General features: G+C 62.7%; 119 protein-coding genes and 2 pseudogenes (2 of these 121 only partly in view). 59 read left to right on the top strand and 62 right to left on the bottom strand.

Annotated features, from left to right (window positions below; translation table 11 throughout):
• The 5 genes from LB577_RS11280 to LB577_RS11260 all read left to right on the top strand — a co-directional run.
• Positions 1–4 carry the end of a universal stress protein gene (locus tag LB577_RS11280; RefSeq protein ID WP_023764228.1) on the top strand. It extends 830 nt beyond the left edge of the window, so 4 of the gene's 834 nt are visible here — the last part of the coding sequence; the start codon falls outside the window, past its left edge; the stop codon is at positions 2–4.
• Between the two features lie 116 nt (positions 5–120).
• Positions 121–621 (top strand): xanthine phosphoribosyltransferase, encoded by a 501-nt coding sequence (gpt, locus tag LB577_RS11275; protein ID WP_013895807.1) that lies wholly within the window; start codon positions 121–123, stop codon positions 619–621.
• Between the two features lie 213 nt (positions 622–834).
• A complete protein-coding gene (locus LB577_RS11270; RefSeq protein WP_224686761.1) occupies positions 835–1,323 on the top strand; it encodes an NUDIX hydrolase in 489 nt (162 codons plus the stop codon).
• Positions 1,324–1,431: 108 nt separating this feature from the next.
• Complete coding sequence (locus tag LB577_RS11265) at positions 1,432–1,743, top strand: PilZ domain-containing protein (protein ID WP_023764226.1); 312 nt, start codon at positions 1,432–1,434, stop codon at positions 1,741–1,743.
• Positions 1,744–2,407: 664 nt separating this feature from the next.
• Positions 2,408–6,196: a vitamin B12-dependent ribonucleotide reductase gene (locus LB577_RS11260; protein WP_224686760.1), complete on the top strand. Its 3,789-nt coding sequence runs from the start codon at positions 2,408–2,410 to the stop codon at positions 6,194–6,196.
• A 63-nt stretch (positions 6,197–6,259) separates the two neighbouring features.
• Here LB577_RS11260 and LB577_RS11255 read toward each other — a convergent pair whose 3' ends face one another.
• The 5 genes from LB577_RS11255 to LB577_RS11235 form a co-directional block, all read right to left on the bottom strand.
• The gene (locus tag LB577_RS11255; protein WP_224686759.1) at positions 6,260–7,045 is read right to left on the bottom strand and encodes a hypothetical protein; all 786 of its coding nucleotides are present in this window, start codon (positions 7,043–7,045) and stop codon (positions 6,260–6,262) included.
• Positions 7,046–7,510, bottom strand: a complete 465-nt coding sequence (locus LB577_RS11250) for a DUF488 family protein (protein ID WP_224686758.1) — start codon at positions 7,508–7,510, stop codon at positions 7,046–7,048.
• Positions 7,511–7,634: 124 nt separating this feature from the next.
• On the bottom strand, positions 7,635–8,249 hold the full coding sequence (locus LB577_RS11245; protein WP_224686757.1) for a hypothetical protein: 615 nt from the start codon (positions 8,247–8,249) through the stop codon (positions 7,635–7,637).
• Positions 8,242–8,763 (bottom strand): hypothetical protein, encoded by a 522-nt coding sequence (locus LB577_RS11240; RefSeq protein ID WP_224686756.1) that lies wholly within the window; start codon positions 8,761–8,763, stop codon positions 8,242–8,244. The genes LB577_RS11245 and LB577_RS11240 overlap by 8 nt, the downstream gene beginning before the upstream one ends.
• Positions 8,764–8,858: 95 nt before the next feature.
• On the bottom strand, positions 8,859–9,137 hold the full coding sequence (locus tag LB577_RS11235; protein ID WP_224686755.1) for a TfoX/Sxy family DNA transformation protein: 279 nt from the start codon (positions 9,135–9,137) through the stop codon (positions 8,859–8,861).
• A gap of 197 nt (positions 9,138–9,334) precedes the next feature.
• Here LB577_RS11235 and LB577_RS11230 point away from each other — a divergent pair, with 197 nt between their 5' ends.
• Positions 9,335–9,694 carry a hypothetical protein gene (locus LB577_RS11230; protein ID WP_224686754.1) on the top strand — a complete coding sequence of 120 codons (360 nt, stop codon included), beginning with the start codon at positions 9,335–9,337 and terminating at the stop codon, positions 9,692–9,694.
• A 13-nt stretch (positions 9,695–9,707) separates the two neighbouring features.
• Here the strand turns inward: LB577_RS11230 and LB577_RS11225 are convergent, their stop codons facing one another.
• The gene (locus LB577_RS11225; protein ID WP_224686753.1) at positions 9,708–10,673 is read right to left on the bottom strand and encodes a DUF3592 domain-containing protein; all 966 of its coding nucleotides are present in this window, start codon (positions 10,671–10,673) and stop codon (positions 9,708–9,710) included.
• Positions 10,674–10,784: 111 nt separating this feature from the next.
• Here LB577_RS11225 and LB577_RS11220 point away from each other — a divergent pair, with 111 nt between their 5' ends.
• Both LB577_RS11220 and LB577_RS11215 read left to right on the top strand, forming a co-directional pair.
• Positions 10,785–11,174: a VOC family protein gene (locus LB577_RS11220; protein WP_224686752.1), complete on the top strand. Its 390-nt coding sequence runs from the start codon at positions 10,785–10,787 to the stop codon at positions 11,172–11,174.
• Between the two features lie 399 nt (positions 11,175–11,573).
• Positions 11,574–11,762: a hypothetical protein gene (locus LB577_RS11215; protein WP_224686751.1), complete on the top strand. Its 189-nt coding sequence runs from the start codon at positions 11,574–11,576 to the stop codon at positions 11,760–11,762.
• Between the two features lie 33 nt (positions 11,763–11,795).
• Here LB577_RS11215 and LB577_RS11210 read toward each other — a convergent pair whose 3' ends face one another.
• Positions 11,796–12,863 (bottom strand): GH25 family lysozyme, encoded by a 1,068-nt coding sequence (locus tag LB577_RS11210; RefSeq protein ID WP_224686750.1) that lies wholly within the window; start codon positions 12,861–12,863, stop codon positions 11,796–11,798.
• Positions 12,864–13,164: 301 nt separating this feature from the next.
• On the opposite strand from LB577_RS11210, the pseudogene LB577_RS11205 reads away from it, so the two are divergent.
• Positions 13,165–14,272: pseudogene (locus LB577_RS11205) on the top strand (IS5 family transposase).
• Positions 14,269–14,595 carry a hypothetical protein gene (locus tag LB577_RS11200; protein ID WP_224686749.1) on the top strand — a complete coding sequence of 109 codons (327 nt, stop codon included), beginning with the start codon at positions 14,269–14,271 and terminating at the stop codon, positions 14,593–14,595. Before LB577_RS11205 ends, LB577_RS11200 begins: the two are co-directional and overlap by 4 nt.
• A 122-nt stretch (positions 14,596–14,717) precedes the next feature.
• On the opposite strand, the gene LB577_RS11195 is transcribed toward LB577_RS11200, so the two are convergent.
• The 5 genes from LB577_RS11195 to LB577_RS11175 all read right to left on the bottom strand — a co-directional run bounded on the left by LB577_RS11195 (position 14,718) and on the right by LB577_RS11175 (position 18,286).
• Positions 14,718–15,509 carry a phosphodiester glycosidase family protein gene (locus LB577_RS11195; protein WP_224686748.1) on the bottom strand — a complete coding sequence of 264 codons (792 nt, stop codon included), beginning with the start codon at positions 15,507–15,509 and terminating at the stop codon, positions 14,718–14,720.
• 159 nt (positions 15,510–15,668) lie between these two features.
• Complete coding sequence (locus tag LB577_RS11190) at positions 15,669–16,295, bottom strand: transglutaminase-like cysteine peptidase (RefSeq protein WP_023776243.1); 627 nt, start codon at positions 16,293–16,295, stop codon at positions 15,669–15,671.
• Between the two features lie 143 nt (positions 16,296–16,438).
• The gene (locus tag LB577_RS11185; protein WP_224686747.1) at positions 16,439–17,311 is read right to left on the bottom strand and encodes an undecaprenyl-diphosphate phosphatase; all 873 of its coding nucleotides are present in this window, start codon (positions 17,309–17,311) and stop codon (positions 16,439–16,441) included.
• Between the two features lie 228 nt (positions 17,312–17,539).
• A complete protein-coding gene (locus LB577_RS11180) occupies positions 17,540–17,737 on the bottom strand; it encodes a hypothetical protein (RefSeq protein ID WP_013895824.1) in 198 nt (65 codons plus the stop codon).
• A gap of 150 nt (positions 17,738–17,887) precedes the next feature.
• Positions 17,888–18,286 (bottom strand): GFA family protein, encoded by a 399-nt coding sequence (locus tag LB577_RS11175; RefSeq protein ID WP_224686746.1) that lies wholly within the window; start codon positions 18,284–18,286, stop codon positions 17,888–17,890.
• Positions 18,287–18,400: 114 nt separating this feature from the next.
• On the opposite strand from LB577_RS11175, the gene LB577_RS11170 reads away from it, so the two are divergent.
• On the top strand, positions 18,401–19,459 hold the full coding sequence (locus LB577_RS11170) for an isopenicillin N synthase family dioxygenase (RefSeq protein ID WP_224686745.1): 1,059 nt from the start codon (positions 18,401–18,403) through the stop codon (positions 19,457–19,459).
• 48 nt (positions 19,460–19,507) lie between these two features.
• Here the strand turns inward: LB577_RS11170 and LB577_RS11165 are convergent, their stop codons facing one another.
• From LB577_RS11165 to LB577_RS11155, 3 genes are all read right to left on the bottom strand, one after another.
• Positions 19,508–20,458: an alpha/beta fold hydrolase gene (locus LB577_RS11165; RefSeq protein WP_224686744.1), complete on the bottom strand. Its 951-nt coding sequence runs from the start codon at positions 20,456–20,458 to the stop codon at positions 19,508–19,510.
• A gap of 81 nt (positions 20,459–20,539) precedes the next feature.
• Positions 20,540–21,025: an SRPBCC family protein gene (locus tag LB577_RS11160; RefSeq protein WP_023776247.1), complete on the bottom strand. Its 486-nt coding sequence runs from the start codon at positions 21,023–21,025 to the stop codon at positions 20,540–20,542.
• A gap of 168 nt (positions 21,026–21,193) precedes the next feature.
• Positions 21,194–21,442 carry a ParB N-terminal domain-containing protein gene (locus LB577_RS11155; RefSeq protein ID WP_008875526.1) on the bottom strand — a complete coding sequence of 83 codons (249 nt, stop codon included), beginning with the start codon at positions 21,440–21,442 and terminating at the stop codon, positions 21,194–21,196.
• 157 nt (positions 21,443–21,599) lie between these two features.
• On the opposite strand from LB577_RS11155, the gene LB577_RS11150 reads away from it, so the two are divergent.
• The 5 genes from LB577_RS11150 (at position 21,600) to LB577_RS11130 (ending at position 27,309) form a co-directional block, all read left to right on the top strand.
• Positions 21,600–23,240 (top strand): N,N-dimethylformamidase beta subunit family domain-containing protein, encoded by a 1,641-nt coding sequence (locus LB577_RS11150; RefSeq protein ID WP_224686743.1) that lies wholly within the window; start codon positions 21,600–21,602, stop codon positions 23,238–23,240.
• A 1-nt stretch (position 23,241) separates the two neighbouring features.
• The gene (locus LB577_RS11145) at positions 23,242–24,627 is read left to right on the top strand and encodes an aspartate aminotransferase family protein (protein WP_224686742.1); all 1,386 of its coding nucleotides are present in this window, start codon (positions 23,242–23,244) and stop codon (positions 24,625–24,627) included.
• A gap of 4 nt (positions 24,628–24,631) precedes the next feature.
• Entirely contained in the window at positions 24,632–25,561 is a 930-nt protein-coding gene (locus LB577_RS11140) for a 3-keto-5-aminohexanoate cleavage protein (RefSeq protein WP_224686741.1), read from the top strand.
• A gap of 210 nt (positions 25,562–25,771) precedes the next feature.
• Positions 25,772–26,284 carry a GNAT family N-acetyltransferase gene (locus LB577_RS11135; RefSeq protein WP_224686740.1) on the top strand — a complete coding sequence of 171 codons (513 nt, stop codon included), beginning with the start codon at positions 25,772–25,774 and terminating at the stop codon, positions 26,282–26,284.
• The gene (locus LB577_RS11130; protein WP_224686739.1) at positions 26,281–27,309 is read left to right on the top strand and encodes a histone deacetylase family protein; all 1,029 of its coding nucleotides are present in this window, start codon (positions 26,281–26,283) and stop codon (positions 27,307–27,309) included. Before LB577_RS11135 ends, LB577_RS11130 begins: the two co-directional genes overlap by 4 nt.
• Positions 27,310–27,324: 15 nt before the next feature.
• On the opposite strand, the gene LB577_RS11125 is transcribed toward LB577_RS11130, so the two are convergent.
• From LB577_RS11125 to LB577_RS11115, 3 genes are all read right to left on the bottom strand, one after another.
• Positions 27,325–28,593, bottom strand: coding sequence for a cysteine desulfurase-like protein (locus LB577_RS11125; protein WP_224686738.1), 1,269 nt, complete (start codon positions 28,591–28,593; stop codon positions 27,325–27,327).
• A gap of 48 nt (positions 28,594–28,641) precedes the next feature.
• On the bottom strand, positions 28,642–29,709 hold the full coding sequence (locus LB577_RS11120; protein WP_224686737.1) for an aldo/keto reductase: 1,068 nt from the start codon (positions 29,707–29,709) through the stop codon (positions 28,642–28,644).
• A 120-nt stretch (positions 29,710–29,829) separates the two neighbouring features.
• Positions 29,830–30,249: a hypothetical protein gene (locus LB577_RS11115; protein ID WP_023764199.1), complete on the bottom strand. Its 420-nt coding sequence runs from the start codon at positions 30,247–30,249 to the stop codon at positions 29,830–29,832.
• A gap of 494 nt (positions 30,250–30,743) precedes the next feature.
• On the opposite strand from LB577_RS11115, the gene LB577_RS11110 reads away from it, so the two are divergent.
• Entirely contained in the window at positions 30,744–30,908 is a 165-nt protein-coding gene (locus LB577_RS11110; protein ID WP_013895844.1) for a hypothetical protein, read from the top strand.
• Positions 30,909–30,962: 54 nt separating this feature from the next.
• Here LB577_RS11110 and LB577_RS11105 read toward each other — a convergent pair whose 3' ends face one another.
• Positions 30,963–31,469 (bottom strand): DUF1993 family protein, encoded by a 507-nt coding sequence (locus LB577_RS11105; RefSeq protein WP_023764198.1) that lies wholly within the window; start codon positions 31,467–31,469, stop codon positions 30,963–30,965.
• A gap of 140 nt (positions 31,470–31,609) precedes the next feature.
• Between LB577_RS11105 and LB577_RS11100 the strand changes: the two genes are divergently transcribed.
• Positions 31,610–32,662 (top strand): DUF1176 domain-containing protein, encoded by a 1,053-nt coding sequence (locus LB577_RS11100; protein WP_224686736.1) that lies wholly within the window; start codon positions 31,610–31,612, stop codon positions 32,660–32,662.
• Positions 32,663–32,691: 29 nt separating this feature from the next.
• Here the strand turns inward: LB577_RS11100 and LB577_RS11095 are convergent, their stop codons facing one another.
• The 7 genes from LB577_RS11095 to LB577_RS11065 all read right to left on the bottom strand — a co-directional run bounded on the left by LB577_RS11095 (position 32,692) and on the right by LB577_RS11065 (position 39,185).
• A complete protein-coding gene (locus LB577_RS11095; protein ID WP_224686735.1) occupies positions 32,692–33,603 on the bottom strand; it encodes an alpha/beta hydrolase family protein in 912 nt (303 codons plus the stop codon).
• 173 nt (positions 33,604–33,776) lie between these two features.
• Positions 33,777–35,387, bottom strand: a complete 1,611-nt coding sequence (locus LB577_RS11090; RefSeq protein ID WP_224686734.1) for an NTP transferase domain-containing protein — start codon at positions 35,385–35,387, stop codon at positions 33,777–33,779.
• The gene (locus tag LB577_RS11085; RefSeq protein WP_224686733.1) at positions 35,384–36,088 is read right to left on the bottom strand and encodes an XdhC family protein; all 705 of its coding nucleotides are present in this window, start codon (positions 36,086–36,088) and stop codon (positions 35,384–35,386) included. Before LB577_RS11085 ends, LB577_RS11090 begins: the two co-directional genes overlap by 4 nt.
• 6 nt (positions 36,089–36,094) lie before the next feature.
• Positions 36,095–36,433 carry an XdhC family protein gene (locus LB577_RS11080; RefSeq protein WP_023764193.1) on the bottom strand — a complete coding sequence of 113 codons (339 nt, stop codon included), beginning with the start codon at positions 36,431–36,433 and terminating at the stop codon, positions 36,095–36,097.
• Positions 36,434–36,483: 50 nt separating this feature from the next.
• Entirely contained in the window at positions 36,484–37,728 is a 1,245-nt protein-coding gene (locus tag LB577_RS11075) for a vWA domain-containing protein (RefSeq protein ID WP_224686732.1), read from the bottom strand.
• A 3-nt stretch (positions 37,729–37,731) separates the two neighbouring features.
• Positions 37,732–38,661: an AAA family ATPase gene (locus tag LB577_RS11070; protein WP_224686731.1), complete on the bottom strand. Its 930-nt coding sequence runs from the start codon at positions 38,659–38,661 to the stop codon at positions 37,732–37,734.
• Entirely contained in the window at positions 38,658–39,185 is a 528-nt protein-coding gene (locus LB577_RS11065) for a flavin reductase (protein ID WP_013532115.1), read from the bottom strand. The genes LB577_RS11070 and LB577_RS11065 overlap by 4 nt, the downstream gene beginning before the upstream one ends.
• A 180-nt stretch (positions 39,186–39,365) precedes the next feature.
• Between LB577_RS11065 and LB577_RS11060 the strand changes: the two genes are divergently transcribed.
• Together LB577_RS11060 and LB577_RS11055 are read left to right on the top strand one after the other, a co-directional pair.
• Positions 39,366–40,433 (top strand): branched-chain amino acid ABC transporter substrate-binding protein, encoded by a 1,068-nt coding sequence (locus tag LB577_RS11060; RefSeq protein WP_224686730.1) that lies wholly within the window; start codon positions 39,366–39,368, stop codon positions 40,431–40,433.
• 16 nt (positions 40,434–40,449) lie between these two features.
• A complete protein-coding gene (locus tag LB577_RS11055) occupies positions 40,450–41,475 on the top strand; it encodes a P1 family peptidase (RefSeq protein ID WP_224686729.1) in 1,026 nt (341 codons plus the stop codon).
• Between the two features lie 9 nt (positions 41,476–41,484).
• On the opposite strand, the gene LB577_RS11050 is transcribed toward LB577_RS11055, so the two are convergent.
• The gene (locus LB577_RS11050; RefSeq protein ID WP_013895855.1) at positions 41,485–41,739 is read right to left on the bottom strand and encodes a DUF2171 domain-containing protein; all 255 of its coding nucleotides are present in this window, start codon (positions 41,737–41,739) and stop codon (positions 41,485–41,487) included.
• Positions 41,740–41,872: 133 nt separating this feature from the next.
• On the opposite strand from LB577_RS11050, the gene LB577_RS11045 reads away from it, so the two are divergent.
• From LB577_RS11045 to purB, 3 genes are read left to right on the top strand one after another with little or no spacing between them, the layout of a single operon-like run.
• Complete coding sequence (locus tag LB577_RS11045; protein WP_224686728.1) at positions 41,873–42,598, top strand: DUF2259 domain-containing protein; 726 nt, start codon at positions 41,873–41,875, stop codon at positions 42,596–42,598.
• Positions 42,595–43,107 (top strand): hypothetical protein, encoded by a 513-nt coding sequence (locus LB577_RS11040; protein ID WP_224686727.1) that lies wholly within the window; start codon positions 42,595–42,597, stop codon positions 43,105–43,107. The genes LB577_RS11045 and LB577_RS11040 overlap by 4 nt, the downstream gene beginning before the upstream one ends.
• A gap of 59 nt (positions 43,108–43,166) precedes the next feature.
• On the top strand, positions 43,167–44,474 hold the full coding sequence (gene purB / locus LB577_RS11035) for an adenylosuccinate lyase (protein WP_224686726.1): 1,308 nt from the start codon (positions 43,167–43,169) through the stop codon (positions 44,472–44,474).
• Positions 44,475–44,673: 199 nt separating this feature from the next.
• Here the strand turns inward: purB and LB577_RS11030 are convergent, their stop codons facing one another.
• Complete coding sequence (locus LB577_RS11030) at positions 44,674–45,486, bottom strand: VOC family protein (protein ID WP_224686725.1); 813 nt, start codon at positions 45,484–45,486, stop codon at positions 44,674–44,676.
• Positions 45,487–45,725: 239 nt separating this feature from the next.
• Here LB577_RS11030 and LB577_RS11025 point away from each other — a divergent pair, with 239 nt between their 5' ends.
• Positions 45,726–46,274: an RBBP9/YdeN family alpha/beta hydrolase gene (locus tag LB577_RS11025; RefSeq protein ID WP_224686724.1), complete on the top strand. Its 549-nt coding sequence runs from the start codon at positions 45,726–45,728 to the stop codon at positions 46,272–46,274.
• Positions 46,275–46,419: 145 nt separating this feature from the next.
• Positions 46,420–46,596 (top strand): hypothetical protein, encoded by a 177-nt coding sequence (locus LB577_RS11020; protein WP_224686723.1) that lies wholly within the window; start codon positions 46,420–46,422, stop codon positions 46,594–46,596.
• A gap of 31 nt (positions 46,597–46,627) precedes the next feature.
• Here LB577_RS11020 and LB577_RS11015 read toward each other — a convergent pair whose 3' ends face one another.
• A complete protein-coding gene (locus tag LB577_RS11015; protein ID WP_224686722.1) occupies positions 46,628–47,401 on the bottom strand; it encodes an HpcH/HpaI aldolase family protein in 774 nt (257 codons plus the stop codon).
• A 165-nt stretch (positions 47,402–47,566) separates the two neighbouring features.
• The gene (locus LB577_RS11010) at positions 47,567–47,887 is read right to left on the bottom strand and encodes a DUF1476 domain-containing protein (protein WP_013895863.1); all 321 of its coding nucleotides are present in this window, start codon (positions 47,885–47,887) and stop codon (positions 47,567–47,569) included.
• 276 nt (positions 47,888–48,163) lie between these two features.
• Here LB577_RS11010 and purC point away from each other — a divergent pair, with 276 nt between their 5' ends.
• The 7 genes from purC to LB577_RS10975 all read left to right on the top strand — a co-directional run bounded on the left by purC (position 48,164) and on the right by LB577_RS10975 (position 51,954).
• Entirely contained in the window at positions 48,164–48,958 is a 795-nt protein-coding gene (gene purC / locus LB577_RS11005) for a phosphoribosylaminoimidazolesuccinocarboxamide synthase (protein WP_013532127.1), read from the top strand.
• 30 nt (positions 48,959–48,988) lie between these two features.
• Positions 48,989–49,231, top strand: a complete 243-nt coding sequence (gene purS / locus LB577_RS11000; protein WP_013895864.1) for a phosphoribosylformylglycinamidine synthase subunit PurS — start codon at positions 48,989–48,991, stop codon at positions 49,229–49,231.
• 19 nt (positions 49,232–49,250) lie between these two features.
• Positions 49,251–49,505 carry a hypothetical protein gene (locus tag LB577_RS10995; protein ID WP_224686721.1) on the top strand — a complete coding sequence of 85 codons (255 nt, stop codon included), beginning with the start codon at positions 49,251–49,253 and terminating at the stop codon, positions 49,503–49,505.
• Positions 49,502–50,170 carry a phosphoribosylformylglycinamidine synthase subunit PurQ gene (gene purQ / locus LB577_RS10990; protein WP_224686720.1) on the top strand — a complete coding sequence of 223 codons (669 nt, stop codon included), beginning with the start codon at positions 49,502–49,504 and terminating at the stop codon, positions 50,168–50,170. Before LB577_RS10995 ends, purQ begins: the two co-directional genes overlap by 4 nt.
• Positions 50,171–50,240: 70 nt before the next feature.
• Positions 50,241–50,906 carry a glutathione S-transferase family protein gene (locus LB577_RS10985; protein ID WP_023764178.1) on the top strand — a complete coding sequence of 222 codons (666 nt, stop codon included), beginning with the start codon at positions 50,241–50,243 and terminating at the stop codon, positions 50,904–50,906.
• Positions 50,903–51,310, top strand: coding sequence for a hypothetical protein (locus tag LB577_RS10980; protein WP_224686719.1), 408 nt, complete (start codon positions 50,903–50,905; stop codon positions 51,308–51,310). The genes LB577_RS10985 and LB577_RS10980 overlap by 4 nt, the downstream gene beginning before the upstream one ends.
• Positions 51,311–51,312: 2 nt before the next feature.
• A complete protein-coding gene (locus LB577_RS10975; protein WP_224686718.1) occupies positions 51,313–51,954 on the top strand; it encodes a Pr6Pr family membrane protein in 642 nt (213 codons plus the stop codon).
• A 9-nt stretch (positions 51,955–51,963) separates the two neighbouring features.
• Here LB577_RS10975 and LB577_RS10970 read toward each other — a convergent pair.
• Positions 51,964–52,206 (bottom strand): annotated as a pseudogene (locus LB577_RS10970) (DUF1127 domain-containing protein); the annotation flags it as partial.
• A 93-nt stretch (positions 52,207–52,299) separates the two neighbouring features.
• Between LB577_RS10970 and LB577_RS10965 the strand changes: the two are divergent.
• On the top strand, positions 52,300–53,718 hold the full coding sequence (locus LB577_RS10965) for a PLP-dependent aminotransferase family protein (protein WP_224686717.1): 1,419 nt from the start codon (positions 52,300–52,302) through the stop codon (positions 53,716–53,718).
• A 60-nt stretch (positions 53,719–53,778) separates the two neighbouring features.
• Here LB577_RS10965 and LB577_RS10960 read toward each other — a convergent pair whose 3' ends face one another.
• Complete coding sequence (locus LB577_RS10960; RefSeq protein ID WP_023764173.1) at positions 53,779–53,943, bottom strand: hypothetical protein; 165 nt, start codon at positions 53,941–53,943, stop codon at positions 53,779–53,781.
• Between the two features lie 163 nt (positions 53,944–54,106).
• On the opposite strand from LB577_RS10960, the gene purL reads away from it, so the two are divergent.
• The 5 genes from purL to LB577_RS10935 all read left to right on the top strand — a co-directional run bounded on the left by purL (position 54,107) and on the right by LB577_RS10935 (position 59,147).
• Positions 54,107–56,338: a phosphoribosylformylglycinamidine synthase subunit PurL gene (gene purL, locus LB577_RS10955; RefSeq protein WP_224686716.1), complete on the top strand. Its 2,232-nt coding sequence runs from the start codon at positions 54,107–54,109 to the stop codon at positions 56,336–56,338.
• The gene (locus tag LB577_RS10950) at positions 56,335–56,859 is read left to right on the top strand and encodes a hypothetical protein (RefSeq protein WP_224686715.1); all 525 of its coding nucleotides are present in this window, start codon (positions 56,335–56,337) and stop codon (positions 56,857–56,859) included. Before purL ends, LB577_RS10950 begins: the two co-directional genes overlap by 4 nt.
• A gap of 124 nt (positions 56,860–56,983) precedes the next feature.
• On the top strand, positions 56,984–57,217 hold the full coding sequence (locus tag LB577_RS10945) for a BolA/IbaG family iron-sulfur metabolism protein (RefSeq protein WP_010909092.1): 234 nt from the start codon (positions 56,984–56,986) through the stop codon (positions 57,215–57,217).
• Between the two features lie 152 nt (positions 57,218–57,369).
• Positions 57,370–57,705: a Grx4 family monothiol glutaredoxin gene (gene grxD / locus LB577_RS10940; protein WP_013895877.1), complete on the top strand. Its 336-nt coding sequence runs from the start codon at positions 57,370–57,372 to the stop codon at positions 57,703–57,705.
• A 173-nt stretch (positions 57,706–57,878) separates the two neighbouring features.
• Positions 57,879–59,147, top strand: coding sequence for a multidrug effflux MFS transporter (locus LB577_RS10935; protein ID WP_411969238.1), 1,269 nt, complete (start codon positions 57,879–57,881; stop codon positions 59,145–59,147).
• 64 nt (positions 59,148–59,211) lie between these two features.
• Here LB577_RS10935 and LB577_RS10930 read toward each other — a convergent pair whose 3' ends face one another.
• The 6 genes from LB577_RS10930 to LB577_RS10905 all read right to left on the bottom strand — a co-directional run bounded on the left by LB577_RS10930 (position 59,212) and on the right by LB577_RS10905 (position 63,478).
• A complete protein-coding gene (locus LB577_RS10930) occupies positions 59,212–59,649 on the bottom strand; it encodes a VOC family protein (RefSeq protein WP_224686714.1) in 438 nt (145 codons plus the stop codon).
• A 63-nt stretch (positions 59,650–59,712) separates the two neighbouring features.
• Positions 59,713–59,946 (bottom strand): hypothetical protein, encoded by a 234-nt coding sequence (locus LB577_RS10925; RefSeq protein ID WP_224686713.1) that lies wholly within the window; start codon positions 59,944–59,946, stop codon positions 59,713–59,715.
• Between the two features lie 246 nt (positions 59,947–60,192).
• Entirely contained in the window at positions 60,193–61,020 is an 828-nt protein-coding gene (locus tag LB577_RS10920; RefSeq protein WP_224686712.1) for an inositol monophosphatase family protein, read from the bottom strand.
• Entirely contained in the window at positions 61,010–61,891 is an 882-nt protein-coding gene (gene ttcA / locus LB577_RS10915) for a tRNA 2-thiocytidine(32) synthetase TtcA (RefSeq protein WP_224686711.1), read from the bottom strand. Before ttcA ends, LB577_RS10920 begins: the two co-directional genes overlap by 11 nt.
• Positions 61,892–62,024: 133 nt before the next feature.
• On the bottom strand, positions 62,025–62,642 hold the full coding sequence (gene rpsD, locus LB577_RS10910) for a 30S ribosomal protein S4 (protein ID WP_023759539.1): 618 nt from the start codon (positions 62,640–62,642) through the stop codon (positions 62,025–62,027).
• 647 nt (positions 62,643–63,289) lie between these two features.
• On the bottom strand, positions 63,290–63,478 hold the full coding sequence (locus LB577_RS10905; protein ID WP_013895885.1) for a DUF3008 family protein: 189 nt from the start codon (positions 63,476–63,478) through the stop codon (positions 63,290–63,292).
• A 112-nt stretch (positions 63,479–63,590) separates the two neighbouring features.
• Here LB577_RS10905 and LB577_RS10900 point away from each other — a divergent pair, with 112 nt between their 5' ends.
• Positions 63,591–64,970, top strand: a complete 1,380-nt coding sequence (locus LB577_RS10900; RefSeq protein WP_224686710.1) for an RNB domain-containing ribonuclease — start codon at positions 63,591–63,593, stop codon at positions 64,968–64,970.
• On the opposite strand, the gene murI is transcribed toward LB577_RS10900, so the two are convergent.
• Both murI and LB577_RS10890 read right to left on the bottom strand, forming a co-directional pair.
• Complete coding sequence (murI, locus tag LB577_RS10895) at positions 64,940–65,767, bottom strand: glutamate racemase (RefSeq protein ID WP_224686709.1); 828 nt, start codon at positions 65,765–65,767, stop codon at positions 64,940–64,942. The two genes, LB577_RS10900 and murI, sit on opposite strands and share 31 nt — an antisense overlap.
• Complete coding sequence (locus LB577_RS10890; protein WP_224686708.1) at positions 65,760–66,677, bottom strand: RNA methyltransferase; 918 nt, start codon at positions 66,675–66,677, stop codon at positions 65,760–65,762. Before LB577_RS10890 ends, murI begins: the two co-directional genes overlap by 8 nt.
• Positions 66,678–66,891: 214 nt before the next feature.
• Here LB577_RS10890 and LB577_RS10885 point away from each other — a divergent pair, with 214 nt between their 5' ends.
• Together LB577_RS10885 and LB577_RS10880 are read left to right on the top strand one after the other, a co-directional pair.
• Positions 66,892–68,103 carry an NADP-dependent isocitrate dehydrogenase gene (locus tag LB577_RS10885; RefSeq protein WP_013895889.1) on the top strand — a complete coding sequence of 404 codons (1,212 nt, stop codon included), beginning with the start codon at positions 66,892–66,894 and terminating at the stop codon, positions 68,101–68,103.
• A 70-nt stretch (positions 68,104–68,173) separates the two neighbouring features.
• Positions 68,174–68,800 carry a glutathione S-transferase family protein gene (locus tag LB577_RS10880; RefSeq protein ID WP_224686707.1) on the top strand — a complete coding sequence of 209 codons (627 nt, stop codon included), beginning with the start codon at positions 68,174–68,176 and terminating at the stop codon, positions 68,798–68,800.
• Positions 68,801–69,031: 231 nt separating this feature from the next.
• Here the strand turns inward: LB577_RS10880 and alaS are convergent, their stop codons facing one another.
• Together alaS and recA are read right to left on the bottom strand one after the other, a co-directional pair.
• On the bottom strand, positions 69,032–71,698 hold the full coding sequence (gene alaS / locus LB577_RS10875; RefSeq protein WP_224686706.1) for an alanine--tRNA ligase: 2,667 nt from the start codon (positions 71,696–71,698) through the stop codon (positions 69,032–69,034).
• Positions 71,699–71,973: 275 nt separating this feature from the next.
• Entirely contained in the window at positions 71,974–73,074 is a 1,101-nt protein-coding gene (recA, locus tag LB577_RS10870) for a recombinase RecA (protein ID WP_013895892.1), read from the bottom strand.
• A 280-nt stretch (positions 73,075–73,354) separates the two neighbouring features.
• Between recA and LB577_RS10865 the strand changes: the two genes are divergently transcribed.
• On the top strand, positions 73,355–74,299 hold the full coding sequence (locus tag LB577_RS10865) for a carbohydrate kinase family protein (protein WP_224686705.1): 945 nt from the start codon (positions 73,355–73,357) through the stop codon (positions 74,297–74,299).
• 73 nt (positions 74,300–74,372) lie between these two features.
• Positions 74,373–75,290 carry a pseudouridine-5'-phosphate glycosidase gene (locus LB577_RS10860; protein WP_224686704.1) on the top strand — a complete coding sequence of 306 codons (918 nt, stop codon included), beginning with the start codon at positions 74,373–74,375 and terminating at the stop codon, positions 75,288–75,290.
• Between the two features lie 25 nt (positions 75,291–75,315).
• On the opposite strand, the gene LB577_RS10855 is transcribed toward LB577_RS10860, so the two are convergent.
• The gene (locus tag LB577_RS10855; protein WP_224686703.1) at positions 75,316–75,639 is read right to left on the bottom strand and encodes a TfoX/Sxy family protein; all 324 of its coding nucleotides are present in this window, start codon (positions 75,637–75,639) and stop codon (positions 75,316–75,318) included.
• A gap of 92 nt (positions 75,640–75,731) precedes the next feature.
• On the opposite strand from LB577_RS10855, the gene LB577_RS10850 reads away from it, so the two are divergent.
• The gene (locus LB577_RS10850) at positions 75,732–76,229 is read left to right on the top strand and encodes a GFA family protein (RefSeq protein ID WP_023764154.1); all 498 of its coding nucleotides are present in this window, start codon (positions 75,732–75,734) and stop codon (positions 76,227–76,229) included.
• 134 nt (positions 76,230–76,363) lie between these two features.
• On the opposite strand, the gene sufA is transcribed toward LB577_RS10850, so the two are convergent.
• From sufA to LB577_RS10815, 7 genes are all read right to left on the bottom strand, one after another.
• Positions 76,364–76,744, bottom strand: a complete 381-nt coding sequence (gene sufA / locus LB577_RS10845) for a Fe-S cluster assembly scaffold SufA (RefSeq protein WP_013895897.1) — start codon at positions 76,742–76,744, stop codon at positions 76,364–76,366.
• 104 nt (positions 76,745–76,848) lie between these two features.
• On the bottom strand, positions 76,849–77,241 hold the full coding sequence (locus LB577_RS10840; protein ID WP_224686702.1) for an SUF system Fe-S cluster assembly protein: 393 nt from the start codon (positions 77,239–77,241) through the stop codon (positions 76,849–76,851).
• A gap of 5 nt (positions 77,242–77,246) precedes the next feature.
• Entirely contained in the window at positions 77,247–78,488 is a 1,242-nt protein-coding gene (locus LB577_RS10835; protein ID WP_224686701.1) for a cysteine desulfurase, read from the bottom strand.
• Between the two features lie 188 nt (positions 78,489–78,676).
• On the bottom strand, positions 78,677–79,945 hold the full coding sequence (gene sufD, locus LB577_RS10830; protein ID WP_224686700.1) for a Fe-S cluster assembly protein SufD: 1,269 nt from the start codon (positions 79,943–79,945) through the stop codon (positions 78,677–78,679).
• A 25-nt stretch (positions 79,946–79,970) separates the two neighbouring features.
• On the bottom strand, positions 79,971–80,726 hold the full coding sequence (gene sufC / locus LB577_RS10825; RefSeq protein WP_224686699.1) for a Fe-S cluster assembly ATPase SufC: 756 nt from the start codon (positions 80,724–80,726) through the stop codon (positions 79,971–79,973).
• Between the two features lie 26 nt (positions 80,727–80,752).
• Complete coding sequence (sufB, locus tag LB577_RS10820; RefSeq protein ID WP_023776296.1) at positions 80,753–82,270, bottom strand: Fe-S cluster assembly protein SufB; 1,518 nt, start codon at positions 82,268–82,270, stop codon at positions 80,753–80,755.
• 244 nt (positions 82,271–82,514) lie between these two features.
• Positions 82,515–83,693 (bottom strand): cysteine desulfurase family protein, encoded by a 1,179-nt coding sequence (locus LB577_RS10815; protein WP_224686783.1) that lies wholly within the window; start codon positions 83,691–83,693, stop codon positions 82,515–82,517.
• A gap of 236 nt (positions 83,694–83,929) precedes the next feature.
• On the opposite strand from LB577_RS10815, the gene LB577_RS10810 reads away from it, so the two are divergent.
• A complete protein-coding gene (locus tag LB577_RS10810) occupies positions 83,930–84,604 on the top strand; it encodes an alpha/beta hydrolase (RefSeq protein ID WP_013895905.1) in 675 nt (224 codons plus the stop codon).
• Positions 84,605–84,627: 23 nt separating this feature from the next.
• Complete coding sequence (locus tag LB577_RS10805; RefSeq protein WP_224686698.1) at positions 84,628–85,296, top strand: FMN-binding negative transcriptional regulator; 669 nt, start codon at positions 84,628–84,630, stop codon at positions 85,294–85,296.
• A 12-nt stretch (positions 85,297–85,308) separates the two neighbouring features.
• On the opposite strand, the gene LB577_RS10800 is transcribed toward LB577_RS10805, so the two are convergent.
• From LB577_RS10800 to LB577_RS10785, 4 genes are all read right to left on the bottom strand, one after another.
• A complete protein-coding gene (locus tag LB577_RS10800; RefSeq protein ID WP_224686782.1) occupies positions 85,309–85,962 on the bottom strand; it encodes a phosphatase PAP2 family protein in 654 nt (217 codons plus the stop codon).
• Positions 85,963–86,154: 192 nt separating this feature from the next.
• The gene (locus LB577_RS10795) at positions 86,155–87,804 is read right to left on the bottom strand and encodes an ArnT family glycosyltransferase (RefSeq protein ID WP_224686697.1); all 1,650 of its coding nucleotides are present in this window, start codon (positions 87,802–87,804) and stop codon (positions 86,155–86,157) included.
• A gap of 42 nt (positions 87,805–87,846) precedes the next feature.
• Positions 87,847–88,179 carry a lipid-A-disaccharide synthase N-terminal domain-containing protein gene (locus LB577_RS10790; RefSeq protein ID WP_010909058.1) on the bottom strand — a complete coding sequence of 111 codons (333 nt, stop codon included), beginning with the start codon at positions 88,177–88,179 and terminating at the stop codon, positions 87,847–87,849.
• Positions 88,172–88,906, bottom strand: coding sequence for a glycosyltransferase family 2 protein (locus LB577_RS10785; protein WP_224686696.1), 735 nt, complete (start codon positions 88,904–88,906; stop codon positions 88,172–88,174). The genes LB577_RS10790 and LB577_RS10785 overlap by 8 nt, the downstream gene beginning before the upstream one ends.
• A 308-nt stretch (positions 88,907–89,214) precedes the next feature.
• On the opposite strand from LB577_RS10785, the gene tyrS reads away from it, so the two are divergent.
• On the top strand, positions 89,215–90,468 hold the full coding sequence (tyrS, locus tag LB577_RS10780) for a tyrosine--tRNA ligase (protein ID WP_224686695.1): 1,254 nt from the start codon (positions 89,215–89,217) through the stop codon (positions 90,466–90,468).
• Between the two features lie 7 nt (positions 90,469–90,475).
• On the opposite strand, the gene LB577_RS10775 is transcribed toward tyrS, so the two are convergent.
• Positions 90,476–93,856 carry a DUF3971 domain-containing protein gene (locus LB577_RS10775; RefSeq protein WP_224686694.1) on the bottom strand — a complete coding sequence of 1,127 codons (3,381 nt, stop codon included), beginning with the start codon at positions 93,854–93,856 and terminating at the stop codon, positions 90,476–90,478.
• Positions 93,857–93,951: 95 nt separating this feature from the next.
• On the opposite strand from LB577_RS10775, the gene LB577_RS10770 reads away from it, so the two are divergent.
• Positions 93,952–94,419 (top strand): peroxiredoxin, encoded by a 468-nt coding sequence (locus LB577_RS10770; RefSeq protein WP_224686693.1) that lies wholly within the window; start codon positions 93,952–93,954, stop codon positions 94,417–94,419.
• 76 nt (positions 94,420–94,495) lie between these two features.
• Here the strand turns inward: LB577_RS10770 and LB577_RS10765 are convergent, their stop codons facing one another.
• Together LB577_RS10765 and LB577_RS10760 are read right to left on the bottom strand one after the other, a co-directional pair.
• Positions 94,496–95,638, bottom strand: a complete 1,143-nt coding sequence (locus LB577_RS10765) for a GNAT family N-acetyltransferase (RefSeq protein WP_411969235.1) — start codon at positions 95,636–95,638, stop codon at positions 94,496–94,498.
• Entirely contained in the window at positions 95,635–96,630 is a 996-nt protein-coding gene (locus tag LB577_RS10760; protein WP_224686781.1) for a sterol desaturase family protein, read from the bottom strand. Before LB577_RS10760 ends, LB577_RS10765 begins: the two co-directional genes overlap by 4 nt.
• 300 nt (positions 96,631–96,930) lie before the next feature.
• Here LB577_RS10760 and LB577_RS10755 point away from each other — a divergent pair, with 300 nt between their 5' ends.
• Positions 96,931–98,235 carry a M23 family metallopeptidase gene (locus LB577_RS10755; RefSeq protein ID WP_023776306.1) on the top strand — a complete coding sequence of 435 codons (1,305 nt, stop codon included), beginning with the start codon at positions 96,931–96,933 and terminating at the stop codon, positions 98,233–98,235.
• 30 nt (positions 98,236–98,265) lie between these two features.
• Here LB577_RS10755 and LB577_RS10750 read toward each other — a convergent pair whose 3' ends face one another.
• Both LB577_RS10750 and LB577_RS10745 read right to left on the bottom strand, forming a co-directional pair.
• Positions 98,266–99,153 (bottom strand): class I SAM-dependent methyltransferase, encoded by an 888-nt coding sequence (locus LB577_RS10750; protein WP_224686691.1) that lies wholly within the window; start codon positions 99,151–99,153, stop codon positions 98,266–98,268.
• Positions 99,154–99,225: 72 nt separating this feature from the next.
• On the bottom strand, positions 99,226–99,393 hold the full coding sequence (locus tag LB577_RS10745; protein WP_224686690.1) for a hypothetical protein: 168 nt from the start codon (positions 99,391–99,393) through the stop codon (positions 99,226–99,228).
• A gap of 149 nt (positions 99,394–99,542) precedes the next feature.
• Here LB577_RS10745 and LB577_RS10740 point away from each other — a divergent pair, with 149 nt between their 5' ends.
• The 6 genes from LB577_RS10740 to LB577_RS10715 all read left to right on the top strand — a co-directional run bounded on the left by LB577_RS10740 (position 99,543) and on the right by LB577_RS10715 (position 104,807).
• On the top strand, positions 99,543–100,982 hold the full coding sequence (locus LB577_RS10740) for an FAD-binding oxidoreductase (protein WP_224686689.1): 1,440 nt from the start codon (positions 99,543–99,545) through the stop codon (positions 100,980–100,982).
• Positions 100,979–101,722 (top strand): FadR/GntR family transcriptional regulator, encoded by a 744-nt coding sequence (locus tag LB577_RS10735; protein WP_224686688.1) that lies wholly within the window; start codon positions 100,979–100,981, stop codon positions 101,720–101,722. Before LB577_RS10740 ends, LB577_RS10735 begins: the two co-directional genes overlap by 4 nt.
• On the top strand, positions 101,719–102,162 hold the full coding sequence (locus LB577_RS10730) for a VOC family protein (RefSeq protein ID WP_224686687.1): 444 nt from the start codon (positions 101,719–101,721) through the stop codon (positions 102,160–102,162). The genes LB577_RS10735 and LB577_RS10730 overlap by 4 nt, the downstream gene beginning before the upstream one ends.
• Positions 102,163–102,253: 91 nt before the next feature.
• Positions 102,254–103,282 (top strand): ABC transporter substrate-binding protein, encoded by a 1,029-nt coding sequence (locus tag LB577_RS10725; RefSeq protein ID WP_224686780.1) that lies wholly within the window; start codon positions 102,254–102,256, stop codon positions 103,280–103,282.
• Positions 103,282–104,055 (top strand): ABC transporter ATP-binding protein, encoded by a 774-nt coding sequence (locus tag LB577_RS10720; RefSeq protein ID WP_023776312.1) that lies wholly within the window; start codon positions 103,282–103,284, stop codon positions 104,053–104,055. The genes LB577_RS10725 and LB577_RS10720 overlap by 1 nt, the downstream gene beginning before the upstream one ends.
• Positions 104,052–104,807: an ABC transporter permease gene (locus LB577_RS10715; RefSeq protein ID WP_224686686.1), complete on the top strand. Its 756-nt coding sequence runs from the start codon at positions 104,052–104,054 to the stop codon at positions 104,805–104,807. The genes LB577_RS10720 and LB577_RS10715 overlap by 4 nt, the downstream gene beginning before the upstream one ends.
• Before the next feature lie 234 nt (positions 104,808–105,041).
• On the opposite strand, the gene LB577_RS10710 is transcribed toward LB577_RS10715, so the two are convergent.
• Genes LB577_RS10710 through LB577_RS10700 form a run of 3 tightly spaced genes read right to left on the bottom strand, consistent with a single transcriptional unit; the run spans position 105,042 to position 107,105 of the window.
• Positions 105,042–105,749 carry a M20 family metallopeptidase gene (locus tag LB577_RS10710; protein ID WP_224686685.1) on the bottom strand — a complete coding sequence of 236 codons (708 nt, stop codon included), beginning with the start codon at positions 105,747–105,749 and terminating at the stop codon, positions 105,042–105,044.
• Positions 105,750–105,759: 10 nt separating this feature from the next.
• The gene (locus LB577_RS10705; RefSeq protein WP_224686684.1) at positions 105,760–106,938 is read right to left on the bottom strand and encodes a M24 family metallopeptidase; all 1,179 of its coding nucleotides are present in this window, start codon (positions 106,936–106,938) and stop codon (positions 105,760–105,762) included.
• Positions 106,935–107,105 carry a hypothetical protein gene (locus LB577_RS10700; RefSeq protein ID WP_224686683.1) on the bottom strand — a complete coding sequence of 57 codons (171 nt, stop codon included), beginning with the start codon at positions 107,103–107,105 and terminating at the stop codon, positions 106,935–106,937. Before LB577_RS10700 ends, LB577_RS10705 begins: the two co-directional genes overlap by 4 nt.
• 51 nt (positions 107,106–107,156) lie before the next feature.
• Here LB577_RS10700 and LB577_RS10695 point away from each other — a divergent pair, with 51 nt between their 5' ends.
• From LB577_RS10695 to LB577_RS10680, 4 genes are all read left to right on the top strand, one after another.
• The gene (locus LB577_RS10695) at positions 107,157–108,323 is read left to right on the top strand and encodes an ROK family transcriptional regulator (protein ID WP_224686682.1); all 1,167 of its coding nucleotides are present in this window, start codon (positions 107,157–107,159) and stop codon (positions 108,321–108,323) included.
• Positions 108,320–109,084 (top strand): ATP-binding cassette domain-containing protein, encoded by a 765-nt coding sequence (locus LB577_RS10690; protein ID WP_013895920.1) that lies wholly within the window; start codon positions 108,320–108,322, stop codon positions 109,082–109,084. Before LB577_RS10695 ends, LB577_RS10690 begins: the two co-directional genes overlap by 4 nt.
• Before the next feature lie 39 nt (positions 109,085–109,123).
• Positions 109,124–110,164, top strand: coding sequence for a sugar ABC transporter substrate-binding protein (locus LB577_RS10685; RefSeq protein WP_224686681.1), 1,041 nt, complete (start codon positions 109,124–109,126; stop codon positions 110,162–110,164).
• A 121-nt stretch (positions 110,165–110,285) separates the two neighbouring features.
• Positions 110,286–110,741, top strand: partial view of an ABC transporter permease gene (locus tag LB577_RS10680; protein ID WP_013895922.1) — the 5' end (the start) only. The gene runs 540 nt beyond the window's last position; only the first 456 of its 996 coding nucleotides appear in the window; it begins with the start codon at positions 110,286–110,288; its stop codon lies off the right edge, out of view.

Raw genomic sequence — 110,741 nt, 5'->3', positions numbered from 1 at the left:
ATAAGTCCACAGCGATCACTGCCGACCGCCCTTGCCAAGCCCAAGGTTTTCCAGTTAATTCCGCGCGCATTCCCCTGTTTTCTCGCACGCGGTCCTCGCGTGCTGCGGAGTGCGCGAGACATGTCCCTTCCCGAAAAAGCTTTCCCGGTCTCCTGGGACCAGTTCCACCGCGACGCCCGCGCGCTTGCCTGGCGGCTTGCCGGCACCAACAAGGGTCAATGGAAGGCCATCGTCTGCATCACGCGCGGCGGACTGGTGCCCGCGGCGATCATCTCGCGCGAACTCGGCATCCGCGTCATCGAAACGGTCTGCGTCGCCTCCTATCACGACTACACCAGCCAGGGGCAGTTGCAGGTGCTCAAGGAAGTCACGCCGGCTCTGCTGGCCGACGATGGCGTCGGCGTGCTGATCATCGACGACCTGACCGATACCGGCAAGACCGCCGGCATCGTGCGGGCAATGATGCCGAAGGCCCACTTCGCCACTGTCTACGCCAAGCCCAAGGGCCGGCCGCTGGTGGATACTTTCGTCACCGAGGTCAGCCAGGACACCTGGATCTATTTCCCCTGGGATATGGGCTTCACCTATCAGAAGCCGATCGCCGACGATCACGCAGGCTGATTCGCAGAACAAACTCTCATTCTACTCGGCACGAGTTCGGCAAGTGCCTTTTGCTGCCAAATAGGCAGCTGAAGGTACAATATTTTGTGGGATCAGGGGGCGATGGCGCAATTTTTACCGGTCCATATGAAGTTTTTTACTTTTATAGATTACGATTCGCCGTAAGATTCGTGAGACGGCAAACGATTCTGGAGGCTGGGGCTAGCTTCTCCGATGTTGACGAGGCCAACGACGCACAACCATCTGGCCGAAAGGGTCCGGCGACTCTTCGGCACTGCGCCGTGCCGTCTGCAGGTTGCCGCCCTGCCCTGGCGCGATACCGGGAACGGTGTCGAGATCATGCTGATCACCAGCCGCGACACCGGCCGCTGGGTGCTGCCCAAGGGCTGGCCGGAGGCCAGGGAGCCGCTTTGCGAGGCGGCAGCGCGCGAGGCCGGCGAGGAAGCCGGATTGCGCGGAACCGTCTCCCATCTCGAAGCCGGCCGCTACTTTTATGCCAAGGTGCTGGCTTCGGGTGAAGAAGTGCCCTGCGAGGTGCTGGTGTTTCCGCTGCACGTCGAAAAGATCGCCGACCGCTGGAAGGAAAAGCGCGCCCGCACCCGCAAATGGGTCAGTTCCGGCGAAGCGGTGCGCATGGTCAACGAACCGGACCTCTGCCAGATCATCGCCTATTTCTGCGCCGACCCGCACAGGTTCTCCTAACCCACCCCTTGCGCGTGCATCATGGCCGATTCACAACCTTGTGGTTGTGCCAATGAATGGTTTGCTAATTTTTCTCCGCTACAAATCGATCAATCTGGCGTTTGATTGATGATGAAGCCCGTAGACAACCTTCAGCAAGGTCCCGGCGAGCCGCAGCGCGAGCATCGTCCGCGCGTGCTCAAGGGCGGAACTATCATCACCGGCATTCAAAACTCGGAAGTCGGCGTTACCGTGCGCAATCAGCATGCGGGCGGCGCCGAGTTGAAGGTACCGCTCGAGTCCCGGGTTCCGGATCGTTTCCTTCTCTATGTGCCGCTCGACGGCGTCGCCTATCGCTGCGAGGTCCGCTGGCGCCGCAACGACCGGATTGGCGTGAAGTTCACCGGCATCGAGCCAAAGCCGAAGTTGCACTACGGCTGATTTTTCGGGGCTGGCGCTTTTGCTGTGAGCTGAAGCGTTTTCGAGTGCCGTCGCGCCGACCATCGGCGGCGCGCATCCCGTCGCCGGAAAGATAGTGATCGCGGCGGGTCAATCTGTCCCCGTTATCCACATATGTGACACACAAGATGTTGGGGTCACAAAAGCTACGCAAACGAATCCTTGACGGCGCAAAACGAGTCGCCTTTTATAGGCCATGTGCTCCTGTTGAGAGCGCGACCGGAAAGTTCTGAGCCCGGTCTTTTTCCCGGATTATGTGAGTTTTGCCCGCATTTCCGCCTGTTTACGAGGCCGGCGGAAGCGTTGGGATTGTGGGTGGCGGGGCGACAAAAAGGGAGAATTGTCGGACTGGAATAAATTGTCTGTTAACACTATATTTAGTGTTTGCAGGTAGGTTCGACGCTAGATAGTGTGAATTTCCCTCAAGTGAGGGAATCGAAAAAATCAGATTTGAGGGACCCGCGAGGGTCCGTCGGACGCTGGACATACGCTTCGCAAGGAGCCTGACCAGCAAGGACCGACGGAGACCGCGAAATGGAGAGCCGGCCGTTTTCGAACGCCGGCAGACGGCGGACATGCGTGTTTCGCATCGGGGGCAGAAATCCCCTGACGAAAGCGCTATATATAGACAAAAGGGACAGGACCAATGCGCATCGAGCGTCGTTTCACCAAGCCGGGACAATCTGCTTACGCGGAGATCGAATTCCGCAAGGCGCTTTCCGAGATCAAGAATCCGGATGGCTCGGTGGTGTTTCGCCTCGACAACATCGATGTGCCGGCGCAGTTCTCCCAGGTCGCCGCCGACATCCTGGCACAGAAGTATTTTCGCAAGGCCGGTGTCCCCGCGCGGCTGAAGAAGGTCGAAGAGAACGACGTCCCCTCCTTCCTGTGGCGCTCGGTCGCCGACGAGGCCGAGCTTGCCAAGCTGCCGGAAGCCGAGCGCTACGGTTCCGAGATCGACGCTCGCCAGGTCTTCGACCGGCTGGCCGGCACCTGGACCTATTGGGGCTACAAGGGTGGCTACTTCAGGTCGGAGGACGACGCGCTCGCCTTCCGCGACGAGCTTGCCTACATGCTGGCCACGCAGCGCGTGGCGCCGAATTCGCCGCAATGGTTCAACACCGGCCTGCACTGGGCCTACGGCATCGACGGCCCGAGCCAGGGCCACTTCTATGTCGACCCCTTCACCGGCAAGCTGACCAAGTCGAAGTCCTCCTACGAGCATCCGCAGCCGCATGCCTGCTTCATCCAGGGCGTGCAGGACGATCTCGTCAACGAGGGCGGCATCATGGATTTGTGGGTGCGTGAAGCGCGCCTGTTCAAATACGGCTCCGGCACCGGCTCGAACTTCTCATTTCTGCGCGGCGAAGGCGAAAAGCTGTCCGGCGGCGGCCGATCGTCCGGCCTGATGAGCTTCCTCAAGATCGGCGACCGCGCGGCGGGCGCCATCAAGTCGGGCGGCACGACGCGGCGCGCGGCGAAAATGGTCATCGTCGACGCCGACCACCCCGATATCGAGGAATTCATCGACTGGAAGGTCAATGAAGAGCAGAAGGTGGCCTCGCTGGTCACCGGCTCCAAGATCGTCAAGAAGCATCTCGAAGCGATCATGAAGGCTTGCGTCAACTGCGAAGGCCATGACGACGACTGCTTCGATCCTGCCATCAACACCGCGCTGAAGCGCGAGATCAAGGCGGCCAAGAAGTCGGCCGTACCGGAGAACTACATCTACCGCGTCATCCAGTTCGCCAAACAGGGCTACACCTCGATGTCGTTCAAGACCTACGACACCGACTGGGATTCGGATGCCTACCTGACGGTCTCGGGCCAGAACTCCAACAATTCGGTGTCGCTGAAGGACGATTTCCTGCGCGCCGTCGAGCAGGATGGCGACTGGCACCTGACCGCCCGCAAGGATGGCAAGGTCTTGAAGACGCTGAAGGCCAGGGACCTCTGGGAAAAGATCGGCTACGCCGCCTGGGCTTCGGCCGATCCGGGCCTGCATTTCAACACGACGATGAACGACTGGCACACCTGCGCGTCGGCCGGTGCGATCCGGGCCTCCAACCCGTGCTCGGAATACATGTTCCTCGACGACACGGCCTGCAACCTCGCCTCGATCAACCTTTTGCCCTACCGCAATGCCGACGGCACGATCGATATCGCCGCCTATGAGCATACGGTCCGGCTGTGGACCATCGTGCTCGAAATCTCGGTGATGATGGCGCAGTTCCCGTCGAAGGAGATCGCCAAGCTCTCCTACGAATACCGTACGCTCGGTCTCGGCTACGCCAATATCGGCGGCCTGCTGATGACCTCGGGCATTCCCTATGATTCCGACGAGGGCCGCGCCATCTGCGCCGCACTCACCGCGATCATGACCGGTACCGCCTATGCCACTTCGGCCGAAATGGCCTCCGAGCTCGGCGCCTTCGCGGACTACGACCGCAATGCCCAGAACATGCTGCGCGTCATGCGCAACCATCGCCGCGCCGCCTATGGCGACAAGGACGGCTATGAGAAGCTGGCCGTCAATCCGGTGCCTCTGGTCGCCTCCGACCTCAAGCAGCAGGCGCTGGCCGATCATGCGAAAGCCGCCTGGGACCGCGCCATCGAGCTTGGCGAGGAGCATGGCTACCGCAACGCACAGGCAACCGTGATCGCGCCGACCGGCACGATCGGCCTGGTCATGGATTGCGACACCACCGGCATCGAGCCCGATTTCGCGCTGGTGAAATTCAAGAAGCTCGCCGGCGGCGGCTATTTCAAGATCATCAACCGCGCCGTGCCGGAAGCGCTGCGCACGCTCGGCTATTCCGAAGCCCAGCTCGCCGAGATCGAGGCCTATGCGGTCGGCCACGGCAACCTCAACCAGGCGCCCGGCATCAATCCCGGTTCGCTCAAGGCCAAGGGTTTCACCGACGAGAAGATTGCGGCGCTCAATGCCGCGCTGAAGTCGGCCTTCGACATCAAGTTCGTCTTCAACCAGTGGACGCTCGGCGCCGACTGGGTGAAGGAGACCTTTGGCTTCACCGACGAGCAGCTCAACGACTTCTCGTTCGAGATGCTGCCGGCGCTGGGCTTCGGGCGAAAGGAAATCGAGGCCGCCAACATCCATGTCTGCGGTGCCATGACGCTGGAAGGCGCGCCCTTCCTCAAGGCGGAACACCTGGCGGTGTTCGACTGCGCCAGCCCCTGCGGCAAGATCGGCAAGCGTTCGCTTTCGATCAACAGCCACATCCAGATGATGGCGGCGGCACAGCCCTTCATCTCGGGCGCCATCTCCAAGACCATCAACATGCCGAACGACGCGACGGTGGAAGACGCCAAGGGCGCCTACATGCTGTCGTGGAAGCTGGCGCTGAAGGCCAACGCGCTCTACCGCGACGGCTCGAAGCTGTCGCAGCCGCTGAACTCCTCGCTGCTCGCCGATGTCGAGGACGACGAGGACGAAGCCCTCGATCAGCTGATCCAGGCACCGGCCGCCGCGCGCGCCGCGCAGATCACCGAGCGGATCGTCGAACGCATCATCGAGCGCGTGTCGCGCGAGCAGGAAAAGCTGCCCGGCCGCCGCAAGGGCTACACGCAGAAGGCCAAGATCGGTGGCAACACCATCTTCCTGCGCACCGGCGAATATGATGACGGCCGCCTCGGCGAGATCTTCATCGACATGAACAAGGAGGGTGCCACGCTGCGTGGCCTTCTCAACAACTTCGCCATCGCCATCTCGCTCGGCCTGCAGTACGGCGTGCCGCTCGACGAATATGTGCACGCCTTCACCTTCACCAAGTTCGAGCCGGCCGGCATGGTGCAGGGCAATGACGCGATCAAGAGCGCGACGTCGATCCTCGACTACGTGTTCCGCGAGCTTGCGATCTCCTATCTCGGCCGCAATGACCTCGCCCATGTCGACCAGTCGGACTTCTCCAACACCGCACTTGGCCGCAACATCAGCGAAGGCAAGACCGACGCCGTCTCCAAGGGCCTGACCCGCGGTTCGCCGGTGAAGCTGGTTTCCAGGGCAAGCGGCAACGATCCCAAGGGCTTTGCCGGCGGTTCCACCGGCACCCCTGCCCGCTCGGCGCCGACAGCCTTCTCCGGCTCCAACGTGCTGGCGCTGAAGCCGGCCAGCGACGAGGCGGTCGCCTACAAGCGCGACTATGAGGACCGGGCCAAGGAGTTGGCGGAAGACATCGCCTTCGAGGAAGCGGCCGACGCAGCCAGCGTTTCCGCGGACGTCACAGCGGCCCTGTTCACCGACGCGGCAGCGAACGAAGCGGCCGAAGCGAAGAAACTCGCTGCCGACCGCCGCGCCAAGTCACTGCTCCAGGGCTACACCGGAAATTCCTGCTCCGAGTGCCAGAATTTCACCATGGTGCGCAACGGGACTTGCGAGAAGTGCGATACGTGCGGCGCCACGAGCGGGTGCAGCTGAGAGAAAACCTAGCTGCTAATGCGTAACATCAACGGCCCGGTCGCAAGATCGGGCCGAGTTTATTTAAAAAAGTGATTCTTGGATTTCGCTCTCAACCCCGTGGTCGAGCCGGATCACACCATTAATTAGCCATTGCGGATAGGCTTTGTGTGTCCCCATCGCGAGAACAAAACCTTTTCTCGAGTACTCGACCCCAAATCTTTCGGTCATCTTTCGGAGCGTATCTGTCTCGCCATAGATCCGTTGCCACTTGAGAAAAGTTGCCTCTATCTCCCAATCCTGACAAGTTCCTTCTCGTGCCCCATCCGCCGTTTCGTATTTATATTTGAAAAGAAATGGAGCCGGCTCATAAGGAACTAAGCTCTTGCCTAAAAATCCAAACAGGCTGTTAGCCTCTTGGTCATGCCACAACCGAAATCGCGCTTTCTCGTTCTCAAATGTAGCAACGTCTTTTCTTTCAATCACAAACTCAGGATTCTTCGGCCGAATAAGCGCTAAACTTCGACCTTCCTCCAGTTCGGTATTAAGACTAGGAACAACATGCCGAGCTAGGAATTGAGCACGTGATTTTTCAGACAAACTGCCTGTTATTACGAGAGACTTATGCTCTAGCCTTCGGCTCTCACTTCGTTGGTCGCCTTTAGGAAGGCTCCAGCCATACTCAATGGTATCCCATCGACCGAACTTCTGGGCATCCTCCAGGGTTCGGAAAGCTACTGGGTATAGCCGAATCCAGTTACCGTTGAAATCTAACCCTGCACAACAGACTAGCTCGCCGTGAGTTTCTCCAACCCGCGGCGCAGCCTTTACCAAAATCACTGCAGAGTCGCGCGGTGAGAGAGATGCCAATCACGCAGCCTTTAGACGAAAACCTTTCGGCACACCAATATTTTTAATTGAACTCTTCTTAATTTTCAATATCTCTTCGCAAATAATAGAGCGATGGCAGTCTTTGTGATCTCTTTCAAAACACATTAGGCAGATGTTTTTTGTTTCTGCCTGCAAGGCCAATTCGCGGATTATTTTTCCAGCTGCCTCATTCGCGATATGGCTTCTGAAGATACGTTCAAACCGTGGACGATCACCGCTCCGAGCAGCCAACCGCCCTTCTCGGGGGTCACCCAGGATTTTTGTGTGTCTGTAGTCGATCGAAGAGTTTTGTAGATGGCTCCTGAGTGAATTTTTGGAGAAGCCTGGTTTTCTCGACAGAGGTAGATCCCTCACGTCGACAAGCAATTCGACCTTCGCTGCCTTCAATACGGATACGAAGTCGTCAATTTCGGAACCTTCATAGCCAATCGTCAGTAGCGCCATGGGACATCTCATTGTCTGTTGTGATGGTCATAGGCGACCAAACTTGTCCGAAGCGTGACGCGCGATCAACCACTAGCTCACACGTAAGGGCTCACGATGCAGCCATGGCCGGTTTCGACGGGCATTAAGGCAACACCCGCAGCGTCTGCTCATCAAACAGCGGCTCGTCCTGGCCCGCACGCACGAACAGCACTTTGCGCCCCGCCGGCACCTCAAAATACTGGATGCCGTCAGGCATTTCGCCCCACTCGCCGCAGGGCGGTTCGGGTACCTCGTTGGGATCGACAAGCGCTTTCAGCTCTTTCGCATAGGCGGCGTTGGGGCTGAATGTGTAGCGCTTGAGGCCGGCGGGCACGGCGACCTCAGTGTAGGGCATCAGCACACAGCGATCGCTGACGGCCTTGTCGGTCTTTTCCAGGAACAGGCGCTGCAAGGCAGCCTCGGCGGTTTCGCCCGGTTTGATGTCGAACACCTCGACCAGCGGATCGGCCGCGCCGCCGTCGCTGTATTTGATGGCGAGAGCGTTGCCGGCGAACTCGAAATGGATCTGGCGGAAGCCGAAGTCGCAGCGCTGTGCCCAAGCGGCCAGTCCGATCGTCTTGTCGGCCAGCCTTTCCCAGACGCATTTATCGATCGGCGGTCGCGACGGCGACGGCTCGTCGGCACGCGCCACGTCGGCCATCGTCGCGGACGCAGACAGGGCACAGGCCCAGGCGATCGATCTCACGGCGCTATTCATCGCTGCATCCTGTCAGGGCGAAGGCATCCCATGCGGAGCCTTCCGGATTGGCGTTGGCGAAATCGGCCCATTCGGTGAAAGCCACGCCGAAATCGGGCAGAAGCAGCCCTTTCGGCGCGGGCGTGGCTTCGCGCGCGTTCAACTGCTCGGCGCCGCCGCCGGTCAAGGCATAGATCTGGCCGTCCCATATCCTGCACAGCCCGCTGCCATCCTGCAGGCCCGCCTCGCGGTCCTCATCGGTGCAGGCGTGGCGGATGGTGCCGAGCGGAAAGGAATTCTTGCCATTGGTCCAGGTGATGTCGGCCGGCAAGCTTGTGCCGGTGTTGGGAACGGTCAGCGAAAACACCTCGGCCGTCAGTGCCGCCGGTTCGTTGTCGATCGGCCGGAATTGCATCACCGCGCCCGAGCGCGGCTCGCGATAGGTGGCATGGCTCAGCAGGCATTCCTTGGCGGTCGCTGCCTGCATCGGGCCGAGCAGGCCGAGGAAGACGAAGACCAGTTTGCGGGTGATCATCAAATGTCTCTGGGAAAGCGTTGCCCGGCCGTGTGCCGGCCCGCACAGTCGCATCATCCGCGCAAAAGCATAAGCGAAATCCGGCGCGGCTGCGTTTATCCGCTCCCTGCCGGTTGGCTGTCCTGGTGCGCCTGCTCACGCAGATGCTCCTTGGGTTCGGTATCAAGCACTCGCCAATCGCAACCGCGAAGTGCGGCCTCCATCGCATAGAGTGCGAGGATCGACACATGCAGTCCAAAACGGAACTTCAGCCGGTGGTAAGCTTCAACCACGCCGAAACCGCGCAAATCCTCCTCACAGAGAATATCGATTTCCGCCAGCATCCGCGCCATGGCCGGTCCGAGGTTCCTCATGTCTTCGATGCGAGTGCTCATCGCCGGGCCTCAGAGCGTTGAGGGCGCATACGACAGTTCCTCCAGGATTTGGCGATTTGTTTGGACCGCGGTCGCACACAGTCGCATCATCCGGCCAAAAGCGGAATCCGGAATGGCCGCATTCTCTGCTGGACGAATACTCCGCACAAATCCAACACTGCTATACGATCGAGCATGGCGGATCGAGGAGACAGGTGATGCGGCGCTTGGCAATGGCGATGGCAATGTCCGCATGCGCGAGCGGCACCGCGCTGGCCGCGCCGCCCTATGTCGGGACCTGGTCCCACGACCGGCTGAACTGTAGTGCGGCCGCCGACGTTCAACGCCAGACGGTCTTCACGGTAGACAAAGCGGCCCTTTCGCTTCCCGAATTCGGTTGCGAGCATGCGGCCTTTCGCAAAACAGCCACGGGCTGGGTGGTGCATGCGAGCCAGTGCTACGGCTCCGATCCGACACTCGAGGAGCCGTTCGCTCGTGTTATCCATATCGAGAGGCATGGCGCCATGTTGCGGTTCACCTGGCCTGGCTTCGACAGCGGACCGCTCGTGCGCTGCTGATGCAATCAGCGTCTCAAACCAGCCCGACCAGCAATGCCGCGCCGCCGAGAAAGCCCGCCGAACAGACCCACAGCAGCCAGAGCCCGCGCACCCGGCATTCCAGCACCGCCGAGGCGGGGTTGGCGGGGTCGTAGTGCACTTCGACCGGGCTGCCCTCGGCATAACTCCGTGCCTGGCCACTGACGAGGCCGGGCAGTGAAGCGGTGACCGTGGCGCCGAAGGTGATGCGGTCGGAGGTGTAGCGCTGGCCGGCGACGCCATAGCTGTAGACGATGCGGGATTTGAAGACGGTGTGCCAGCGTCGATAGTCGCTATGGTTTCGGAGCGCCTGCAGGCCCGAGGCGTCAATGCGGCCGGCGGCGACCGGCCATTTCGCGGCCTGCTCGGCAAGCGACTTCTGGGCGAAACCCATGCGCAGCGCAAACAGGCCCATGAACAGCAGCAATGCCGCGGCGCCGAGGTTCTGCGGCTTGGGCAGATGCGGCCGGATCGCCTCCAGCAGACCACCGACGGAAAACACCAGAACCAGCGCGCCGATCACCAGCCCGGCCGAAAGCTGGAACATGAACTTGAAGGCGCCGTCCGGCATGGTGCGCTCGATGACGGCTTTGCTCGGATCGGCCGGGTTGTAGAACACGGTCACCTCGGCGCCGCGCGGAAACTGCGCAAGGGTCTCGGTGACCTCGAAATTCCCCAGATTTTCCTTCACGCTGTAGCGCGAGCCTTGAAATTTCTTGCCGCCCACCTTGTATTCGAAGGTGATCGCCGGAAAATTGCGCATCTCGGTGGTATCGCTGCTGTCCGAGCCAGCGCCCGAGCTTCTGACTTCACGCGCCTCGACGCGCGACGAGATGATCTTTCCCGGCGTCGGCAACCAGTGGCTGAGCGCCTGCACCTCCCGCCATTTCACGACGGTGATGAACGACAACATGGCGGCGACCGCGCAGACAAAGCCGACAAGCAGAATCTTGAGTTCCACCCTGATCCCCCCGGAGTGCAGGAACCGGCACTAGACAGCACCGCGACGGCAATGTCTCGCTTATTCGCAAAATCGCGAGGCAATCCCATCACATCCCAGACGGAGCACCAAATGATCGATCACATAACCATCGAAGTGGGTGATCTGGAGAAGAGCAAGCTCTTCTATGAACGCGCTTTCGCGCCCCTGAATTATCGCCTGTCCTTCGGCAAGGAAGGCGTATTCTGGGCTTTCGATGTCGGCGATGGCTGCCTGTTCGAGATTCAGCGAACCGGCGAGGCGCCACCGCTCACCCATCTGCACGTCGCTTTCCGCGTCGGCAGCAAGGCAGAGGTCGATGCGTTCCATGGGGCAGCACTGGCGGCCGGAGCCAAAGACAATGGGGCGCCCGGCCGGCGTCCGGACTATGCCGAGAATTACTACGCCTGCTTCGTGCTCGACCCCGACGGCTACAACATCGAGGCGATGATCAACGAACCGTCGGTGCAGCAGCCTCGATAGGCGGCGAGAATGACGAAAGGGCGACATGTACCTCGCTCCTGCCACCCTCGGGCTCGGCCACAGTCACCCAGTGTCGCGCATGGCGCCCTGCGAGTTGATCCAAATCAACGCAGGCTCGTCGTCAGTGCTGTCTCCTCGGCTATCGTCCCAGGGAGAACGAACATGTCGACTTACGACTTCATGGTTGTCGCCGCAGTCCTGCTCAGCTTCGCATCATTTTCCGGTGTCCTGGCCTTTGCCACCTTCGACGAATCGCGTCGCCGCTACCCAAGATAAGGCGAAAGGACTGGTTGGATGGGCGGTCGCGCGGCCATGCACACGACGAAGTGATATAGGTGCAATTTGACGACGGATCGGGTGGGATGAGAACGTCTGGAAGATAACAACCGGAACGCGGCCATGAGCGACGAAACCGAGGACGACACCGACATCGTCAACCAGCTCGCCTATGTCAGGGCCGATCCCACTCAGCACGATACGACCACGCTTCTCACCATGATCGATGCCGCGATTGCCGAGATCATGGCCTTGAGGAGGAGCCTGCGGCTGAGCGAGGAGCGGAACGAGCGGGGCAACCAGCTCCAATAGGCAGCCGGAACGAGCAGCAACGCGCGAAAAGCGCTAGTCCGCGTCGGCCACCATCTGCCGGCCGCCGGCCCAGGCGCGCCATTGCCGCTCGTCGCCATTGAAGACGTTGAGGTCGATGCGGCCGGTGACACCATGCGACAGGCCGGAGCCGGAATATTGCCAGAACAGCCATTTGCGGTCGGGATAGACCTTTGAGGGATGCCTGGCCACCGCGCGCAGCCAGAACGGGTAGTCGAGGAATTGGCCCCTGAGATTGTCCCGGTAGAAATCGGGCGCTGTGTAGATGATCGGCCGCTGGCCGTAATGGCGCTCGAGCTTGTCCATGAACACCTGCATCTTCTCCAGCACCTTTTCACGCGACGGGCGCCGCTTGCAGCTGGACTCGCCGTTCCACTCGACATCGATCACCGGCGGCAAGGCGCCGTCGACCCTCGGCACGTTGCGGATGAACCAGTCGGCCTGTTCGCCGGCGGTGCGGCACCAGTAGAAGAAGTGGTAGGCGCCGCGCTTCAGCCCGGCGGCGTCGGCGTTGCGCCAGTTTTTCATGAACATCGGATCGAGATGGTCGCCACCGTCGGTCGCCTTGATGTAGGCGAAATTGGCGCCCTGGGCGCGCAGCTTCTCCCAGTTCACGTTGCCCTGCCAGCGCGACACGTCGACGCCATGCACGGCAAGGTGCCGTGGCGAGGAGCGGCCGAAATTGATCGGCTTGGCGTCGCGAAAGCCGTAGCGCGTGACCGGACCGGCGAGCATGGCAGGGGCTGCCCGCGACAACAGTTTCGGCGGCGAGACCAAGGCTGCCGGCTCGACCGGAGCATCGGCGCTGTCAGGCAATTCGGGCGCTGGAAAGGCTACCGTCTCCTCCTCCGCCAGGCCGAAAGGCTGAACATTGTCGTCCACTGGCGCGGCCTCGGCCAGCCTGCGCACATTGCTGGCCTTCGCCACCGGGACGGATGTGATCGGCGCGCTTGGCCGCACCACCGAACTGGTTGTCTCGTTCGATGGCCTCTGCACGTCGAGCGCGTCCATCCCCGATGTCGACGAGCAGCCCGCAAGGAACAGCGATGCGATCATGAAACTGACGACGCCTGGTAACCGCATCTGGACCTGTACTCGAAACGCAACAGACCGAGGGCAATGGCCGACGGACAACCGGACCAGTTATGAATGAGAAATTACCAATAAAGATTGAATCAAGTTTTTTACCATGCCTGTGACCGGTTTCGGACATTCGCCGCCGGCGCCATCGCAACGATCAAGGTCGCGACGATCGTCATCATACTGCGTGGCTGGCGGGCCGCGCGAACCCAGCCATATCGTGCCCTAGCAGGCTGTTGAAGAAGTAGTGGCGCGGGTGTTTGGAGCGTGATTCACTGTTCCCCGAATGATTGGGGGATTTGTGGTGCGCGGCTCAGACGAACGGACAGGCTCGCTGTTTTCGTATGTCGACCTTGAGGCTCGCGTTCGGCGAGACCATCCGCTGCGGGTGATACGGGAGATCGTGAACGCGGCTCTTGAGGTGATGGACGGGGATTTTGCGGTGGTTAATCGCCTAGGCTCGGCCGCCCGTCGATCACACCGGAACGGTTGCTGCGTGCGATGCTTTTGCAGGCCTTCTATGGCATCCGCTCGGAGCGTCAATTGATGGAGCGGATGGAGTTCGATCTTCTGTTCCGCTGGTTCGTGGGGCTTGGTGTTGACGAACCGGCCTGGGATCATTCGAGCTTCACCAAGAACCGGGATCGGCTGTTGGAGGGCGAGATCGCGGCAAAGTTTCTGCGCGCGGTGCTTGCTCAGCCAAGGGTAAAGCGGCTTTTGTCGTCGGATCACTTCTCGGTGGACGGGACGCTGATCGAGGCCTGGGCTTCAATCAAGAGCTTCCGCCGCAAGGACGGGAGCGACAATGATACCCGGATGGAGCGGGGCGTAACGCCGAGCGCGGCTTTCATAAGGAGAAGCGCTCCAACGACACACACCAGAGCACGAGCGATCCGCAAGCGCGGCTCTACAAGAAGGGCGACGGGCAGCCGGCGAAGCTCTGCTATATGGGCCATGCGCTGATGGAGAACCGTCATGGGCTTGCAGTGGATGGCGGCATTACCCAGGCCACGGGCACGGGCGAGCGTGATGCCGCGCTCGCCATGTTGGACCGCAGACCGTCGCGGCGGCGCATCACGCTGGGCGCCGACAAGGCCTATGACGTGCGCCAGTTCATCAAGGATCTGCGCGAGCGCAAGGTCACGCCGCATATCGCCGTCGACGGCCATCTGAGCAAAACCGGCAAGCCTCGCGTGACGGCGATCGATGACCGCACGAAGCGCCATCCGGGCTATGATGTCAGCCAACGCTGCCGCAAGCGGATCGAGGAGGTGTTCGGATGGATCAAGGCTTCGGCCGGCATGGCCAAGGTCAAGCTGAGAGGATGCGCCCGTGTGGGCGCGGCCTTCACCTTGAACCTGGCGGCTTACAATCTGATCCGCTTGCCCAAGCTGCTGGCGACGCCGATATGAGCGTCACCGGTCGCTGGCGGATCGTCGAGATGCCCGACTATGTCGGGGACTATCGCGACATGATGGAGCCTGCCTACATTGAGTTCGCGGCCGATGGCTCCGGCGAATTCGCCTTCGGCTGCGTCACCGGGCAGATCTTCGGCGCGGGCGACGGCAACAATGTCGCCTTCTCCTGGCAAGGCAATGACGAAATGGACGAAGCCCAAGGCAATGGTTGGGCTGAAATCCAACCCGACGGCTCTATCAGCGGACAAATCTGCTTTCATGGCGGCGATGAAGCAGACTTCATCGCCCGCAAGTGGACTTCTTCAACAGCCTGCTAGAGCATTTCGCCGTTTCACGGAAACGGTGAAATGCTCTATCTCTTTGTTTTTACGCAATTCCCAAGGGAAAGCGCTACGCGCTTTTCCCGGGAAAACCGTGTCGCACTTTTCCTGGAATTGCTCTAGCCACCTTTCCTGAAGACGCCGATCATCGGCCCCAGATTCCAGTAGTCGTCGTTGCGGCCAATGGCCGGGGCGAGCAGGCTCGATATCGTACCGTCGAGAAACAGCGCGTTGTCGCAGCCGAGCGCATCGCGGAACAGCCGGGCGAACGCATGGAACGTCACCGTGCCGTTCGAAATGGCAAAGACTGTGACACCGTCCTTGCGCACCCCGACCCCGTCGCGGGTCTTGCGCGATGTGCCGTCGGCCTGAAATTTCGGATGAAGCTGACCGTCGATCACCAGCATCGGCCCCGATTGCGTCGCATAGTCGGTTGCCGGCCGCTTGCTAACGAAATCCCTGGTCGCCCGGACTGCTGCCTTGCCGTCGCTGACATAGAAGATGCCATTTGGCTGCAGCGAGAAATTGCCGCTGCCCGATCCCGTCTTGACCGTCGCCATTTCCCGGCCACGCTCGACATAGAGGCCGACCGGCCTGAGGTCGGGATGATACATGCCGGCATTGATGGCAAACAGCATCGTGCGGCCAGCCATGCGCTGGGCGGCGTCGAGATTGCGCAGCGACTGAAATGGCTTGCCTGTCTGGTCCTTCCAGAACAGCTCGACCGAATATTGCTTGGGGTCGACCTCGCAGACCAGATAGCTGGTCGCCTCGAAGGTAAAGTCGCGGCACGGCGGCACCGTCGCGAACCATTGGCCGAATGCCACCGTCGTGGCGACCGCCTGCGGCAACGCGGCCTTGAGCAACGCCAGCAGCAGCGGCGCGGAATTGAAAAGCGTCAGAAAATCCATGCACCTACCCAGCTCCAACGAGCCACTGTGGATAGCATCGCCGGCCGGCATTGTGGAAGCTCGGCCTGGAACGGCGCGGTTCAGAACCGGCGATGGGATGTCGCGGAGCCGACGGGACTAGCCGCGGAGCCGACGGGACTGGCCGCGGAGCCGACGAGACTATTTGACGGCACTGACCAGCTGTTCGTCGCCACCAAGAATGGAGACCCAGTGTCCGGTGTCGTCGCTCGCCTGCCGTTTCAGGTAGCGGTAGCTGGTCTCGTTCCAGAGCCGGACCTTGTCGGTCAGATTGTCGAGGATGAAGTCGCCCTTGTCCGTCCGCACCGTCAACACGGCATGACCTTCGCCATCAGGCTTGCGAACCACCGTCATCAGCAGATTGGCTATGGCAATGCCCAGCCTGTTCAGTTCACGCCGCTTTTCCAGCGCGTAATCCTCACAGTCGCCGAAGCCGTTGTCCGGATAGGCCCACCACTCGTCCTTGCCGTAATTGTCCACGTCGCTCATCGGCTTGACGCGCGTGTTGACCGAGAGATTTACGGCTGAGATCTCGTGCAGCAGCTTGCCGGTCATCTGTTCCGGCACGCTGTCGTGCGAGCGGATCGAACATTCGGCGGCATGTATCTTGCAGAAATCATAGTGGCCAATCGGCTGGGACGTCGAGCCGCCGACAACCATGGAAACAGGAGCCGCGTAGGCGAAATTCGCTGCTGAACACAACGCGGTCAGAGCAACCGCCAGCCCCAGCCCCTTCGCCTTGCGGCGCCAACCCTTCGAGGATGCCATCCGGCCCCGCCCATCTGTTTTGTTAACAGAACGTTAAAGGCTGTTACCTACCGAAGTCAATCAAGCCGGCTGATCACATCTTTGCGGGCCGAAGCGTGGAGGTTTCAGGGTTGCTCCCGCGCAACACAGAGCCGACCGCGAGCCTAGGCAAGCCACCCCATCGCAACGCCCAGCAGCAAGACGATGCCGAGCAGGCCACGATAGATGACGAAAGGCCAGGCGGAAAAGCGCTCCAGCACGCGCATCAGGCCCCAGATGGCGAAGAAGGCGGAAATCGAGGCGACGACCAGTCCGGTGGCGAGAACCGACCATCCGTGGGCATCGAGATGGACCTTGTGCAGTTCCCAAAGCTCCTTGAGGCCGGCCAGAGCGATGGCCGGCAGCCCGAGCAGGAACGAGAAGCGCGCTGCCTCGGCCCGCTTGAAGCCGAGCCCAAGTGCTGCCGTCAGGGTCGAGCCCGAGCGCGAGACGCCGGGTATCAGCGCGCCGATCTGGGCGACGCCGACAAGCAGCGCATCGGCGAGCGAGGCTTCGCCCATGGTGCGCCGGTGGCGGGCGAAAATCTCGGCCAGCGCCAGCAGGACCGCCATGGCGATGCAGGACCAGCCGATCACGCTCAGGCTGCGCAGCGGCGAACCGCAGGCATTGAGGATGCCCGACAGCGCCACGCCGGCAATGACGATCGGGATCGTCGCCAACACGATCCAGTAAGCCAGCCGGAAATGCCGGTCGGCAAAATCGCGGCGTGTGAGGGCGTCGATGGAACCGAACAGCAGGTCCCTGACATCGCCCCAAAAATAGCTGACCACGGCGGCAAGGGCCGCAAGCTGCATGGCGGCGGAAAAGGCCGACCCGGGATCCTGCCAGCCGAGCACCGCCGGCACGATACGCATATGGGCGGTCGAGGAGATCGGCAGCAGTTCGGTAATGCCCTGCACAAGGCCGAGAAAGGCGACCTTGGCATATCCCAAGCCGACAAAGCCCGTGTCCAGGCCTTGGGTACAGATGTCAGCCATGTCGGGTTCCGTGTGCCTGAGAGATCGAACTTGCGCGGGAGCGACCAGCCTTGGCCCGTCGCGCTTGGCCTGTCGCGGGCAAGCCTTACCGTCATGGACGAGATAATCAATTTACGGATTTGTAAGCTGGTGAGACAGCACCGAACGCGCGTCGGTCAGGACCGGTCCGAAAGGGCCGGCCTGAGTTCTCACAGGGAGTGTTCTCACAGGAGAAAAAAGACAAGGCGATTACGGACACAGCCAGAGTTTCTGGCAGGTCCTGGCGATCACATGCGCCGGCGGAACGACGGGTTCGTCGACGGAAGGCCGGCGAGCCCGTTCGAGCAGCATGCGCACCTGTTCAGGGCGCACACGATCGCGCTCCATCACAAGCAGGACCATCGGATCGCTCAAAAGCTCGTCCAGGGTGCTGATGCTGTCGTTCATCCGTCGTCTCCTCGAATGCCGGCCCGCGCAGCATAGATAGGAAGACAATCATGGCCCGCCAATGACGTTTTGCCGGCTATCGCGTGATGTTTTGGATTAAATTTTGGTCATCGCCTTACTGTCCTGGCGCCGCCGCGTGGCGAGGGAAGTCTAGGCTGGTGGCGGAGCGCCTTCATATTGCGGCAAGCCATCATCGAGCACCACCCAAGGCTGTTTCGAGGCGGTGAAAATGTGCATCTGCGGCCTGAAGGCCGAAGGGTCGTCGAGCGAACCGGTGGTGATGCCGATGATGCCGGCGGACTCGCGCCGCGAAAACATCGTGGTGCCGCAGCTCGGGCAAAACCCGCGCTTGAGATCAGGCGAGCTGTTCACCGTCGCCAGCGGTCCCTCGATCGTCACATCGTCGATGCGAAACAGCACGCGCGCGTTGAAGGCAGCGCCGATCGCCTTCTGGCAAAGCCTGCAGTGGCAGATGCGTTCGTTGATCGGAGCCGCGTCGGTGCTGTAGCGCACCGCTCCGCACAGGCAGCCGCCCTGATGTTTAGCCATCGTCTTGTTCCGCAAATCGAGAAAATAAGCGGCAAGGTAGTCGCACGGCCGACAGGGTCAATTGAAAAGCCTTGATACGATGCCATCGATAATCGGAATGCGATGGAGTTTGTCGTGGCGCAAGAGATCGAGACCATCGGAATTGCCGACCTGTTCGAGCCGCCCTCGCCGGCTCGCGACCATGTTGATACCAGGATCATGGCCGCCGCCTCGGGGATCGGTTTCATGGCTGTCCGCGACTTTCCCGGCGATCACTGGCTGACGCCGGACAGGCGAGCACAATTGCTGCGCATCTTCGCGCTGTCCGAAGCCGAGAAGCAGAAGTTGCTGCGCTGGAATTTCGACCCGACCAGGAAGAACGTCTACCGCGGCTGGTTCCCGCTGCAGCCGACAGCCGTTTCCTACAAGGAAGGCATCGACATCGGGCCGGATATCATCGGACCGGATATCATGGGACCGGATATCGCCGATGCCGGAGGTTTTTCGGCCTCCGACGATCCGCTGCGCGAGCCGACGCCGCTGCCGGCCGAAGGTGCCCTGCCCGGCTGGCGCGCCGCGGCGGCGGACTACTACCGGTCGATGGAGGGCGTCGGCAACGCGCTGATGCGGTCGATCGCGCGCGGGCTTGGCCTGCCGGAAACGATCTTCGATGCCTGTTTCGATGACGGCATCTCGACGCTGCGCCTGATCCGCTATCCCCTGCGCGATGCCAATGCCGGCGTCGACACCAGCGGGCCGGAGTTTTCGGTGATCCACAAGGGCGAGACGCGCACCATCATCGGGCGCGAACATGCCGATTCCGGTTTCGTCACCTTGCTGGCGCAGGACGGCGTCGAAGGCCTGCAGGCCAAAAACCTCGCCGGCGAATGGATCGACGTGCCGCCGGCCAACGGCACGCTGGCGGTCAATTTCGGTCAGTTGCTGGAGCGCTGGACCGGCGGGCGCGTCCGTGCGACGCGGCACCGGGTGATCGCGCCGAAGACGGTGCGGCTGTCGATCCCGTTCTTCTACGAACCGCGCGTCGATGCCGAAATTGCGCCGCTGCCATTGGCAGGCACCGCGCCCTTCGAGCCGTTTCTCTACGGCGACTATCTCTGGGAAGCGGCGACGAATTTCGTCGAGATGAGCGGCATCAAGCATCTCAGGCAGCCGCGCCGCGCCAAGGCTTCATAGACCCGCCGGTCATCTCGTTGCAGAGACGACCGGCGGGGACATGACAGGCTATTCGGTTTCGCTGACCACTTCGTCCCAGCTCTTTACCTTGGTCTCGCCGTTGAGGAACGGCAGCGCGGCGGCCGTCAGTTCCGGGGCGAAGAAGACATCGTAATGGGTGCGGTTGGGCAGGATCGCCAGGCGGTTCTGCGACAGGTTTTCGCGCATCCAGCCGGCGTCCTTCAGTCCGCCGCCGAGCATCTGGTAGAACTTGATCTCATGCTCGGGCTTGTACATGTCGCTGTCCCCATAGGCCAGCATGACCGGCATCTTCAGCTTGGGAACATCGGCCGAGAAGTCCCGGTTCTGGCGCATGAAATTGCCGAGCGCGTCGAGCAGTTTGGGGAAGTCTTCCGGATGCGGCGCGACGGCGACGTAGGACTTGTACATCGGCGTGTCCTTCATGAACGGCGCGGCGGCGGCGCTCACCTGCGCCTGCTGCTGGCGCATCTCGTCATAGAAGCCGTCCGTGGCATAGCCGGTCGAGACTAGCACAAGGCGGCGCACCATCTCGGGATGCCGGACTGCCATGCGGAAAGCGACACCGCCGCCGAGCGAATAGCCCATGACGTCGACCTTGTCGTAGCCGAGTGCCTTGACGATATCGGCCATGTCGTCACCAATCGCCTCCACGCTGAATGGCCGGTCGCCGAGCGCCGTGCGGCCATGGCCCTGGAGGTCGACACCGATGACGGTGCGATTTTCGGCGAACTTGGGCAGGATCGGCGCGAACATGTCCGTCGAGCCAAGACCGCCATGCAACAGAAGCAGCGGCTCGCCGGTGCCGTAGATGGCGTAGTAATAGTTCAGGCCGTTGATCGGCAGCAGGCCGGACTTTTCCGGCTTCAACGGTGTTCTCGTTTCGGTCGTCATGGCAGGTTCCTTTGCATTGGTGGTGCCCGGGCAGGCGAGAAGCGCCGCGGCCGAAGCAAGAATGGCGAAAAACAGGGTTCTGGACATATCGGTCTCCTCGAGTCCTTCCGGTGTCAAAGCGATCCTGTCGGTTCAAAGCGTCTTGTGGTGTCAAAGCGTCTTGTGGTGTCAAAGCGTCATGGCGAGGTCTTCAAGCTGGTCGGCGCACTGGCCCCAACCCTGATGAAAACCCATCGCTTCGTGCTGCTCGCGGTCGGCGACGCTCCAGTGCCGAACGCGCGCGATGTAGCGGGTCTTGCCATCGCCTTCATCCTCGAAGGTCAGCACGACGGTCATGAATGGCTTTTCCGACGGCTTCCAAGCCTGTGTGTAGGCATCGGTGAAGACGATCTTCTTGCCGGGAATGACTTCCAGGAAGACACCGGGGTTAGGAAACTCATTGCCGTCCGGGCTAGCCATGACAACCAGAGTCGAGCCGCCGGTGCGCACATCCATCTCGGCGCGCGGCGTCGTCCACGGCTTTGGCGAGAACCATTGCGTGACCAATTTCGGCTCGGTCCAGCAGCGATAGACGCTGTCGCGCGATGCATCGATGATGCGGGCAAGAACCAGTTCGCGGTCGTTGTCGGGGGCAATGTCGAGCTTGGTGGCCACGGTGGTCTCCTCGGGTTTGATCTGTTTGATCTGGGGGTTGATCCGGCTTCCGTCCCAAGGACGAGCCGATGCAACGCAACCCGACACCGCCAGTGAAAAAATCTGGCGACTGGAGAAAATCTGGCCACTGCTTGTATGATTGGAGGGTGGGGGGGAAAGCGGCCCGTGTCAGTGGCGCTTGGCTTGCACCAGATAGGCGTCGATCTCGGTTTCGCCGAGCCACTTCGCGGCCTCGAGCCGATGCAGGCCTTCGACCAGTATATGGCGCTTGCCGTCGTGGCGGACCTGGATCGGCGTCTTCATGCCGTTCTCCAGTATGTCCTCGGCGAGATGCCGGACGGTCTCGGGGTGCAATGTCTTCTTGCGCGCCGTCGGCACGTAGATGTCGTCGACCTTGACCTTTTGCACTCTGAGCATGCCGATCCCCGTGGCGGAAAAACGCCGCCGTTTGTGGAAATAGTCTTTTTGGCAACGGCGGCCAAGGGCGCGGCTAACGAATGCTGGTCCGATCGTTTCCATTTGACGCTTGCCCTGCAGATCGCCGAAATGACGGCTTGCCACTTCTTCGGTGTTCATGACCCATCTACCCACGGAATTCCCCGATTTCGGACTAACGCCCGAGCAGCGCCGCCACGCGGTGCGCGGGCACTACTACGAATGGCCTGGGATGGACGGCGAGCGCGGCGAGATCTGGTGCTACTCGGACCGATTTTCCTATCGTCCCGGCGAGACGGTGACGCTGCATGTCAGTTCGACGGCTCCATCCTTCGGCATGACGATCATCCGCGACGGCGGCACCGAGACGAAAGTGTTCGAGAAATCGGGCATCGCGGCACGCTGGCAGGACAGTCCGGACCAATGCTCGGCAGAGGGCTGCGGCTGGGAGGCTTCGTTCGAATTCCGCGTCGGCGGCGACTGGCCGTCCGGTGCATACCGCGTGACGCTGACCGCCAGCGGTGGCGACGGCGAGCCGATCCAGTGCCACCATCTGTTCATCGTCAGCCCGCAACCTGGCAAGAAGCCCGGCCGCGTGCTGCAGGTTGCGGCGACGGGCACCTGGCTCGCCTACAACACCTGGGGCGGCTCCAACCACTATCAAGGCATCACCGGACCGGACCGCAACCAGTACTCACCCATCGTATCGACCCAGCGCCCCTGGTGCCGTGGCTTCGTCGTGCTGCCGAAGGATGCGCCGCGCGTGCCGCTGGAAGTCGCCGTGCCGCCGAAGACGGTGCCGCGCTATCCACACATGGAATGGGCGCTCGCCACCGGCCATTCGAAGAAATACGCCTCGTCGGGTTGGGCCAGCTACGACAGTCATTTCTTCCGCTTCGCCGAGCGCGCCGGCTATGCCGTCGACCTCGCCAGCCAGCACGACCTGCATTTCTCGCCCGACATCCTTGACGGCTATGACTGCGCCGTCTTCGTCGGCCATGACGAGTACTGGACCTGGGAAATGCGTGACGCCGTCGACAATTATGTGGAGCGCGGTGGCCACGCGGCGCGCTTTGCCGGCAACTTCATGTGGCAGACGCGGCTGGAGGACGAGGGGCGCCGCCAGGTCTGCTACAAATACCGTGCCCGCGCCGAGGATCCCGCCTATCGCGGCGGCGACGTGACCCGCGCCACCAACTCCTGGGAAGCGCCCGAAATCGGGCGGCCGGGCTCGGCGACTTTCGGGCTGAATGCCACCCGTGGCCTTTATGCCGGCTGGGGCGGCTGCGCGCCGCGCGGCGTGCGCGGTTTCCCGGTCTATCGGCCGGAACATTGGGCCTTTGCCGGCACCGGCATCTACTATGGCGACCTCCTCGGCGCCGACAGCCATGTCTATGGCTATGAGGTGGACGGACTCGACTTCGAGATCCGCGGTGGCCTGCCCTACCCCACGTCAGACAGCGGCGCGCCGGATGGATTGCAGGTTCTCGCCGTCGGCCTGGCTTCCCAGGTCGAGGAAAGCGCCGATATCCCGATCGAGGACCAGTTCCTTACCGACGAGGATGGCCGCTTCAGCGCCGAAACGCTGTTCGGCGAGGGCAGCGACGCCAATCTGGAGAAAGTCAAACGCGGCAACGGCATGATCGTCAATTTTCCGCGCGGCAAGGGCGAGGTGTTCCACGCCGGAAGCTGCGAATGGGTTGCCGGCCTGCTAAGACAGGACCCGATGGTCGAACGCGTCACAAAAAATGTCCTCGATCGTTATCTCGGAAAGCCCTGACATGTCGAAAACTCAGACCGCCGCTCAACCGACTGAAGTCCGGCGAGACTCGCATCTGTTCTATCTCTCCAGCTTGCGCCGACCGCTGATCGACCGCGCCGAGGGCATCTACATGTGGACGCAGGACGGCCGCCGCTTCATCGATGGATCGAGCGGGCCGATGGTCGCCAATATCGGCCATTCCAACCGCAACGTCCTCGATGCCATGAAGCGGCAGATGGACCGCGCCACCTTCGCCTATCGGCTGCATTTCGAGAACGAGCCGGCGGAAGAACTCGCGCGGGAACTCGCGGGGAAACTGCCGGAGGGCATGGACCGCATTTTCTTTGTCTCGGGCGGCTCGGAAGCGACCGAATCCTGCATCAAGCTGGCGCGGCAATGGGCGGTCGCCACCGGACAGGCCAGCCGCTGGAAGGTGATCACCCGCTTTCCCTCCTATCATGGCGGCACGCTGGGTTCGCTCTCGATCACCGGCGACGATGCGCTGTCCGAAACCTTTGCGCCGATGATGCGGCCGATGCCGACCGTGCCGGCGCCGACCGCCTGGCGCGACCGTGACAATCTTTCGATGGAGCAGCGCGGCGTTCGCTATGCCGACATGCTGGAGGAGAAGATCCTCACAGAGGGGCCGGAAAACGTGGTCGCCTTCATCATGGAGCCGATCGGGGGTGCCGCCACAGCAGCCCTGGTGGCGCCGGACAGTTACTATCCCCGCATCCGCGAGATCTGCGACCGCTATGGCATCCTGCTCATTCATGACGAAGTGATGAGCGGCGCCGGCCGCACCGGCAAATTCCTCGGCGGCGACCACTGGAACTGCAAGCCCGATATCGTCGCGCTGTCAAAGGGACTGGGCTCGGGCTACGCGCCGCTCGGCGCGCTCGCCGCACCGATGCGGCTGGTGCAGCCGTTGCTCGCCTCCGGCGGCTTCCAGCATGGCCACACCTATGCCGGCAATCCGCTGGCCTGCGCCGCCGGCCTTGCGGTTCTGGGTGAAATGGACCGGCTCGACCTGATCGCCAATGCGGCTGCCATGGGCGATGTGCTGATGGACGGATTGAAGGGACTTGCCAAGCGCTTCCCATTCATCGCCGACGTGCGCGGCAAGGGTCTGCTCACCGGCGCCGAGATGGTCGCCGATCCAGAGACGCTGCGGCCCATCGACCAGGGCAAGAAAGCGACGCAGCGGCTGCTCGACCTTTCCTATGCGCGCGGGCTGATCATCTATGGCCGCAGGGTCAAGGGTGGCATCGACGGCGACAATTTCATGGTCGCGCCGCCAATGATCGTGACCAGCGAGCAGGTCGGCGAAATCGTCTCCATCATCGGTGACGCGCTGGAGGTTCTGGCTTCCGAGCTCGACCTGCCGGTCGAAGGCCGGGGGTAAGGGAATGGCGCCGCGAAAAGTCATCATCACCTGCGCGGTCACCGGCTCGGTGCATACGCCGTCGATGTCGCCCTACCTGCCGGTGACGCCGGACCAGATCGCGGCGGATGCCATCGCGGCGGCCGAAGCCGGTGCCTCGATCCTGCACCTCCACGCACGCGACCCCAGGGATGGCCGCCCGACCGCCGATCCGGACGTCTTCATGCAGTTCCTGCCGCGCATCAAGCAGGCAACCGACGCGGTGATCAACATCACCACCGGGGGCTCGTCGCTGATGACGCTCGACCAACGGCTGGCTGCGCCGCTCCGCGCCGAGCCCGAAATGTGCTCGCTCAACATGGGCTCGATGAACTTCGCGCTGTTCCCGATGCTGGACAAACCACGGGAGTGGCAGCACGAATGGGAACCGAAACTGCTAGAAGCCACCCGCGACACCATCTTCAAGAACACCTTCGCCGACATGGAGGGAGTGCTCGAAAGACTCGGAAAAGGCTGCGGCACGCGCTTCGAGTTCGAGTGTTATGACGTCGGCCACCTTTATTCGCTGGCGCATTTCCGCGACCGGGGCCTGGTGTCGGGGCCGCTGTTCATCCAGTTCGTGATGGGCATCCTGGGCGGCATTGGCGCAGACCCGGACAATCTCGTCCACATGAAGCGCATCGCCGACAAATTATTCGGCGACAGCTACCAGTTTTCAGTGCTGGCCGCCGGCCGCAACCAGATGCCGCTGATCTCGATTGCGGCAGCCATGGGCGGCAATGTCCGTGTCGGGCTGGAAGACAGCCTCTATGATGGCCGCCAGCTGGCGAAATCCAACGCCGACCAGGTGCGGCGCATCCGTGGCATTCTCGACGGGCTATCGCTGGAAGTTGCCACGCCAGCCGAAGCGCGCGACATGCTGGCGCTCAAGGGCGGGGATAGGGTGGCGTTTTGAGATGCCCTTGACTGAGATGTTTGCGTTCCGTCACACCCCCCTCTGTCCTGCCGGACATCTCCCCCGCAAGGGGGGAGATCGGATGTCAGTTCGGCTTTCGCAAATCTCCAACGTCAAAAGAGTGGCGGCAAGGCCAAAGCTGCCAATCTCCCCCCATGCGGGGGAGATGTCCGGCAGGACAGAGGGGGGTGCCTTGGCACCATACCTGTGTTGAGCAACTCATCCAAAATCCTCCTCCGCCCCGGCCGCATCGAAGACGTCGAAACCATACACGCGGCAATCCTGAAACTCGGCACCCATATCGGCGCGCCCGAGGAAATCGTCTCGACGGCGGACGATCTCAGAACCTGGGGCTTCGGCGCAAAGCCCGCCTTCTCGACCCTGATCGCCGAAGTCGGCGGCGAATTCGCCGGCCTCTGTCTGCATTTCCCGATCTTCTCGACCTGGATGGGGCGGCCTGGCGTCTACGTGCAGGATCTCTACGTCGAGGACCGGTTTCGCGGCCGCAAGGTCGGCGAGCGGTTGTTGAGGCGCGTCGCGGCTGAATGCCGGAAAGAAGGTGGGGTCTATCTCAGACTGTCCGTCGACACCGACAATGAAGGCGCCAAGGCCTTCTACGAAAGGCTGGGCATTGCCTGGTCCAGCTACGAACAGACGCAGAAGATCATCGGTGAAGCCTTTTTCGCCTTCGCCGATGCGCCGGAAAATGGGGAGCAGGAATGAAAGCCTTTTATGCGCAGGAGCAGAAGCGCCACGACCCCAAGGCCTTCCTTTCCAGCGGTGCCGCACAGCCCAATCCGGAAAAGCCCGAACGCGTCGAGAGATTGTTAGCCGGCGCAAAATCTGCGGGCTGCACGATCGAACGGCCGCGCGATCACGGGCTCGGCCCTGTTTCGGCGGTGCACACACCCGAATATCTCGACTTTCTCAAGCATATCTTTGACCGCTGGCAACGCATCGATGGCGCATCCGCCGAGGTGATCCCCAACATCCATCCGATCGCACGCAATGGTTCCTACCCGGCCTCGGCGGTCGGCCAGGCCGGCTATCACATGGCCGATACGGCTTGCCCGATTTCCGGCGAGACCTGGCAGAGCGCGCTATGGAGCGCCTGGAGCGCGGTCGAAGCCGCCGAAACGGTGATGGCTGGCGCATCGGCCGCCTATGCGCTGTGCCGCCCGCCCGGCCACCACGCCTTTGCCGATGTCGCCGGCGGCTTCTGCTTCATCAACAACTCGGCCGTTGCGGCTCAGGTTCTGCGCAGAAACGCGGCCCGCGTGGCGATCCTCGATGTCGACCTGCATCACGGCAACGGCACGCAAGGCATCTTCTATGCACGGCCCGATGTGCTCACCGTTTCGCTGCACGCCGACCCGGTGCGTTTCTATCCGTTCTTCTGGGGTCATGCCGACGAGCGTGGCGAAGGGCCGGGCCTCGGCTATAATTTCAACCTGCCGCTGCCACGCAAATCCGCCGACGCGGCGTTTCTCGAAGCGCTCGAGATCGCATTCCAGCGCATCCGTGCCTTTTCGCCCGATGCGCTTGTCGTGGCGCTCGGCCTCGATGCGTTCGAAGGCGATCCGTTCGGCGGTCTCTCTGTGACCACGCCCGGCTTCTCGCGCATTGGCGAAGCCATCGCCAGGCTCGGCCTGCCGAGCGTCATCGTCCAGGAAGGCGGCTATCTCTGCGACGCACTCGGCGACAATCTCACCGCCTTCCTCACCGGTTTCGGCGGCAAGGCGCGGTGACAATTCAAACCGGCTTTAGGATCGCTGCTGCCTGAGCATGGCGACGACCCGATGCACGCTCTCCAGCGTCTCGTCGATCTCGTCGGATGTGTTGTAGTGTGCGATGCCGATGCGCACGACGCCTTGCTCGGCCGGAATGCCCAGTTGGTGGACGATCTCCCAAGCGTAGTTATGGCCGGACCACAGGAAGATGTTTTCGGCGTTCATCTGCCGGACGATGGTTTCGGGAACGATGCCGTCAACAGTGAAGGAGACTGTCGGTACGCGATCTCCGAGCCGCTTCGGGTCGGTGATCCCGTGGATAGTCAGGCCTGAAATGTCGGCCAGGCCATCGATCAGCCTTTGCGCCAACGGGTTTTCATAGGCAATGGAGACTTCGAACGCCTTCGCGATCTTCTGCCTTCTTGAACCGCCCTGGCCCGCTGCCGCGCCCAGTTCGGCAAAATAATCGACCGCCGCTGTGAGGCCAGCCATCAGCTCGATCTGCGGCGTGCCGAGTTCGAACCGCTCCGGCAGCCCATTGGACGAGCAGCGGCATTTGTAGGCCTTCAGGCCATCGATGATATCCAGCCGTCCCCACAATATGCCCATATGCGGGCCGAAGAATTTGTAGGCCGAGCAGATCAGGAAATCGCAGCCGAGTTCCTGCACGTCGATCAGGCCGTGCGGCGCGAACTGGACGGCGTCGACATAGACCAGCGCGCCGGCCTGTTTTGCGATGGCAGTCAGGGACTTAACCCGGTTGATCGAACCGGTGAGGTTGCTGGCATAGTTCAATGCAAGCAGCCGCGTCTTGTCGGATAGCAGATCATTCAGCGTCGCCTCCTCGACCTGCCAACTCCTTTCGCCGAACGGCAGCCAGCGCACCACAAGGCCAAGATTTTCGGCCAGCTGCAGCCAGGGCGAGACATTGCCCTCATGGTCCATCCGGGTGAGGATGATCTCGTCGCCGGGCTTCATGGTGCGGCCGAGCGTGCGCGACATGTGATAGGTCAGCGTCGTCATGTTGGCGCCGATGATGATTTCCTCGCGGCTCTCCGCGCCAAGGAAATCGGCCATTGCCTGATGCGCGTCATCGACGACTTGTTGAGCGGCGGTCGTCGTTTCGAAATAGCCGCCGAGATTGGCGTTGGTGGTGAGCAGGCAGCGCGACACCGCGTCGGCGACAGCCTGCGGCACCTGCGTGCCCGCGGGGTTGTCGAGATAGATGCGGCGACGCCCTTTGTCGGTCAGGGACAGAGCCGGGAATCTTGCTCGCACCGCCTCGATCGGAAAGTCCGCCATTGTCTCCACCCTTTTGTTATTCCTGATTAATTCCGCACCTTGAACCAATCAAGGACAAGGATTGCCGACCCGCTGATGGATCGCATCCACCGCCTTTTGCATCTCTTCGGTCCAGACGACATCCACCGAGGACAGCGCCATTTCCAGCTGCGAAATGGTCGTGGCGCCGACGATGTTCGAGGTGACGAACGGCCGACTCGATACATAGGCATTGGCAAACAGCGCCGGCTCCAGCCCAAACGAACGCGCCAACTCGTTGTATTCGAGTTGCACCTCCGCGGCATTTGGCGTCTCGTAGCGCTGGCCACGATTGAACAGCTGCGAGCGCGATCCTTGCGGGCGGGCGCCATGGTCGTATTTACCGGTGAGGTAGCCCTGTGCCAGCGGCGAATAGGCGAGCAACGAAACCCCTTCGCGTTCGCAGACCTCGGCGAGGTTCACCTCGAAGGTGCGGTTGACCAGATTGTAGGCGTTCTGGATCGAAGCGACGCGCGGACCAACGCCCTTGTCGGCCTCGGCAAGGAACCGCATCACGCCCCAGGAACTCTCGTTCGACAGGCCGAAATGGCGAATTTTTCCCGCCTTTACCAGTTCCTCGAAGACGGCAAGCGTCTCTTCTATCGGCGTTTCGCCCGCCGGCGCACCGATCGCATCGGGACGACGCGCTACGGCGCCGACGCGTGTCGGGTTGGCGCCCCACGGAATGTCCCTTTCCGGCCAATGAATTTGATAAAGGTCCAGATAATCGGTGCCGAGCTTGGCCAGCGATTTGTCGATGGCGTCAAGGATATCGGCGCGCACCAGTTGCGACGGCCTGTCGCCGCGAAACCAGCTGTTGGCGGTGCGGCCGACGACCTTGGAGGCAAGGATCACCTTGTCGCGGTTTCCGTTGGCCTTCATCCAACTGCCGATGATCTTTTCCGTCCGCCCCTGCGTCTCGGCCTTCGGCGGGATCGGATAGAGTTCAGCGGTGTCGATGAAATTGACGCCACGCGAGAAGGCGAGGTCCATCTGGGCATGCCCCTCGGCTTCCGTGTTCTGCTGACCCCAGGTCATCGAACCCAGGCAAATCTGGGTAACAAGGAGATCGGTCCGACCGAGACGGCGTTTGTGCATGGAATTTCTGCTCCGAGGGAAAGCGTGCGCGGCAGCGCGGGAATGAGGTCAGCATCTATAGGGAAAGCGGCGGCGCTCTCCAAGCCTCGGCAGGCCGACTTTTGCGTGAGTTGGGGTTGTCTAGCGGCGAGCGCCGGCCACCGCGCGGCGCTTGGCTTCGTCGATCAGCATGTTGGCCACCTGCATGCGGATCATGGCGCGCTGGCGCAGATGCGGGGCGACACGGTCCGGATGGTTGGCGAAGGCGAAGCTGCGGCGAATACGGCCGAAATCGGCGATGCTCTTTGGCTGATCCAGTCCCAGTTCGACCGCGATCGATTCAAGATCGATCGGCGGCAATTTCTCCTCGGGCTTTGGTTCTTCGCCGGCCAGAGCGAGCTTGGCGTGTTCGAGCAAGGCAGCGAATTCGCTCGCCAGGTCGGTACCCGCCTCACGATATTCGGCCGCGGATACCTTGATACGGCCGGAATGCAGTTCATCGGCAACAGACAGATAATCGAACGGAATGGATGGACGCGCACTGGCCCCGTCGCCCTCCATGGCGTCTCCTCCGATGCCGTCGCCTCCGATGCCGTCACCCCCGATGCCGTCACCCCCGATCCCGTCACCCTTGTCAGACGCAACGAAGAGGTCGTCGAGCAGCGAAGCGAAATCGCGCTTGGCGCTGGTAGCGATGTCAGCCTCCCACTTGCCCGACTGTCTGGGTTACAGACCATAGAACCGGCTCGTTAAAAATACATGCCACCGATCTTAAGGAATTTAGCCGTTGCGAGGATTGCCGCCCGAGCAAAGCTGCTCAAACAAAAGCCGGACTGCACTTTCATGCAGCCCGGAAATTCGCCAGGAGTTGGCGAGGAAAAACTGGCCATGTGCCAGCGTTCAAGCCTACGGGTCCTGCGGCCCAAAAGTTTCACCGGGCTCAAAAAAATTTATGCAAATCATTCAGACATGGCAGGCATGCAAATGCTGCACTGCACAATTGTCACGATTCATCTATATTGCCGGATGTGGAGGACCAACCAGGAGCCTGAGTCATGGGTTTCTTCACTGAAATGTTCGCCCGGCCGCGCCCGCAGGAACATCTGAGATATCGCGCGGCTCTCGCGCTGCTTCATTCGATGAGCAATGCCGACCGTGCCGACATCGGCGTCAAGCCCGCCGATTTTCCGCGCATCGCCCGCGAAATGTCCATTCGCTAAATGCATATTGCGAGATGTCCCGGATCGGCCCGGGACATCTCAACGTCCAATTCCTCAGCGCGATCCGAGGAATGTCGACTTGCCCAGCGGCACGCCATTGTGGCGAAGAATGTCGTAAGCGGTGGTGAGGTGGAAGTAGAAGTTGGGCATGGCAACATGCAGCAGATACTGCATGCCGCCTAATGTGGTTTCGCGCCCGCCGAGCTTCAACTCGATCATCTTGTCGTCCGAACCATCAATATCGGCAGCCGAGAACGTTGCCAGAAGCGCGAGCGTCTTGGCGATCCGCGCCTCGAGATCGGCAAAACTTGCCTCATTGTCTTCATATTTCGGCACTTCGCGGCCGGCCAGCCGCGACGGCGCGCCCTTGGCATGATCGGTGGCGATCTGCACCTGCCGGGTCAGCGCGAACATGTCGGGCGCGAGGCGCGCCGTCAAAAACACCTGCGGGTCGATCTTGCGGTCAAGCGCATTCTGTTCGGCTGATGCCAGCACATTGGAAAGTGCTTTCAGCCGGGCTGAAAACACGGGCACGGATGCCTCATACATCGATATCGTCACGTCAAATCTCCCGTCCGGCCGAACGCCGGCGGTCGGCAGGTAGCGCCTTCGCGCTCGATTCTTCAAGCGCCGGCGACGCAGCGTCACCAGGCCGCCGCAATCACCATGGTAGAATCTTCGTTATCGAGCGGACATTCCCGATGAGACGCGCCCTTCTCGCAGCGACTGCCCTTCTCTCCCTTGCCACGACTGGCCAAACGGCCCTCGCCGCCGATGATGCCGCCGAAGCGCCCTATGTCGATGATCGTTCGAGCGCCGAGGCGGTCATCCATTCGCTCTACAGCGCCATCAACCGGCACGAATTCGCCCGCGCATGGAGTTATTTCGGCGATGCAAAGCCGGCAAAGGATTTTGTCAGCTTCGTCAAGGGCTATGACGGCACCGCCAAGGTCGAGGTCGAGACCGGCGCGATCTCGGACGAAGGTGCCGCGGGCAGCATTTTCTACAACGTCCCAGTCGCCATCCGCGCCACCGACAAGACCGGCGGCGAAACGGTTTTCGCCGGCTGCTACACACTGCGCCAGGTCAATGCCCAGATCCAGGCCGCGCCGCCTTTCGACCCGATCCACATCGAAAAGGGCGCGCTGAAGCCCTCCACCGCCAATTTCGAGGAGGCGGTGCCGCCTAGCTGCGGCGACGGGCCGCCGCCGCCGAAGAAGGATACCGCGCTCGAGCAGGCCAAGAAGGCTTTTCTGGCGACCTATGGCGACCAGTGCGACAAGGATCTCATGGCCAATGAGCCGGAGGTCTTTTCGATCAAGTACAAGGACAAGGATGCCCAGCCTGGAGATCCCGACAAGGAGACGCGGCTGTTCCATTTTTCCTGCTCGGCGGCCGCCTATAATGAAAGCTCGGTCTACTACATGACCGACGAACTGTCGGCCGTGCAGCAATTGCAGTTCGCCGAACCCAAGATGGACATCCGCTACGAGAACAATGACAGCGATGGCAAACTGCTGGGCATGAGCATCGTCGGCTTCCAGACGAGCGGCTGGGCGGTCAATTCCGACTATGACCCGGATGCCCATACGATCACCACGTTCAACAAGTGGCGCGGTGTCGGCGATGCGTCGGACGCCGGCACCTATCTGTTCCGCAACGGGAATTTCTCGCTGGTCCAGTACGACGTCGACGCATCCTATGACGGCGAGGAGAACCCGCAGACGGTCGTCGACTACAACACCGCGCCGTAGAGCGCCGCTCCGCTTTAAGCCCGCGTCGATCAGTGCGCCTTCGACAGCATCCAGTTGAGCGTTTCGCGCCAGTCGACCATGCGGATCGGCGTGCCATGCGTGCCGGTCTCGAAGCGGACGAACCGGGTCGGATAGGCTTTCGACTTGGCGATGATGGAACGGAAGAAGGTCTCCTGGCTTGCCACGGGAAAGACCACGTCATGGCTGCCCTGGCCGAAGAAGACCGGCACGCGGCGCTTGAATGCAGGGCTGGCAAAAAAGCTGTCGTCCCACAGCGAGCCGAGCAGCAGCAGGCCGTCGATGCGCCGGCCGGTATCGTTGCGTCCGGCGAGCTTCCAGCACAGCGCACCGCCCATCGAGCCGCAAGCGACGAAGATCTTCGCGCCCGGCGACTGTTCGGCATAGTGATCGATCAGCGCCGCCACCTGTGCCGCGCCCTTGTCGCCGAAATCGGGAAAATCGGGACTGAGATAGAGGCCGCCATTGGCGGCCATCAGGTTCTTGAGGCGGTTGAAATTGCCGCCGAAGGTGAAGTCGTCGACGCCTTGCTTGCGGCTGCCGCCCTGCCCGTGCAGGTAAAGCACGAGAATGCCGGCACCCTCCGTCTTGCCGACGGCGACATGCCTGACGTCGCCGGCATCGGTCCTCAGGAGCAGATCCTGCTGCACCTTGCGCACGCCGGTGTCGGTATACTGCGCATGCACACGCTTTTCCGGCACCTCGTCGCGCTGGTTGATGTCGCGCATTTCGCGATAGTCGATGACCGTGTAGGCACCGTTGGTGTCGGAGGAAAGCGCAGCCGGATAGGCGAAGAGATCATCCTTGAAGGGTTTTAGTTCGAAAGCGCTGACGTGGCTGGCGGAAAGCAGGAAAAATAACGAAATCAGAAAAGTTTGGAGCGCGACTGCCCCCCTCTGGCCTGCCGGCCATCTCCCCCTCAAGGGGGGAGATTGGCAGCTTCCGCGTCGACACTCTTTCTGCAGCGGCGGTGATTGGCGAAAGCCGTAGTGACATCCGATCTCCCCCCTTGAGGGGGAGATGGCCGGCAGGCCAGAGGGGGGTGCGACGGTACGAATAGCCATCCCCAAGCCATGCTTAATTCAGTTCGGGTTTGTCAATCCTGCAGCACCCCGCCGGCGCCTTCCAGCGCCTCGCGGGTATCGACATCGACGGATGCGCCCTCGCCGATCTCGACGTCGACGACGTCGAGCCCTTCGGCTTCGACCAGATGGCGTGCGCCGGTATCGCCTTCGAGATGGGCGATGGCGGGGAATAGCGAGCGCGGCAGAAGCACCGGGTTGCCGCGCTTCCCAAGATGCGAGGCGCGGACCACGGAATTGCCTCCGGCCCGACGGAATGCGTCGATCAGCCGGTCGAGATCGTCGGACGCGATACCCGGCATGTCTCCGAGAACGATCATCACGCCGGCGGTGTCTTGCGGCAGATAGGCAATCCCGGCTTTCAACGACGTGGACAGGCCATCGGCAAAATCTGGATTGTCGGCGAAGGTGACATCCAGGCCCGATAATGCCGCGCGCACCCGTTCGCGCTGATGGCCGGTGACGACGATCGTGCCCGCGGCCTTCGAGGCGAGAGCGCGCTCGGTGGTGCGGCGCACCAGCGGCTTGCCGTCGAACAGCGCCAGCAGCTTGTTCGGCCCGCCCATGCGGCTCGACCGGCCTGCCGCCAGGAGCACGGTCGCGACCTTGAGTTGGTTCTTGGCCGGCACCGGTTCGCGCGGCTGCGGCCGCGTCGGGATTTCCATCAGCAGCCCGCCGACGCCCATGCCGGCGATGTCGCGCGCGGTGACATCGAGGCCGGCAACCAACCGATCGAGCACCCAGTCGAAGCCGTTTTCCTTGGGGCTGCGGGCGCAGCCGGGCGCGCCGATGACGCGCTTGCCACCGAGCATGCCGAGCACCAGCAGATTGCCGGGATCGACCGGCATGCCCGCGCGGATCACGGTACCGCCGGCCCTTTCGATCGCCGCCGGCACGACATCGGCGAAATCGCTCATCGCGGAGGCGCCGAAGATCACCACCATATCGTTGTCGCGCGCCAGTGCGGCCGCTGCTTCCGCCACGGGCACGATCTCATGCGGCGTGCGGCGCTCCGCTGTCAGCGCACCGCCCGAGCGCGCCAGCCGCGCTTCGGTGACGCGCAACGTCTTGTCGAGCACACCAGGCTTGGTCCCCGGCAAGACCGTCTGGATGACGCCGACGCGCACCGGCTGGTAGATGTTGACGGCAAAGATCTCGCCGCCGGCACAGAGTTTGGTCACCGTGTCGACCAGCATGGAGGCGACGGCGAAGGGGATGATCTTGACCGTCGCGACCATCTGCCCTTTCTCGACCGGCGCGTGCTGGGCCAGGGTGGCGATGGTGATGGCGGGATCGACGGCGTTGATGGCATCGATCATCGAGGCATTGACCGTGAAGATGCCGGCCGCCTTGGCATGGAGATTGACGCGGCCGGTGGCGGCGGGCCTTGCCTCGATGCCGCTGAATGTCATGCACTCGGCAATTCTTTGCGCCGCGGCGTCCTCGCCCAGATCGTCCGGGGCCAGCACGGCCGCGACGACCTGCGAAATCCCGGCGCCCTTGAGCATGGAGACGTCTTCGGCGGTCAGCCTGTGCGCCTTGCGAAACCGCCGTTCGCCGGCGGTGGTGGCATGCGCCAGCACCGCGCCTTCGGCCGCGTCGATCGGAATTGGACCGAATTTCACGCTGCCGCACCTTTTACATCGAGGCCGCGCGAGCGGAAGGCAAGGATGGTCTGCGCCAGAATGGCGACGGCGATCTCGGCGGGGCTCGCGGCACCGATATCGAGGCCGATCGGCGCATGGATGCGGGCGATCTGGTCGGCGCTCGCGCCCAGCGCCAGCAGGCGTTCGACGCGCTTGGCATGGGTCTTGCGGCTGCCAAGCGCCCCGACATAGAAGCATTTGGCGTCGAGTGCGGCCTTCAGCGCGAAATCGTCGATCTTGGGGTCATGGGTGACGGCGGCGAGCGCCGTATAGCTGTCGAGCGGCTGGCTCGTCAGCACATCCTCGGGCCATTCCGCATGCAAGGCGACATCGGGAAAGCGGTCAGGCGTGGCAAAAGCGGTGCGCGGATCGATAATCTCCAGGGGATAGCCGGCAATCCGTGCCATCGGGGCGAGCGCCTGGCTGATGTGGACGGCGCCAATGACCAGCAGGCGCGGCTGCGGGAGATGCGCGTTGAGAAAGAAGGTCCGCCCTTCCGCCTCGACGGAACCGGAATTGCCCGATCGAAACGCCTTGGCGATCGCCGTTCCGAGATCGCCGGCGACGTGGTCGCCCTCTCGCACGATACGATCGCGGCCGTCACCAAGATCGGTGACGAGGATCGCCGCACGGCGGGCGCGGCGCTCGGCATTCAAGGTTTTTAGGGTATATGGATCCATCTGAGATCAGCCTAACCGCTCGACATATACCTTGATGCGGCCGCCACAGGACAGGCCGACCTGCCAGGCGGCCTCGTCGGCAACGCCGAATTCCAGCATCCTGGCCTTGCCGGAGCCGATGACGTCGATCGCCTCGGTCACCACGGCGCCCTCGACGCAGCCACCCGAAACCGAACCGTGGAAATTACCTTCGGCATCGATGACAAGGTGGCTGCCGACCGGGCGCGGCGCCGAACCCCAGGTCTCGACCACCGTCGCGATAGCGACATCCTTGCCGTCCTTCATCCAACCTTCGGCGATGATCAGCGGATCGCGGGCTTCATCGAGATAGAGACTGTCGCTCATGGTTGCTTCTCTCAGGGTCTGTTTTTCCAGGGAACAGGGAAAACATATGGTTATGCGGCATGCCTCTCGCCAACATCCATCCATCGCCGCGGATCGACCGACAGCGCCGATTTCTTGTCCAGCGAGGCGCAGAGGTCGGCGAGCGCCTCAAGATTGTGCACCGAACGGAATTCGTCGACATGCGGCAGCATCGCCTTGACGCCGCGGGCGCGCGCCTGAAAACCGTCAAAGCGCAGCAACGGGTTCAGCCAGATCAGCCGCCGGCAGGATTTGTGCAGGCGCTCCATCTCCTCCGAAAGCCCGGTGACATCGTCGCGCTCCAGCCCGTCGGTGATCAGAAGCACCACCGCGCCCTGCCCCAGCACGCGCCGCGACCAAATCAGGTTGAACTCGGCCAGCGTGTCGCCGATGCGCGTGCCGCCCGACCAGTCCTTGACCGCCGCCGAACAATCGGCAAGTGCCGCATCGGGATCGCGGTGGCGCATCTGCCGGGTCAGATTGGTCAGCCGCGTGCCGAAAACGAAAGTGTGCACGCGCCGGCGCTTTTCGGTCAACGCATGCAGGAAATGCAGGAAGATGCGGGTGTACTGGCTCATCGAGCCGGATATGTCGGCCAGCACCACCAGCGGCGGATGGACTTCGCGGGCCGAGCGGAATTTCGGCAGGATCAGTTCGCCGCCGGTGCGCGCGGCCGAACGCATCATGGCGCGGGGGTCGATACGGCGGCCATACGCATCGGCCTTGAAGCGCCTGATACGCACCATGTCGACGGGCAGACGCAGCCCGGCGATCGCCTTCCTGGCGTCGGCGATCTCGGCGGCGTTCATCTGGGCGAAATCCTTGCCCCGCAAGACCTCGTTGCCGGAAAAAGTGAAGCGGGCATCGACCTCGATCTCGGGGATTTCCCGCGGCGGCTGGTTCTTCTGGTGGCCTTCGAACATCGCCTGGCTGACGCGGTTCTCGGCCGCGCGCGGCTTCTGCTTCTGCCTGGCGTCGGGTGCCACCGGCGAAAACATCGCCAGCATCTTCTCGATCAACTCGCGCGATTTCCAGAACAGCCGGAAAGCTTCGTCGAAGATGGCGTGATCCTCGTGCCGCGAGACCAGCACGGCGTGCAGCGTCCAATAGAAATCATCGCGCGAACCGATGCCGGCGACCAGCACCGCCTCTATGGCGTCCTTGACCGAGGCTGGCCCGACACGCATGCCGGCCTTGCGCAAGGTGCGGGCGAAATAGACGATGTTGTCGGCGATCCGGCCATCCGCTGTCGCCTCTTTCGGTTCGGGTCGCGGCATCGCCTACTCCGCCGCCGAAAGTTCGGCCTTCACCTCGTTGAGGATGCGCCGGCCTTCACCCTGTTCGATGCGGGCAATGTCGTCCTGGTATTTCAACAGCACGCCGATCGTGTCGGATACAGTCTCCGGATCGAGCGCGACCTTGTCGAGTTCGGTCAGCGCACCGGCCCAGTCGATGGTTTCGGCAACGCCAGGCACCTTGAACAGCTCGATCTGGCGCAGTTTCTGGATGAAGGAGACCACCTCGGCCGAGAGCCGCTGGTTGGCCTGCGGCACCTTGCGGTGCACGATCTCAAGCTCACGCTCGGCATTGGGATAGTCGACCCAGTGATAGAGGCAGCGCCGCTTCAGCGCGTCGTGGATCTCGCGGGTGCGGTTGGTGGTGATGATGACGATCGGCGGCTCTTCCGCCTTGATGGTGCCGAGTTCTGGCACCGTCACCTGGAAGTCGGAGAGGATTTCGAGCAGGAAGGCCTCGAAGGCTTCGTCGGTGCGGTCGAGCTCGTCGATCAGGAAGACCGGGGACGCACCCGCCTTGCCGGTCAGCGCGTCGAGCACCGGGCGGCGGATCAGGTACTTTTCCGAGAACACGTTGCGTTCCATGGCGGAGCGATCGACCTTTCCGGCGGCCTCCTCCATGCGGATCTCGATCATCTGCGCGGCGTAGTTCCACTCGTAGACCGCCGAGGAGACATCGAGCCCCTCATAGCACTGCAGGCGGATCAGCCGGCGGCCAAGCGCCTGCGCCAACACCTTGGCGATCTCGGTCTTGCCGACGCCGGCCTCGCCCTCGAGGAACAATGGCCGGTTCATGCGCAGCGACAGGAAAAGCACGGTCGCCAGCGACCGGTCCGCTACATAGTCCGCGCCAGTCAGGAGATCGAGTGTTTCATCGATCGTCCGCGGCACGGCTCGCGGTTTCAGTTCGTTCATTCTTTCTCCGTGAACGCCGCTGCTCCGCTTTCCAGAACATGGTAGCCGCGGGCGTGGTAGATCAGCGGCCGCAAATTATCGCCCATGCGCAGGCCTGTCACCTTGCCAAAAAGCACACGATGGGTGGCAAGGTCCTTGGTGTCGATCAGCTCACAGTCGAAAACGGCGAGCGCACCCTTCAAGGTCGGCGCGCCGGTGGAAATCACGTCCCATTCGCCGAGCGCGAAACGCTCCTCGACCGGCAGGCCGGTGATGCCTGAAAACCCGACCGACAGCGGCTCCTGGTGCGAAGCCAGTGTGTTCAGAGCAAATCGGCCGTTCTTCACGAACGGCTCATTCTTGGGATTCTCACGGTTGAGGCAGACCAGAATGGTCGGCGGCGTGTCCGACACCGAGCAGGCCGCGATCACCGTCGCGCCGCGTTTGCCGGCTGGCCCGTCGGTGGTAACCACATGGACGTGACCGGCAAAATGGCTCATCGCGTCGCGATAGGCCTGAGGTCCAATGTCATTCTTCTTCAGCACCAGAATTTTCCACAGCCAGAAACCTCACCGCTATATATGGCTAGACATGACATGCCACAAGCGAAGTGCTTGGCCCATATCGCCAAATTCGCGTGTTGCACCAAGGCCGGGCAGCCTTTAGGTCTTGGCGGGAGCTGGTGCCTGCGCGATGTCGCGGGCTTGGAGGAACACTTCGGCAGGATGCGATCCCGGGCAACGATATCCGCCGCGCTGGCCTGGCTGCTGCTGGCCGGCGCCGCCAACGCCCAGACGCTCACGATCGGCGTTGCCGCACCCCTGTCGGGACCGTCGGCCATTCTCGGCAAGCAGGTGGAGGCCGGTGCCGGGCTCGCGGCGGAAGCAAACGGTGTCGAACTCAAGACCGTGGATGACGCCTGTACCGCCGATGGCGGCGCGGCCGCGGCCAGGGACTTCGTGGCGGCCAAAGTCAATATCGTCGTCGGCTTCCTCTGCACAGACGCGATCGAGGCGGCGATGCCGATCCTGAGGGACGCCAACATCGCGGTCATCACCGTTGGCGTGCGGACCGAAAGCCTGACCGACCGCCGTGCCAAGACCGGTTGGCCGGTCTATCGCCTGGGCCCGCGCGGCGACGATGAGCGCAACGCCGTTGCCTCCACCCTCACCCGCCTGTGGCAGAACGAGCTGTTCGCCATCATCGACGACGGTACCATCTATGGCCGCGAGATGGCCGAGACGCTTCGCGCCGCAGCGGAGCAAGCGGCGCTGAAACCTGTGTTCGTCGACACGTTCCGGCCGCAGCTCGACAACCAGATCGGCCTGATCGGCCGGCTGAAGAAGGCCGGCGCCACGCACGTTTTTGCCGGCGGCGATGGCGACGACATCGCCATCATGGGCCGCGATGCCGCACAGCTCCAGGCGGGCATCGTCTTTGCCGGCGGTGAAAACCTGCGCACGCCGCCCGGCGACGTGCCCTATGCGACGGGCACGCTGATGATCGCGCCGCCCGAATGGGCCGATGTCGCCGATCCCAAGGTGCTGGAAAGCTTCGCCGCGCAAAAGATCGTGCCGGACGGCTACACGCTGCCGGCCTATGCGGCGATCGAAATCGCCAAGGCGGCATCGGCATTATCCTCGGGCACGCCGCTGACCGAGGTGCTGACCGGGCATGATTTCACCACGGCGATCGGGCCGATCCGCTTCGACGCCAAGGGCGACCTCAGCCAGAGCCCCTACCGCGTGTTCCGCTTCGACGGCACGCGCTTCGTGCCCCTGGAAGGCAACTGATGTCGGAAGGCAACTGATGTTCCGCACTGGCCCGCGCAACCTGATCACCGACGTCGCCGGCCTGCGCGTCGGCAATGCGACCGACGCCTTGTTGAAGTCCGGGGTGACGACCGTCCTTTGCGACGGGCCGGCGATCGCCGGCGTGCAAATCCTGGGCGGCGCGCCGGGTACCCGCGAGACGGACCTGCTCGAACCGCACAATTCGGTCGAGGCGGTGCATGCCGTGGTGCTCTCGGGCGGTTCGGCTTTCGGCCTCGATGCGGCGTCCGGCGTGCAGGCGGCAGTGCGCGAGCGCGGTATCGGCTTCGAGGTGGGCGGCTTTCGCGTGCCGATCGTGCCGGCGGCGATCCTGTTCGACCTGCGCAATGGCGGCGACAAGGACTGGGGCCGTTATCCGCCCTACCGCGACCTCGGCTATGAGGCAGCGCAAACCGCGGCAATGGATTTCCAGCTCGGTACGGCTGGCGCCGGCACCGGCGCGCTGACCGCAGGGCTGAAGGGCGGCCTGGGTTCCGCCTCGACGCTGCTGGACAATGGCGTCACCATCGGTGCGCTGGCGGCCGTCAACCCGACCGGCTCGGCGACCGTTGGCCGCACACGCCATTTCTGGGCGGCGCCTTTCGAAATCGGCGACGAATTCGGCGGGCTCGGCTATCCCTCGCCAATGCCGGACGATGCGAAGAGGATCTTGCTGAAATACCGCGACAAGCATGCCGGGGGGCAGATGGAGACCGGCGGCAACACGACCATCGCCGTCATTGCCACCGATGCGGTCCTGACCAAGGCTGCTGCAAAGCGCCTGGCGATATCGGCGCATGACGGCTTCGTGCGCGCCATCTGGCCGACGCACACGCCGGCCGATGGCGACCTGGTGTTCGCGCTGGCAACCGGCAAGAGCGGCATCCGGCTCGAAGCCGACGCGGCAATCGACCTCTATGCCGCGGCCGGCGCCACCATGGCGCGCGCCATCAGCCGCGGCGTGTTCGCCGCAACACCCGCCGAAAACGATCTTTTCCCGGCCTGGTCGTCGCGCCCCGGCTGAACCGGTCGATCACACACGATCGGATCTTTCTTCCTCGAAGGTCACCGCGACGTCGGAATTCGCCGACAGCCAAACCTTCTTGCCGTCGACCTCGGCAACCAGCGCCAGAGGGACGTAATGGTGATGGCCCTTGTGAGCGCCCTCGCCGCTGTCGGCCTTGGTCAGCTTGATGCGCTGGCCGTCGACCTTGTCGACGGTGCCGATATGCACGCCATCGGCGCCAACGACTTCCATATGCTCACGAATTTTGCTGGTGTCGGTCATGGTGGTTCTCCATTGGGACTGCCGACAATAACAAACGACCGACCGATTGGATGCATCGGCTTTCAGGCAGCACGACGTTTTGATTCCATCATGCTAGGGACTAGACGATCACGAACACCGGGGGTGAAAGACGATGCGGAACCTTTTGCTGTTTGTCGTTTGCCTGTTAGCACAGGTCACGACACCGATCCTGGCCCGTGCCGGCGATGTCGCCGAGCTCGAAATCCTGGGATTCACCAAGGACGGCGGCGTGTTCGCTTTCGAGGAATATGGCGTCCAGGATGGGTCCGGGTTCCCCTACGCCAACCGCTATTACATCGACACCAATGACGACAGCTTTCTCAAGGGAACGCCGATCCGTGTGCGGCTTGACGACGAGACCGCCACGATCGAGGCGGCGCGCCTTCAGGCCCGGCAGAAAGGCGAGGCCATTATCAGCCAGGCCGAGTTGAGCGCCAACCGCGGCATCACCGCCGGTTTCAATTCGGTGACCGAACTTTCGGCCGATCCGCACCGCATGGTGGTCAACCCACGCCCGATCTTCTCACCGGTCGACCAGCCGCTCGAATTCCGGCTGGACGAGCTGGGCATGAACAACACCGAAGGCTGCGAGAGCCAGGGCGAGATCAACGGCTTTCGGTTGCTGCGGGTCGAGGCGCGAGACGGCGGCACCACCAGGCTGCTGCACGAGGACAAGTCGATTCCCAAAAGCCGCGGCTGCCCGAACGGCTACAGCATCGGTGCGGTCCAGACGTTCTCGATGGACAGCCTCAGCGCCTATGCGGTGGTGATCGCGGTGCGCCAATACGGTTTCGAGGGGCCGGACTATCGCTGGATTGCCGTGACGGGCCGCCTGTGACACCGCACGCCGCCAGCCCCGGCCCGAACTATTTCCGCCGCGCCTTGCCGGGGTGGCGGACGGCGTTTCTCGGCGCCTTGGTGTGGGCCGTGGTGATGGGCGGCAGCGCGCTTCTCAATCTGCTGCTGGACGATTGGGAGACGCCGGAGAAGATACGCACCGTGTCGCTGCTCTTTGCGATGGGTGGAACCCTCGCCTTTCCGTTTGGCCTGTTTGCGGCGCAGCTGCTGTCTCTCGGAAGGCGCCGGGAAGTTGCCTTCGCGGCAGCGTTCGTTTGCCTCGCCGCCGCGACGATCGGCTTGACCGGCGGGCTCTACGCCCTGCAATACCGCTCCTACTATGTCGAGTGGCATGCGCCCGCCCTCACCCACACCTGGGCTCTCCAGCTCATCTTCACGACCTTGATCGCGTTCTACCAGTTCGTGGTGCTGGGCATCCGGCTTTACTTTCCGCTCGGTTTCATCGCCTTGTTCGCCGCGAGCGTCTGGTTTGCGCGGCAGCGGCGTTGAGCATTTTGTCCGCCTCTGTTAGGACGCGGGCAAACCTCTCTATATGTCAGGACTGACCGATGATCCCACGCTATTCCCGGCCGGAAATGGTCGCCATCTGGTCGCCCGAAACCCGGTTCCGCATCTGGTTCGAAATCGAGGCCCATGCCTGCGATGCGCTGGCCGAACTCGGCGTCATTCCGAAAGAGGCCGCGAAAACCATCTGGGAAAGAGGCGGTGCCGCGAAATTCGACGTCGAGAAGATCGACGAGATCGAGCGCGTCACCAAGCATGACGTCATCGCGTTCCTGACCCATCTCGCCGAATTCGTCGGGCCGGACGCCCGCTTCATCCACCAGGGCATGACGTCTTCGGATGTCCTCGACACCTGTTTTGCCGTGCAGTTGACCCGCGCCAGCGACATTCTGCTCGCCGACATCGACGGGCTGCTCGCGGCGCTCAAGCGCCGTGCCTTCGAGCATAAGGACACCGTCACCATCGGCCGCAGCCACGGCATCCATGCCGAGCCGACGACCTTCGGCATCAAGCTGGCGCAGGCCTATGCCGAATTCTCGCGCTGCCGTGAGCGGCTGGTGCATGCGCGGGAGGATATCGCCACCTGCGCCATTTCGGGTGCGGTCGGCACCTTCGCCAACATCGAACCCTATGTCGAGGAGCATGTGGCGGCAAAACTCGGGCTGAAGCCGGAGCCGGTGTCGACGCAGGTGATCCCGCGTGACCGCCACGCCATGTTCTTTGCCACGCTCGGCGTCATCGCCTCGTCGATCGAGCGGCTGGCGATCGAGGTCCGGCATCTGCAGCGCACCGAAGTGCTGGAAGCGGAAGAGTTTTTCTCGCCCGGCCAGAAAGGCTCGTCGGCCATGCCGCACAAGCGCAACCCGGTGCTGACGGAAAACCTCACCGGCCTCGCCCGCATGGTGCGCTCCATGGCATTGCCGGCAATGGAGAATGTGGCGCTCTGGCACGAGCGCGACATTTCGCATTCCTCGGTCGAGCGGATGATCGGTCCGGATGCCACGGTGACGCTCGATTTCGCGCTGTCGCGGCTGACCAGCGTCGTCGACAAGCTGGTCGTCTATCCGGAGAACATGCTGAAGAACATGAACAAGTTCCGCGGTCTTGTGCATTCCCAGCGCGTCATGCTGGCGTTGACACAGGCCGGCCTGTCACGCGAGGATTCCTACCGGCTGGTGCAGCGCAACGCCATGAAAGTGTGGGAACAAGGCGCTGATTTTCTTGAGGAACTTTTGTCCGACAAGGAAGTGACCGCAGCGCTGCCCGAGGCGCAGATCCGCGAGAAATTCGACCTGGGCTACCACACCAAGCATGTCGACACGATTTTCAGGCGGGTGTTCGGCGAGGCTTGAGGCGAGCTTTCCTTCTCCCCGTTTACGGGGAGAAGGTGCCCGAAGGGCGGATGAGGCGCGGCGGGGACTTCGGCGGCTAAAGCTACCCATCGCTTTGTTCAGAAACGATAACCTCCCAACCTCGGCGGCGCCCCTCATTGCCCTGCCGGGCATTTCTCCCGTATAGTGACGGGGAGAAAGAAGCTGTTCCGACGTCAAATCAAGCCTTGCCAGGCACGGTCCTGATCACCGTGCCCCAGGGGTCCTCGCGGGTCGTTTCACCAGACACATTGTCCGAACGCATCTCGACCCAGGCGAGACCCGATCGTGACCGGTCGCGGCGGCCCGCACCGGAGCTCTGCCAGGCATTGGCGCCGATGTGGTGGTGATAGCCGCCGGACGCCAGAAACACTGCCTGGCCACCATATCTGGCCATCGTGTCGAAGCCGAGTTCCTGGTTCCACCAGGCTTCAGCTTCTTCCGGCCTGCCGACGCGCAGGTGAACGTGGCCGACAATGCTGTTTTCCGGCGCACCTTGCCAGCCGGCATCGCCGGCCGTCACTTCGGCGACGACGGAAGGAATGTTCAGCCGTTCGGTCGCCATGGCGATCTTGTCGCCGTTCCATTTCCAGTCCTGCGGACGGCGGTCGGCATAGATCTCGATGCCGTTGCCTTCGGGATCGGTCAGGTACAGCGCTTCGCTGACCAGATGGTCGGAAGCACCTTCGATGGCGATCTTGTCCGATATGGCATGGTTGATCCAGCGGCCGAGATCGGCGCGGCTGGGCAGCAGGAAAGCCGTATGGAACAGGCCGGCGCTGCGCGGATCGTCCGGCTTGGCGGAAGCATCAGCTTCGATGACCAGCAACGGACGGCTGCCGGCGCCGAGCGTGATCGCGCCATCGGCACGGCTCAACTCCTGCAGGCCGACGACCCTGCGGTAATAGGCTGCGAGGCCTTCGGCATCGCGCGCCTTCAGCCCGACGCGGGCTACGCTCACCGGCGTGGTGGCAGCAAATGGCAGTTCGCTCATCATTGTCTCCGTTGCGGCTACGCTCCGCGGAACTCCAAAAGCCAAGAGCCCTGCGCCGCCGATCATCCTACGTCGTGTCAGCGCCAAAATCCCGGTGCTTCACGGCTGTTTCTTGCCCAACGACAAATCGTCGATCGCGATCGTTCACACAAGACAGCGAAAAGCGAACATCGTGTTCACCATTACGAGGGCGCCCATCAGCGGTTGCATGAGACAAGCGCTCTCGCTATCTCAGCGCCATGAGAGTCAAAGACGCAGATATTCTGATCGTTCCGGGCTACACCAATTCCGGACCCGAGCATTGGCAGACCCGTTGGCAATCGAAATTGTCGACGGCGCGGCGGGTCGAGCAGGCGGAATGGTCGAAGCCGGTGCGCGAGGATTGGACGGCGAGCGTAGCCAAAGCGGTCAACGAAGCCGAGAGGCCGGTTGTCATCGTCGCCCACTCGCTGGGGGTCGCCGCGGCGGTGCAAGCCATTCCGCGGTTCCAGAAGCCGGTCGCCGGGGCCTTTTTCGTGGCGCCGCCCGATGTCGCCAATCCAAAGATCAAGCCAAGGCACCTGATGACCTTCGGCCCCTACCCGCGCGAACCGCTGCCTTTTCCTTCGATCGTGATCGCCAGCCGTAACGACCCGTTCTGCGCCTTCGATGTCGCCGAGGACATTGCCGGCGCCTGGGGCTCGCTGTTCATCGACGCCGGCGAGACCGGGCATCTCAGCGAGGATTCGGGCTTCGGCCCTTGGCCCGAAGGTTCCATGACCTTCGCCAAGTTCCTGACGGACCTGTAATATATACTGTCAAAACCTGAGCACGAAGCTGCTCGGCAGGCCATCGCGCAAGTATGCTTCACTCGAATTGTTGAGAGGAGTCGCCGCACTCGTTGTTCTGAATGGGCATTGTTTGCGTGCTTTCGCGCCATTTGCGGAGGGCGTGGTGCTGGCCAGCGGTTCGGCCGCATTCGCCGCCGCTGCCGCCAAAGCAGGTTCGATTCTCGTGGCCTTGCCGCTGATGGCCTTCGACAATCGCTGGGTTCAAGCGCTCGGCGCCCTGTTCGACAAGGTCAGACGCAGCAGACCCTCCGCAGCGGCGCCAGCGGCAGCCAAGGCCTGACCACGCGACGCTTGCGGCAGCCGGGTCGGGTTCAGGATCCGATCGAATCCTTGATGCTCTTGAGCAGGGTCTTTGCGCCCAGCGAAATCAGCGCATGCTCCGAGCCCGTGGCGAGCAGGCGATAACCCATTGACACGACACGACCGGCTATTGCCGGTTCGACGACATAGACAGCCGCATGCTTGCCGGCCTTGCGGGTGCGCTCGGCAACCGACGCCACCGTCTCCATCATGCTCTCCAGCGTGGAATTGACCGTAGCGCCGTTGGTCCAGGCGATCGAGAAATCCGAAGGACCGAGGAAAATGCCATCGATGCCCGGCGTGTCGAGAATGCCGTCGAGCGCGTCGAGCGCGGCGCGCGTCTCCACCATGGCGAAGGCCATGGTGCGTTGATTGGTGTCGCGCAGCCATTCGGCTTGGTCGCCCTTGCCATGGCGTGGAAAGGCGTAGGTCGGACCCCACGAACGCTCGCCGAGCGGCGGATATTTCATCGCCGCGGCGAACAGCCTTGCGTCGGCCACCGAGTTCACCATCGGGGCGATGACCGCCTCGGCGCCGAAATCGAGCGCCCGGCTCGCCATGTCGAAACGGCCGACCGGTATGCGCACCAGCGCGGGTTTGTTCGCGGCAAGCACCGGCATCAGACCGCGCAGGACGCTGTCCTCGTGATGGCCGCCATGCTGCATGTCCAGCGTCACGGCATCGAAGCCCTGCTTGGCGAGGATCTCGACGGTCAGTGCGTCGGGCACGCCCGACCATGCGGTGACCAGCGTTTCATCGGCGGCGAGACGGGACTTCAGAGACATGGACACTTTCCTTGTTAACGATCTCAGTTTCAGCCGGAAACCATGGCAAAGGCAAAGAAAAACCGCCCGGCTGGACCGGGCGGTCGATTGGTCCAGTTATTCTTTTTGTCGCAGGCTCCGTCGCAAAACCGTGGGACACTTTTGCGAAAACCAGATTCGGCCGGATCAGGTGTTCTTGATCTGCTCGATAGCTTGCGCCATCAGCTCGTCCATGGTGCGGCGGATCTGATGGTCGGACTGGTCGACGCCAGCGGCATCGAAATCCTTGCGGATCTTGCGGAACACGTCGTGGTCGCCGGCTTCCTCGATATCGGAAACCACCACTTCCTTGGCGTAGACATCGGCGTCAGCGCCCGATTTTCCGAGCTTTTCGGCGGCCCAAAGGCCGAGCGCCTTGTTGCGGCGGGCCGAGGCCTTGAACCGAAGCTCCTCGTCGAATGCGAATTTGCGTTCGAAGCCCTCTTCGCGGTCTTTCATGCTGCTCATGGCGTCCCTCCGGGTCAAATGCGATTCGTTTGCAAAAGGATATGTGTGTTGCCAAAGCACAAACCAAAAGGTCGCGGGCCGGTCAATACGCTTCGTCGCATGCTGCGCTGCGGCATTTCGGTCCCGAAAGCGGTTGATTGGAAGGATTTGCGGATTGAGCAAATGATGTGATTGGGATAGACCCGGCATTGAACCCAACCGTCGCCATACTAATTTAGGCAGACGGACAGGAACTGGTCGCTTGCCGCCTGCCCGCAAATCCAGAGAAAAATTCAGATGAAAAATCGCCGCCGCATTTATGAAGGCAAGGCCAAAATCCTCTATGAGGGACCCGAGCCGGGCACGCTGATCCAGTTCTTCAAGGACGATGCAACCGCGTTCAACAAGAAGAAGCACGAGGTCATCGACGGCAAGGGCGTGCTCAACAACCGCATTTCCGAATATATCTTCAATCACCTGAACCGCATGGGCATTCCGACCCACTTCATCCGCCGGCTCAACATGCGCGAGCAGCTGATCAAGGAAGTCGAGATTATTCCGCTCGAAGTGGTCGTGCGCAATGTCGCCGCCGGCTCGCTGTCCAAGCGCCTCGGCATCGAGGAAGGCACCGTTCTGCCGCGCTCGATCATCGAATTCTATTACAAGGCCGATGCGCTCGACGACCCGATGGTGTCGGAAGAGCACATCACGGCGTTCGGCTGGGCAAGCCCGCAGGAGATCGACGACGTGATGGCGCTGGCCATCCGTGTCAACGACTTCCTCTCCGGCCTGTTCATGGGGGTCGGCATCCAGCTCGTCGACTTCAAGATCGAATGCGGCCGCCTGTTCGAGGGCGACATGATGCGCATCGTCGTCGCCGATGAGATTTCGCCGGACTCCTGCCGCCTGTGGGACGTGGCGACGCAGGACAAGCTCGACAAGGACCGTTTCCGCCGCGACATGGGCGGCCTGGTCGAAGCCTACCAGGAAGTCGCCCGCCGCCTCGGCATCATGAACGAGAACGAGCCGCCGCGCCCGACCGGCCCGGTGCTTGTCGCCTCGACCGACGGCCTCAAAGGCAAGCCGCACTAACCAAGAGTTCGAACAGGGAGCATGTCCAGCGTGATCAAGGCCCGCATTACCGTTACCCTCAAGAATGGCGTGCTCGACCCGCAAGGCAAGGCGATCGAACACGCGCTGTCCGGACTGGGCTTTGATGGCGTCGGCGCGGTGCGGCAAGGCAAGGTGTTCGACGTCGAGCTGGCGGAAAGCGACAAGGCCAAGGCCGAGGCAGACCTGAAAGCCATGTGCGACAAGCTGCTGGCGAACACGGTGATTGAGAATTATAGTGTGACGCTTACCTGAGGTTGTGCCGGAGGCACGGGTGCCTGAAGTCACGAATGAACTGATGTACGAGCTTCTGAAGAAAATCCATTCACGAATGGATCGACTTGAGAATGGCCTAGGCGAAGTCAAGCACGAGATTGTCGCGATAAGGCTGCAGGCGTTGAGCACGCAAACGGACATTAACAATATCTACGCGATAACAGGTCGCATCGATCAACGTCTCGAACGGATTGAGCAGCGCCTCGAGTTGCGCGAACTCGCCGAAGCACAAAGGCCTTACGAACCGAAATGAAATCAGCCGTCGTCCTCCTTCCCGGCCTCAACCGCGACCGCGACATGATCGCGGCGCTGAGCAAGATTTCGGGAAAACCGCCGGTTACGGTCTGGCAGACCGACACTGAAATCCCCGATGTCGACCTGATCGCCATCCCCGGCGGCTTCTCGTTCGGTGACTATCTGCGTTGCGGCGCGATCGCGGCGCGCATGCCAGTCATGCGGGCGGTCGCCGAAAAGGCGGCCAAGGGCGTGATGGTCATCGGCGTCTGCAACGGTTTCCAGATCCTAGTCGAGGCCGGCCTGCTGCCCGGCGCCTTGATGCGCAACACCTCGCTGAAATTCGTCTGCCGGCAGGTGAAACTCGAAATCACCAATGCCAACACCATGTTCACCAGCCGCTACAAACCGGGCCAGATCATCCGCTCGCCGGTGGCGCATCATGACGGCAATTATTTTGCCGATGCCGGCACACTTGCGCGCCTGGAAGGCGAAGGACAAGTCGTGTTCCGCTATGCCGAGGGCACCAACCCCAATGGTTCGATCAACGACATCGCCGGCATCGTCAATGACCGCGGCAATGTGCTCGGCCTGATGCCGCATCCCGAAAACCTGATCGAAGCCGCGCATGGCGGCAGCGACGGCCGCGCGCTGTTCGAGAGCGCGCTCGGCATCGCCGCTTGACGATTTCAGCCGAGAATGTGCTAAAGTTTACAAGGACATCAAGTCCATTGCTCTGGGGAGAGAGACGGTCATGAAACTCTATTCGCGGCCGTTGTCGCCCTACTCGTCGATCGTGCGGGCGCTCGCCTACGTCAAGGACGTGCCGATCAAGATCATCGCGCCGCCGCCGGGTTTTCCGATCCCTGAAGGATTTCGCGCCATCTCGCCGATGAACCGGATACCGGTGCTGATCACCGGCTCGGGTGAAACGATCGTCGAATCGGTCGTCATCGCCGAATATCTCGAGGAGCGCTTTCCGGAGCCGGCGCTGCTGCCACCCGATTCCAAGGACCGCGCACTGGTGCGCATGTTCGCGCGCATCACCGATCTCGACGTGCTGACGCCGATGATGAAGCTCTTCAAACTGCATTCCGTGCCGAAGCGCGACAATGCCGAGATCGACGCCCAATTCGCCCGCCTGCACCATGGGCTGGCGGCGATCGAGGCGCGCATGGCGCAAGGCCCCTTCGCGCTCGGCAACGACATCAGCTTCGCCGATGCCTGGCTGACCCCAACGCGGTTCATCTTCAACAATTTCCGCGCCATGACAGGCCGCAACAACCTGCTCGACGCCTATCCCAAATTCGATGCTTATGAGCAGATCGCGCTGCAGCATCCGGCGTTGTCGCGGGTATGGGGCGAGATGACCGATGGCCTGGAGCTCTTTTTGTCCGAACTCGAGATGGGTGCCGCTTGATCAAAAACAGGACGATCGCCCTGGTTGCGGCGGCAGGCTTTGCCTTGGCATCGTGCCAATCGAACCCCAAGAGCACGCCTGTTCCTTCCGGCAAGAGTGCCGCGCTGCTGGCCATGGAGCAAGTGGCGATAGCAGCTCACAAATGCTGGATCGCCAGCAAGGATCCGGCCTTCCAGCAATATCAGATGGCCAATGAACTGAATTCGTTCAGCGGCACGCCGCGTTTCCTTTTGGTGCCGGCCAAGCATTATGGCGGCAAGCCCCTGCTGGTCGTGCAGGCGCAAGGCAATTCGAGCCGCGTCGACGTCTTCGGACCGCTGATGAACGATCCGCTCGGCGCGCGCATAGGCTCGGACATCGCCCGCTGGCAGACAGGCAATCCAGCCTGTGCGGCGACCGCCTGACCGTGGGCCGCTTTCTGCAGGTCGCCGGTCTGATCATCGGTCTGGCCGGACTTGTCCTGCAGTTCTGCATCACCGTTCCGGCGTCGATGGAAGCCGGCCGTGGCCTGCTCGGCTCGGTCGTCTTCTATCTAAGCTTCTTCACCATCCTGACCAACATCGGCGCGGTGCTGGTGCACGCCTCGCTGCTGTCGCCCACCGGCTACGCATGGCTGCCTGCCTTCGCCGGGCCACGGATGCGTGCGGGTGTCGCGGTTTCGATCGCCCTGGTCTTGATCATCTATGCCACGGTGCTGGCACGCCTCTGGCAGCCGCAGGGCCTGTTCCTGCTCTGCGATATCCTGCTGCACTATGTGACACCGGTGCTGTTCGTGCTGTGGTGGCTGATGTCGGGCGCCGACGGCAGGACGCGTTGGAGCGACATCTCCTGGTGGGTGCTCTATCCCATCGTCTATCTGATTTATGCGCTGGCGCGGGCGCCGCTCGCCGGCGAGGTGCCCTATCCGTTCCTCGATGTCGCCAACAACGGCTCGGGCAGCGTCGCCATGGCGTCGTTGGCCATCACCGGGCTGTTCCTGGCGATATGCGTCGTCGCCATCCTGGTAGACCAGGGCATTGCCCGCCTGCGGACCAAAACCGCCCGCTAGACAGGTCTGTTCCCAGATCGGCCTGATGCCCTCGCGATGGGCGTCGCAGCGGGAGATGCCGATGTCCTTGAGCTGATCGTCGGTCATTTCCAGCAATGCCAGTCGGCTGCGCCGGCGATCCAGCAGATAGTCGATCCACCTCGCCAGCGACCTGGCCAGCCGCGCCAGACGGCCGACAAAACCGCGCTGGCCTGACGGGCGCATGATCTGGCCCTCAGCTCTCGAATGACGTATTGTCGCGATTGTATCCATTTTCTTTCTGCCAATAGTCTAAATTGCACCTTTTTTGGCACATGATCCATATGTATTGACTCACAATTCGGTGCAATATAGAAAATTGTCACCATGACAAATTGGCTTCCAGACCTGACCGCCGGCTCCGGCCCGCTATACCAACGGCTTGCGGATTCCATCGAAACGGACATCGACCGGGGCGTGATCGATGCTGGCGCAAAACTGCCGCCACAGCGCGACCTCGCCTATGATATCGGCACAACGGTCGGCACGGTCGGCCGGGCCTATCAATTGCTGCGCGAACGGGGGCTGGTGAGCGGCGAAGTCGGGCGCGGAACCTATGTGGTCGGCCAGCGCGCCGATGGCGAAAAACCGGACTTCCTGGCTCCGGACGTCGGTGGTGAAGGCACACGCACTATCGACGCGCCGCGCGGCGAACTGCGTTTCGACAGCATGGCGGCGCCCGACATCGGCCAGGGCGCTGATGTCGCCGATGTCCTGTCGCGCGTGGCGCAGGACCATCCCCATGAGATATCAAGCTACACGCGCGATTTTCCCGACCGCTGGTACGAGGCCGGCGCCCGCTGGCTGTCACGCAATTCTTTCCACCCAAATGCCGACGCCGTTGTCCCGACGCTCGGCACGCTTGCCGCGGTGATGTCAGCGATCGCCGCGCTGACCACCCCTGGCGATTATGTCGCCTTCGAGCACCTCACCTATTCACAGGTTTCCCGCAGCGCCAGCCTGATCGGCCGACGGACGGCGTTGGTGGCCTCGGACGATAAAGGCCTCGACCCCGATGATTTCGAGCGCGTCTGCGCGCAAAAACATCCCAAGATGATCTTCCTGATGCCGACGGTGCAGAACCCGACGCTGGCGACCTTGTCGGCGGCGCGCCGTGAGGCGATCGCGCGGGTTGCGCGCGAATACAATGTCATCCTGATCGAGGACGATCTTTATGGTCATCTGACCGACGACCCGACACCGTTGCTCGCTGAGTACGCTCCGGAAAGAACCATCGTCGCCGGCGGCCTGTCGAAGTCGGTCGCGGCCGGCGTTCGCGGCGGCTGGCTCTCCTGTCCGCCCGCCTATCGCCACCGCATCCGTGTTGCCCACAAGATGATGACAGGCGGCATGCCCTTCCTGCTGGCGGAGGTGAATGCGCGGCTGGTGCTTTCCGGTCAGGCCAGCGATATCCGCAAGCGCAGCATCGCTGAAATTAGCGCCCGCATCGCGATCGTGCGCAAGACTTTGGCCGGCATCGCGTTCAAGTCGCACGAGAAGGTGCCCTTTGTCTGGCTTACCCTGCCCGACCCGTGGCTTTCCGGCACCTTCAAGAATGCCTGCCTCGAGCACGGGGTGCTGATCAATGATGAGGACCAGTTCAAGGCCGGTCGCTCCGAGCAGGTTTTCCACGGCGTCCGCTTCGGCGTTTCACAGCCGAGACAGCACGGGGACGTCGCCGACGGCGTTGCGGTTATCCGGCGCCTCCTCGACGAGGGCCGCGCCGGCTACGACAGCTTCTCCTGAGCCATTCGCGATTCCACTGGCAGCTTACGAAACTGGGCCTCTCGGGAGCCTGATCTCGGATCAGCCCTCGGCCTTGAAGTTCTTGGCTTCCTTCTTGGCCTTCTCCTTGCCGTGCTTCTCGGCCAGTTCCTTGGCTTGCCGGGGCGAAACGTCGGTGGTCTCCGCGATATGGAGGGCCTCCTTGTCCGAGAGGCGATTGTCGTTCTTGGCTTGCTTGTCAGCCATGGTGCGGGTCTCCTCGGTGGTTGAGACCCTAACGACGGGGACACCCTTGGCGTTCCCAATGTTGCTTTCTGTCTTTTTCCTCGATCGACGGGTGTATCGGCCGCAAAGCTTGCGATAAGAGGGGACTCAAAATCCCCGCTCCCATGGACATCAATCGCCGCCCATGACCATTTCCAATTCCGTGCCGATCACCCCAGAGCTCATTGCCGCGCATGGGCTGAAGCCCGACGAGTATCAGCGCATCCTCGATCTTGTCGGCCGCGAGCCGAGCTTTACGGAGCTCGGCATCTTCTCGGCGATGTGGAACGAGCATTGTTCGTACAAATCCTCGAAGAAATGGCTGCGCACGCTGCCGACCACCGGGCCGCAGGTCATCCAGGGCCCAGGCGAAAATGCCGGCGTGGTCGACATTGGTGACGGCGACTGCGTCGTCTTCAAGATGGAGAGCCACAATCACCCCTCCTACATCGAGCCCTACCAGGGTGCGGCGACCGGCGTCGGCGGCATCTTGCGCGACGTCTTCACCATGGGCGCGCGGCCGATCGCGGCAATGAACGCGCTGCGCTTCGGCGCACCCGACCATCCCAAGACCAGACACCTCGTCTCAGGCGTGGTTGCCGGCGTCGGCGGCTACGGCAACGCCTTCGGCGTGCCGACGGTCGGCGGCGAGGTCAATTTCGACGCCCGCTACAACGGCAACATCCTGGTCAACGCCTTTGCCGCGGGCCTGGCCAAGACCGATGCGATCTTCCTGTCGGAGGCCAAGGGCGTCGGCCTGCCGGTCGTCTATCTGGGCGCCAAGACCGGCCGCGACGGCGTCGGCGGCGCCACCATGGCCTCGGCCGAATTCGACGACAAGATCGACGAGAAGCGCCCGACCGTGCAGGTCGGCGATCCCTTCACCGAGAAATGCCTGCTGGAGGCTAGCCTTGAACTGATGGCCTCGGGGGCGGTTATCGCCATCCAGGACATGGGCGCGGCCGGCCTCACCTGCTCGGCGGTCGAGATGGGCGCCAAGGGCGACCTCGGCATCGAACTCGACCTCGATAAGGTGCCGGTGCGCGAGGAGCGTATGAGCGCCTACGAGATGATGCTGTCGGAAAGCCAGGAGCGCATGCTGATGGTGCTGCGCCCCGAAAAAGAAAAGGAAGCCGAGGCGATCTTCCACAAATGGGGGCTCGACTTCGCCATCGTCGGCAAGACCACCGACGACCTGCGCTTCCGTGTGCTGCACCAGGGCGACCAGGTCGCCGACCTGCCGATCAAGGATCTCGGCGACAAGGCTCCGGAGTACGACCGGCCGTGGGTCGAGCCGCAGAAGCCGGCGCCGCTTGCCGCCGACGACGTTCCGCAGGCCGATGTCGCCGATGCGCTGCTGAAGCTGCTCGGCGGACCGGATCTCTCCTCGCGCCGCTGGGTGTGGGAGCAATACGACACGCTGATCCAGGGCAACTCGCTGCAGCTTCCCGGCGGCGATGCCGGCGTGGTGCGCGTCGAGGGTCATCCGACCAAGGCACTCGCCTTCTCCTCCGACGTCACGCCGCGCTATTGCGAGGCCGATCCTTATGAAGGCGGCAAGCAGGCGGTGGCCGAATGCTGGCGCAACCTGACCGCCACGGGCGCCGTGCCGCTCGCCGCCACCGACAATCTCAATTTCGGCAATCCGGAACGGCCCGAGATCATGGGCCAACTGGTCGGCGCGGTGAAAGGCATCGGCGATGCCTGCCGCGCGCTCGCCTTCCCGATCGTGTCGGGCAATGTCTCGCTCTACAACGAGACCAACGGCCGGGGCATCCTGCCGACACCGACCATTGGCGGCGTGGGCCTGATCGCCGATTGGTCGAAAATGGTGCGAACCGGCTTTGCCGCCGAATCTGAGATGATCCTTCTGGTCGGCGCACCCGCCTCCTGGGGAACGCATCTTGGCCAATCGGTCTATCTCAGGGACATCCACGGCCGTTCCGACGGTCCGCCGCCGCCAGTCGATCTCGATCACGAGAAGCGCGTCGGCGACCATGTGCGCTCGCTGATCGCGTCCGGCATCGTCACCGCGGCGCATGACGTTTCCGATGGCGGCATCGCGGTCGCCTTGGCTGAGATGGCGATGGCGTCGGGCATCGGCGCGACCGTCCCCGGCCTCGTCGGCACCGATCCCATTCCGGTCTGGTTCGGCGAGGACCAGGGGCGCTATCTCCTGACGCTGTCGATCGATCCGCATGGCGATGAATGGGATGCCATCCGCAAGCAGCAGGGCGAACTCGGCATCTTCGCGCCGTGGATCGGCTCGACCGGCGGCAAGACGCTGAAGCTCGGCGATGCCAGGGCGATCCCGGTCAGCGATCTGACCGCCGCTCACGAAGGCTGGTTCCCGCGCTTCATGGATCAGGCCAGTTGAGCAGACTGGCTGCCCGGGCGCTGCTCGCAGTCGTTTTCTGGCCGTCGCTGTTCTTCTTCTGGTTCCTCGGGCCGTTCGTCTTTTTCCTGCTGTCGACGACCTCTAGCGAGGTTTGCCCCAGGCTGGAAACGCGCGCCGAGTTCCTCGCAGCGGCCAATGGCACGCTTCCGATGCTGGTGCTGCAGAACCTCATCTATGCGGTTCCGCTCATCTGCCTGGTGCTGTGGAGTCGGCTCTTGCCGGACCAGGCGCGGACCAGGCACGTCATCACCTGCATCAAGCTTTTCGCCGTAGCGGCCACCCTGGGAGCGCTGTGGGAGTACGGCTCTTCGCTTGTCTGCGATGGCTACGGCCAGCCGTTCTTCTCGCCCGCCTGGCGGATGACCAGCTATCTGCCGATTGCCAACCTGGCGGTCAACGTCCCGCTCTATGTGCTGGCCTTCAGCCTCGGCCGCACCTTCTCGATGCGCGAAGACGATCCTCCAGCCGGCGCTATCCGTCCCGATGAGAATGCGCCGTAGGCCACAATCGCGACGGTGCTGGACGGAACGGCTTCAATCCCGGCCGGAAAGGCTCTAGGTTTATACCGACTCTCATCGCACGGGCAGCCACGCCGCAGCCCGCCCGAAAACAGGAATTTCTTTCATGGCAATGGACGCCCACGACATCGAAAAACTAATCAAGGACGGCATTCCGGACGCAAAGGTGACGATCCGCGACCTCGCCGGCGACGGTGACCACTATGCGGCCGAGGTCGTGGCCGAAAGCTTTCGCGGGAAGAGCCGCGTCCAGCAGCACCAGATGGTCTATGATGCGCTGAAGGGCAATATGGGCGGCGTGCTGCACGCGCTGGCGCTGCAGACCAGCGTTCCTGATTGAGGCATACAGCCTCAGACCCGCTTGGCCCAAAACACCCCATTCTTTGCGCCATTTGGCCGATGGCTTGGCTAAACTCTTGTTTCGGGCAACCTATGGGTTTATTTGAAAGGCATGCTTCGAGCCTGACTCCCACAGGCGTGAAAGGATATTCCATGAGCGGTATCAACGACTACATCGACAATGAAGTGAAGGGCAACGACGTCGTCCTTTTCATGAAAGGCACGCCCGGTTTTCCGCAGTGCGGGTTTTCCGGCCAGGTCGTCCAGATCCTCGACTATATCGGCGCCGACTACAAAGGCGTGAACGTTCTGGACTCGGCCGAACTGCGCCAGGGCATCAAGGACTATTCCAACTGGCCGACGATCCCGCAGCTCTACGTCAAGGGCGAGTTCGTGGGCGGCTGCGACATCATCCGCGAGATGTTCCAGGCCGGCGAGCTGCAGACCTTCCTGGTCGAAAAAGGCGTGAGCGTCAAAGGCGCCGCCTGATTCCAGTTTTTGGGCATGTCGCTGTCGACATGCCTGACTTCTGTTTGTGGGCACCGGGGCGGCTCCACCTCGGCAATTTTTACATCCTGATGTCGGGCCCCTGATATCGGGACCAGGACGAGCCAATGCGCCGGCCCGCCGGCGCGTTTTCGTTTTTAGAGATCGGACTTGCCGTGGACCAGCAATCGAAAGCGCCGCAATCGGCAAGCAAACTGTCTATTCCGCGCTGGGAATTCATCGCGCTGTGCGCGGCGCTGATGGCGCTGAATTCGCTGGCCATCGACATCATGCTGCCGGCGCTGCAGCAGATCGGCGCCTCGCTCGGCGTCGAGAACGAAAACCACCGGCAATATGTCGTGGTCGCCTATATGCTCGGCTTCGGCGGCGGCCAACTTTTCTTCGGACCGATCTCGGACCGGTTCGGGCGTCGCGCGCCATTGGTCGCCGGCCTGATCATCTACGTGGCGGCGGCGGGCGCGGCAGCCATCGCGCCCAGCTTTGAAACACTTCTGCTATGCCGCGTCGTGCAAGGCGTCGGGGCCGCGGCTACCCGCGTCATCGCCGTCTCGATCGTGCGCGATACATTCGAGGGCCGACGCATGGCCGAGGTGATGTCGCTGATCTTCATGGTGTTCATGGCGATACCGGTCATTGCGCCGGGGATCGGCCAGTTCATCATGCTGTTTGCCACCTGGCATTGGATCTTCATCACGATGGCCGTCGGGGCGCTGCTGGTATCGGCGTGGTCACTGCTGCGCCTGCCTGAAACGCTGCGTCCCGAACATCGCCGGCCGCTGACGGCATCATCCGTCCTTGGCGGTTTTCGCATCGTGCTCACCAATCGCGTCGCGCTCTGCTACGCCTTCGCCAGCACCTTCATCTTCGCAGCCATGTTCGGCTTCATCGCCTCGGCGCAGCAGATCTATGTCGACATATTCAACGTCGGCGAGATGTTCCCGCTCATCTTCGCCGGGGTTGCGGGCGTGCTCGCCTTCTCGAACTTCCTGAACTCGCGCCTGGTCGGTCGCATCGGCATGCGCCGTCTGTCGCAAAGCGCGCTGCTGCTGTTCTTGACCATCAGTCTTGCATGGCTGGTCGTGTCGCTGGAATTGAAGATGCCGCTGTGGCTGTTCGTTACCTTTTTTGCCGCCGCCATGCTGCCGTTCGGTGCGCTCGGCGCCAATTTCAATGCGTTGGCCATGGAGCCGCTCGGGCAACTGGCCGGCACGGCGTCATCGATCCTGGGTTTCATGCAGACTTTTCTCGGCGGCATTCTCGGCACGTTGATCGGCCAGGCGTTCAACGGCACGGTAACGCCGCTTGCCGCCGGCTTCTGCAGCGTTTCGGTCGCAGCGCTGCTGATGATCCTCATCGCCGAGCGCGGCAAGATGTTCCAGCCGCACAACCCGCCGGTTTCAGGGCACGTTACCGACCTGCATTAGCCTGGTCCAACCCTTGGTGGGACGCTGACATTGGTCGGCCTTCGCTATCGTCGTCGTATTGCGCTCAGCCGAGTTCCTGGGCGAGTCCGATGAGAAGCCCTCCAGGCCCGCGGATGTAGCAGAGCCGATACACGTCCTTATACTGGACGACTTCGCCTACGAGCCGCGCGCCGTGCTTGCGGAGCCTTTCAAGCGTCTCGTCGAGGTCGTCCACGGCGAACATGGCGCGGAGGTAGCCCAGGGCGTTGACCGGGGCGTTGCGGTGATCCGCCACGACAGGCGGCGCGAGGAAGCGGGAAAGTTCAAGCCGGCTGTGGCCGTCCGGCGTGCGCATCATGGCGATTTCGACATGCTGATCGCCCAGTCCAGTGACACGTCCGGCCCATTCTCCTTCGATCGTGGCCCGCCCTTCGAGCTCAAGGCCGAGCTCGCGAAAGAAATCGATCGTCTCTTCGAGGTCATCGACGACGATTCCTATGTTGTCCATCCGCTTGAGTGCCATGCGTCCAATCTACAAGGTGCCGTCCAGGCCGCAACTCATAAAACTGTCCCAAAACCGCTGCGCTTAGGAGGCACCTTCAAGAGTTGCCGTGAAGCGAGGGGTCAGCATACGCCCGGCGATTGCCCCGCCCATGCTGTCCGAAAAGGGCAGTGGCAAGGCATCATCGAGAGCCTTGAGGATGGAAGCCACGAAGGCACGGCTAAGCCGGGCATCAGTCCCGAGATCGGAATAGGTGGCGCGAGGCTTGCCGATCAGTGTGCCGTTTCGGCGAAGCGAGAACTGCAATGTCAGGGACATGCCGGCGGTTCCAGCCGGCGGCTTCCAACACGCGAAGATGGCCTTGGACATTTCCTCGATGGTGTCGATGGGATCAGGGCTGCGACAACTGCGTTGCCGTGCCCAGGCCTCACTGGAGCCCGCAAACAAGGCGATGGCCGCGACTACCGCGCACCATATTCGCCGGATCTTTGGGTTCGCGGGTGGCCGCATCACTTCTTTGCCGGTAAAAGCCGGCGGCGCGAACGCCGCCCGCGGAAATTTGAGCTATTGCGACCACAGTTCGCGGCGCAATTCCTGCCAGCTTTCCAGGTCGGGCGCGACCAGCAGACCGCCGCCGACATGCGACGGCAGATAGGGCGTGCCGTCAAACCGCGCGGCATGGCCGCCCGCCTCGGCATGGATCAACACGCCGGCCAGATGATCCCAGGGCATCAGCTTGTTGTAGACCACGAAATGGCCGTGGCCGCTGGCCAGCAAGCGGTATTCGTGGGCGGCACAGCGGTAGTTGAACTGCGACAGCGTCTTGGTCTGGTTGCGGGCCAGCCGCGTGCGGTCGGGCTCGGCCATGTATTGCCAGGAGACCGCGCCGGTCATCTCAGAGATCGGCGCTCCCGCGGCAACCCGGACTTTCTCCAGCGTGCCATGCGCATGACGGATATGGCTGCCGGCACCCCTGGCGCCGATCAGCCAGTCCTTGCCGACCGGATCGTGGATGATGCCGGCGACCGTCTCGCCCTTGACCACGACGCCAAGCATGACGCCGAACAGCGGTACGCCGGAAGCGAAGTTGAAGGTGCCGTCGACCGGGTCGATGACGAAAGCAAGATCGGCGTCCCCCAGACCGTCGAGCAGCGCCGGATTGTCGGAACAGGCCTCCTCGCCGACGACCATGGCGCCGGGATAGCGTTGGCGCAGCCTGGCGGTGATCAACCGTTCGGCATTGACGTCCGCTTCCGTCACCAAGTCGGCGGCGGAAGTCTTCTGCCTGACGTCGCCATCGCCCAGCCGGCGGAAGCGGGGCATGATTTCGGTGTCGGCTGCTTCAGCCAGCAGGCTGGCCAGCCAGTCGATCGCGGTATCGTCAAATGTCATCGGCTTGCCTGGGGGTTTCGTTGAGAGCTGCAAAATCGAACAGTTTCCGGTCCAGCAGATGCGACGGCCTGGAGTTGGAGAGCGCACGCAGCATGGTATCCTTGCGGCCAGGCATGCGCTTTTCGATGTCGTCCAGCATCGCCTTCATGGCGTTGCGCTGGAGACCCTCCTGGCTGCCGCAGAGGTCGCAGGGAATGATCGGGAACCGCATGGCGGCAGCGAATTTTTCGAGGTCGATCTCGGCGCAGTAGCTCAACGGCCGCAACACAATGACGTCGCCGTCGTCGTTGAGCAGCTTTGGCGGCATGGCGGCGAGGCGGCCGCCGTGGAACAGGTTCATGAAGAAGGTCTCGAGAATATCCTCGCGGTGGTGGCCAAGCACCAGGGCAGAACACCCCTCCTCGCGCGCGATCCGGTAGAGATGGCCGCGGCGCAGCCGCGAGCACAGCGAGCAATAGGTACTGCCCTGCGGCAGCTTGTCGGTGACGACGGAATAGGTGTCCTGGTATTCGATCCGATGCGCGATGCCGTTGGCGTTGAGATAGTCCGGCAGGATGTGCTTGGGGAAATTCGGCTGGCCCTGGTCGAGATTGCAGGCAAGCAAATCGACCGGCAGCAGTCCGCGCCATTTGAGGTCCAGCAGCACGGCAAGCAGGCCGTAGGAATCCTTGCCGCCCGACAGCGCGACCAGCCAGCGCTCGCCAGGCCTGACCATCGAGAAATCCTCGATCGCCTGGCGGGTCAGCCGCAGCAGCCGCTTGCGCAGCTTGTTGAACTCGACCGAGGACGGCACATCGGCGAACAGCGGGTGGAAACCACCTTCGCCCTCGGCGATCGGTTCAAGCGTTTCGATGTCTGGCTGCATGTTCATGGCGCGACGGCCCCGTATGTAACTACCGACCGGATTAGCGCATCGGCAGGAAAACCGAAACGGCAAAGCGGATGCACGAAACAAAAAGGCCGCCTCGAGGGCGGCCTTTCCGATATCGCAGAAAAGCGTTCGCTTAGCGCGAATAGAATTCGACGACCAGGTTCGGCTCCATCTGCACGGCGAACGGAACGTCCGCCAGGCCGGGGATGCGCGAGAAGGTCGCGACCATCTTGTTGTGATCGGCTTCGATGTAGTCCGGAACGTCGCGCTCGGCGAGACCGACCGCTTCCAGGACGATCACCAGCTGCTTCGACTTTTCACGCACTTCGACGACGTCGCCCGGCTTGCAGCGGTACGAACCGATGTTGACGCGCTTGCCGTTGACGTTGACGTGGCCGTGGTTGACGAACTGACGGGCGGCGAAAATGGTCGGCACGAACTTGGCGCGGTAGACGACCGCGTCGAGACGCGACTCGAGCAGGCCGATCAGGTTCTCCGAGGTGTCGCCCTTGCGGCGGTCCGCCTCTTCATAGACCTTGCGGAACTGCTTTTCCGAAACGTCGCCATAGTGACCCTTCAGCTTCTGCTTGGCGCGCAGCTGCAGGCCGAAGTCGGAAAGCTTGCCCTTGCGGCGCTGGCCGTGCTGGCCGGGGCCGTATTCACGCTTGTTGACCGGGGACTTCGGGCGGCCCCAGATATTTTCGCCGAGACGGCGGTCGATCTTGTATTTCGCGGATTCGCGCTTGCTCATCGCATTCCCTTTTCAAAAACAACACACCCGGCACCTCATGGTTCGGGTGAAGGAAACGCGCCCTCCTCTGGCCTCCGTTTTCGAGACCTGACAGGGTTTTCCCACGCAACGCGGCGGAAAACCCACGGGACACGTCAGTTCAAACAAGATCAGAAACAACCAGGGTCGCCGACCTTGCGCATACAAAACAAACACCGGACATCGCTGCCCGGCGTTGGCGGCTGGTTAAACCGAGATTTAACCGGTGTCAAGCTTGTGAGTGGCGCGGCGTAGCGCAACCCTATACCGTCCGGGACGTAGATGCGATGCCGGTTGTGGCGGGAGGTTTGCGCCAACGGCACCAGGAAGCGACTGGAGCTAGAGGAGTCCAATGAGCATGAAGAAGTTCTTCCTTACCTTGGCCGGTGCCGCGGTATTGGCCGGGTCGATGGCGGTTGCACCGGAGCCGGCGATGGCCCGTCATTGGCACGGGCACAAACAGGTGTGCCGCGTTATCGTCAAGAAAAGGGTGGTGTGGCGGAATGGCCACCGCCGGGTAATCGTACAGAGGGTGAGGCGCTGCCACCGCTGGTAAGCTGCCCCAAGCAACAATCCAAGGCCAGCGAACCGTCGCTGGCCTTTTCAATGATCAGGCTGGCTCGAAGCGCTCAATCCTTGGATTTTTTCTCCGGCAGTCCCTTGCGCTTCGTCTCGGCGAATTCCTCAAGCTGCTTTTCGCTCATCGATTTATACATGCCCTTGGAAGCGCCCTGGAGTTCGCTCTTTTTCGTCTCTCCGCGCTTGGCCGACAGGGCAGCGCCGGCGGCTTTCTGCTGGGCTTTCGAGGTGGCTGGCATGGCCGTTACTCCTTTGCTGTCGGGAGAAACGCCCGCGCCTTGGCGGCGGTTCCCTCGCCAGCGGCGCAGTTCCCGCCTTCCCGTGTCCGGAGCGCCAGTGTAGGACGGCGGCATGAAATCACTGACCGATCCCTCACAAGCACTCTCCACGGGCCTAGCGAAAATCCGCACCGAATTCCACGTGCCGGAAGGATTTCCGGCAGTCGTAATGACCGCAGCGGAGGCGGCGGCCAAACGCGTGCCCAACCAGCACACCGATCGAACAGCGATGCCCTTCGTCACACTTGATCCGGCAAGCTCCACCGATCTTGATCAGGCGTTTTCAATCGAGGCGAGCGGCGGCGATCTGCTGCTACATTATGCTATTGCCGACGTAGCCTGGTTCGTCGCGGACGGCGACGCGATCGATCTCGAGGCCTGGACGCGGGGCGAGACACTTTACCTCCCGGACGGCAAGGCCGGGCTCTACCCGCCGGCACTTGCCGAAGGTGCAGCGAGCCTGTTGCCGGATGGACCGCGCCCGGCGGTCGTCTTCACCGTCCGGGTCGCCGAGGATGGTCTGGTGAAATTGGACGGCGCGGAGCGGGCAATCATTCAAAGCCGCGCCAAGCTCGCCTATGACAGCGTGCAGGCCACCGATCTCCCGGCCGGCTTCGCCGAAATGGCACGGCGCATGGCGATGAACGAAAGGCGGCGTGGCGCGTCCCGCGTCGACCCGCCCGAGCAGGAGGTGGAAAGGCTCGCCGACGGCACGTTCCGGCTTTCGTTCAGGCCGCTGCTGCAATCCGAGCAAGACAACGCCGCGCTTTCCCTGGCCGCCAACATGGCGATTGCCGACGCAATGCTTGCGCACCATACCGGCTTGTTCCGTGTGATGTCGGAGCCGGATGCTTCCAAGGTGCAAAGACTGCGCAACGCGGCACTGGCTCTGGGGCTGTCCTGGCCGGCCTCCACCAGCTTGCATGACTACCAGCGAACCCTTAACCCGGCCGATCCGCAACAGGCGGCGCTGATGCTGGAAATCCGCCATGCAAGCCCCGGCGCGTCTTACCAACCCTATCAGGAAGGTGTCGTGCCCTGGCATGAGGCGATGGCGGCGACCTATGCCCATGCAACCGCGCCGCTCAGGCGACTGGCCGATCGCTACGTCGTGCGCTGCGCGCTGGCAATCGCCAACGGCCAGCCCGCACCGCAGGCCGTCACCGATGCGTTCACCAGATTGCCGAAAGTGATGGGACGGGCGGGTGCCAGCGCTTCGCAGATCAACCATGCGGCCATCGACCTTGCCGAGGCCGTCATGCTCAGGGGACGCGAGGGGGAAACGTTCAAGGCCGTCGTGACCGACGTCAACCATGGCGTGCGCGTCCAGCTTGCCGACATGCCTATCGTTGCCAACCTGAACGCGACCGGGCTCGGACAGGGTGACGGCCTAACGCTAAGGCTGGTCCTGGCCGATCCGGATCAACGCCGCATCGTGTTCGAACCTGGCTGAACGGCAGACGCTTCCGCCACCAGTCCAAAGCCCTGCATCAGCCGGCTGACGGCGAAATCCGCCTTGCCCGAGGTGAAGACGGCGATATCAGGCTCGCCTTGCGGGAGCGCCCCATCGACGGGCGGCAGCAGGGAAAGCGCCCGCCGCGCGATCGCTTCGGCCGGGTCGATCCAGTCGACCGGCCAGGGCGCCGTCTTGCGCATGCGGTTGACCAGAAATGGATAGTGGGTGCAGGCCAGCACGACGATGTCGGTCCTGCGCCCGTCTTGTTCCATGAAACAGGGGGTGATCTCGGCGCGCACGGCCTCCTCGTCGACGAAGCCCTCGCGCATATAGGCTTCGGCAAGCCCCGCCAGCCTGTCGCTGCCGACCAGACGGACATGGCATTGCTGCCCCCATTTGCTGATCAGGTCGCGCGTGTATTGCCGCTTGACCGTGCCCGGCGTCGCCAGCACCGAGACCAGGCCCGAGCGCGTTCGCTCCGCCGCCGGCTTGACCGCAGGCACCGTGCCGACAAAGGGGTGGCCGGGAAATCTGTCGCGCAGCGCGTCGATGACCAGCGTCGAGGCAGTGTTGCAGGCGATGACCGAAATGACCGGCGAAAACCGGTCGAGCAGCCTGGCGAACAGTTCCAATATATGCGTGCGCAGCGCCGGTTCTTCCCAGGCGCCGAAAGGAAAGGCCGCATCGTCGGCGACATAGACGAAACGGCGGTCCGGCATCAGCACGCGCGCCTCGCGCAACACGGTTAGGCCACCGACGCCAGAATCGAACATTAGGATCGGCTGGTCAGTCATTGTCGGTTCCCTTGCCGCCGAGCGGCGGCGTGTCTTCATCATCGCCGGCCGGCCGGTGCGCCTGGCGATCGGCCTCTGCCTTGGCGGCGCGCGCGGCGGCCGGAAGCCGCCTTGGATCGTCGCCCGGCGAACCATCGCCGCGCGGCATTGCCGGTGAGAACCTGTCGAGCGACGAGATGATGCCGCGCAGCACTTTCAGCTCCGGCTCGGCAAAGCCGGCGCGCGTCAGCACGGCGCGCAGATTGTCGACCATCTTCGGCTTCTTCGGCGCCGGCCGGAAATAGCCGCGCGCCTCCAACGCGCCTTCCAGATAAGCGAACAGGCCGTGCAGCTCTTTCTTGCTGGCCGGCTTCATGTCCGGACCGGAGAAATTCGTCCTGGTCTCGTCCTCGAGACCGGACTTCATCCACTCATAGGACATCAGAAGTGCGGCCTGGGCGATGTTGAGCGAGGAGAAGTCGGGATCGACCGGGAAGGTGACGATCTCGTCGGCGAGGCCGACCTCGTCATTGTAGAGGCCGAAGCGCTCGCGGCCGAACAGGATGCCGGTGCGCTGACCCATTCCGTGACGGGCCCGCAGCACCCTGCCCGCTTCGACCGGGCCGCGCACGGCCTTGAAGCCATCGCGTTGCCTTGCCGTGGTGGCGAAAACGAAATTCAGGTCGGCAAGCGCCGAGGCGAGATCGTCGAACACCTTGACCGCATCGATGACGTGATCGGCACGGCTGGCGGCCGCGCGTGCCTTCTCGCTCGGCCAGCCGTCGCGCGGGTTGACCAGGCGCAACTCCGCCAGGCCGAAATTGGCCATGGCGCGCGCGACCATGCCGATGTTCTCGCCAAGCTGCGGCTCGACGAGGATGATGGCCGGACCGGCGGCTGAAGCGTTGTCGGGATCTTTGGTGATGGGCATGATTGTCAATGAACTGCTGTTTGCGGCATTTCAGCGTCCCCTGCCATATTCGGCGGCGAAAATGAAGCATTCGCAAATGATCGCGGTCATGGGCTCGCATTCGTGACCGATCGCCGTTTGCGCGGCCAAAAACGCTTTGATATACGGGCGCATCCCCGGCCGAACGCCACACGGGCAAGGCCGTCCCATATCCCAGCAACGAGGCATTCTTTCCATGGCGAAGATCAAGGTGGCGAACCCGGTCGTCGAACTCGACGGCGACGAGATGACCCGCATCATCTGGCAGTTCATCAAGGACAAGCTGATCCACCCTTATCTCGACCTCAAGCTCGAATATTACGACCTCGGCGTCGAGCATCGTGACGCCACCAACGACCAGGTGACGATCGATTCGGCCAACGCCATCAAGAAATACGGTGTCGGCGTGAAATGCGCGACGATCACCCCCGACGAGCAGCGCGTCGAGGAATTCAAGCTGAAGAAGATGTGGAAGTCGCCGAATGGCACCATCCGCAATATCCTCGGCGGCACGATCTTCCGCGAGCCGATCATCATGAAGAACGTACCGCGCCTGGTGCCCGGCTGGACCAAGCCGATCATCGTCGGCCGTCACGCCTTCGGCGACCAGTACCGCGCCACCGATTTCCGCTTCCCCGGCAAGGGCAAGCTGACCATCAAGTTCGTCGGTGAGGACGGCCAGGTGATCGAGCACGATGTGTACGATGCGCCCGGCGCCGGCGTCGCCATGGCCATGTACAATCTCGATGAGTCCATTCGCGAGTTCGCCCGCGCCTCGCTGAACTACGGCCTGCTGCGCAACTATCCGGTCTACCTGTCGACCAAGAACACCATCCTCAAGGCCTATGACGGCCGCTTCAAGGACATTTTCCAGGAAGTCTACGAGGCCGAATTCGAGGCCGAGTTCAAGTCGAAGAAGCTGTGGTACGAACACCGCCTGATCGACGACATGGTGGCCTCCGCCCTGAAATGGTCGGGCGGCTATGTCTGGGCCTGCAAGAACTACGATGGCGACGTCCAGTCCGACACGGTGGCGCAAGGCTTCGGGTCGCTCGGCCTGATGACCTCGGTGCTGATGACGCCGGACGGCAAGACGGTGGAAGCCGAAGCCGCGCACGGCACCGTCACCCGCCACTATCGCCAGCACCAGAAGGGCGAAGAAACCTCGACCAACTCGATCGCCTCGATCTTCGCCTGGACACGTGGCCTCGCCCACCGCGCCAAGCTCGACGACAATGCAGAATTGAAGCGGTTTGCCGACACGCTGGAGAAGGTCTGCATCCAGACCGTCGAGAGCGGCTTCATGACCAAGGACCTGTCGCTGCTGATCGGCCCCGACCAGCCCTGGCTCTCGACCACCGGCTTCCTCGACAAGATCGACGAGAATTTGCAGAAGGCGATGGCGTAAAACACCGGCAGTTCTAGATGCGAAGGCTCCGAAAGGAGCTTTCGCTTTTTAGGCCACCGAGAGCGAAAACATGACCAAGCCAATCCTCCACGGCGCGGATTACAGCGTCTATGTGCGCATCGCCCGGATGGTGCTGGAGGAGAAAGGCGTCGACTACGAACTCGTGCCGGTCGATATCTTCGCCGCCGAGGGCATCCCCGCCTGGTATCTCGAGCACCATCCGTTCGGCCGCATCCCGGCCTTCGAGCATGATCGGTTTCACCTTTTCGAGACGAGCGCGATTGCCCGCTATATCGACGAGGCCTTCGACGGACCGGCGCTGCAGCCTGCCGACGCGCGCAGCCGCGCCAGGATGGGCCAGATCATCGGCATGCTCGACGCCTATGCCTACCGGTCAATGGTCTGGGATGTCGCCGTCGAGCGGCTGGAGAAGGAAGCGCCGGATGAGGCGTTGATCGCCGGCGGGCTGCGGCAAGCGGAGACGGTGCTGAAAGTGCTGACCTCGCTGACGACGGAGGGACCATGGTTGCTCGGCGAGCAGCTGACACTGGCCGATCTGCATGCGGCGCCGATCATTGCCTATTTCGTCAAGGTCAGCGAGGGGCAACAGCTGCTGGCGCGGTTCGCGGATATCCGGGACTGGTATGCGCGCATTGCGGCGTGGCCGAGCTTCGTTCGGACTGAAAAAGTCGGCTGACAAGTGTTGAGACGTCTGCGGGACAGTGCCCCCCTCTGTCCTGCCGGACATCTCCCCCACTTGGGGGGAGATTGGCAGCGTCCGCCGGGCGCCTATTCCGGCGCGGTTGTTTCCACGTGGGAGATTGGCGAAAGCCGGTGCGACGTCCGATCTCCCCACTCGTGGGGGAGATGTCCGGCAGGACAGAGGGGGGCACTGTCCCTCCGACCGTTGCTATAACAGTCCACTCGCCTACACCGCCTCGAGCGCCGCCTTCACAGCCGCAATCGCGTCGTTGGCCTTCGACGCATCCGGGCCTCCGGCTTGCGCCATGTCCGGCCGTCCGCCACCGCCCTGCCCGCCCAACGCGGCCGAGGCGACGCGGACCAGGTCGACGGCGCTGAAACGGCCGAGGAGATCGTCGGTGACGGCGACCACGACGCTGGCCTTGTTGTCTTCGCCGGCGCCGACGAAGACGACGACGCCGGAGCCGAGCGACGTCTTGCCGGCATCGGCCAGCGGCTTCAGATCCTTCGGCGATACACCGGAGACCGTCTTGCCGAGGAAGCCGACACCCGCGACCGTCTCGTTTTCCGAAGGCGCGCCGGCCGCGGCACCGCCGCCCAGAGCCAGCTTCTTGCGAGCCTCGGTCAATTCCTTCTCGAGCTTCTTGCGCTCTTCGAGCAGCGTCTCGACGCGCGCAGGCACATCGGCCGGCGAAATCTTCAACACGGCTGCCGTCGCCTTCAAACGCCTGTCTTGCTCGTCGAGGTGTTTGCGCGCGGCTTCGCCCGTCAATGCCTCGATGCGGCGCACGCCGGCGGCGACGGCGCTGTCCGACACGACACGCACCAAGCCGATATCGCCGGTCGCCCGGACATGGGTGCCGCCGCAGAGTTCGACCGAATAGGGCCGGTTGGCCTTGGCGCCATGCACACCGGTGCCCATCGAGACGACGCGCACCTCGTCACCGTATTTCTCGCCGAACAGCGCCATGGCGCCCTCGGCGATGGCGTCGTCGACGGACATCAGGCGCGTGGTCACCGGGCCGTTCTGGACGACGATCTCATTGGCCATGCGCTCGACCTCTTCGAGATCCTCCGATGAGATCGGCTTGTTGTGCGAGATGTCGAAACGCAGGCGCTCGGGCGCGACCAGCGAGCCCTTCTGCGCGACATGGGTGCCCAACACCTCGCGCAGCGCCTCGTGGATCAGATGCGTGGCCGAATGGTTGGCGCGCAGCCTGGTGCGGCGCGCATGGTCGACCTTGAGTTCGACAGCAGCACCCGTCTTGACCGTACCGCTTGCCACCTTGCCGAGATGCACGAACAGTCCGTCGGCCTTTTTCTGCGTGTCGGAGATCTCGATCGAAAACCCTTCGCCCGAGATGATGCCGGTGTCGCCCACCTGACCGCCGGACTCGCCATAGAACGGCGTCTGGTTGACGACCACCGCAACGGCGTCGCCCTTGCCGGCGCTGTCGACGGTCTTGCCGTCCTTGACCAGCGCCTGGACGAGGCCTTCCGCCTGCTCGGTCTCGTAGCCAAGGAACTCGGTGGCTCCGGTCTTTTCACGCACGGCGAACCAGACCGTCTCGGTGGCGGCCTCGCCGGATCCGGTCCAATGCTTACGCGCCTCGGCCTTCTGCTGCTCCATCGCATTGGTGAAGCCGGCAAGGTCGACCGAGATGTTGCGTTGGCGCAGCGCGTCCTGCGTCAGGTCGAGCGGGAAGCCGTAGGTGTCGTAGAGCTTGAAGGCCGTCTCGCCGTCCAGCATGTCGCCGGCATGCAAAGTTTCCGTCGCCTCCGAGAGCAGGCCGAGGCCGCGCACCAGCGTCTTGCGGAAGCGCGTCTCCTCGAGCTTCAGCGTCTCGGTGATCAACTGTTCGCCGCGCAGCAGTTCGGGATAGGCCTGGCCCATCTCGCGCACCAGCGCCGGCACCAGCTTCCACATCAGCGGCTCGTTCGCGCCGAGCAACTGCGCGTGGCGCATGGCGCGGCGCATGATGCGGCGCAACACATAGCCGCGTCCTTCGTTCGACGGCAGCACGCCGTCGGCGACCAGGAAGGAGGACGAGCGCAGGTGATCGGCGATGACGCGGTAGGAGGCCACGGTTTCCGCATCGGGAGCGCGCCCGAGTGCGGAGGACGCCACGTCGATCAGGTGCCGGAACAGGTCGGTCTCAAAGACGCTTTCCACACCCTGCAGGATGGAGGCCATGCGCTCCAGGCCCATGCCGGTGTCGATCGAGGGACGCGGCAGGTCGATGCGCTCTTCCTTCGTCACCTGTTCATACTGCATGAACACCAGGTTCCAGAATTCGAGGAACCGGTCGCCATCCTCCTCGGGGCTGCCGGGAGGACCGCCCCAGATATGCTCGCCGCGATCGATGAAGATTTCCGAGCACGGCCCGCAAGGACCGGTATCGCCCATCGCCCAGAAATTGTCCGAGGTCGGGATGCGGATGATGCGGTCGTCCGAAAAACCGGCGATCTTCTTCCAGAAACCGGCCGCCTCATCGTCCGTGTGATAGACGGTGACCAGCAGCTTGTCCTTCTTCAGCCCGAACTCCTTGGTGATCAGGTTCCAGGCAAGTTCGATGGCGCGTTCCTTGAAATAATCGCCGAACGAGAAATTACCGAGCATCTCGAAGAAGGTCAGGTGGCGCGCGGTATAGCCGACATTGTCGAGGTCGTTGTGCTTGCCGCCGGCGCGAACGCTCTTCTGAGCAGTCGTGGCGCGCGAATAGGGCCGCTTCTCCAGGCCGGTGAAGACGTTCTTGAACTGCACCATGCCTGCATTGGTGAACATCAATGTCGGGTCGTTGCGCGGCACGAGCGGGCTCGAGGCGACGACCTCGTGGCCCTCCCTGCGGAAATAGTCGAGGAATGTCGACCGGATTTCGTTCACGCCACTCATGACTGCTGCCTTTTTTCGCGAAAACCGCCGGCGACCCGGCGGAAATGGGCTCTGCTTTTTGCAGAGATAGATTCCAGAGATAGATTGGGCCTTTTAGCGGGCACGCTTCACCCTGTCCAGAAACACGGAATTGGGTCAATCCACCACCTTGCCGGCAGCCCAAAAACAAAAACCGCCGGCGCGAAGGCCGGCGGTTTTGGACGCGGTACTATAGAACTCGATTACATAAGCATTGGATCATAGGCAGGAATTATGGCCGAACTCCGGCCATTGGCCTACATCGCGCCGGCTTCATCCTCGAAACCGTCGTCGCCATTGCCCTCAGAGCCACCATTTTCGAGGAATTTCTCGGCGATCAGCCCGGCATTCTGCCGCAGCGCCAGTTCGATCTCACGCGCCGTATCGGGATTATCGCGCAGGAACAGTTTTGCATTTTCGCGGCCCTGGCCGAGACGCTGCGAATTGTAGGAGAACCAGGCGCCCGATTTCTCGACCACGCCGGCCTTGACGCCGAGATCGACCAGTTCGCCGGTCTTGGACACGCCTTCACCGTACATGATGTCGAATTCGACCACCTTGAAGGGCGGCGCCAGCTTGTTCTTGACCACCTTGACGCGGGTCTGGTTGCCGACGACCTCGTCACGGTCCTTGACCGAACCGATGCGGCGGATATCGAGGCGCACCGAAGCGTAGAACTTCAGCGCATTGCCGCCAGTGGTGGTTTCGGGCGAGCCGAACATGACGCCGATCTTCATGCGGATCTGGTTGATGAAGATGACCATGGTGTTGGAGCGCGAGATCGAGGCGGTGAGCTTGCGCAGCGCCTGGCTCATCAAACGTGCCTGCAGACCCGGCAGCGAATCGCCCATCTCGCCTTCGATTTCGGCGCGTGGGGTCAGCGCCGCGACCGAATCGACCACCAGCACGTCGATGGCGCCGGAACGCACCAGCGTGTCACAGATTTCCAGCGCCTGCTCACCGGTGTCGGGCTGTGAGATCAGGAGGTTTTCGAGATCGACGCCGAGCTTGCGGGCGTAGACCGGATCGAGCGCATGCTCGGCATCGACGAAGGCGCAGATGCCGCCCTTCTTCTGGGCTTCCGCCACCGTGTGCAGCGCCAGCGTCGTCTTGCCCGAGCTTTCCGGCCCGTAGATCTCGATGATGCGGCCACGCGGCAGGCCACCGACGCCGAGCGCGATGTCGAGGCCGAGCGAGCCCGTCGGCACCGTCTCGATCTCGACGACCTGCTCGTTCGCGCCAAGCCGCATGATCGAGCCCTTGCCGAAAGCCCGCTCGATTTGCGACAGCGCCGCATCCAGAGCCTTTGATTTGTCCACTGCCTTATCCTCTACAAGCCGCAAAGAATTCTGAGCCATGATACATCACCCCTTGGTCGTCAATGAAGGCCGGACAATCCGTAATCCCTACCATTTTGTACCTTTTTTGTTCTCGTTGGGCAAGAGGGATCAAACATCTGAAAAACAAGCGATATCCGGATTTGTTCTTTTTTCGTACCAAGAGATCGAACAGCGATGCACCTCGCATTGGGCCAGACAGTTCGATTGTTTCGGTTCGCCGAATCGCTGTCTTGCGTGCGAAACTCCATCCGCAGCCTAACGCTTGTGCGGCAGGAATAACAAAGGGCATATCGCCGGCATGGTGAAATCCGCAAAGATACTGGCCGTGGGCGGCGCCCATATCGACCGGCGTGGCCAGGTGTCCGGCGCCTATGTGCCCGCCGCGTCCAATCCCGGCACGATGCGCGAGGATGTCGGCGGCGGCGTCTTCAATGCATTGCGCAGCACAGTGCGGCGCGGCGTGTCGGCCTCCCTGATGTCGATGCGCGGCGGCGATGCGGCGGGCGATACCGTTTCGCGCGCCATAGCGGAAGCTGGCATCGCCGATCTGTCGGCGGTGTTCCTCGACCGAACCACGCCGAGCTACACGGCGCTGATCGACCGCGAGGGCGAACTGATCGTCGGCTTTGCCGACATGGCTCTCTACGACCTGGCGTTTCCCAAGCAGATCAGGCGTTCCAAGGTGCGGGAGGTGGTCGCTGCCGCCGATGCTATCTTGTGCGACGCCAATTTGCCGTCCTCCGCGCTGGAGCGGCTCGTCGCACTCGCCGCGGGCAAGCCGGTGTACGCGATTGCCATTTCGCCGGCCAAGGTGGTGCGGCTGATGCCGGTGCTCGGCGCGCTGGCGCTGGTCTTCATGAACCGGAGCGAGGCCATCGTGCTGGCGGGCGTCAACGCAAATGCCACGAATAAGGATGTCGTCGATGGGCTGCGCTGCAGCGGTCTCAGAAGCGGTGTGGTCACCGCAGGTGGCGGCGCGGTGCTGGGTTTCGACGAAACGGGCGCCTTTTCGATCCTGCCGCCTGCGCCGAGAAAAATCGCCGATGTCACCGGAGCCGGCGACGCATTGGCGGGCGCAACGATCGCGGCCTTGCTGCGCGGTCTGCCTTTTCGCGAGGCCTTGCGCGACGGCGTCGCGGCGGCGACGCTGGCCATCGAAAGCGCCGATGCCGTTCCCGATTTCAGCGAGGCATCCTTCGTGCAAGCCTTGGCCCTTGTGCCGGATGCGCAGGAAATGGCATGAGACCGGCAAATTCATGGTCCGCAGCGCCGGCCAGCGTCGAGATAGACGCGGGCGCTCCAGCTTGGAGATCCAGATGAACCCGGAAACCGCCCACCCCTTCATCGACGTCCATGCGCCGGTGGCGCGGGCCCTCGCCGCCGGCCAGCCGGTGGTGGCGCTGGAAAGCACCATCATCACCCATGGCATGCCTTACCCCGACAATGGCGCCATGGCGGCGGATGTGGAAAAGATCATCAGTGACGGCGGCGCCGTGCCGGCGACGATCGCCGTGGTCGGCGGCCGCATCAAGATCGGCCTCTCGGATGGAGAGCGGGAATCGCTGGCCATGACGGGCGATGCCATGAAGCTGTCGCGCGCCGATCTCGGCTTCGCCGTCGCCCAAGGGCGCACCGGCGGCACAACGGTCGCCGCCACCATGATCGCGGCGCACATGGTCGGCATAAAAGTGTTCGCCACCGGCGGCATCGGCGGCGTGCACAAGGGGGCGGAAAAGAGTTTCGATATCTCTGCCGACCTCGACGAACTGGCGCGCACGCCGGTCATCGTCGTCTCGGCCGGCGCCAAGGCGATCCTCGACATCGAAAAGACGCTGGAAGTACTGGAGACGCGCGGCGTGCCTGTCGTCGGCGCTGGCTGCGAGACGATGCCGGCCTTCTGGTCACGGCAGTCGCCCTTCCGCGCGCCGCTGACCCTGCACAAGCCGGAAGAGATCGCGCATTTCTTCCGGACCAGGGCTGCACTGGGCTTGAATGGCGGCATGCTGATCGCCAATCCGGTGCCGGAAAGCCACGAAATCCCGGCCGAAGAGATGGCTGGCTACATCGAAGCTGCGCAGAAGGCGGCAGAGGCGCTCAATGTGACGGGCAAGGCGGTGACGCCGTTTCTGTTGTCGAAAATCCTCGAACTGACCGGCGGCCGCAGTTTGAAGACCAACATCGCCCTGGTTGAGAACAATGCATGGCTGGCGGCGCGGATTGCGAAGGCGCTGTAGGGCGGCCAATGTCGGCAAGTTGGCATCACTTCCCAGCTCTTCGCCCCGCCTCATACGCGCGGCGCGCCCACACCGTCATCTCGTCGGGATCATCGAAAGCACTGTCAGGAATGCTCCAATAGGGCATGGCGACCAGCTTGCCGTGGCGAGAGCCGGTGTAGGTCCATTGCTTGCAGCCGGCAGCTTCGAAATCGGGCGCGCTTTGTTCATCCGCCTTCAACAGCAATTCGCCGCGCAGCACGATGGCGACGATGACACCATCGAAGTAGATGCCCTTGCCGCCGAACAGCTTGCGTATGCTGACCGGGCCGAGGCCTTCGAAGAGTTCGGCGATGCGTTCATTGTCCATGCCGCGATCATGTCATCGGCGTCAGAGCTTGTCATCGCCGCAACCAAAATCATGCTGACAGGTTGAAAGAGGATCGATCGGAGTTTCCCGCCATGCCTGTCCTGCTCAAAGGCTCGTGCCGTTGCAATGCCGTCCGTTTCGAGGTGGAGAGCCACACGCCGGTGCCGTTCATGCTGTGCTACTGCTCGATCTGCCGCAAGCAGCAGGGCGGTGGCGGTTTCGCCATCAATCTCGGCGCCGACTATGAGACCCTGAACATCCGGGGCAAGAGGAGCCTTGGCGTCTACCGCGCCGAGATCGAGGACGACGAGCATCCGCATTGCGAAGTCTCGACCGGCGAGCGCAATTTCTGCAAGAAATGTGGATCAGCACTTTGGCTCTACGACCCGACCTGGCCGGAGCTGGTGCATCCCTTCGCCTCGGCGATCGACAGCGACCTGCCGAAACCGCCTGAAAAGGTGCATCTGATGCTGAAATACAAGGCGAACTGGGTCGAGCCGGATGTCGGCAAAGGCGACAAGACTTTTGACGTCTATCCCGAGGAATCGATCGCCGACTGGCACAAGCGGACGGGGATGTGGGTGAAGTAGCGTCCTTCTCCCCGTTTTACGAGGAGAAGATGCCGGCAGGCAGATGAGGGGCGGAGCTAACTCTGGAGAGGCTGGCTCTGCCCCTCATCCGGCCCTTCGGGCCACCTTCTCCCCGTAAACGGGGCGAAGGAAGGTCAGGCCGAAGCGCGTGCCTCGGCCAGCGCCTTCAGGTCGGCCGGCTTCAGCTCGACAGATTCGCCGCAGCCGCAGGCCGAACTCTGGTTCGGGTTGTGGAAGGTGAAGCCGGTGCGCAGCGTCGTCTGCTCGAAATCCATCTCGGTGCCGAACAGAAAAAGCGCAGCCTCGGGTGCCACATAGACATGGGCGCCGTCGCGCTCGATGTGGTCGTCCTTGGTGTTGGGCTCGGTCACCAGGTCGACCGTGTATTCCATGCCGGCGCAGCCACCCTTCTTGATGCCGAGGCGGATGCCATGCGCGTTCTCACGCGTGGCCACGATCTCGCGCACCCGGTCGGCGGCCTTTTCGGTCATGGTGATGACGGCAAAGCGTCCCATTCTTTTTCCTTCTCCATTCCATGCAGGTTCAAGGCCTGCCGAATGATTCCTCACCTAAAATGGTGAAGTTTTACCGCTGGCGCAAGTGCGCCTTCCGCTTGCACTTAATACCAGCCCACCGCGACCTGCGCCTCTTCTGACATGCGGTCGGGCGACCAGGGCGGGTCGAAGGTCATGTTGACCTCGACGCCGGAGACGCCTTCGACGGCGCCGACGGCATTTTCGACCCAGCCCGGCATTTCGCCTGCCACCGGGCAGCCGGGGGCGGTCAGCGTCATGTCGATCTTGACCGAGCGGTCGTCCTCAATGTCGATCTTGTAGACAAGGCCGAGCTCGTAAATGTCGGCGGGGATTTCCGGGTCGTAGACCGTCTTCAGCGCGGAGACGATGTCGTCGGTCAACCGCGCCAGTTCGTCGGCGGGAATGGCGGACGCCGAAACCACGGCGTTGGCGGAGGTTTCCGCGGTGGTCTCGGCAGTGGGGCTCGCGTCATCCATCATCGTCACCCGAAGAACTTGCGCGCTTTTTCAAGCGCTTCAGCCAAAGCGTCGACTTCGGCCCTGGTATTATACATGCCGAACGATGCCCTGCATGTGGAGGTTACGCCGAAGCGTTTCAACAGCGGCTGGGCGCAATGGGTGCCGGCGCGGACCGCCACGCCTTGCCTATCTATCACCATCGACACGTCATGGGCATGAATACCCTGGAGTTCGAACGATATGATGGCGCCCTTGCCTGGAGCGTCGCCGAAAATGCGCAGCGAGTTGATGGCGCGCAGCCGTTCATGAGCATAGATCTTGAGGTCTTCCTCATGCGCGGCAATGCGCTCGCGGCCGATCTTTTCCATATACTCCAGCGCGGCACCGAGCCCGATCGCCTGGACGATCGGCGGTGTGCCGGCCTCGAAGCGGTGCGGCGGCTCATTGTAGGTGACGATGTCTTCCGTCACCTCCTCGATCATCTCGCCGCCGCCCATGAAGGGGCGCATGCCCTGGAAAATGTCCTTCTTGCCATAGAGCACGCCGATGCCCGAGGGCCCATAGACCTTATGGCCGGTGAAGACGAAGAAGTCGCAGTCGAGGTCCTGGACGTCGATGGGCATATGGACAGCGCTCTGGCTGCCATCGACGAGCACCGGAATGCCCCGCGCGTGCGCGATGCGCACGATTTCCTTGATCGGGGTCACCGTGCCCAGCGCGTTCGACATCTGCGTGATGGCGACCAGTTTGGTGCGATCGGTCAGGCGCTTCTCGAATTCCTCGATGTGGAAGACGCCGAGATCGTCGACCGGCACCCAGACCAGCTTGGCGCCCTGCCGCTCACGGATGAAATGCCAGGGCACGATGTTGGAGTGATGCTCCATGATCGACAGCACGATCTCGTCGCCCTCGCCGATGTTGGGCATGCCATAGCCATAGGCGACCGTGTTGATCGCCGAGGTCGTGTTCGAGGTGAAGACGATGTTGTCGGTACTCGGCGCGTTGAGAAAGCGACGCACCGTTTCCCGCGCCTTCTCATAGGCGTCGGTGGCCGCATTGGACAGGAAATGCAGGCCGCGATGGACGTTGGCATATTCCTGGGAATAGGCATGCTGGATCGTATCCAGCACCACCTGCGGCTTCTGCGCCGAGGCGCCATTGTCGAGATAGACCAACGGCTTGCCATAGACTTCCCGCGACAGGATCGGGAAGTCGCGGCGGATCGCCTCGACGTCGTAAGGGATGTTTTCGACTTTCTGGTCCATTTCAAAGTCCTTGCCGTCCAAGGCCGCGTTCCTCGCAATACCCCTCATCCGACCGAGCTTCGCTCGGCCACCTTCTCCCACAAAGGGAGAAGGAAGAGCGCCCAACCTTCTCCCCTTGTGGGACAAGGTGGATCGGCGCATAGCGCCGAGACGGATGAGGGGTGGCTTTGCCGGGCCCCATCCAATAATTACCCGTGTGCCACGAACCAGTTGTCGAGCCGCGCCTCGAGCGCGTCGACGATCGCTTCGTCGTCCAGTTCCTCGATCACCTCGGCGACGAATGCCTTGACCAGTAGGCCCCGGGCGCTCTTCTCGTCGACACCGCGCGCCATCAGGTAGAACAGATGGTCGTGGTCGATCTCGGTGACGGTCGCGCCGTGGCCGCAGACGACGTCGTCGGCGAAGATTTCGAGCTCGGGCTTGGTCGAGAACTCGCCATCGTCCGACAACAGCAGCGTGTTGCAGGCCATCTTGGCGTTGGTCTTCTGCGCATACTGATGGACGTTGATGCGGCCCTGGAAGACGCCGCGCGCTTTGCCCGTCACCACGTTGCGGACGATCTCGGTCGAGGTCGTGTGCGGCACGGCGTGATCGAGCACCATGGTCACGTCGGTGTGGGTGTCGCCAGCCAGCAGATTGATACCGCGCAGCTTGAAATCGGCGCCTTCGCCAGTTGTCCTGACCACGATCTCCTGGCGCACCAGTCTGCCGCCGGCATTCATGACGAACAGGGTCAGTTTCGCGTCCTTGCCGATATGGGCCTTGAACTGCGCCAGATGCGTCGCGGTCTCGGGCTGTTCCTGGACGATCAGCCATGTCACGTCGGCGCCCTCGCCGAGCACGAGTTGGCTGACCGAACTGGTCAACGCCGCACCCTCGCCGGCCTGGCGTTCGACGATGACCGCCTTGGCGCCGGCGCCGACACGCACCGGCAGGCGTACATGCGTCTGGCCGCCGGCCTGCAAATTCTGCAATTCGATCGGCTTTTCCAGTTCGGCACCGTCGGCGATGTCGACAAAATACCCATCGGCGACGAATGCCGTGTTCAGCGCCCCGATGGCATCGTCGCTGCCATAGGGATCGAGCCCCGGCGCGATGCTGCCGTCGGTCAGCTTTTCCGACAGGCGCTCAACGGCGACGCCGTCCACTGCCGGCATCTTCGCATCGGACTTGCCGTTCAGGATCGCCAATACGGCAGAGCCTTCGACGATCGGAGCGACGGCCTTGGGGGCGGCAGCCGGATCGAAGTCCGGTACCGCGTTCAGCAGCCGCCGAAGGTCCGTGTAGTGCCAGGATTCGATGCGCCGCGTCGGCAGGCCGTGCTTGATCGCTTCGATGGCGTCGTCGCGCTTCAGCATCACCGCGCCGTCGCCCGGCAACAGCGACAGACGGTCGCCGAAGGCGTCGATCAACGCTGTCTCGGCCGGTGTCCGCTGCGGTTGTGTGTGAATATTCATCAGTTTGACCTTGCCTTCTGGCATCTCACGCGGCTTGCCCGATCACGCCGGCATAGCCGTTGGCTTCGAGGTCGAGCGCCAGCGATTTGTCGCCGGACTTGATGACCTGGCCCTTGTAGAGCACGTGCACGCTATCGGGCACGATGTGTTCGAGCAGGCGCTGGTAATGAGTGATGACCAGGAACGCCCGGTCCGGCGCGCGCAGCGCGTTGACGCCGTCGGAAACGATCTTCAGCGCATCGATGTCGAGGCCGGAATCGGTCTCGTCAAGCACGCACAGCTTCGGCTCCAGGAGCTTCATCTGCAGGATCTCGGCACGCTTCTTCTCGCCGCCGGAGAAGCCGACATTGAGCGGCCGCTTCAGCATCGCCATGTCCATGTTGAGCGAGGCCGCGGCTTCTTTCACCCGCTTCAGGAATTCCGGGATCTTCAGCGGTTCCTCGCCACGCGCCTTACGCTGCTCGTTCATCGCCACCTTCAGGAATTCCATGGTCGCGACGCCTGGTATTTCCATCGGGTACTGGAAGGCGAGGAAGATGCCCGACGTGGCGCGCTCGGACGGATCCATTTCGAGGATCGACTTGCCGTTGTAGAGGATGTCGCCCTCAGTCACCTCATAGTCCTCGCGGCCGGCGAGGATGTAGGACAGCGTCGATTTGCCTGAACCATTCGGTCCCATGATCGCGGCGACCTCGCCGGCTTTCACCGTCAGGTTCAGGCCGCGGATGATCTCGGTGCCGTCATCGACGATGCGGGCGTGCAGGTTCTTGATCTCAAGCATTCTTTTGTTTCCTGAATATTGTCCGGTCAGCCGACCGAGCCCTCGAGCGAGATGCCGATCAGCTTCTGCGCCTCGACCGCGAATTCCATCGGCAGTTGCTGGATGACGTCCTTGACGAAGCCGTTGACGATCAGTGCGATCGCTTCCTCTTCGGGAATGCCGCGCTGCATGACATAGAATTTCTGATCCTCGGAAATCTTCGAGGTCGTTGCTTCGTGCTCGAACTGCGCCGTCGAGTTCTTGGCTTCCATGTAGGGCACGGTGTGCGCGCCGCACTGGTCGCCGATCAGCAGCGAGTCGCAGTTGGTGAAGTTGCGGGCATTGGTCGCCTTGCGGTGCGCCGAAACCTGGCCACGATAGGTGTTCTGTGAGAAGCCGGCGGCGATGCCCTTGGAGATGATGCGGCTCGACGTGTTCTTGCCGAGATGGATCATCTTGGTGCCAGAGTCGACCTGCTGATAGCCGTTCGACACGGCGATCGAATAGAACTCGCCCTGGGAATCGTCGCCGCGCAGGATGCAGCTCGGATATTTCCAGGTGATGGCCGAGCCGGTCTCGACCTGCGTCCACGAAATCTTCGAACGGTCGCCACGGCAATCGCCGCGCTTGGTGACGAAATTGTAGATGCCGCCCTTGCCCTCGGCGTCGCCGGGGTACCAGTTCTGCACCGTCGAATATTTGATCTCGGCATCGTCGAGCGCGACCAGTTCGACGACGGCGGCGTGAAGCTGGTTCTCATCGCGTTGCGGCGCCGTGCAGCCTTCGAGATAGGAGACGTAAGCCCCCTCCTCGGCGATGATCAGCGTGCGCTCGAACTGGCCGGTGTTCTTCTCGTTCATGCGGAAATAGGTCGACAGCTCCATCGGACAGCGCACGCCCTTGGGCACGAACACGAACGAGCCGTCGGTGAAGACAGCCGAATTCAGCGTGGCATAGAAATTGTCCGACGTCGGCACGACCGAGCCGAGATATTTCTTCACCAGTTCCGGATGCTCGCGGATGGCCTCCGAGATCGAGCAGAAGATGACGCCGGCCTGCGCCAGTTCCTTCTTGAAGGTGGTGACCACCGAGACGGAATCGAACACCGCGTCGACGGCGACACGGCCCGACTTGTAGACATTGTCGCTGGCTTCCTCGAGCTCGGAAACATCGGTCTTCTGCACGCCGGCGAGGATTTCCTGCTCGCGCAGCGGAATGCCGAGCTTCTCATAGACCTTCAAGAGTTCGGGATCGACGTCGCTGAGCGACGACGGGCCGGGCGTACTCTTGGGCGCCGCGTAGTAGTAGATGTCCTGGAAATCGATCTTGGGATAGTTGACACGCGCCCAGGTCGGCTCTTCCAGCGTCAGCCAGCGCCGATAGGCTTCCAGGCGCCACTCCAGCATCCAGGACGGTTCGTCCTTCTTGGCCGAAATGAAACGGATGATGTCTTCGCTCAGCCCCTTGGGAGCCTTGTCAACGGCGATCTCGGTCTGGAATCCATATTTGTATTGGTCGACGTCGATCTTTCGGACCCGATCGATCGTGTCCTGCACAGCAGGCATATGCGTTCTCCATCCACGCCGGGGTCAAGGCCCGACAGTTTTCAAACTATGGCACCGCCGAAATGAACGCCAAAGAAGCGCTCGCGGCAGCGTAAGTTCCATATAGTGCGTCTCGACCGGAAATTCACCCGGCCAGCATGAAACGCACGGCTCTACCAGGTCAAAAAGACCCAAAAACATTTTAGTCAAGCATCGGATTTTCCCGAAAACCGCTACGCACTTTTCGGTCCGATGCTCCCAACCGCTACGCGGCTTCTTCCCTGTCCGCCTTTTCCCTGGCGGCCTGCCTTGCAGCAATGCCCGCCAGAGCGGTCCTGAACAGCTCGATATCCTCGGCGCCCGTCGCCGAACCGATCGACACGCGCAAGGCGCCAAGACTGTCACCGTAACCCATGGCTTTCAACACATGGCTCGGCCCGACCTTGCCCGATGAACAGGCGGAGCCCGCCGACAGCGCCACGCCGGCAAGATCGAAAGCGATCTGCGCGGTTTCGGCCTTGATGCCGGGAATAGCGAAGAATGTCGTATTGGCAAGCCTTGGCGCGCCGGTTCCAAAGATTTCCGCCGCCGGCACCAGCATTTTCACAATGGCCTCGATCTCGTCGCGGCGCTTGCGCACCGTATCGATCGCCTGCAGCCCGTTCAGGGCCTCACGCGCGGCAGCGCCAAAACCGGCAATGGCGGCGAGGTTTTCCGTGCCGCCGCGATGGCCCTTTTCCTGACCGCCACCATTGACCAGGGGCTTGGGCATCATCAGGTCCGCGGCGGCGACGATGGCGCCGACACCCTTGGGGCCGCCGATCTTGTGCGAAGACAGAATCAAATAATCTGCGTAACCCGCTGATATATCGATCGAAACGCGGCCCGCTGCCTGGACCGCATCAACCACCAGGACGCCGCCTGCCGCCTTGACGATTTCGGCGATGCGATCGATCGGCTGGATGACGCCGGTCTCGTTGTTGGCGGCATGGATCGCGACCAGCGGCAGGCCATCGGCCTTGTCGTGACCGCCAAGCGCCGTGGCCAATGCGCCGAGATCGGCAATGCCGTTGGCATCGACGCCGATGCGCGTCACCTGCGCCGCGGGAAAGCGCCCGCCATTCAAAAGGCAGGGATGGTCCGCCTCGGAGACGTAGAGCCGGCTCATGCGCACGCTGCCGCGTCCCATCTGCCACTCGGGCGAAAGCAGCGTCGAGGCGGCTTCGGTCGCACCGGAGGTGAACACGACATGTTCGGGCCTGGCATTCACCAGCGCCGCCACCTCACGCCTCGCCTTCTCGATCAGGCGCCGCGCGGCGCGCCCCTCCGCGTGGACCGATGACGGGTTGGCGGCAACATCAAGTGCCGCGACCATGGCCTCGCGCGCCGCGGCAAGCAGCGGCGCACTGGCATTGTAGTCGAGATAGGCGCGTTTTGCGGCCATTTTCGTCCAGTTGGTCCCGTCAGACGCCATTCGGTTGTCGTATGGCGTTATTTCCTTGAAATTCCAAGGCGAGCCGTCCTATTTACGCGGCTTGCGGCGCGGGTGGCCGGGCTCGACGTCTGGCCACTCAGTTTTGAACAGTTCTAAACTAGCTTCTAGGAAGACGCTCGCCCTGCGTCAAGGCCAGAGGAAGGTTCGTTCCGGGCGCCGCGCATTCGTATTAAGTGGAGTATTTCATGCCTGAGGTCATTTTCACCGGTCCGGCCGGCCGTCTGGAGGGGCGCTACCAACCCTCCAAGGAAAAGAGCGCGCCGATTGCCATCGTGTTGCACCCGCATCCGCAGTTCGGCGGCACGATGAACAACAAGATCGTCTACGACCTCTTCTACATGTTCCAGAAGCGCGATTTCACCACGCTGCGTTTCAATTTCCGCGGCATCGGCCGCAGCCAGGGCGAATTCGACCACGGCACCGGCGAATTGTCGGACGCGGCGGCGGCGCTCGACTGGGTGCAATCGCTGCATCCGGATTCCAAGAGCTGCTGGGTCGCCGGTTATTCGTTCGGCTCGTGGATCGGCATGCAGCTCCTGATGCGCCGGCCCGAAATCGAAGGCTTCATCTCGATCGCGCCGCAGCCCAACACTTATGACTTCTCGTTCCTGGCGCCCTGCCCGTCATCGGGCCTGATCATCCACGGCGACGCCGACAAGGTGGCGCCGCCGAAGGATGTGCAGGGCCTGGTCGACAAGCTGCACACCCAGAAGGGCATCACCATCACGCAGAAGACGCTGCCCGGCGCCAACCATTTCTTCGCCAACGACGCCGATCTGCTGATCGAGGAATGCTCCGACTATCTCGACCGCCGGCTGGCTGGAGAATTGTCGGATCCGCGGCCGAAGCGGCTGAGGTAAGCAGAAGGAAGGCACGAGCGCGGATGTATGAGCCTCCCCAGTTCCAGGAAATGCGGCCGGATGTCCTGCACGGACTGATCCGGGCGCATCCGCTCGGCATGCTGATCTCGAACGGGCCGGACGGCCCGGTCGCCAACGCCATTCCGTTCCTGCTCGATGCCCCCTCTGAACTTAGTGAAAGCCTGCCGCCGAACGGCAGGCTGCGCGCGCACCTGGCCAGGGCCAACCCGCAATGGCGCCTCATCGCCGACAATCCGGCGTCGCCCGTGCTGATCGTCTTCCAGGGCACCGATGCCTATGTGACGCCGTCCTGGTACGAGACCAAGCGCGAGACCGGCAAGGTGGTGCCGACCTGGAACTACTCCATCGTGCAGGTGCGCGGCACCGTCAAGGTGATGGATGACCAGGACTGGCTGGCACGGCAGATCGCCGATCTGACCGCCTCCCAGGAAGGCGTTCGCGAGGCGCCCTGGGCGGTGACGGACGCGCCGGCGCCTTTCATCCAGTCGCAGATCAAAGGCATCATTGGGCTGGAGATCGAGATCAGCGAGATCCACGGCAAGTGGAAGGTCAGCCAGAACCGTCCCGTCGCCGATCGCATCGGCGTCGCGCAGGGACTGGAAAGCGAAGTCGCCGATTCATCCGACATGGTTCGCCTGGTAAAGTCCTACGGCGGCCTGGACGGCAATTGAGCCGGTAGAGACCTATCGTTCCGGTGCAATCAGCCGGAACGATGCTTTGCGGACCGGCAGGCCCGCGGCTGCCGGGCGGAAAATGAAACCCAGCCTGGCAAAGATCAGCCCGCATGCGAGCGCGAAGGCGCAGCCGAGGCCGAAGCCGGCAACGGTGTCGCTCGGATAGTGCGCGCCGACGAAGACCCTGGTCGAGGCGATGCAGGCCGTGACCACCAGGGCAATGGTCCAGCGCCGCGGAAACAACAGCAGAAGAACGCCGAACACGGCGCCCATGGTCGTGGCATGGCCGGATGGAAAACCGGCGAAGCGCGCATCGAAGGCAAAAGGATGCAGGGCCAGGACACCAAAATCCTGGAAGTAGAGTGGGCGGGCGCGGCCGATCGCATATTTCAGGACATTGACCAGCAAGCCGGAAAGGCCAACCGAACTCAGCACCAGGAACGACAGGCAGGTCCAGTTGTAGACAAGCATCAACGATCGCCGTGAAAGGCTTCGCCAATCGATCAGATTGGCCGCCACGAGCAAGAGCGCCGATGGGATCAGATACCAGCCGCCGAGAGCGAACTGGGTCATGAAGTCGGCAAACCTTGCCCCCGACCATTGGCCATGAGCAATCCCTGCCGGTGTGTCGAGGCGAACAAAGGCGGCCGCCGTCAGCAACATCCAAACCACGACCCAAACCGGCCATGCGATGTTGGGGTAACGCGCTGGACGGACGGCAAAGCGCCTTCTCACGATCCGCAACGTGTCGCGAAAATTGTCGAGGGAGCGGCGTCTCACCGCAACAAGCGTAGCGAAAACGGAAGGGCGCGGTTTCACGAGCATTGGGAATTCAACCCTGTCATGGACCAGCCGTCATGGCGCCACACGATAGAGGCCGAGCGACAGTTTGTCTCCCGACGAATAGTTGAGGCCATCGACCTCGGCGACGCGGTTCACGGATTTGCCTTGCACAGACAGCATGCCGTTCAGTTTCTGCTCGTCCTCGGTCGGCGCCAGTCCCAGTGCGCAGGTGGGATCGGAAAGCAGGTGCTCCGCGACGCCGCCGACATCGGTCAGCACCGTTTTGGTGCCCACCAGGAACACCAGGCTCGGTTCCTGATACCGAGCCGAAGCCAGCACCGTGGTGTCGCAAGGCTTGTTGGCGCTGACCGCCGCCTCGATGGCCGGGCTCAGCCAGATCGGCTTGAGCGACGGCGCGATGACGCCAAACAGCAAGCCATAGGTGATGCCCGCACAGGCGGCGATGGCGCCGATGCGGGGCAGCGGCACCTGCAACTGTCGCGAAAAAGCGAGGTAGCCGGCGCCGAGCGCCGCCACCGCGGCCGGGATGCTCCACCATGAGAATGTGTGCGTGAGGTAGATCGGTGCGCCCACGCAGACCGCCGCCAGACCGAGGCTGACCACGACCAGGCCAAATGCCGTCGACCACCATAACCAGGTCTGCCAGCGCTTGAGCGGCGCATTGGCATCCTCGGGCTGCAAGGTCAAAAGCCAGCCGATCAGCAGCGCCATGCCGGGATAGGCCGGCAGGACATAGTGCGGCAGCTTGGTCGGGATCAACTCGAAGACCAGCCAGAACGGGATGTACCAGGCAAGGCAAAAGCGCAGCCTGGGGTCGTCGCGCAACCGGTTGAGGGCTTGCAGGCCGGCGCCGACCGCGATCAGGCCGAACGGCCACGTGAACAGCGAATAGGTCAGCATATAGAAGCCCGGCGGCAGGCCGTGCGATTCCTCGCCCGACGCAACCTTGCCAAGCATGTCCTTGCCGATGGCCTGCTGCAGGAAGGCGCCATGGCTTTTCCAGGTGATCGCGGCGAGCCAGGGCAGCGCAATCACCACGACAAGCAGCAGGCCGCGCCCGACCTTGAGTTTCGACAGCCAGCGCCCATCGCGCTCGAAGGCAAACAGCACCGCGATGGTCAGCGCCGAAAGCAGCGGCGCGATCGGCCCCTTGATGAGGATCGCAGCCCCTTGCGCGATCCAGAAAATCCACCAGAGATGGCCGGCGACCGGATCGTTGCGCCGCGATGCCAGGTAGATCTGCGCCAGCGCGCCTTGCGCGGCCACGCAGCAGGCCAAAAGCATCGCGTCGGTCTTGGCATCGCGACCCTCGAAGGCGGTGGCGAAGATCGCGGCCATCACCAGGCCGGCGACGACACCGGCATTCGCTCCGAAAAGATTGGTTCCCGTCCAGGCGATCGCCAGCACCGCAATGGCGATGCCGAGCGCCGACACCGTGCGGTAGACCCAGATCGGTGCTTTAGCGCCCTTGCCGCTCAGCGTCACGGCCGCCGATTGCAGCCAGTAGATGCCGACCGGCTTCTGGTAGCGCGAGGCTTCCTGGAAGCGGATGTCGACATAGTCGCCGCTTTCCGCCATCTGCTTGGTGGCCTGGACGAAGCGCGACTCGTCGCGGTCGATCGGCGGCAGGGATGCCAGCCCCGAGGCCGTCATCATCAGGCTGAACAGGAAGACAAGGATGTAGTTCCTGTTCAACGCCATTTTTGAGCCTCTCCGATCATGTTGTTCACGTATACGGGCTGCTCAATCGACCTTGGTCATCGCCGCCTTGCGCTCATTGGCGATCAGCCAGAGATTTCTGATGTAGATGAACATGCCCATGGCCTGGCCGGCGATGAACACCGGATCCTGGCGCTGGATGGCATAGATCAGAAGCAGGCCGCCGCCGAACAGCGAGAAGAACCAGAACGCCACCGGCACGACGCTGCGCTTGGCTTTTTCCGAGGCGAGCCACTGCACGACGAAGCGCATGGTGAAGAAGAACTGCGCGACGAAGCCGAGCAGGATCCACGCATCGAATTGCTTGATGAAGACCTGGTGAAGCCAGGTCCCCAATTCCTGAAGCACGTTAAACACGCTTGATTTCCTCTACCTTTGGCATTCTGCGGCGCCGGCGGCGCAGCCACCAGACGCCACCAAGATCGAGCGCGCCCTGCAGGCCGCGATCGAAGATGCCGTAGTTCGACTTGCCGTGCCGGCGCGAACGGTCGACCACGTCGCAGTGCACGACACGGTACCCCTCCTGGATAACCAGGGCCGGCACGAAGCGATGCGTGCCGTCGAAGAACGGCAGTTTGCGCAGGATCTCGGTATGAACAGCCTTCAGGCCACAGCCGGTATCGCGCGTCTCGTCATGCAGGATGGCGTTTCTCAGCCAATTGGCGAAACGTGATGCCAGTTGCTTGACCTTGCTGTCACGGCGCTTGAGGCGCTGCCCTTGTGCGGCGCCAAAATCGGGGCCGGCCTGCCGCAAGGCGTCGACCAGCACGGGAATGTATTGCGGGTCGTTCTGGCCATCGCCATCGATCGTGGCGACGATGCCGCCCAGCGCCGCCCAGGCGCCCGAACGCACCGAAAGGCTCTGGCCGGCGGATTTGCGGTGCCGCAATTCCCGTACCGGGAACGGGCGAAGCGCTGCCTGTTCGGCAAGAACAGCCGCGGTGTCGTCGGTCGAGCCGTCATTGACGATGATCAGTTCGAAGTCGCGCCCTACCATCGCCGCCTCGATCTCGTCGATCAGCAACGGCAGGTTTGCCGCCTCGTTCCGGCAGGGAATGACAATGGATATCAATGCGTCCGGCATGTCGCGTCGGGGCTCTGTCGTCGGATAGTGGCACGTTTGAATGCCGTACGGTGCCGCTCGAGGTCGTGGGCTGCAAGAACCTTGTGGCGCGGCGCCTCATTACGCCAGCCGAAACGATGAAGCAAGCATGACGGAGATCATCCACGCGTGCCACAAAACCGCATCCGCCTCTGCTGATCGCACCGCCTCGGTCGGCGGGCAATCCGGCGCAAAATCGGAATCCACTTTTGCTGATCGCGCTTGGATGCTAAACGCGCCCGTTCACATATGCCCGCGCCAGACGGGCGGACGCTTTCGGGAAAGAAACCATGCCTGCCTTCAAATCCGACTTCCTGCGCACGATGAGCGAGCGCGGCTTCATCCACCAGACTTCGGATGATGCCGGCCTCGACAATCTCTTCGCCACGGAAACGGTGACGGCCTATATCGGCTTCGACGCCACCGCCAAGAGCCTTCACGCCGGCTCACTGATCCAGATCATGATGCTGCACTGGCTGCAGCAGACCGGCCATCGGCCGATCGCGCTGATGGGCGGCGGCACCTCGATGATCGGCGATCCTTCCTTCAAGGACGAGGCGCGCAAGCTTCTGACCCCGCAGGACATCGACGACAATCTGGTCGGCATCCGTCGCAATTTCATGCCGTACCTCAAATTCGGCAGCGGCCCGAATGACGCCATCATGGTCAACAACGCCGACTGGCTGATGGAGATCAACTACGTCAATTTCCTGCGCGATGTCGGTCGTCACTTTTCGGTCAACCGCATGCTGGCGTTCGATTCCGTCAAGCTGCGGCTCGACCGCGAGCAGTCGTTGTCCTTCCTCGAATTCAACTACATGATCCTGCAGGCCTACGACTTCGTCGAACTCTACAAGCGGCTCGGCTGCCGTCTGCAGATGGGCGGCTCCGACCAGTGGGGCAACATCATCAACGGCATCGATCTCGGTCGCCGCATGGAGGACGCGCAGCTTTATGCGCTGACCACGCCGCTGCTCACCACCTCGTCAGGCGCCAAGATGGGCAAATCCGCCTCGGGCGCGGTCTGGCTCGATGCCAGCATGCTCTCGCCTTACGAGTTCTGGCAGTATTGGCGCAACACCGAGGACGCCGATGTCGGCCGGTTCCTGAAACTCTACACGACGCTGCCGTTGGACGAGGTCGCGCGCCTCGAGCGGCTCGGCGGATCCGAGATCAACGACGCCAAGAAGGTGCTCGCCACGGAGATCACCGCATTGCTGCATGGTCGCGCTGCCGCGGAACAGGCCAGCGACACGGCACGCAAGACGTTCGAGGAAGGCGCGCTCGCCGAATCGCTGCCGACCGTCGAGGTTGAGAACGCCAAGCTCGAAGCCGGCGTCGGTATCCTGTCGCTGCTGGTGACCGCCGGGCTAGCGGCGTCGAACGGCGAAGCGCGGCGGCATGTGCAAGGCGGTGCGGTGCGGTTGAACGACCAGCCTGTCAGCGACGAGCGCCGGCTGGTGACGCTTCAGGATCTGAGTCCGGAAAACGTCGTAAAGCTATCTTTGGGCAGGAAAAAACATATTCTGGTGCGGCCTATCTAAGGCCGCTTCACCGGTATTCGAAGATCGACCTGAATATCCCCGGCGCGATCACCGAGAGCGGATTGACGTCGAGCACCGGCTTGTTGGCATTGCCCCTGAGCCTGTAGGTCACGCCGATGAGGCCCCTGTCGCGGCCATTGCCGAGAAGCGCACCGACGATCGGCAACTCGCCGAAGATGCGGTTAAGGCCGTAGACCGGCATGAAGGTGCCGGTCATGTCCATGTTGTTGTTCTGGTCGTAGAGGATGCCCTGGAAGGTCGTGCCGATGCGCGGCCCCCGCAGCACGCCGTTGGCCAGCTTCAGATAGCCGCTGCCTTTCTCGATCTCGGCATAGCCGCGCTCGAACTTGACCCGCGACGTGTCGAGCTTGCCCTTGACCGCCTGGTCGAGGCTACGGCTGTCGCCGGCCGGGGTGGTCGAGACGATGGAGGCGAGCTTCGGTTCGTTGACGACGAAGAAATTGCTGGTGTCGACCTTGCCCTTCATCGGCCCGTCGCTGGCTCCCGACAGGGCCAGCATGATCGACCCGCCTTCCATGTGCTCGTAGACGTTCAGGAACCTCAATATGGCGCCGGCGTCCGCGGACTGCACGTTGAGCGCGCGCTGGCCGCCACCGGTGGTGTTGCTGATGGTGATGGCGGCGCCAGAACTTGCCGTCGCAGTGACCTTCAGGCCGTTCACCCGCGAGCCGGCCGCGCTGTAGTCGAGCTTCAGGTTGGACAGTTGCTCGTCGTGGAAACCGGTGAGCCGATCGACGTCGGCGCTCACCGAAATGGCGTCGGCGCCAGTGGTCTTGGTGGCGGTGTCGACGTCCGAGGTGAACTGCTTGATCAGCGAGCGGGCATCCAGGGCGTTGCCGCTGACGTTGACAGCATAGCCCTTGCCCGATCGCCTGACGGACACGGCCACGTCATCGCCTCGGTTCAGGGTAACCTTGCTGAACTTTGCCGACGACAGGGCGCCGTTGAGCAGGACAACGTTACCGTCGATGGAGAAGGTCTTGCCGTCGAGTTCAAAGTCGGACAGCGTCGTGGTCTCGCCCGACTTTGTCATGACGAATGTGGCGGTGGCGGGAACCCCTGCCCCCTTGCTCCAGCCGGCCCAGGGAATGTCCAGCCTGGCATTGGTCAGGTCGGCCGAGACGTTCTGATTGCCGCTGCCGCTCTTGTCGATCGCGACCTTCACCGTGCCGGCAAGCAGCGGCGTCAGGCCGGGCATGGCGGCGGCGCGGATCTTGTCGTCGAGCACCAGGGCGACCTTGCGGCTGCGCGCCGGCCCATCATCGGCCAGCGGCTCGACGAGGTCGAGTTCGGCCGGAATACCGTTCAGCGATGCCTTGGCCGAGATCACCGCCTTTTCGGGATCGACCGTGATCGAGCCGTCGGCATCCGTCACGGTCTGCCCTTCGAACGGCTTGGCCAATGAAAGGCCGGTGTAGTCGAGCGATACGAGCCAGTCGAGTTTGGAGCTGTCGACGCCGGACTGCAGCGGGATATCGGCCTTGACATGGCCGGTGACGCTGCCGGACAGGTCATCCGGCAGAAAGCCGACATGGCGCATGGCATTGATCGGTTCGTAGGAGGCCAGTTCGGCGACGGCCGCCGCGTCACCGGCAACGTCAATATCGAGCGCGCCGATGACCGGCGGGCGGTTCGCCGCCTTTACTGCCAGCGTGCCGTTGATGGCCGCCACGGTGCGGCCGCTGGGCATGAAGACGGTGCCCGAGGACAGGGAGACGTCGACGTCATTGCCATGGAAGGCGACGACACCGACCGCATCACGTATCGGCGGAATGCGGCCGGCCGTGTCGAAACGCGTCCCGTCGATCTGGAAGCGGCCGAACACTTCGTCGGCGGAAAGCGGCACACCGTTGCCGAGGCGATCGGGCACCACCTGGAACTGGAGATTGCCGTCGACGACGCGGCCTCCGAACAGATTGCTCAGCACCCAGAGCCGCGCATTGCGCGCTGAAAACCACGGCCAGAGCTGCTTGACGTGGGAGACCAGCATGTTGTGAATGTTGAAGGCGAGGTTGATCCCGGGCGCCTTGCCGTCGACGAACTCGACGGCCGCGGTTCCCAGCACTTCGCCACTGGTATCGGAACGAAGCGCGATCTGCTCGGCCACTAATTTGTGGCTTTTGGTCTGGTACACGCCGGCTATTCGCGCAAGGAAGCTCAACGCGGGCTCGGGTGACTCCGATGGCGCCAGCGACGAACCGTCGCTGGTCAGATCGTAGCGGTAGGCGGGTTCCTCGGCGGCCGCTCCCGACGCAGGCTTCGGCCCGATGGAGCCGGCGAAATCGAATGTCGAGCGGCCGGTCTTGAACAGCATCCTGTCCACCTGGATCTTGTTGCTGCCGGCGACAAGCGTCGCATCGACCGCGACGTCCGCCGGCAGCAATCCACGTGTGCCGAGATCGAGCACCGACCCGGTCGACGACACCGCGGCCGTCAGTTGCGACGCATTCGTGCCCGCGCCTTCCGATCCCTTCAGCTTCAACGCGACGGCGCCCAGCTTCCCGGCGCCGGCCGTGGTGTCGGCTGCAGCCGCCAGATCGATGCTCGCTTCCAGCGCCGTCACGCGATGCGCCGCGACATCGCGTGTGGCGGAAGCGGCAACCTTGATCGTCCTGCCGTCGACATCGGCCTGTGACGAAAATTCCATGCCGCCCAGCCCCGACTGAACGACGGTGGCGTCGGCGATCTTGACCAGTTTGATCGATCCGGTATCGGGCAGCACGAATTCGACATTGCTGAGATCGATCCGGCGCATCGAATCTTCCCGCACGGCGTCGAGGGCGCGATGGATGTTGCCGAACACCGCGTCCGACAGTTTCTCGGGATCGACGAGGCCGTCCTCATTGCGCAGCGCGGCGGTCCAGTCGTCGCCGGAGGGCATCGCCGCCATGACGATGCGTGCATCGGAAATCCTGGCGCTGGTCAGCCGCACCTCACCCCACAGCAGCGGCACGAGGCGGACGCCGAAGCGCACACGCCCGGCATCGGCCATGGGTTTGCCGTCGTTCGTCTTCAGGCTGACGTCGCTGACCTGGAGCGCAACGAAACTCGAACTGTCGAGTGTGATGCGAGCAGGCCCGACCGCAACATGGACATCGACGCCGGCGAGTTTCTCGATGGCGGTTTCCGCCTCGACGCGCAGCCGGTCCGCCCCAATGCCGGAAAGACCGACGAGATAGACAGCCGTCGCGACCAGCAGCATGAGCGCGACCATGCCGGCGAACACGCGCGAAAGGATGCGAAAGCCACGTCCAATCCGGGCCTGGCCAAGCGGCGGCACCCGGCACGCGGACGGCAAGGTCCCCAGGTCGGCGATCTCATCCCGCCTGAACCTGATCTTCTCGTGCTGCGGTTGCTCCTGATCCACGCAATCTTCCGTTGTACAAACTCGCTCGTGGACGAATCCCCGGTCGACACTATATGGGTGTGGCTTCGCGCGTAACCTCAAACAAGGGCATCGGTATGGCTGACCTCGTCGTGGGCGATCTTGCGCCGCAATTCGACCTGCCGCGAGACGGCGGCGGCTCGATCAGCCTTGCCGCATCCCTCGGCAAGCCCGTGGTGCTCTATTTCTATCCGCAGGACGACACAACAAGCTGCACGCAAGAGGCGATCAGCTTTTCACAGCTCAAGCCGGAATTCGAGAAGGCCGGAGCGGTGGTGATCGGCCTGTCACCCGACCCCGTCAAGAAACACGACAAGTTCAAGTCGAAATACAGCCTTACCATCGACCTCGCCGCCGACGAGGAGCGCAAGGTGATCGATGCCTACAATCTGTGGGTCGAGAAATCGATGTATGGCCGCAAGTACATGGGTGTCGAGCGTGCCACGTTCCTGATTGGTCGCGATGGCCGGATCGCCAGGATTTGGCGCAAGGTCCGGGTCAAGGGCCATGCCGAGGAAGTTCTCGAGGCCGTCCGCACGCTCTGAGCGCCACGAATGCCGACGGCGACACGGCCTTCATGTCGGCGCACGAAAATCCGGCTGATGCTGTAATCAGGCGTGCTTATTCTTCGGGTGTTTCCACCTTCGGCTGCTGTCGCGCCCGCCAGGATTTCGAAACATGGTTCAGATGATCGGCCAGCGCGGCGAGGCGACCGCGCAGGCCGCGCGCGCCGATCACCGATGACAGCCTGACCGATTGCGTCGCGAAGCGCCGCTTGAAATCCTCGCCGCCGCAGAGGAAATCAATTTTGCCAAGGCCACGGTCGAGCGACCATTGGATATAGTCCACCATCAGCACCATACCCGGCGAGGCGCGTTCGTATTCGGGATCGTAAGTGGTGACGAAAGCCATCATGGTGCCGTGCTGTTCGAAATTGATCGAGACGGCGATGATCGTATCGTCGAGCTCCAAGACGAAAATGCGCAACAGCCCGAGCTCGGCCAGCACCGACACAAGGGCGGCGAGAACGGGCGAGCCCTCATCGAACAGGTCCGAGACGCGGCCGTGCCGCACCAGCCACAGCCGCTTCAGCGCCGCGACCCGAGCGAGCACCGGCTCGAGCGGTTCGCCGGCATCCATCAGGCGAAAACGCAATGCGCCGCCTTCTTCCATGAACTTGCGGCCGCGACGGTAGTTCTGCCGGGCCTTTTTGGACAGCGTCTCGAACCAGTCCGCGCCACGCGGCCAGGAACCCTCGACGCGGTAGCTGATTTCGCAGCGATGGTTGCGCCGAAGCGCCTTGCCTTGGCGCGAGGCCGGATCCAGCAGGGTACGGAAACCGGCAGCCGGCAGCAGACGATTGAGATAGATGAGGTCGAAGCCGCCCTGGTCGAGAACATACTGCCAGAGCCGGGAGAGTTGTTGCGGGTCGCCGTCGGGGGCAAACAGCGCGTCGCCGTAGTCGCTGTGATCCTTCGCCGCCCATTCGAGAACGCGGATGCCGGAGCGCTTGAAGGTGGCGAGCGCTATCACGCCTTCGAGCCGGTCGCCGTTCCAGGCCAGCCCGATCCTGAGCGTGCGCCGCTCCTGATGGGGGGTGGTGCGCCACCAGGCCGCGATCCAGGCCGGATGCTGGAAGACAAGCCCGCCGGCTCGCTGCCAAAGCGCAGTCCAGGCCGGGGCGATCTCATCCAAACGCGCCGCCGATGTCACGACTTCGAAGACGAAGCTCCGCGGAATAGTGGGTGCCATGGGAGCGTTCACAACCGAGCCCTTTGCGATGCTCGCGTTGTCTCCGGCTTTCCGGGACGGACGCGCCGCGCGATATGCCTCCACATTCGCTTCAGCGGCATGACATAGAGGCCGGCAAGCGACTGGTAGTCGCGCACATCGCGATCGACCAGGCCGAACTTGAAATCCTCTTCGGGCTTCGGCACGCACAATGTTCCGAAGAGCCGATCCCAGAATGAGAAGAGCAGCCCGAAATTCTTGTCGTAGTGGCGCGGGTCGGTGCTGTGATGCAGCTGGTGCCAATGAGGACACAGGATCAAATTGTTGAGCGGGCCGAACGAGATCTTGAAATGCGTATGCCTGACGAAATCCATCATCAGGATGTTGCGCATGACGTAGACGTTGATGCCAAAGACCGTCAGTTCGACAAGGTTCAGCGAAATCAGCGACCAGATGCCGAAGCAGATGCCCACCACGATGCCGTCCCAGGCGCGGTTCATCAGTTCGTCGAGCGGGTGGACCCGATCCTTGGTGATACCGACCATCACTTCGGCCGAGTGATGCACTTTGTGCAGTTCCCAGAGCACCGGATAGCGATGCTGGGCGACGTGATAGAGATAATAGGAAATGTCGTAGGCGAGCAGCATGGTGATGGTGAAGATCAGCACCGTTACCGGGCCCGCCGGCCCCTCGATCAGCGGCGGCTGGAACTGGAACAGTGTCGAGAACAGCCTGTTGGTCCCGTAGCCCACCGCCGTGACGAAGACAATTCCGGCGGGCAGCATCAGGAAGGGCATCAGGGCCTTCTTCGTCACCCAGAACAGCAGGTCGGCTCTCGCCGAGGGATGGGTGATGACCTCATGCGGGATGGCGAACTCGAAAAACTCCTTCCAGCTCTTCTGCTCGACCGTGCGCCAATAGGCCACGAGCGCGCTGACCAAGGCGGTCAGCAGCAGAAGCCCGGTCGCCAGCAGACTGGTGCCGGAGAGCTTGTCGAGGACCTTGCCAACCAGATCGCTCAGCATCCCTTGGACCGCCATCTTCAATAGATTCCCAAACCCATCACGCCTTTAGCCGGAAACCGTCAAGTAAATGCAATCAAAGAGAGTTAAGGATTCTTGACCTTAATCGGCGAGTGACCCGCTCTTCTGGTTGAAACATGGTGCGCGGCACGGTGCACGATGGCCGCTCCCTTGGCAGTTTTGATGCAACCCACTGCCCTCACCGCGTGTATTCGTTGCCTTTCGATCGATCCGGCAAGCCTTTGTTAACCCTAATAATGTGTAATCAAGCCGTCGTGGTGTCGTAAACGAAAGCTTGGTCCCGTGAACGCAACCGGTCAGTCCGCAGTCTTCGGCAGGCGCAAGGAGCCCCACACCGTCATCATTGCCCGGGGTAACGAGATCAGGCACTTCACGATCCGACCCTGGCTCGCGGCATTCATCGGTTCAGCACTCGCCGCCATTGCCGTCGGCTACCTGCTGGCCACGTCCTATCTGGTGCTGCGCGATGACCTGATCGGCGCCACCACCGCGCGCCAGGCGCGCATGCAGCAGGCTTACGAGGACCGTATTTCGGCCCTGCGCGCCCAGGTCGACCGCATCACCAGCCGCCAGCTGCTCGATCAGCAATTGATGGAGACCAAGGTCAGCGAATTGCTTGACCGGCAGACGCAGCTCAGCCAGCGTCATGGCCGCCTCGGCCCGTTGCTCGAACGCGCCGAGAATGACGTCGGAACAGCGCCAGTCGAGGCCCCGGCAGCAGCCGCGAAGCCTGACAAACCCGCCGAGGTGACCGGCAGCATCAGCCAGCCGGCGCCGAATTACGCGGTCGCCAGCCTGAGCGCGGACCTTGGGGCCGCAGACACCAGGCCGTTCTCCTTGTGGTCGACCCGCTCCGATCCGTTGCCAAACGATTCAGCCGCCGATCGCGCCGACAAATTGTTCGTCTCGATCAACCAGTCGCTGAAATCGATCGAGACCGAACAGCTCACCCGCATCAGCGCGCTCGCCGACAATGCCTACAAGAGCGCCGACGCGATCACCCAGGCGCTGCAAGCAGCCGGACTGCCGGTCGACAGCGATTTCGGCAAGGACCAGAGCGATGTTGGCGGACCGCTGATCCCGCTCGACAGCTCGATGATGTTCGACAGCAAGGTCAAGGAACTGGACGAAGCCCTGGATGCGCTCGACCATCTCAAGAAGGAAGCGCGCCAGCTGCCGCTGTCCAACCCCGCACCCGGCCACTCCGTCACCAGCCCGTTCGGCATTCGCACCGACCCCCTCCTCGGCACCGCCGCGCTGCATTCCGGCATGGATTTCAGGGCGCCGATCGGCATGGCGGCAAAGGTCACGGCGCCCGGCGTCGTCACAAAGGCCGGCTGGAACGGCGGCTATGGCCGCATGGTGGAAGTCGACCACGGCAACGGCTTTGCGACCCGCTACGGGCATCTCAGCGAAATCGACGTGACCGTCGGCGAGAAGGTCGATGCCGGCGCCGTCCTCGGCAAGACCGGCAGCAGCGGCCGCTCGACCGGCCCGCATCTGCACTACGAAGTGCGCCACAATGGCGAAGCGATCGATCCGCTACGCTTTCTCACCGTCGGCAAGAAGGTCGCCCAGTTTCTCTGAGGTGCCAGTCCTCGGAGTGAAACCTTATCATCAGTTGATGACAAGCGCGGCCCGCTGCTCTTCGAACGCTGCCCAGGTGTATCGGTCTGGATCCAACACCTCGTTCAGCGCCTTGTACTCTCCAAATCGCCATCCTGGGTAGCAGAGCAGTTCGTCAAACAGGATGACACTGCCACTGACAAGCCTGTCCTTGCAGAGCGTGAGAATGGCTTTGCAGGGCGTGTAGGTGTCCGTGTCAATATGAATGAAAGCAATTGGACCTTGGTGCTGCTTAAGAAACGTTGGAAGCGTATCTTCAATCCAGCCCTTTATCAGGTTCACATTTTGCCGAACCTTCGGCACAACGCCGTCCCTGTTGAATTGCCGGCCTCTGGCCTGGAAGCCAGTTCCAGTCCAGTTTTCCTGAAGACCTAGGAAAGCATCAAATCCAAAGATTGACCGCGTGTCGCCAGATGACGAAAGTCTACCTGCGAAATGGTTGATGCTTGTCCCGTCAAAAACACCAAATTCCAGCAGAAACCCGGATTTCGCGACTTTCTCGATTGCATAATTTCGTATTTGCTGATGGTCGTCGAAAAGCAGCGCATTTTCCATGTGCGGCGCCGCAAAATCGGCACCCTCGATAACGCAGCGCTCGTGCAATATTTGTGTCATACGCCGTTCTGGAAGCACAACAGCTGATCGCCGGCGCTTTCGCTTGAGACCGTGGCCCTCCAGAAAACTTGTAAGTTTTGACACTATTCGCGCTCCCCCGAATGCGCCCTTTTGAGTGAAGTGGGATGAAAAATCAAGCGGCCATGGACTTGCCTGCTTGGCCCATACTGCACCGGCCCGCCAACATCTGAAGCCTGGATTGCAGCGCCTTCGACAACAACAGGCATGACCAACACCGCCGGAAATCGCGCCACCGTCGGCCATGACCGATCCCTCAGGCGCCTATCGGCGGGCTGATACGCCAGAACCGGTCAGGCAACCGCCGTCCCCGGCTCCTCATTCCTTTTTCGGATCCTCGTCATCGTTGCGGGCTTTCCCCTTGTGGGGCGAACGTAGGTTTTCGAAGCCCATATAGTGGTCGGTATCCGACGTGTTCCATCGGCCGCCCAGATAGATGATTGCAATGGCCGCCGCGAAGACCAGCAAGGCATAGATCGTATCCATATCTTCTATTTAGTGCGCAGGGGACCGGCCGGACACCGGTCGACTTTCTGTCCACGAGTCCCTGTGACAGGCGGCTTGGCCGTTGACAGCAGGCCAGTTGTAGGATGATATGTATAACCATACGCACCCGCACCCAAACCGGCCGGACAATGACCTTCCACGGCATCTCGCCTGACATTCGCGCTGCCCTGGAGCGTGTCCTGGGGCAGAGCGGCGTGGCTGCCGATCCTACCAGCATGGCAAAATACCTCGCGGACTGGTCCGGCGATCATCACGGCAGCGCGCTTGCGGTGTTGAAGCCAGCCTCGGTCGCCGAGGTTCAAGCTGCCGTGCGGCTATGCGGCACGCTCGGTCTGGCGATGATCCCGCAGGGCGGCAACACCGGGCTTGTCGCTGGTGCGATCGACATCGGCACGACGCCCGGCGCTGTGGTCATCAGCCTTGAGCGGCTGAATAGGATCCGCTCTGTCGATGCCGACAATTTCACCCTGCAGGCCGACGCCGGCTGCATCCTCCAGCACATCAAGGACGCGGCGGATGACCAGGACTGCCTGTTTCCCCTGGCGCTTGGTGCCCAGGGAAGCTGCCAGATCGGCGGCAATGCCGCCAGCAATGCCGGTGGCGTCAACGTGTTGCGCTACGGAATGGCCCGCGATCTCATCGTCGGCCTGGAAGTGGTGCTGCCGGACGGCGACTTGTGGAGCGGCTTTTCCGGCCTACGCAAGGACAATCGCGGCTACGACCTGAAGCAGCTTTTCATCGGCGCGGAGGGAACGCTCGGCATCATCACCGGCGTCGAGGTCAAGCTTTCTCCAAAACCGGGCCAGATCGAAACGGCATATCTCGGCCTTCCCTCGTTCGAATCGGCGATCGCCCTGTTCAGGCAGGCCCGGCGCGACTGCTCGGACCTGATATCAGCCTTCGAGATCATCGGCTCGGAATGCATGGAGCTTGCGCGCCTGGCCGACCCGACCATCGTCGCGCCGGTAGATGCCCCTGTTCATGTGCTGATCGAGCTGTCGTCGGGCGCTGCCGTCGAACTCCGCTCGCTGCTGGTCGATTTCCTCGCCGGCGTCATGGAAAGGCATCTCGTCGCCGACGCCGTGCTGGCCGAGAGCGGCGCACAGGCCAAGGCATTCTGGGCCATTCGCGAAGGGCTGGTCGAAGGCCAGGCCAGGCGCGGCTATCACGTACGCACCGACCTCTCGGTGCGCATCTCCGACATCCCCACGCTGATCGCCCAGGCCCGCGGGTTTGTGGCGCTGGAGCATCCGGGCTGGATTTCACAGGCCTATGGCCATGCCGGCGACGGCAACATCCATTTCAACGTCCTGCCGCCGCTTGATCTTGCCGAGGCCGACGCCCGCGCCAGGGGCGTCGCCATCACCGCCCGGCTGTACGACATCGTCACCGCACTTGGCGGCTCGGTCAGCGCCGAGCATGGCATCGGGCGCACCCGCCAACGCGTCTACTGGACCGGCATGTCTCCCGTCCATCGCCGTCTGGTCAGCACGCTGAAAAATGCCATCGATCCGGCCGGACTGATGAATCCCGGCTGCCTCTTCCCTGTGACGGAGACCTGTTCATGAAACAACGACTGGCCGCCATCGGCACCGTCGAGGCGCTACCGCACCGGGTCGCTGCGTTCCTCAGCCGCGAGATCGAGTCCGGCGAACTCAATCCGGGCGCCCTGCTGCCGACGGAGCAGCAGCTTTCCGAAAAATTCGGCGTCAGCCGAAATGTGGTGCGCGAGGCGATCGCGCAATTGCGCGCCGACGGCATGGTGGAGGCACGGCAAGGCATAGGCTCCTTCGTCCTGGCGCCGGAGCAGCGGGCGGCGATCCGCATTGACCGCGAGGCGCTGAAGGAGGGGCAGAACATGGAGCGGCTCTTTGAGCTGCGCTGCATCCTCGAGGCCGAATCGGCGGCGCTTGCCGCCGAGCGGCGCGACCAGGAGCATCTCGACGCCATCAAGGCGGCGCTCGACCGCATGAGCGGCGAGGAGCGGTGGGAGGACGGCAGCATCGACGCCGACCTTCTGTTTCATCGCGAAATCGCCCGGGCGACGGGCAACAGCTACATCCACAGCTTCATCTCCTTCGTCTGCGAACAGATCCGGCGCTCGATCTATTACGCACGCCAGACCAACCCCTTACACGATCTGGTGGAAGTCAACGTCGGCGAGCATGTGCGCATCTACGAGGCGCTGGTCGCCGGCGACGCGGCAAAAGCCGAGGCCGCGATGCGCGCGCACATCATCGGCGCGGCCAACCGTGTCGGCGTCAATCTGCCGCTCGTGCGCGGCGAACGTACGGGCGGAGGGAGATGAGCATGGCCGTCGCAAGCATCAGCCGGATTTCCGACGTCTGCCTTCTGGTCGAGGACATCGAGCGGACGGTGACGTTCTATGTCGACAAGCTCGGCTTCCGCCTGCGCCGCCGCGCCGAGGGTTTCGCCGACTTCCATGGCGAGGGCGTGACGCTGGCAGCCTGGGAGATCGACCATATCGGCCAGCATGCCGGCGTTTCGAAACTGAGATCGCAACGCCACGCGCACAAGGTCTGCGTCGCCGTCCGGCTCGATACGCCAGACGAGATCGACCGGCTGCATGCCGAGCTGACGGCCAAGGGCGTGCCGTTTTACGGGCCACCCGAAAACTATGTCTGGAATGCGCGCTGCGCCTATTTCACCGACCCGGACGACACGCTCTGGGAACTCTACGCCTGGCTCGACGGCGGCCCGGGCGACTACCACGACGAACAGCCGTAGACGACACCGCGCCAAAGGGAACGGCGCGTAATGAAGAGACGAGACAGTCTTGCAACAGGAGCGAAAAATGAATGGGAACAGACATTACGACATGAACCGCCGCAGCTTCATGAAATCCAGCGTGGCGGCTGTCGCCGCCGCATCGGCCGGGATGCAGCTGGCGCTGACGCCGGGAGCGAAGGCCGCCGCAAAGGTCGTCATCCAGTATGACTGGCTGATGTCCAACGGACAGATCGGCGACATCGCCGCCGTCGCCAACGGCTACTTCAAGGATGCCGGGCTCGAGGTGGAATTCAGCCCGGGCGGCCCGAACGCCTCGACCGTGCCGCCGGTGATCTCGGGCGCAGCACAGCTCGGCCAGTTCTCTGAAACGCCGCAGCTGTTTGCAGCGCGCGCCAGCGGCGTGCCGGTCAAGATCATCGCCTGCGGTTTCCGCACCGGCCCCTATGCCTTCACGTCGAAGGCGGCAAACCCGATCCGTGGCATTGCCGACCTCAAGGGCAAGAAGATCGGCATCCAGCCGACGGCGCGTTTCGTCATCGACGAGATCCTGGCCAAGAACGGCATGAGCGCGTCCGATGTCACCGTCATCAATGTCGGCTTCGACAAGGGACCGCTGGTGCGCGGCGATGTCGATGCCATCGGCGGCTGGATCACCAACACACAGGCGCTCAGCGTCGTCGGCGACGACCGCATCGATCTTCTGGTGCGCGACCTCGGCCTGAATTCCTACGCCGACGTCTATTTCGCCACCGACGCCGCGATCGAAAAAGATCCGGACACGCTGGCCAAGTTCATCGGCGCGGTCGCCAAGGGCTGGGGCTGGGTGCACGCCAACCCGCAGGAGGCAGTGAAGAAAATGGTTGCCGCCTATCCCGAAATGGACCTCGGCTGGGAAGAAAAGACCGTCAACCTCGTGCTGAAGCTCTCCTTCGATGGCGCAACAGCCAAGGACGGCTGGGGCACCTTCGACCCGGCGTCAATCGAGGAGCAATTGGCGCTGCTCGACAAGGTCGGCCAGTACCCGAATGGCCGGCCCGCGGCCGCCGACGTCCACACCACCAAGATCCTCGAACTTTCGGCTGCCGAGCGGCCGAAGCTCGATGCGCCCGCCGCCTGATGGCGAACGCGATCGAAACCAGCAGGCTGGATGTCGGCTATGGCAGCCGCCAGGCGGCCGTCGAAGTGCTTTCCGGCCTCGACCTCACCGTCGAGGCCGGCTCCTTCCTGTCGATCCTCGGACCGTCCGGCTGCGGCAAGTCGACCTTGCTTCGCGTGGTCGCCGACCTGCTCGATCCGCTCGGCGGCAAGATCAGCGTGCTCGGCGACACGCCGCACGCGGTGCGCTCGCGCCGCGATGTGGGTTTCGTCTTTCAGGACTCGACGCTTCTGCCGTGGCGTACCGTGCGCGAGAATGTGCGTCTGCCGCTTGGCGTCGGGCAAGGCAGCCTGACGCGCAAGATAGAAGACCGCAGCGACGAATTGCTGGAGCTCATGGGGCTTGCCGGCTTCGGTGAGCGTCTGCCGCACCAGCTGTCCGGCGGCCAGCGCCAGCGCGTGGCAATCGCACGCGCCTTGCTTGGTCAGCCCAAGCTGCTGCTGATGGACGAGCCGTTCGGCGCGCTCGACGAGATCACCCGCGACCGCCTCAACGACGAGCTTCTCAATCTGTGGCGGCGCACCGGCACGACGATCCTGTTCGTCACCCATTCGATAGCCGAAGCCGCCTATCTTGGTGAACGGGTCATCGTTCTCGCCGCCAATCCGGGACGGCTGGTCAAGGACCTGGACATGCGGCCGATCAAGCAGGACGGCAACCGCTGCTCGCGCGAAGACCCGGCGATCGTCGCCGCCATGGCCGAACTGCGCACCGCATTGGAGCGCGCATCGTGAGGCCGGCGCCACTCTCTCCGCAATTGGCGATAGCCCTGCCCGTCCTCGGCGCGGCCTCGCTGCTGGTTGCCTGGCAGTACCTTCCGCCCTTCCTCGGTGTTCCGACCTATATCGTGCCGACCCCGACGGCGATCTTCGGAACCTTCCAGAAGAATTTCGCTCTGCTCATGGACAATCTGAGGCCGACGCTGATCGAGGCGCTGGCCGGCTTCGTCATCGGCAACCTCGCCGCCGTGCTGCTCGCCGTCGTTTTCGTGCACAGCCGCATCCTGCAGGCCGCCTATTTCCCGATCGTGCTGTTCTTCAACACCATTCCGATCTTGGCGCTGTCGCCGATCATCATCCTGATCTTCGGGCTCGGCATGACGCCGAAGATCGTCATCGCGGCAGTGATCTGCTTCTTCCCGACGCTGGTGAACATGATTCGCGGCCTGGATTCACCCAGCGACAACGAGCACGAGCTGTTTCGGGTGCTGTCGGCGACGCGCTGGGAGATTTTTTGGGACCTGCGCCTGCCCCGCGCGCTGCCGATGCTGTTTTCCTCGCTCAGGATTGCTTCGGCGACAGCCGTGATCGGCGCCATCGTCGGCGAATGGATCGGCTCGGACAAGGGCCTCGGCGCGCTCATCATCCAGGCGAGCTTCAACTATCAGTCGGACCGGCTTTACGCGGCAATTGTGTTGTCGTCGTGCCTGTCGATCGCGGTGTTTTGCATCGTGGTGATGGTCGAGCGCCGCGTCATCAAATACTGAAAAGGCGACCGTTTTGCCGGCTCGTGCAATCCGCACGAGCCGGTCCTTAGACCGCTTCCGTTAGTCTGCATTTTTAGGTTGCATCGACAGAAAACGGGTCGCCGCCGAAACCAGGGTGGCCGCGCCAACCTTCAAGGCGGCCTCGTCGACGCGGAACCTGGCGTGGTGCAGCGGAAAGACAGATCCGGCTTCCTCGTTGCGGATTCCGAGCCGGAAGTAGACCGAAGGACGTTTCTAGCTGCAGTAGCCAAAGTCGTCCGCAACGGTCCATCCAGGCGTGTTGAGGACGTCGTCGGCGCCGATGCAGGCCTTGCCGCTGGCGACAATCAACTCGGCCATCTCGACATCGTTGACGACGCCCGGTTCACCCCTGTGGATATCGACCTCGACATGCGCCCCATGGCTTGCCGCCATCCCTTCGGCTATCGCGCGAACGCGGCGCCAGACCCGCTCGCGGGTTGCATCGCTGCCGCTGCGGATGGTGCCTTTCAGTGCGACCTTGCCGGCGGACACGTTGTAGGCGTTGCCGCCATTGATGGCCGTCACGGAAATCACCAGGGGGTCGTACGGATCGATCTCGCGCGAGACGATCTTCTGCAATTCCGTCACCAGGGAGCAGGCCACGGCCAGCGCATCGACACCTTCATGCGGTTTTGCCGCATGTGCCGCCGAGCCGGTAACGACCGCATCGAAGGTGTCGCACGCCAAAGTGTATGGACCCGCGCCGGTGCCGACGATGTCGACCGCAAGGCCAAAGCCCGCGACATCACGAATGTCGGCAATTCCCTGCCCGGCCAGCATTTGCCTGAGATAAAGCTGCGTGTTCGCCTCGTGGTTGGACAGCTCCGGATTGCGGTGCAGATGGCGGCGGATCTCGATCATCCGATCGAGCATGCCGGCGCCGATTTCGACCGCGCCGGAAATCGCGCCACCGTCGGCCATGACCGATCCCTCAGGCTTTGACATGGATCTCCCGCGGGAACCTGGTCAGCGTCTCATGGCCGGTTTCGGTGACCAGGATGGTCTCGCTGATCTCGATACCCCAGCCGTCCATCCACATGCCGAGGATGGAATGAACGACGTTGCCGGGCTGAAGCACCGTCTTGTCACCCGGGCGGAGGCTGATCGTGTGTTCGCCCCAATCCGGCGGATAGGCGACGCCGATGGAATAGCCGATGCGCGACTCCTTCTTCAGCCCGTAGCGCTGGATGACCTTGCGCCATGCACCTTCGACCGCTTCGGCCGATGTTCCTGGCCGGACCGCATCGAGCACCGCGTCCATGCCCTCGATCACCGCCCTTGCCGTGTCCGCGACACGCGTCGGCGTCTTGCCAAGCTGCATCGTTCTCGCCAACCCGGCGGCGTAGCGGCGGCAGACGCCGGCGAGTTCCAGCGCGATCGTCTCGTTGTCCCCGAACCGCCGGTCGCTCCACATGATGTGCGGGGCCGAGGCGTTCTCGCCGCCGAGGATTGTCGGCGGAAGGGCGGTGATGTCGCCGGCGAAATCCGGGCTGCCGGCGATCTGCGCCGCCTGGATGGCCGCAATCGCATCGCACTCGCGAACACCCGGCGCTATCACCTCGAAGGCCCGCGCCACCGCCGCTTCGGCCAGGGTCGACGCCTTGCGCAAATAGGCGATCTCGGGCGCCGATTTGACCGCACGGATCCAGTTCACCAGGAGATCGGCATCGTGCCATTTTGCGTTGGGAAGGCCGGCGACGAGCCGCGCATGCGCTTTCGGGGAGAAATAATAGGCTTCGAGCTCGATGCCGATATGCCTGATGCCCCAGCCCTTTGCCACTATCCAGTTGGCGATCCAGTCCATCGGATGGCGATCGACACGCTGGACATGATCTTCCGGGAAGCCGACCACGTTCTCGGGTTTCATCCAGGCCGTGAGAAGACCGCCGGCGGCATCCATGGCGCGCCCGATCCAGACCGGCTCGACGTCTTCCACGGGAACCAGCACCACCTGCGGCGTGTAGAACGACCAACCGTCATAGCCGGTGATATAGTGCTGGTTGGCAACGTCGTTGACGATCAGGAGCGCGAGACCGCGCTTGGCCATCTCGGCGCGGATCTTGCGAAGCCGCTGCTGGTACTCTTCGCGGGCAAACGGCAATTCGATCATCTTTGCTCCATGCTGTGTTGGATAGCGGTTGCTTGGCTACCATTGAAGCGGCTTTCGCGATTGCGGCAATCGGCCAAGGGCGGCACCTGAACAGGTCCTAAACCAGCGACGTCCATTCCAGCCCCTTTTTGCCCCGCGCTTTTTGCTGATTTATTTTTGAATTCCATTTGACTGAATAAATCTTTGATGCAAACTTGTATCCGTTGGGAGTGCAAGGCATGGCGTTGCGGGGGACCAATCAGGAATTCGGGCGGCCGTACAACCGGCGCATCGTGCTCGAGTCGATCCGCCGTAACGGTCCCATCGCCCGCGGCGATATCGCCCGGCATGTCGGGCTCACCGTCCAGACCGTATCGACCATCGTCCGTGAGTTGGAGGAACAGGGCTACATCTTGTCCCTCCGCGAGGAACCCAAGGGGCGCGGCCTGCCTCCGGCGACGCTGCGTATCAATCCCGAGGGCGGCTATGCTGTCGGCATCCATTTGACGCCGCTCGGGATAGATGCAGCACTAATCAATCTCAGCGGCGACGTGATCGAGAGTTCGCACCGCGAAGCGCCCAACGCGGCGCCCGATCATGCGTTCGATGAGATCGGCGGCATGGTCCGCGACCTGACGGGGAAGCGGGCCGGCGGCCGCGTCATCGGCATCGGCATGGCGCTTCCCGGACCGTTTGGCGTGGAGGCCATGAGCTTCGTCGGGCCGACGACGATGGCTGGCTGGAAGGACGTGGCGCTGCGCGAGCGGCTGACGGCCGCGACGGGACTGCCGGCGTTCTTCGAAAGCGACATGGCCGCCGCGGCGATGGGCGAACGCCTCTACGGCATCGGGGCCCACCATTCCGAATATTACTATCTCTATTTCGGCGTCGGGCTGGGAAGCGCCATGATGCATGACGGCAGCGTGATGCGCGGCGCCTGGGGAAATGCCGGCGAAATCGGCCACATTCCCGTCGTTCCCGGCGGCGAGCCCTGTCCTTGCGGCAACCGGGGCTGCCTCGAACGCTATCTTTCGCTCGAAGCACGAGGGCGCTGGGCCGGCAACGACGCCGATTGGGTGGCTGAGGTCGGCCCGATCTTCCGCAATGCCATCGCCATCATCGAGAACCTGTTCGATCCCGAGACGATCGTGCTCGGCGGGCTGGCGGCGCCGGACCTGCTGCAACGTCTGGCGGACGCGGCGGCGCCGCTGCTCAATTCGGTTTCGGCCCGCGGCGATCGAAAGGCGCCCCGCGTGGTCGTCGCGGGCGGGGGCCAGCAATCCGTACTGCGCGGCGCCGCCGCCCTTGCCGTTTCAGGGGTGTTGTCGCCGCGCTTCGGGCAGATGTTCACGGCAGAGCGCGAGCGTGGCCGCGATCTCCTGGCGGCCAAGGAGATTGCCGCATGAGCGAACCTCTGCTGGTGCTCGACAACGTCACCAAGAACTATGGCGCGATCGAAGCGCTGAAGGGGATCAGCTTCTCGATCGGCAAGGGCGAGGTGGTGGCGCTGCTCGGCGACAACGGCGCCGGCAAATCCACGCTGGTCAAGATCATAGCGGGCGGACTGGAGCCAACCTCGGGCCGCATGCTGTTCGAGGGCAAGGAGTTTCTCGCCAAATCGCCCGCCGAAGCGAAGGCGGCGGGCATAGAGACCGTCTACCAGGACCTGTCGCTGTGCACCAATGTCGATGTGGTGGCCAATTTCTTCATGGGCCGCGAGATCACCCGGAAGGTTCTCGGCATTCCCGTGCTCGACGAGCGCGCCATGGAGGCCGTCGTTGGGAAGGCCCTGGCGAGCGCCGGCACCCGCATTCCGTCTCTGCGCACCAATGTCGAGCACCTATCGGGCGGCCAGAGGCAAGCCATCGAGCTCAACCGGTTCGTGCACTGGGGCGGCAAGCTGGTGCTTCTGGACGAACCGTTCGCCGCCCTCGGCGTCGAGCAGACGCGGCGCGGCCTCGACATGATCCGCCAGGTGGCGAGCCAGGGCATCGGCGTCGTCATCATCACCCACATCATGCAGCAGGCCTTTCAGGTCGCCGACCGGATCGTGGTGATCCGGCAAGGCGTCGTGGCGGGCGATGTCGCACGCAGCAAAACAAGTCCCGATGCGGTGATCAACATGATCACCGGTGAAACGCTTGCCGGTGCCGGACCGGCGGGCTGAGGGACAAAGAGGGGTCCGGCTTAACAGGGAGCCAACAACATGAAGCGAGTACTTCTTGCTGTCTTCGGTATCCTGGCACTGGCCTTTGCCACGCTCACGCCGGCATTCGCCCAGTCCAAGGGGACCGTCTATTACATGGTGCCGACACTGCTCGACGAGTTCCAGACCGGCTCGGTGAGCGCGCTGGAGCTGTTCCTCAAGCAGGTCGGCTATGAAATGAAAACGCTGAATGCCGACAACAAGACCGACGCGCAGCAGTCGCAGATGAACGACGTCATCGCGCTGAAGCCGGCGGCCATCATCCTGGCCGCGGTCGATTTCAACGCGCTGAAACCGTCCATCGAGGCGGCGCGTGCGGCCGGCATCCCGGTGGTCGAGTTCGACCGCCAGATCACCTCGACGCCTTCCGACTTCACATCGGTCGCCGGAACCGTCGAGATCGGCCATGTCGCGGCCGACCAGGCAGAGAAACTGCTGAAAGCCAAGAACGGCTCGGTGAAGGGCAAGGTGCTGCAAGTGCTGGGCGACCCCGGCGATCCCTATACGCTCGACATCCAGAAGGGCTTCGAGGAGAAGATGAAGGCGTTTCCGGACGTCAAGATCATCTCGCTTCCGGCCATGCAGTGGGAAGCCAGCAACGCCGGCACCATCGTCGCCGACCAGATGCTGGCCAACCCCGACATCGACCTGATCTTCAGCCATGCCGCGCACCTGTCGGTCGCCGCCGTCGCCTCGCTCGAGGCCGCCGGCAAGAAGCCGGGCGACGTCATGCTGATGAGCTCGAACGGCGCTCCGGTCGGCCTCGACCTGATCCGCAAGGGCTGGCTCAACGTCGAAGTCGAGCAGCCGCTCTACGCACAGGCCGCGGCGGTCGCCATGTTCATGGACAAGGTGGTCAAGAAGGAAGAGATCAAGCCTGGCGACTATGACGTGCTTGGCCTGAAATCGGTCGTCACCAAGGAAAGCTGGGGCCCGAACATCAAGATCCCGGGTGCGGCCATTACCAAGGAAAACGTCGACAACCCGGCTTTCTGGGGCAACCAGAAGCCGCCGACGGACACGGTCAAGTCGGTCGAATAGGCATCTCGCCTGAAACGCTCCGGGCCCTCTCGGCCCGGAGCCAATCCTTCGCAATTCCAATCCGCGCATGCCTCCGAAAATCGAACTGATTTTCGGAGGCATGCGCCAGCCGGATCAGCCCATGAACCTCCGCACCCGCCATGCCCTGGAGTTCGTTCTCGACAACCTCGTCTGGTTCATGCTGCTGTTCGTGCTGGTGGTGTTCTCCATCTTCGTGCCGAACTATTTTCAGCTCGGCATCTTCGCCAACATCATCGAGGCTTCGAGCGTGCTCGGGGTCATGTCGATCGGCCTGGCGCTGGTCATCATCGCCGGCCACATGGACCTGTCGGTCGAATCCGTCGCCGCGCTCAGCGCCATGGCGGTCGGCATCCTGTTCTGCTCGTCAGGCATTGGCATGGGCGTGCAACTGCATCCGGAATGGCTGATGGTGCCGGTATCGCTGCTGCTGGCGCTGGCCGTCGGCGGCCTCATCGGCGTCTTCAACGGTTATCTGGTGGTCAAGGTGAAGATGAGCGCCTTCATCATCACGCTGGCGTCCTACATCTGGGTGCGCGGCCTGGTACTGGTCATTTCG

Origin of the sequence: Mesorhizobium sp. B283B1A, from assembly GCF_020165735.1 — a bacterium.
Lineage (GTDB): Bacteria > Pseudomonadota > Alphaproteobacteria > Rhizobiales > Rhizobiaceae > Mesorhizobium > Mesorhizobium opportunistum.
Note: the sequence above shows the minus strand (reverse complement) of the source record. Positions and strands in the feature narration are given on the sequence as shown.

Coding starts and splice junctions, on each gene's coding strand:
- gpt (WP_013895807.1), top strand. CDS start 121: ATGTCCCTTCCCGAAAAAGCTTTCCCGGTCTCCTGGGACCAGTTCCAC.
- LB577_RS11270 (WP_224686761.1), top strand. CDS start 835: ATGTTGACGAGGCCAACGACGCACAACCATCTGGCCGAAAGGGTCCGG.
- LB577_RS11265 (WP_023764226.1), top strand. CDS start 1,432: ATGATGAAGCCCGTAGACAACCTTCAGCAAGGTCCCGGCGAGCCGCAG.
- LB577_RS11260 (WP_224686760.1), top strand. CDS start 2,408: ATGCGCATCGAGCGTCGTTTCACCAAGCCGGGACAATCTGCTTACGCG.
- LB577_RS11250 (WP_224686758.1), bottom strand. CDS start 7,510: ATGGCGCTACTGACGATTGGCTATGAAGGTTCCGAAATTGACGACTTC.
- LB577_RS11245 (WP_224686757.1), bottom strand. CDS start 8,249: ATGAATAGCGCCGTGAGATCGATCGCCTGGGCCTGTGCCCTGTCTGCG.
- LB577_RS11240 (WP_224686756.1), bottom strand. CDS start 8,763: ATGATCACCCGCAAACTGGTCTTCGTCTTCCTCGGCCTGCTCGGCCCG.
- LB577_RS11235 (WP_224686755.1), bottom strand. CDS start 9,137: ATGAGCACTCGCATCGAAGACATGAGGAACCTCGGACCGGCCATGGCG.
- LB577_RS11230 (WP_224686754.1), top strand. CDS start 9,335: ATGCGGCGCTTGGCAATGGCGATGGCAATGTCCGCATGCGCGAGCGGC.
- LB577_RS11220 (WP_224686752.1), top strand. CDS start 10,785: ATGATCGATCACATAACCATCGAAGTGGGTGATCTGGAGAAGAGCAAG.
- LB577_RS11215 (WP_224686751.1), top strand. CDS start 11,574: ATGAGCGACGAAACCGAGGACGACACCGACATCGTCAACCAGCTCGCC.
- LB577_RS11210 (WP_224686750.1), bottom strand. CDS start 12,863: ATGCGGTTACCAGGCGTCGTCAGTTTCATGATCGCATCGCTGTTCCTT.
- LB577_RS11200 (WP_224686749.1), top strand. CDS start 14,269: ATGAGCGTCACCGGTCGCTGGCGGATCGTCGAGATGCCCGACTATGTC.
- LB577_RS11195 (WP_224686748.1), bottom strand. CDS start 15,509: ATGGATTTTCTGACGCTTTTCAATTCCGCGCCGCTGCTGCTGGCGTTG.
- LB577_RS11190 (WP_023776243.1), bottom strand. CDS start 16,295: ATGGCATCCTCGAAGGGTTGGCGCCGCAAGGCGAAGGGGCTGGGGCTG.
- LB577_RS11185 (WP_224686747.1), bottom strand. CDS start 17,311: ATGGCTGACATCTGTACCCAAGGCCTGGACACGGGCTTTGTCGGCTTG.
- LB577_RS11180 (WP_013895824.1), bottom strand. CDS start 17,737: ATGAACGACAGCATCAGCACCCTGGACGAGCTTTTGAGCGATCCGATG.
- LB577_RS11175 (WP_224686746.1), bottom strand. CDS start 18,286: ATGGCTAAACATCAGGGCGGCTGCCTGTGCGGAGCGGTGCGCTACAGC.
- LB577_RS11165 (WP_224686744.1), bottom strand. CDS start 20,458: ATGTCCAGAACCCTGTTTTTCGCCATTCTTGCTTCGGCCGCGGCGCTT.
- LB577_RS11155 (WP_008875526.1), bottom strand. CDS start 21,442: ATGCTCAGAGTGCAAAAGGTCAAGGTCGACGACATCTACGTGCCGACG.
- LB577_RS11150 (WP_224686743.1), top strand. CDS start 21,600: ATGACCCATCTACCCACGGAATTCCCCGATTTCGGACTAACGCCCGAG.
- LB577_RS11145 (WP_224686742.1), top strand. CDS start 23,242: ATGTCGAAAACTCAGACCGCCGCTCAACCGACTGAAGTCCGGCGAGAC.
- LB577_RS11140 (WP_224686741.1), top strand. CDS start 24,632: ATGGCGCCGCGAAAAGTCATCATCACCTGCGCGGTCACCGGCTCGGTG.
- LB577_RS11130 (WP_224686739.1), top strand. CDS start 26,281: ATGAAAGCCTTTTATGCGCAGGAGCAGAAGCGCCACGACCCCAAGGCC.
- LB577_RS11125 (WP_224686738.1), bottom strand. CDS start 28,593: ATGGCGGACTTTCCGATCGAGGCGGTGCGAGCAAGATTCCCGGCTCTG.
- LB577_RS11120 (WP_224686737.1), bottom strand. CDS start 29,709: ATGCACAAACGCCGTCTCGGTCGGACCGATCTCCTTGTTACCCAGATT.
- LB577_RS11115 (WP_023764199.1), bottom strand. CDS start 30,249: ATGGAGGGCGACGGGGCCAGTGCGCGTCCATCCATTCCGTTCGATTAT.
- LB577_RS11110 (WP_013895844.1), top strand. CDS start 30,744: ATGGGTTTCTTCACTGAAATGTTCGCCCGGCCGCGCCCGCAGGAACAT.
- LB577_RS11100 (WP_224686736.1), top strand. CDS start 31,610: ATGAGACGCGCCCTTCTCGCAGCGACTGCCCTTCTCTCCCTTGCCACG.
- LB577_RS11085 (WP_224686733.1), bottom strand. CDS start 36,088: ATGGATCCATATACCCTAAAAACCTTGAATGCCGAGCGCCGCGCCCGC.
- LB577_RS11080 (WP_023764193.1), bottom strand. CDS start 36,433: ATGAGCGACAGTCTCTATCTCGATGAAGCCCGCGATCCGCTGATCATC.
- LB577_RS11075 (WP_224686732.1), bottom strand. CDS start 37,728: ATGCCGCGACCCGAACCGAAAGAGGCGACAGCGGATGGCCGGATCGCC.
- LB577_RS11070 (WP_224686731.1), bottom strand. CDS start 38,661: ATGAACGAACTGAAACCGCGAGCCGTGCCGCGGACGATCGATGAAACA.
- LB577_RS11060 (WP_224686730.1), top strand. CDS start 39,366: ATGCGATCCCGGGCAACGATATCCGCCGCGCTGGCCTGGCTGCTGCTG.
- LB577_RS11055 (WP_224686729.1), top strand. CDS start 40,450: ATGTTCCGCACTGGCCCGCGCAACCTGATCACCGACGTCGCCGGCCTG.
- LB577_RS11050 (WP_013895855.1), bottom strand. CDS start 41,739: ATGACCGACACCAGCAAAATTCGTGAGCATATGGAAGTCGTTGGCGCC.
- LB577_RS11045 (WP_224686728.1), top strand. CDS start 41,873: ATGCGGAACCTTTTGCTGTTTGTCGTTTGCCTGTTAGCACAGGTCACG.
- purB (WP_224686726.1), top strand. CDS start 43,167: ATGATCCCACGCTATTCCCGGCCGGAAATGGTCGCCATCTGGTCGCCC.
- LB577_RS11030 (WP_224686725.1), bottom strand. CDS start 45,486: ATGAGCGAACTGCCATTTGCTGCCACCACGCCGGTGAGCGTAGCCCGC.
- LB577_RS11025 (WP_224686724.1), top strand. CDS start 45,726: ATGAGAGTCAAAGACGCAGATATTCTGATCGTTCCGGGCTACACCAAT.
- LB577_RS11015 (WP_224686722.1), bottom strand. CDS start 47,401: ATGTCTCTGAAGTCCCGTCTCGCCGCCGATGAAACGCTGGTCACCGCA.
- LB577_RS11010 (WP_013895863.1), bottom strand. CDS start 47,887: ATGAGCAGCATGAAAGACCGCGAAGAGGGCTTCGAACGCAAATTCGCA.
- purC (WP_013532127.1), top strand. CDS start 48,164: ATGAAAAATCGCCGCCGCATTTATGAAGGCAAGGCCAAAATCCTCTAT.
- purQ (WP_224686720.1), top strand. CDS start 49,502: ATGAAATCAGCCGTCGTCCTCCTTCCCGGCCTCAACCGCGACCGCGAC.
- LB577_RS10985 (WP_023764178.1), top strand. CDS start 50,241: ATGAAACTCTATTCGCGGCCGTTGTCGCCCTACTCGTCGATCGTGCGG.
- LB577_RS10965 (WP_224686717.1), top strand. CDS start 52,300: ATGACAAATTGGCTTCCAGACCTGACCGCCGGCTCCGGCCCGCTATAC.
- LB577_RS10960 (WP_023764173.1), bottom strand. CDS start 53,943: ATGGCTGACAAGCAAGCCAAGAACGACAATCGCCTCTCGGACAAGGAG.
- purL (WP_224686716.1), top strand. CDS start 54,107: ATGACCATTTCCAATTCCGTGCCGATCACCCCAGAGCTCATTGCCGCG.
- LB577_RS10945 (WP_010909092.1), top strand. CDS start 56,984: ATGGCAATGGACGCCCACGACATCGAAAAACTAATCAAGGACGGCATT.
- grxD (WP_013895877.1), top strand. CDS start 57,370: ATGAGCGGTATCAACGACTACATCGACAATGAAGTGAAGGGCAACGAC.
- LB577_RS10930 (WP_224686714.1), bottom strand. CDS start 59,649: ATGGCACTCAAGCGGATGGACAACATAGGAATCGTCGTCGATGACCTC.
- LB577_RS10925 (WP_224686713.1), bottom strand. CDS start 59,946: ATGTCCCTGACATTGCAGTTCTCGCTTCGCCGAAACGGCACACTGATC.
- LB577_RS10920 (WP_224686712.1), bottom strand. CDS start 61,020: ATGACATTTGACGATACCGCGATCGACTGGCTGGCCAGCCTGCTGGCT.
- ttcA (WP_224686711.1), bottom strand. CDS start 61,891: ATGAACATGCAGCCAGACATCGAAACGCTTGAACCGATCGCCGAGGGC.
- rpsD (WP_023759539.1), bottom strand. CDS start 62,642: ATGAGCAAGCGCGAATCCGCGAAATACAAGATCGACCGCCGTCTCGGC.
- LB577_RS10905 (WP_013895885.1), bottom strand. CDS start 63,478: ATGCCAGCCACCTCGAAAGCCCAGCAGAAAGCCGCCGGCGCTGCCCTG.
- LB577_RS10900 (WP_224686710.1), top strand. CDS start 63,591: ATGAAATCACTGACCGATCCCTCACAAGCACTCTCCACGGGCCTAGCG.
- murI (WP_224686709.1), bottom strand. CDS start 65,767: ATGACTGACCAGCCGATCCTAATGTTCGATTCTGGCGTCGGTGGCCTA.
- LB577_RS10890 (WP_224686708.1), bottom strand. CDS start 66,677: ATGCCCATCACCAAAGATCCCGACAACGCTTCAGCCGCCGGTCCGGCC.
- LB577_RS10885 (WP_013895889.1), top strand. CDS start 66,892: ATGGCGAAGATCAAGGTGGCGAACCCGGTCGTCGAACTCGACGGCGAC.
- LB577_RS10880 (WP_224686707.1), top strand. CDS start 68,174: ATGACCAAGCCAATCCTCCACGGCGCGGATTACAGCGTCTATGTGCGC.
- alaS (WP_224686706.1), bottom strand. CDS start 71,698: ATGAGTGGCGTGAACGAAATCCGGTCGACATTCCTCGACTATTTCCGC.
- recA (WP_013895892.1), bottom strand. CDS start 73,074: ATGGCTCAGAATTCTTTGCGGCTTGTAGAGGATAAGGCAGTGGACAAA.
- LB577_RS10865 (WP_224686705.1), top strand. CDS start 73,355: ATGGTGAAATCCGCAAAGATACTGGCCGTGGGCGGCGCCCATATCGAC.
- LB577_RS10860 (WP_224686704.1), top strand. CDS start 74,373: ATGAACCCGGAAACCGCCCACCCCTTCATCGACGTCCATGCGCCGGTG.
- LB577_RS10855 (WP_224686703.1), bottom strand. CDS start 75,639: ATGGACAATGAACGCATCGCCGAACTCTTCGAAGGCCTCGGCCCGGTC.
- LB577_RS10850 (WP_023764154.1), top strand. CDS start 75,732: ATGCCTGTCCTGCTCAAAGGCTCGTGCCGTTGCAATGCCGTCCGTTTC.
- sufA (WP_013895897.1), bottom strand. CDS start 76,744: ATGGGACGCTTTGCCGTCATCACCATGACCGAAAAGGCCGCCGACCGG.
- LB577_RS10840 (WP_224686702.1), bottom strand. CDS start 77,241: ATGGATGACGCGAGCCCCACTGCCGAGACCACCGCGGAAACCTCCGCC.
- LB577_RS10835 (WP_224686701.1), bottom strand. CDS start 78,488: ATGGACCAGAAAGTCGAAAACATCCCTTACGACGTCGAGGCGATCCGC.
- sufD (WP_224686700.1), bottom strand. CDS start 79,945: ATGAATATTCACACACAACCGCAGCGGACACCGGCCGAGACAGCGTTG.
- sufC (WP_224686699.1), bottom strand. CDS start 80,726: ATGCTTGAGATCAAGAACCTGCACGCCCGCATCGTCGATGACGGCACC.
- sufB (WP_023776296.1), bottom strand. CDS start 82,270: ATGCCTGCTGTGCAGGACACGATCGATCGGGTCCGAAAGATCGACGTC.
- LB577_RS10815 (WP_224686783.1), bottom strand. CDS start 83,693: ATGGCCGCAAAACGCGCCTATCTCGACTACAATGCCAGTGCGCCGCTG.
- LB577_RS10810 (WP_013895905.1), top strand. CDS start 83,930: ATGCCTGAGGTCATTTTCACCGGTCCGGCCGGCCGTCTGGAGGGGCGC.
- LB577_RS10805 (WP_224686698.1), top strand. CDS start 84,628: ATGTATGAGCCTCCCCAGTTCCAGGAAATGCGGCCGGATGTCCTGCAC.
- LB577_RS10800 (WP_224686782.1), bottom strand. CDS start 85,962: ATGTTGCTGACGGCGGCCGCCTTTGTTCGCCTCGACACACCGGCAGGG.
- LB577_RS10795 (WP_224686697.1), bottom strand. CDS start 87,804: ATGGCGTTGAACAGGAACTACATCCTTGTCTTCCTGTTCAGCCTGATG.
- LB577_RS10785 (WP_224686696.1), bottom strand. CDS start 88,906: ATGCCGGACGCATTGATATCCATTGTCATTCCCTGCCGGAACGAGGCG.
- tyrS (WP_224686695.1), top strand. CDS start 89,215: ATGCCTGCCTTCAAATCCGACTTCCTGCGCACGATGAGCGAGCGCGGC.
- LB577_RS10770 (WP_224686693.1), top strand. CDS start 93,952: ATGGCTGACCTCGTCGTGGGCGATCTTGCGCCGCAATTCGACCTGCCG.
- LB577_RS10760 (WP_224686781.1), bottom strand. CDS start 96,630: ATGCTGAGCGATCTGGTTGGCAAGGTCCTCGACAAGCTCTCCGGCACC.
- LB577_RS10750 (WP_224686691.1), bottom strand. CDS start 99,153: ATGGCCGACGGTGGCGCGATTTCCGGCGGTGTTGGTCATGCCTGTTGT.
- LB577_RS10745 (WP_224686690.1), bottom strand. CDS start 99,393: ATGGATACGATCTATGCCTTGCTGGTCTTCGCGGCGGCCATTGCAATC.
- LB577_RS10740 (WP_224686689.1), top strand. CDS start 99,543: ATGACCTTCCACGGCATCTCGCCTGACATTCGCGCTGCCCTGGAGCGT.
- LB577_RS10735 (WP_224686688.1), top strand. CDS start 100,979: ATGAAACAACGACTGGCCGCCATCGGCACCGTCGAGGCGCTACCGCAC.
- LB577_RS10730 (WP_224686687.1), top strand. CDS start 101,719: ATGAGCATGGCCGTCGCAAGCATCAGCCGGATTTCCGACGTCTGCCTT.
- LB577_RS10725 (WP_224686780.1), top strand. CDS start 102,254: ATGAACCGCCGCAGCTTCATGAAATCCAGCGTGGCGGCTGTCGCCGCC.
- LB577_RS10720 (WP_023776312.1), top strand. CDS start 103,282: ATGGCGAACGCGATCGAAACCAGCAGGCTGGATGTCGGCTATGGCAGC.
- LB577_RS10710 (WP_224686685.1), bottom strand. CDS start 105,749: ATGGCCGACGGTGGCGCGATTTCCGGCGCGGTCGAAATCGGCGCCGGC.
- LB577_RS10705 (WP_224686684.1), bottom strand. CDS start 106,938: ATGATCGAATTGCCGTTTGCCCGCGAAGAGTACCAGCAGCGGCTTCGC.
- LB577_RS10700 (WP_224686683.1), bottom strand. CDS start 107,105: ATGGAATTCAAAAATAAATCAGCAAAAAGCGCGGGGCAAAAAGGGGCT.
- LB577_RS10695 (WP_224686682.1), top strand. CDS start 107,157: ATGGCGTTGCGGGGGACCAATCAGGAATTCGGGCGGCCGTACAACCGG.
- LB577_RS10690 (WP_013895920.1), top strand. CDS start 108,320: ATGAGCGAACCTCTGCTGGTGCTCGACAACGTCACCAAGAACTATGGC.
- LB577_RS10685 (WP_224686681.1), top strand. CDS start 109,124: ATGAAGCGAGTACTTCTTGCTGTCTTCGGTATCCTGGCACTGGCCTTT.